Source organism: Streptomyces sp. NPDC033221 (genome assembly GCF_055577005.1).
On sequence record NZ_JBVIQN010000022.1, the window covers coordinates 1 to 111956 of the forward strand.

At 71.8% G+C, this 111956-nt stretch carries 102 protein-coding genes (1 of these 102 running past the window's edge); 52 read left to right on the forward strand and 50 right to left on the reverse strand.

The genetic code is table 11. The annotated features are described in order from the left end of the window. Positions 1-210: 210 nt before the first annotated feature. Both ACZ53K_RS26075 and ACZ53K_RS26080 read right to left on the reverse strand, forming a co-directional pair. Complete coding sequence (locus ACZ53K_RS26075) at positions 211-807, reverse strand: response regulator (protein ID WP_468840984.1); 597 nt, start codon at positions 805-807, stop codon at positions 211-213. Further along, positions 804-4934, reverse strand: coding sequence for a HAMP domain-containing protein (locus tag ACZ53K_RS26080; RefSeq protein ID WP_468840986.1), 4131 nt, complete (start codon positions 4932-4934; stop codon positions 804-806). Before ACZ53K_RS26080 ends, ACZ53K_RS26075 begins: the two co-directional genes overlap by 4 nt. 359 nt (positions 4935-5293) lie before the next feature. Between ACZ53K_RS26080 and ACZ53K_RS26085 the strand changes: the two genes are divergently transcribed. The 3 genes from ACZ53K_RS26085 (at position 5294) to ACZ53K_RS26095 (ending at position 9821) form a co-directional block, all read left to right on the forward strand. Next, on the forward strand, positions 5294-7801 hold the full coding sequence (locus ACZ53K_RS26085) for a SpoIIE family protein phosphatase (protein WP_468840988.1): 2508 nt from the start codon (positions 5294-5296) through the stop codon (positions 7799-7801). A 90-nt stretch (positions 7802-7891) separates the two neighbouring features. Then, positions 7892-9124 carry a radical SAM family heme chaperone HemW gene (gene hemW / locus ACZ53K_RS26090; protein ID WP_468840990.1) on the forward strand — a complete coding sequence of 411 codons (1233 nt, stop codon included), beginning with the start codon at positions 7892-7894 and terminating at the stop codon, positions 9122-9124. Positions 9125-9230: 106 nt separating this feature from the next. After that, positions 9231-9821, forward strand: coding sequence for a Uma2 family endonuclease (locus tag ACZ53K_RS26095; RefSeq protein WP_468840992.1), 591 nt, complete (start codon positions 9231-9233; stop codon positions 9819-9821). 15 nt (positions 9822-9836) lie between these two features. On the opposite strand, the gene ACZ53K_RS26100 is transcribed toward ACZ53K_RS26095, so the two are convergent. Both ACZ53K_RS26100 and ACZ53K_RS26105 read right to left on the reverse strand, forming a co-directional pair. Then, positions 9837-10664: a DUF3097 domain-containing protein gene (locus ACZ53K_RS26100; protein ID WP_468840994.1), complete on the reverse strand. Its 828-nt coding sequence runs from the start codon at positions 10662-10664 to the stop codon at positions 9837-9839. Between the two features lie 28 nt (positions 10665-10692). Continuing rightward, positions 10693-11427 carry an MBL fold metallo-hydrolase gene (locus ACZ53K_RS26105; protein WP_468840996.1) on the reverse strand — a complete coding sequence of 245 codons (735 nt, stop codon included), beginning with the start codon at positions 11425-11427 and terminating at the stop codon, positions 10693-10695. A gap of 251 nt (positions 11428-11678) precedes the next feature. Between ACZ53K_RS26105 and hrcA the strand changes: the two genes are divergently transcribed. The 4 genes from hrcA to ACZ53K_RS26125 all read left to right on the forward strand — a co-directional run bounded on the left by hrcA (position 11679) and on the right by ACZ53K_RS26125 (position 15971). Next, positions 11679-12695, forward strand: a complete 1017-nt coding sequence (hrcA, locus tag ACZ53K_RS26110) for a heat-inducible transcriptional repressor HrcA (RefSeq protein WP_406521743.1) — start codon at positions 11679-11681, stop codon at positions 12693-12695. Beyond that, a complete protein-coding gene (gene dnaJ / locus ACZ53K_RS26115; protein ID WP_468840998.1) occupies positions 12696-13829 on the forward strand; it encodes a molecular chaperone DnaJ in 1134 nt (377 codons plus the stop codon). 250 nt (positions 13830-14079) lie between these two features. Next, on the forward strand, positions 14080-15231 hold the full coding sequence (locus ACZ53K_RS26120; protein ID WP_468841000.1) for a nitronate monooxygenase: 1152 nt from the start codon (positions 14080-14082) through the stop codon (positions 15229-15231). After that, complete coding sequence (locus ACZ53K_RS26125; protein WP_468841002.1) at positions 15228-15971, forward strand: 16S rRNA (uracil(1498)-N(3))-methyltransferase; 744 nt, start codon at positions 15228-15230, stop codon at positions 15969-15971. Before ACZ53K_RS26120 ends, ACZ53K_RS26125 begins: the two co-directional genes overlap by 4 nt. Positions 15972-16094: 123 nt before the next feature. Here the strand turns inward: ACZ53K_RS26125 and ACZ53K_RS26130 are convergent, their stop codons facing one another. Beyond that, positions 16095-16523: an OsmC family protein gene (locus tag ACZ53K_RS26130; protein ID WP_468841004.1), complete on the reverse strand. Its 429-nt coding sequence runs from the start codon at positions 16521-16523 to the stop codon at positions 16095-16097. A 196-nt stretch (positions 16524-16719) separates the two neighbouring features. Between ACZ53K_RS26130 and ACZ53K_RS26135 the strand changes: the two genes are divergently transcribed. The 3 genes from ACZ53K_RS26135 (at position 16720) to ACZ53K_RS26145 (ending at position 19007) form a co-directional block, all read left to right on the forward strand. Then, positions 16720-17538: a hypothetical protein gene (locus ACZ53K_RS26135; protein WP_468841006.1), complete on the forward strand. Its 819-nt coding sequence runs from the start codon at positions 16720-16722 to the stop codon at positions 17536-17538. A 168-nt stretch (positions 17539-17706) separates the two neighbouring features. Next, positions 17707-18063 carry a histidine triad nucleotide-binding protein gene (locus ACZ53K_RS26140; RefSeq protein WP_468841008.1) on the forward strand — a complete coding sequence of 119 codons (357 nt, stop codon included), beginning with the start codon at positions 17707-17709 and terminating at the stop codon, positions 18061-18063. 38 nt (positions 18064-18101) lie between these two features. Then, positions 18102-19007: a ribonuclease Z gene (locus ACZ53K_RS26145; protein WP_468841010.1), complete on the forward strand. Its 906-nt coding sequence runs from the start codon at positions 18102-18104 to the stop codon at positions 19005-19007. A 31-nt stretch (positions 19008-19038) separates the two neighbouring features. Here the strand turns inward: ACZ53K_RS26145 and ACZ53K_RS26150 are convergent, their stop codons facing one another. After that, positions 19039-19851, reverse strand: coding sequence for an HAD family acid phosphatase (locus ACZ53K_RS26150; protein ID WP_468841012.1), 813 nt, complete (start codon positions 19849-19851; stop codon positions 19039-19041). A gap of 171 nt (positions 19852-20022) precedes the next feature. Between ACZ53K_RS26150 and ACZ53K_RS26155 the strand changes: the two genes are divergently transcribed. From ACZ53K_RS26155 to ACZ53K_RS26170, 4 genes are all read left to right on the forward strand, one after another. After that, on the forward strand, positions 20023-20709 hold the full coding sequence (locus ACZ53K_RS26155) for a flavin reductase family protein (RefSeq protein WP_468841014.1): 687 nt from the start codon (positions 20023-20025) through the stop codon (positions 20707-20709). A 34-nt stretch (positions 20710-20743) separates the two neighbouring features. Beyond that, the gene (locus ACZ53K_RS26160) at positions 20744-22087 is read left to right on the forward strand and encodes an enolase C-terminal domain-like protein (protein ID WP_468841016.1); all 1344 of its coding nucleotides are present in this window, start codon (positions 20744-20746) and stop codon (positions 22085-22087) included. A 95-nt stretch (positions 22088-22182) separates the two neighbouring features. After that, positions 22183-23268: an S-(hydroxymethyl)mycothiol dehydrogenase gene (locus tag ACZ53K_RS26165; protein WP_468841018.1), complete on the forward strand. Its 1086-nt coding sequence runs from the start codon at positions 22183-22185 to the stop codon at positions 23266-23268. Then, positions 23268-23906 carry an MBL fold metallo-hydrolase gene (locus ACZ53K_RS26170; RefSeq protein WP_468841020.1) on the forward strand — a complete coding sequence of 213 codons (639 nt, stop codon included), beginning with the start codon at positions 23268-23270 and terminating at the stop codon, positions 23904-23906. Before ACZ53K_RS26165 ends, ACZ53K_RS26170 begins: the two co-directional genes overlap by 1 nt. A gap of 28 nt (positions 23907-23934) precedes the next feature. Here the strand turns inward: ACZ53K_RS26170 and ACZ53K_RS26175 are convergent, their stop codons facing one another. Next, the gene (locus ACZ53K_RS26175) at positions 23935-25278 is read right to left on the reverse strand and encodes a family 4 glycosyl hydrolase (protein ID WP_468841022.1); all 1344 of its coding nucleotides are present in this window, start codon (positions 25276-25278) and stop codon (positions 23935-23937) included. A gap of 66 nt (positions 25279-25344) precedes the next feature. Here ACZ53K_RS26175 and ACZ53K_RS26180 point away from each other — a divergent pair, with 66 nt between their 5' ends. The 4 genes from ACZ53K_RS26180 to ACZ53K_RS26195 all read left to right on the forward strand — a co-directional run bounded on the left by ACZ53K_RS26180 (position 25345) and on the right by ACZ53K_RS26195 (position 29676). Beyond that, positions 25345-26577, forward strand: coding sequence for a carbohydrate kinase family protein (locus tag ACZ53K_RS26180; RefSeq protein ID WP_468841024.1), 1233 nt, complete (start codon positions 25345-25347; stop codon positions 26575-26577). 240 nt (positions 26578-26817) lie between these two features. Further along, positions 26818-27822, forward strand: coding sequence for a PhoH family protein (locus ACZ53K_RS26185; protein ID WP_468841026.1), 1005 nt, complete (start codon positions 26818-26820; stop codon positions 27820-27822). A 25-nt stretch (positions 27823-27847) separates the two neighbouring features. Next, positions 27848-28345 carry an rRNA maturation RNase YbeY gene (gene ybeY, locus ACZ53K_RS26190; protein ID WP_073761490.1) on the forward strand — a complete coding sequence of 166 codons (498 nt, stop codon included), beginning with the start codon at positions 27848-27850 and terminating at the stop codon, positions 28343-28345. 14 nt (positions 28346-28359) lie between these two features. Next, the gene (locus ACZ53K_RS26195) at positions 28360-29676 is read left to right on the forward strand and encodes a hemolysin family protein (protein WP_468841028.1); all 1317 of its coding nucleotides are present in this window, start codon (positions 28360-28362) and stop codon (positions 29674-29676) included. Here ACZ53K_RS26195 and ACZ53K_RS26200 read toward each other — a convergent pair. Then, positions 29642-30865 (reverse strand): MFS transporter, encoded by a 1224-nt coding sequence (locus ACZ53K_RS26200; RefSeq protein ID WP_468841029.1) that lies wholly within the window; start codon positions 30863-30865, stop codon positions 29642-29644. The genes ACZ53K_RS26195 and ACZ53K_RS26200 overlap by 35 nt on opposite strands. A gap of 100 nt (positions 30866-30965) precedes the next feature. Between ACZ53K_RS26200 and ACZ53K_RS26205 the strand changes: the two genes are divergently transcribed. After that, complete coding sequence (locus ACZ53K_RS26205) at positions 30966-31742, forward strand: AraC family transcriptional regulator (protein ID WP_468841030.1); 777 nt, start codon at positions 30966-30968, stop codon at positions 31740-31742. Here ACZ53K_RS26205 and ACZ53K_RS26210 read toward each other — a convergent pair. Beyond that, positions 31724-33256, reverse strand: a complete 1533-nt coding sequence (locus ACZ53K_RS26210; protein WP_468841031.1) for an MFS transporter — start codon at positions 33254-33256, stop codon at positions 31724-31726. The genes ACZ53K_RS26205 and ACZ53K_RS26210 overlap by 19 nt on opposite strands. Before the next feature lie 164 nt (positions 33257-33420). Here ACZ53K_RS26210 and ACZ53K_RS26215 point away from each other — a divergent pair, with 164 nt between their 5' ends. Both ACZ53K_RS26215 and ACZ53K_RS26220 read left to right on the forward strand, forming a co-directional pair. Continuing rightward, positions 33421-34311, forward strand: a complete 891-nt coding sequence (locus ACZ53K_RS26215; protein ID WP_468841200.1) for a helix-turn-helix transcriptional regulator — start codon at positions 33421-33423, stop codon at positions 34309-34311. 108 nt (positions 34312-34419) lie between these two features. Then, on the forward strand, positions 34420-34773 hold the full coding sequence (locus ACZ53K_RS26220) for a cytidine deaminase (RefSeq protein WP_468841032.1): 354 nt from the start codon (positions 34420-34422) through the stop codon (positions 34771-34773). A 25-nt stretch (positions 34774-34798) separates the two neighbouring features. Here the strand turns inward: ACZ53K_RS26220 and ACZ53K_RS26225 are convergent, their stop codons facing one another. Then, complete coding sequence (locus ACZ53K_RS26225) at positions 34799-36349, reverse strand: class I adenylate-forming enzyme family protein (protein WP_468841034.1); 1551 nt, start codon at positions 36347-36349, stop codon at positions 34799-34801. 306 nt (positions 36350-36655) lie between these two features. Between ACZ53K_RS26225 and ACZ53K_RS26230 the strand changes: the two genes are divergently transcribed. The 5 genes from ACZ53K_RS26230 to era all read left to right on the forward strand — a co-directional run bounded on the left by ACZ53K_RS26230 (position 36656) and on the right by era (position 43166). Continuing rightward, positions 36656-38257, forward strand: a complete 1602-nt coding sequence (locus tag ACZ53K_RS26230; protein ID WP_468841202.1) for an NAD(P)-binding domain-containing protein — start codon at positions 36656-36658, stop codon at positions 38255-38257. Continuing rightward, positions 38254-39345 (forward strand): alpha-hydroxy acid oxidase, encoded by a 1092-nt coding sequence (locus ACZ53K_RS26235; RefSeq protein ID WP_468841035.1) that lies wholly within the window; start codon positions 38254-38256, stop codon positions 39343-39345. Before ACZ53K_RS26230 ends, ACZ53K_RS26235 begins: the two co-directional genes overlap by 4 nt. Then, positions 39342-40784 (forward strand): cytochrome P450, encoded by a 1443-nt coding sequence (locus ACZ53K_RS26240; protein ID WP_468841036.1) that lies wholly within the window; start codon positions 39342-39344, stop codon positions 40782-40784. Before ACZ53K_RS26235 ends, ACZ53K_RS26240 begins: the two co-directional genes overlap by 4 nt. Positions 40785-40864: 80 nt before the next feature. Next, complete coding sequence (locus ACZ53K_RS26245) at positions 40865-42133, forward strand: cation:proton antiporter (RefSeq protein WP_468841037.1); 1269 nt, start codon at positions 40865-40867, stop codon at positions 42131-42133. An 85-nt stretch (positions 42134-42218) separates the two neighbouring features. After that, on the forward strand, positions 42219-43166 hold the full coding sequence (gene era, locus ACZ53K_RS26250) for a GTPase Era (protein ID WP_468841038.1): 948 nt from the start codon (positions 42219-42221) through the stop codon (positions 43164-43166). Positions 43167-43193: 27 nt separating this feature from the next. Here the strand turns inward: era and ACZ53K_RS26255 are convergent, their stop codons facing one another. The 4 genes from ACZ53K_RS26255 to ACZ53K_RS26270 form a co-directional block, all read right to left on the reverse strand. Continuing rightward, positions 43194-44453, reverse strand: a complete 1260-nt coding sequence (locus ACZ53K_RS26255; protein WP_468841039.1) for an MFS transporter — start codon at positions 44451-44453, stop codon at positions 43194-43196. After that, positions 44450-45841, reverse strand: coding sequence for a GH1 family beta-glucosidase (locus tag ACZ53K_RS26260; RefSeq protein WP_468841040.1), 1392 nt, complete (start codon positions 45839-45841; stop codon positions 44450-44452). The genes ACZ53K_RS26255 and ACZ53K_RS26260 overlap by 4 nt, the downstream gene beginning before the upstream one ends. A 79-nt stretch (positions 45842-45920) precedes the next feature. Beyond that, positions 45921-46187: a protealysin inhibitor emfourin gene (locus ACZ53K_RS26265; protein WP_468841041.1), complete on the reverse strand. Its 267-nt coding sequence runs from the start codon at positions 46185-46187 to the stop codon at positions 45921-45923. Between the two features lie 61 nt (positions 46188-46248). Next, a complete protein-coding gene (locus ACZ53K_RS26270; protein ID WP_468841042.1) occupies positions 46249-47313 on the reverse strand; it encodes a M4 family metallopeptidase in 1065 nt (354 codons plus the stop codon). A 302-nt stretch (positions 47314-47615) separates the two neighbouring features. On the opposite strand from ACZ53K_RS26270, the gene leuA reads away from it, so the two are divergent. The 4 genes from leuA (at position 47616) to ACZ53K_RS26290 (ending at position 52095) form a co-directional block, all read left to right on the forward strand. Beyond that, positions 47616-49397, forward strand: coding sequence for a 2-isopropylmalate synthase (leuA, locus tag ACZ53K_RS26275; RefSeq protein WP_468841043.1), 1782 nt, complete (start codon positions 47616-47618; stop codon positions 49395-49397). A 250-nt stretch (positions 49398-49647) separates the two neighbouring features. After that, positions 49648-50373: a TerB family tellurite resistance protein gene (locus ACZ53K_RS26280; protein ID WP_468841044.1), complete on the forward strand. Its 726-nt coding sequence runs from the start codon at positions 49648-49650 to the stop codon at positions 50371-50373. Between the two features lie 60 nt (positions 50374-50433). Next, on the forward strand, positions 50434-51180 hold the full coding sequence (gene recO, locus ACZ53K_RS26285; protein WP_031001959.1) for a DNA repair protein RecO: 747 nt from the start codon (positions 50434-50436) through the stop codon (positions 51178-51180). 96 nt (positions 51181-51276) lie between these two features. Further along, positions 51277-52095: an isoprenyl transferase gene (locus tag ACZ53K_RS26290; protein WP_468841045.1), complete on the forward strand. Its 819-nt coding sequence runs from the start codon at positions 51277-51279 to the stop codon at positions 52093-52095. 78 nt (positions 52096-52173) lie between these two features. Here the strand turns inward: ACZ53K_RS26290 and ACZ53K_RS26295 are convergent, their stop codons facing one another. The 4 genes from ACZ53K_RS26295 to ACZ53K_RS26310 all read right to left on the reverse strand — a co-directional run bounded on the left by ACZ53K_RS26295 (position 52174) and on the right by ACZ53K_RS26310 (position 55439). Then, complete coding sequence (locus ACZ53K_RS26295) at positions 52174-52602, reverse strand: Fur family transcriptional regulator (RefSeq protein ID WP_031001961.1); 429 nt, start codon at positions 52600-52602, stop codon at positions 52174-52176. Positions 52603-52701: 99 nt separating this feature from the next. After that, positions 52702-53610, reverse strand: a complete 909-nt coding sequence (locus ACZ53K_RS26300) for a metal ABC transporter permease (protein ID WP_468841046.1) — start codon at positions 53608-53610, stop codon at positions 52702-52704. Positions 53611-53626: 16 nt separating this feature from the next. Beyond that, positions 53627-54400 carry a metal ABC transporter ATP-binding protein gene (locus ACZ53K_RS26305; RefSeq protein ID WP_468841047.1) on the reverse strand — a complete coding sequence of 258 codons (774 nt, stop codon included), beginning with the start codon at positions 54398-54400 and terminating at the stop codon, positions 53627-53629. Positions 54401-54455: 55 nt separating this feature from the next. After that, complete coding sequence (locus ACZ53K_RS26310; protein WP_468841048.1) at positions 54456-55439, reverse strand: metal ABC transporter substrate-binding protein; 984 nt, start codon at positions 55437-55439, stop codon at positions 54456-54458. Between the two features lie 199 nt (positions 55440-55638). Between ACZ53K_RS26310 and ACZ53K_RS26315 the strand changes: the two genes are divergently transcribed. Next, on the forward strand, positions 55639-57021 hold the full coding sequence (locus ACZ53K_RS26315; protein ID WP_468841049.1) for a glycine--tRNA ligase: 1383 nt from the start codon (positions 55639-55641) through the stop codon (positions 57019-57021). Between the two features lie 108 nt (positions 57022-57129). Here ACZ53K_RS26315 and ACZ53K_RS26320 read toward each other — a convergent pair whose 3' ends face one another. Continuing rightward, on the reverse strand, positions 57130-57537 hold the full coding sequence (locus ACZ53K_RS26320; RefSeq protein WP_468841050.1) for a hypothetical protein: 408 nt from the start codon (positions 57535-57537) through the stop codon (positions 57130-57132). A 175-nt stretch (positions 57538-57712) separates the two neighbouring features. On the opposite strand from ACZ53K_RS26320, the gene ACZ53K_RS26325 reads away from it, so the two are divergent. Together ACZ53K_RS26325 and ACZ53K_RS26330 are read left to right on the forward strand one after the other, a co-directional pair. Then, complete coding sequence (locus tag ACZ53K_RS26325; protein ID WP_468841051.1) at positions 57713-58924, forward strand: sensor histidine kinase; 1212 nt, start codon at positions 57713-57715, stop codon at positions 58922-58924. A 20-nt stretch (positions 58925-58944) separates the two neighbouring features. Then, positions 58945-59577, forward strand: a complete 633-nt coding sequence (locus ACZ53K_RS26330; RefSeq protein WP_468841204.1) for a response regulator — start codon at positions 58945-58947, stop codon at positions 59575-59577. A gap of 7 nt (positions 59578-59584) precedes the next feature. Here ACZ53K_RS26330 and ACZ53K_RS26335 read toward each other — a convergent pair whose 3' ends face one another. The 4 genes from ACZ53K_RS26335 to ACZ53K_RS26350 all read right to left on the reverse strand — a co-directional run bounded on the left by ACZ53K_RS26335 (position 59585) and on the right by ACZ53K_RS26350 (position 63630). Beyond that, on the reverse strand, positions 59585-60181 hold the full coding sequence (locus tag ACZ53K_RS26335) for a Uma2 family endonuclease (protein WP_468841052.1): 597 nt from the start codon (positions 60179-60181) through the stop codon (positions 59585-59587). Between the two features lie 74 nt (positions 60182-60255). Then, entirely contained in the window at positions 60256-60840 is a 585-nt protein-coding gene (locus tag ACZ53K_RS26340) for a TetR/AcrR family transcriptional regulator (RefSeq protein ID WP_468841053.1), read from the reverse strand. Between the two features lie 112 nt (positions 60841-60952). Further along, positions 60953-61960 carry an aldo/keto reductase gene (locus ACZ53K_RS26345; RefSeq protein WP_468841054.1) on the reverse strand — a complete coding sequence of 336 codons (1008 nt, stop codon included), beginning with the start codon at positions 61958-61960 and terminating at the stop codon, positions 60953-60955. Between the two features lie 200 nt (positions 61961-62160). Next, entirely contained in the window at positions 62161-63630 is a 1470-nt protein-coding gene (locus ACZ53K_RS26350) for an MFS transporter (protein WP_468841055.1), read from the reverse strand. Positions 63631-63731: 101 nt separating this feature from the next. Here ACZ53K_RS26350 and ACZ53K_RS26355 point away from each other — a divergent pair, with 101 nt between their 5' ends. Then, complete coding sequence (locus tag ACZ53K_RS26355) at positions 63732-64667, forward strand: helix-turn-helix transcriptional regulator (RefSeq protein WP_468841056.1); 936 nt, start codon at positions 63732-63734, stop codon at positions 64665-64667. Here the strand turns inward: ACZ53K_RS26355 and ACZ53K_RS26360 are convergent. Further along, the gene (locus ACZ53K_RS26360; RefSeq protein ID WP_468841057.1) at positions 64640-66130 is read right to left on the reverse strand and encodes an MFS transporter; all 1491 of its coding nucleotides are present in this window, start codon (positions 66128-66130) and stop codon (positions 64640-64642) included. The genes ACZ53K_RS26355 and ACZ53K_RS26360 overlap by 28 nt on opposite strands. Positions 66131-66314: 184 nt before the next feature. Here ACZ53K_RS26360 and dusB point away from each other — a divergent pair, with 184 nt between their 5' ends. The 3 genes from dusB (at position 66315) to ACZ53K_RS26375 (ending at position 72113) form a co-directional block, all read left to right on the forward strand. Further along, positions 66315-67442, forward strand: coding sequence for a tRNA dihydrouridine synthase DusB (gene dusB, locus ACZ53K_RS26365; RefSeq protein ID WP_468841059.1), 1128 nt, complete (start codon positions 66315-66317; stop codon positions 67440-67442). 466 nt (positions 67443-67908) lie between these two features. Then, positions 67909-70647, forward strand: coding sequence for a pyruvate, phosphate dikinase (gene ppdK / locus ACZ53K_RS26370; RefSeq protein ID WP_468841061.1), 2739 nt, complete (start codon positions 67909-67911; stop codon positions 70645-70647). A gap of 584 nt (positions 70648-71231) precedes the next feature. Further along, positions 71232-72113, forward strand: coding sequence for an ArsR/SmtB family transcription factor (locus ACZ53K_RS26375; RefSeq protein ID WP_468841063.1), 882 nt, complete (start codon positions 71232-71234; stop codon positions 72111-72113). A 93-nt stretch (positions 72114-72206) separates the two neighbouring features. On the opposite strand, the gene ACZ53K_RS26380 is transcribed toward ACZ53K_RS26375, so the two are convergent. The 3 genes from ACZ53K_RS26380 to ACZ53K_RS26390 all read right to left on the reverse strand — a co-directional run bounded on the left by ACZ53K_RS26380 (position 72207) and on the right by ACZ53K_RS26390 (position 73955). After that, positions 72207-73163 carry a TauD/TfdA dioxygenase family protein gene (locus tag ACZ53K_RS26380; protein WP_468841065.1) on the reverse strand — a complete coding sequence of 319 codons (957 nt, stop codon included), beginning with the start codon at positions 73161-73163 and terminating at the stop codon, positions 72207-72209. 140 nt (positions 73164-73303) lie between these two features. Continuing rightward, positions 73304-73447 (reverse strand): hypothetical protein, encoded by a 144-nt coding sequence (locus ACZ53K_RS26385; RefSeq protein WP_468841067.1) that lies wholly within the window; start codon positions 73445-73447, stop codon positions 73304-73306. A gap of 61 nt (positions 73448-73508) precedes the next feature. Continuing rightward, positions 73509-73955, reverse strand: a complete 447-nt coding sequence (locus tag ACZ53K_RS26390) for a GNAT family N-acetyltransferase (protein WP_468841069.1) — start codon at positions 73953-73955, stop codon at positions 73509-73511. Between the two features lie 167 nt (positions 73956-74122). Here ACZ53K_RS26390 and ACZ53K_RS26395 point away from each other — a divergent pair, with 167 nt between their 5' ends. Beyond that, a complete protein-coding gene (locus ACZ53K_RS26395) occupies positions 74123-74998 on the forward strand; it encodes an SGNH/GDSL hydrolase family protein (protein WP_468841071.1) in 876 nt (291 codons plus the stop codon). A gap of 15 nt (positions 74999-75013) precedes the next feature. Here the strand turns inward: ACZ53K_RS26395 and ACZ53K_RS26400 are convergent, their stop codons facing one another. From ACZ53K_RS26400 to ACZ53K_RS26415, 4 genes are all read right to left on the reverse strand, one after another. Next, positions 75014-75904 (reverse strand): carbohydrate ABC transporter permease, encoded by an 891-nt coding sequence (locus ACZ53K_RS26400; protein WP_468841073.1) that lies wholly within the window; start codon positions 75902-75904, stop codon positions 75014-75016. A 3-nt stretch (positions 75905-75907) separates the two neighbouring features. Continuing rightward, positions 75908-76819 carry a carbohydrate ABC transporter permease gene (locus ACZ53K_RS26405; RefSeq protein WP_468841206.1) on the reverse strand — a complete coding sequence of 304 codons (912 nt, stop codon included), beginning with the start codon at positions 76817-76819 and terminating at the stop codon, positions 75908-75910. A 53-nt stretch (positions 76820-76872) separates the two neighbouring features. After that, positions 76873-78174, reverse strand: a complete 1302-nt coding sequence (locus ACZ53K_RS26410) for an ABC transporter substrate-binding protein (RefSeq protein ID WP_468841074.1) — start codon at positions 78172-78174, stop codon at positions 76873-76875. A 311-nt stretch (positions 78175-78485) separates the two neighbouring features. Beyond that, on the reverse strand, positions 78486-80726 hold the full coding sequence (locus ACZ53K_RS26415) for an FG-GAP repeat domain-containing protein (protein WP_468841076.1): 2241 nt from the start codon (positions 80724-80726) through the stop codon (positions 78486-78488). Positions 80727-81002: 276 nt separating this feature from the next. Here ACZ53K_RS26415 and ACZ53K_RS26420 point away from each other — a divergent pair, with 276 nt between their 5' ends. Then, complete coding sequence (locus ACZ53K_RS26420; protein WP_468841078.1) at positions 81003-81149, forward strand: putative quinol monooxygenase; 147 nt, start codon at positions 81003-81005, stop codon at positions 81147-81149. Positions 81150-81272: 123 nt separating this feature from the next. Here the strand turns inward: ACZ53K_RS26420 and ACZ53K_RS26425 are convergent, their stop codons facing one another. The 3 genes from ACZ53K_RS26425 to ACZ53K_RS26435 form a co-directional block, all read right to left on the reverse strand. Continuing rightward, positions 81273-81959 carry a hypothetical protein gene (locus ACZ53K_RS26425; RefSeq protein ID WP_468841080.1) on the reverse strand — a complete coding sequence of 229 codons (687 nt, stop codon included), beginning with the start codon at positions 81957-81959 and terminating at the stop codon, positions 81273-81275. Between the two features lie 110 nt (positions 81960-82069). Next, positions 82070-82261 (reverse strand): DUF397 domain-containing protein, encoded by a 192-nt coding sequence (locus ACZ53K_RS26430; protein WP_468841082.1) that lies wholly within the window; start codon positions 82259-82261, stop codon positions 82070-82072. Positions 82262-82264: 3 nt separating this feature from the next. Next, entirely contained in the window at positions 82265-83071 is an 807-nt protein-coding gene (locus ACZ53K_RS26435) for a helix-turn-helix domain-containing protein (RefSeq protein WP_468841208.1), read from the reverse strand. Between the two features lie 73 nt (positions 83072-83144). Between ACZ53K_RS26435 and ACZ53K_RS26440 the strand changes: the two genes are divergently transcribed. Next, the gene (locus tag ACZ53K_RS26440) at positions 83145-83567 is read left to right on the forward strand and encodes an ATP-binding protein (RefSeq protein ID WP_468841084.1); all 423 of its coding nucleotides are present in this window, start codon (positions 83145-83147) and stop codon (positions 83565-83567) included. Here the strand turns inward: ACZ53K_RS26440 and ACZ53K_RS26445 are convergent. After that, positions 83554-84225 carry a dioxygenase family protein gene (locus ACZ53K_RS26445; protein WP_468841086.1) on the reverse strand — a complete coding sequence of 224 codons (672 nt, stop codon included), beginning with the start codon at positions 84223-84225 and terminating at the stop codon, positions 83554-83556. The genes ACZ53K_RS26440 and ACZ53K_RS26445 overlap by 14 nt on opposite strands. Before the next feature lie 253 nt (positions 84226-84478). On the opposite strand from ACZ53K_RS26445, the gene ACZ53K_RS26450 reads away from it, so the two are divergent. Next, complete coding sequence (locus ACZ53K_RS26450) at positions 84479-85039, forward strand: hypothetical protein (protein WP_468841088.1); 561 nt, start codon at positions 84479-84481, stop codon at positions 85037-85039. A 14-nt stretch (positions 85040-85053) separates the two neighbouring features. Here ACZ53K_RS26450 and ACZ53K_RS26455 read toward each other — a convergent pair whose 3' ends face one another. From ACZ53K_RS26455 to gyrB, 3 genes are all read right to left on the reverse strand, one after another. Continuing rightward, positions 85054-85218, reverse strand: coding sequence for a hypothetical protein (locus ACZ53K_RS26455; RefSeq protein ID WP_468841090.1), 165 nt, complete (start codon positions 85216-85218; stop codon positions 85054-85056). Positions 85219-85389: 171 nt separating this feature from the next. Continuing rightward, on the reverse strand, positions 85390-87303 hold the full coding sequence (locus ACZ53K_RS26460) for an APC family permease (RefSeq protein ID WP_468841092.1): 1914 nt from the start codon (positions 87301-87303) through the stop codon (positions 85390-85392). Positions 87304-87636: 333 nt separating this feature from the next. Then, positions 87637-89709 (reverse strand): DNA topoisomerase (ATP-hydrolyzing) subunit B, encoded by a 2073-nt coding sequence (gene gyrB / locus ACZ53K_RS26465; RefSeq protein WP_468841094.1) that lies wholly within the window; start codon positions 89707-89709, stop codon positions 87637-87639. A gap of 664 nt (positions 89710-90373) precedes the next feature. Between gyrB and ACZ53K_RS26470 the strand changes: the two genes are divergently transcribed. Beyond that, the gene (locus ACZ53K_RS26470) at positions 90374-90883 is read left to right on the forward strand and encodes a hypothetical protein (RefSeq protein ID WP_468841096.1); all 510 of its coding nucleotides are present in this window, start codon (positions 90374-90376) and stop codon (positions 90881-90883) included. A gap of 35 nt (positions 90884-90918) precedes the next feature. Here the strand turns inward: ACZ53K_RS26470 and ACZ53K_RS26475 are convergent, their stop codons facing one another. The 6 genes from ACZ53K_RS26475 to ACZ53K_RS26500 all read right to left on the reverse strand — a co-directional run bounded on the left by ACZ53K_RS26475 (position 90919) and on the right by ACZ53K_RS26500 (position 97226). After that, complete coding sequence (locus tag ACZ53K_RS26475; protein WP_468841098.1) at positions 90919-91377, reverse strand: RDD family protein; 459 nt, start codon at positions 91375-91377, stop codon at positions 90919-90921. A 56-nt stretch (positions 91378-91433) separates the two neighbouring features. Then, positions 91434-91619 (reverse strand): DUF1737 domain-containing protein, encoded by a 186-nt coding sequence (locus tag ACZ53K_RS26480; RefSeq protein ID WP_468841100.1) that lies wholly within the window; start codon positions 91617-91619, stop codon positions 91434-91436. 73 nt (positions 91620-91692) lie between these two features. Beyond that, positions 91693-92643: an oxidoreductase gene (locus ACZ53K_RS26485; protein ID WP_468841102.1), complete on the reverse strand. Its 951-nt coding sequence runs from the start codon at positions 92641-92643 to the stop codon at positions 91693-91695. A 154-nt stretch (positions 92644-92797) separates the two neighbouring features. Continuing rightward, entirely contained in the window at positions 92798-93166 is a 369-nt protein-coding gene (nirD, locus tag ACZ53K_RS26490) for a nitrite reductase small subunit NirD (protein WP_468841104.1), read from the reverse strand. Next, entirely contained in the window at positions 93163-95817 is a 2655-nt protein-coding gene (gene nirB, locus ACZ53K_RS26495) for a nitrite reductase large subunit NirB (RefSeq protein WP_468841106.1), read from the reverse strand. Before nirB ends, nirD begins: the two co-directional genes overlap by 4 nt. A 2-nt stretch (positions 95818-95819) precedes the next feature. Beyond that, positions 95820-97226: an NAD(P)/FAD-dependent oxidoreductase gene (locus ACZ53K_RS26500; protein WP_468841108.1), complete on the reverse strand. Its 1407-nt coding sequence runs from the start codon at positions 97224-97226 to the stop codon at positions 95820-95822. Positions 97227-97474: 248 nt separating this feature from the next. Here ACZ53K_RS26500 and ACZ53K_RS26505 point away from each other — a divergent pair, with 248 nt between their 5' ends. Continuing rightward, positions 97475-98827: a sensor histidine kinase gene (locus ACZ53K_RS26505; RefSeq protein ID WP_468841110.1), complete on the forward strand. Its 1353-nt coding sequence runs from the start codon at positions 97475-97477 to the stop codon at positions 98825-98827. Between the two features lie 43 nt (positions 98828-98870). Continuing rightward, the gene (locus tag ACZ53K_RS26510) at positions 98871-99521 is read left to right on the forward strand and encodes a response regulator transcription factor (protein WP_468841112.1); all 651 of its coding nucleotides are present in this window, start codon (positions 98871-98873) and stop codon (positions 99519-99521) included. 29 nt (positions 99522-99550) lie between these two features. Here the strand turns inward: ACZ53K_RS26510 and ACZ53K_RS26515 are convergent, their stop codons facing one another. Then, positions 99551-100162, reverse strand: coding sequence for a TetR/AcrR family transcriptional regulator (locus tag ACZ53K_RS26515; protein ID WP_468841114.1), 612 nt, complete (start codon positions 100160-100162; stop codon positions 99551-99553). A gap of 144 nt (positions 100163-100306) precedes the next feature. Here ACZ53K_RS26515 and ACZ53K_RS26520 point away from each other — a divergent pair, with 144 nt between their 5' ends. Then, complete coding sequence (locus tag ACZ53K_RS26520) at positions 100307-101248, forward strand: beta-ketoacyl-ACP synthase III (protein WP_468841116.1); 942 nt, start codon at positions 100307-100309, stop codon at positions 101246-101248. An 81-nt stretch (positions 101249-101329) separates the two neighbouring features. On the opposite strand, the gene ACZ53K_RS26525 is transcribed toward ACZ53K_RS26520, so the two are convergent. After that, positions 101330-103336 carry a glycoside hydrolase gene (locus tag ACZ53K_RS26525; protein WP_468841118.1) on the reverse strand — a complete coding sequence of 669 codons (2007 nt, stop codon included), beginning with the start codon at positions 103334-103336 and terminating at the stop codon, positions 101330-101332. Positions 103337-103552: 216 nt separating this feature from the next. On the opposite strand from ACZ53K_RS26525, the gene ACZ53K_RS26530 reads away from it, so the two are divergent. Together ACZ53K_RS26530 and ACZ53K_RS26535 are read left to right on the forward strand one after the other, a co-directional pair. After that, the gene (locus ACZ53K_RS26530) at positions 103553-105145 is read left to right on the forward strand and encodes an enterochelin esterase domain-containing protein (RefSeq protein ID WP_468841120.1); all 1593 of its coding nucleotides are present in this window, start codon (positions 103553-103555) and stop codon (positions 105143-105145) included. Positions 105146-105628: 483 nt separating this feature from the next. Continuing rightward, positions 105629-106414 (forward strand): sulfite exporter TauE/SafE family protein, encoded by a 786-nt coding sequence (locus tag ACZ53K_RS26535; protein WP_468841122.1) that lies wholly within the window; start codon positions 105629-105631, stop codon positions 106412-106414. Between the two features lie 49 nt (positions 106415-106463). Here the strand turns inward: ACZ53K_RS26535 and ACZ53K_RS26540 are convergent, their stop codons facing one another. After that, positions 106464-106796, reverse strand: a complete 333-nt coding sequence (locus ACZ53K_RS26540; RefSeq protein WP_468841124.1) for a cupin domain-containing protein — start codon at positions 106794-106796, stop codon at positions 106464-106466. A gap of 309 nt (positions 106797-107105) precedes the next feature. On the opposite strand from ACZ53K_RS26540, the gene cutA reads away from it, so the two are divergent. Next, positions 107106-107402, forward strand: a complete 297-nt coding sequence (gene cutA, locus ACZ53K_RS26545; RefSeq protein ID WP_468841210.1) for a divalent-cation tolerance protein CutA — start codon at positions 107106-107108, stop codon at positions 107400-107402. A gap of 1 nt (position 107403) precedes the next feature. Next, a complete protein-coding gene (locus tag ACZ53K_RS26550; RefSeq protein WP_468841126.1) occupies positions 107404-108435 on the forward strand; it encodes a trypsin-like serine peptidase in 1032 nt (343 codons plus the stop codon). 32 nt (positions 108436-108467) lie between these two features. Here ACZ53K_RS26550 and ACZ53K_RS26555 read toward each other — a convergent pair whose 3' ends face one another. Then, positions 108468-109169, reverse strand: coding sequence for a SanA/YdcF family protein (locus ACZ53K_RS26555; protein ID WP_468841128.1), 702 nt, complete (start codon positions 109167-109169; stop codon positions 108468-108470). Between the two features lie 148 nt (positions 109170-109317). Here ACZ53K_RS26555 and ACZ53K_RS26560 point away from each other — a divergent pair, with 148 nt between their 5' ends. After that, complete coding sequence (locus ACZ53K_RS26560; protein ID WP_468841130.1) at positions 109318-109752, forward strand: gamma-glutamylcyclotransferase family protein; 435 nt, start codon at positions 109318-109320, stop codon at positions 109750-109752. A 63-nt stretch (positions 109753-109815) separates the two neighbouring features. Here the strand turns inward: ACZ53K_RS26560 and ACZ53K_RS26565 are convergent, their stop codons facing one another. Both ACZ53K_RS26565 and ACZ53K_RS26570 read right to left on the reverse strand, forming a co-directional pair. Further along, positions 109816-110208 (reverse strand): DUF397 domain-containing protein, encoded by a 393-nt coding sequence (locus ACZ53K_RS26565; protein WP_468841132.1) that lies wholly within the window; start codon positions 110206-110208, stop codon positions 109816-109818. Then, complete coding sequence (locus ACZ53K_RS26570) at positions 110205-111047, reverse strand: helix-turn-helix domain-containing protein (RefSeq protein ID WP_468841134.1); 843 nt, start codon at positions 111045-111047, stop codon at positions 110205-110207. Before ACZ53K_RS26570 ends, ACZ53K_RS26565 begins: the two co-directional genes overlap by 4 nt. 98 nt (positions 111048-111145) lie before the next feature. Between ACZ53K_RS26570 and ACZ53K_RS26575 the strand changes: the two genes are divergently transcribed. Together ACZ53K_RS26575 and ACZ53K_RS26580 are read left to right on the forward strand one after the other, a co-directional pair. Next, positions 111146-111532 carry a DUF7848 domain-containing protein gene (locus ACZ53K_RS26575; protein ID WP_468841136.1) on the forward strand — a complete coding sequence of 129 codons (387 nt, stop codon included), beginning with the start codon at positions 111146-111148 and terminating at the stop codon, positions 111530-111532. 155 nt (positions 111533-111687) lie between these two features. Next, positions 111688-111956 carry the 5' end (the start) of an adenosine deaminase gene (locus ACZ53K_RS26580; protein ID WP_468841138.1) on the forward strand. It continues 748 nt past the right edge of the window, so only the first 269 of its 1017 coding nucleotides appear in the window; the start codon lies at positions 111688-111690; the stop codon falls past the right edge of the window.

Here is a 111956-nt window from a genome sequence, read left to right on the forward strand (position 1 = left end):
GGTAACACCACCCCCCCCCCCCCCTCCCCCCCCCCCCCCCCCCCCCCCCCCCCCCCCCCCCCCCCCCCCCCCCCCCCCCCCCCCCCCCCCCCCCCCCCCCCCAGCCCGGATCGTTACCTGGGCCGGTGCCCGGACCGATACCCAGCTCAGCGCCCGGACAACGGCTGCCGTGCCCCGCGGCACCGCGTACCGCACCCCGCAGCCGCCGCCCTACCCCCCGCGCCGCAGCGCCCGTACCGATTCCCCCATCCGGGCCACGCTCTCGCTCAGGTCGCGTTCGCCGGGTTCGTCGCTGCCGGCGAGCCGGCGCTCGATCTCGGAGATACGGTCCGCCAGTTCGCCCATGCGGGCGTGGTCCTGCTTTATGAGTCGTCGCAACTGCCGGTTCTTGCGGTGCAGGTCGAGGAAGACGTTCACCTTGGCGCGCAGCACCCATGGGTCGAATGGTTTGGTGAGGTAGTCGGCGGCGCCGGTCGAATAGCCGCGGAAGGCGAATCCGGAGTCGCTGTCCGTCCCGGTCAGGAAAATGATCGGGATGTCCTTCGTCTGGTCGAGCCGTTTGATGTTGGAGGCGGTCTCGAAGCCGTCCATGCCGGGCATGAGAATGTCCAGCAGGACGACCGCGAATTCCTGCCGCAGCAGTGCCTTCATCGCTTCCTCGCCGGAGCGGGCCCGCACGAGGGGCTCACCGAGCGAGCCCAGGACCGCTTCGAGCGCGGCGAGGTTGTCTTCCATGTCGTCGACGAGAAGGATGCCCGCCCGGTCGTCGGTTCCGGCGCCGGCGCCGGTGTCGGGTGCGTGGGTCATGAGGGGCCTTCGGTGCCTTGGGACCTCGAAGAGGTCGCGTCGGGGTCGTGCTTGCCTGATTCACCGCCCGGGGCCGGGGTGCCGGTGCCGTGCCGGGACAGGAGCTCGACGGTCACCGCCAGCAGGCGGTCCACGTCGACGGGCTTGGGGACGTATTCGTTGGCTCCGCTCTCCAGGGATTTCTCGCGGTCACCGGGCATCGCTTTCGCCGTGAGAACGATGACGGGCAGATCCGCGAAGCGTGGCGTACGCCGGATCGCGCGGATGGTTTCGTAACCGTCCATCTCCGGCATCATGATGTCCATCAGCACCAGGTTGATGCCGGGATTCTTTTCCAGCATCTCGATGCCTTCCCGGCCGTGTTCGGCGTAGAGCACCCGCATGCCGACCCGGCTCAGCACATTCGTGAGCGCGAACACATTGCGGATGTCGTCGTCGACGACCAGGACCTGGCAGCCGGACAGCAGCGTGCCCGACGGGCCGTTCACCCAGTCCTCCAGCCGGGTGGTGGTCGGCCACGGCGCCTCGTCGCGCGGGGCGGGCGGTCCCGAGCGCGGGTGGTGCCGCGGGGTCTTCGCCAGTTGCAGCGCGCCGTCCGCACGCTGCTCGGCGCTCTCCAGGTCCAGCGGCTCGGGGGCGTACCCGGGGCAGTCGATGGGGATGTGCAGGGTGAAGACGCTGCCGACGCCGGGGCGGCTGCTCGCGGTGATCCGGCCGCCGAGCAGTCCCGCGATCTCCCGGCTGATCGACAGGCCCAGGCCCGTACCGCCGTACTTGCGGTTGGTGGTGCCGTCCGCCTGCTGGAACGCCTCGAAGATCACCGGCAGCTTCTCCGGCGCGATGCCGATGCCGGTGTCCGTGACGGTGAAGGCGATCGTGCCGTCGCCGGAGCGGTCCACCCGCAGGTCGATCTTGCCGGCCGCGGTGAACTTCACCGCGTTGGAGAGCAGGTTGCGCAGCACCTGCTGGAGGCGCTGCTCGTCGGAGAACAGCTCCTTGGGGACGTTCTCGCTCACCGACACCTCGAAGGCCAGGCCCCGGTCGAGGGTCATCGGCCGGAAGGTGTCGTGGACGTAGTTGAGCAGCTTGATCAGCGGCAGCCGCTTGGGCCGTACGTCCATCCGGCCCGCCTCGATCTTGGACAGGTCGAGGATGTCGTTGATCAGCTGGAGCAGGTCGGAACCGGACCGGTGGATCGTGATCGCGAACTGCACCTCCTGCTCGTTCAGGTGCCCGTCCGGGTTGTCGGCGAGCAGCCGGGCGAGGATGAGCAGCGAGTTGAGCGGGTTGCGCAGCTCGTGCGACATGTTCGCGAGGAATTCGGACTTGTACTGGGACGAGCTGGCCAGCAGCGCCGCCTTCTCCTCCAGCTCCTCGTTCGAGCGCTGCAGCTCGGCCTGGCGCCGCTGCAGCTCGTCGGTGCGTTCCTGGAGCTGGCGGGCCAGCCGCTGCGACTCGCCGAGCAGGGACTCCGTACGGGAATTGGCGACGATGGTGTTGATGGCCACGCCGATGGTGTTCACGAACTGGTCGAAGAAGGCCAGGTGCACGTCGGAGAAGCGGGAGAAGGACGCCAGCTCGATGACGCCCAGCGTCTGGTCCTCGAAGAGCACCGGGATGATGACGACCGTCGCCGGGTTGGCCTCGCCCAGCCCGGAATTGATCTTGATGTAGTCCGGTGGCGCCTCCTCCACCAGGATGCGCTTCTTCTCCAGAGCCGCCTGCCGCACCAGGCCGTGGTCCGTGGAACCGGGCGTGTCGATCGTGGTGTCCAGGGAGGAGCCGTATCCGGCGATGAACGCCAGCTGCAGGTCGTCGCGGTCGGTGTCGGCCAGGAAGAAGGCGCCGTACTGGGCGTTCACCAGCGGCGTCAGCTCCCGCAGGATCAGGTCGGCGACCTCCATCAGGTCCCGGTGGCCCTGCATCAGGCCCGCCAGCCGCGCCAGGTTCGACTCCAGCCAGTCCTTGGCGCGGGTGGTCTCGCGAAGGTTGGACACCATCAGGTTGATGTTGTCGCGCAGCTCGGCGACCTCGCCCTGGGTCTCGACCGTGACGTTACGGGTCATGTCGCCGGCGGCCACCGCGGAGGCCACCTCGGCGATGGCCCGCACCTGGGTGGTGAGGTTCGACGCCAGCTCGTTGACGTTCGTCGTCAGCCGTTTCCAGGTGCCGTACACACCCTCGACCCGGGCCTGGCCGCCGAGGCGCCCCTCGCTGCCCACCTCGCGGGCGACCCGGGTGACCTCGGACGCGAACGACGACAGGGTGTCGACCATCGTGTTGAGCGTGGTCTTCAGCTCCAGGATCTCGCCGCGCGCGTCCACGTCGATCTTCTTGGACAGGTCGCCCTGCGCGACCGCGGTGGCCACCAGCGCGATGTTGCGGACCTGCGTCGTCAGGTTGGACGCCATGAAGTTGACGTTGTCGGTCAGGTCCTTCCACACCCCCGAGGCGCCCCGGACCTGCGCCCGGCCGCCGAGGTTGCCTTCCGTGCCGACCTCGCGGGCCACGCGGGTGACCTCGTCGGCGAACGCGCGCAGCTGCTCCACCATCGAGTTGACGGTGTCCTTCAGCTCCAGGATCTCGCCGCGCGCGTCCACCGTGATCTTCTTCGACAGGTCGCCGTCCGCCACCGCCGTGGTCACCTGGGCGATGTTGCGCACCTGGGAGGTGAGGTTGGACGCCATGAAGTTGACGTTGTCGGTCAGGTCCTTCCACACCCCCGAGGCCCCGCGCACCTGCGCCTGACCGCCGAGGTTGCCTTCCGTGCCGACCTCGCGCGCGACGCGGGTGACCTCGTCGGCGAAGGCCGAGAGCTGGTCGACCATCGTGTTGATCGTCGACTTCACCTCCAGGATCTCGCCCTTCGCCTCGACCGTGATCTTCCGGCCCAGATCGCCCTCCGCCACCGCCGTCGCCACCAGGGCGATGTTGCGCACCTGGGAGGTGAGGTTGTCGGCCATGAAGTTGACGTTGTCGGTGAGGTCCTTCCAGACGCCCGACACGCCGCGTACGTGCGCCCGGCCGCCGAGCCGCCCTTCGGTGCCGACCTCGCGGGCGACGCGGGTGACCTCGTCGGCGAAGGCGGAGAGCTGGTCGACCATCGTGTTGACGGTCAGCTTCAGCTGGAGGATCTCGCCGCGCGCGTCCACGGTGATCTTCTGGCTGAGATCACCGTTGGCCACCGCCGTGGTCACCTGTGCGATGTTGCGCACCTGGCTGGTCAGGTTGGACGCCATGAAGTTGACGTTGTCGGTCAGGTCCTTCCAGACGCCCGACACGCCCCGCACCTGCGCCCGGCCGCCCAGCTGCCCTTCGGTGCCGACCTCGCGGGCGACGCGGGTGACCTCGTCGGCGAAGGCGGAGAGCTGGTCGACCATCGTGTTGACGGTCAGCTTCAGCTCCAGCAGCTCGCCCGCCGCCTCGACCGTCACCTGCCGGGTCAGGTCGCCGCGCGCCACCGCCGTCGTCACCAGCGCGATGTCCCGCACCTGGGCGGTCAGCCGGGCCGCCATGGTGTTGACCGCCTCGGTCACATCGCGCCAGCTCCCGGAGAGGCCCGCCACCTTGGCGCGCCCGCCGAGCCGGCCTTCCGTACCCGACTCGCGGGCCACCCGGGTCACCTCGCCGGTGAACAGCGACAGCTGGTCGACCATACGGTTCACCGCCCGGCCCAGGCGCCGGCGGTCACCGCGCAGCGGGCGGTTGCCGTCGTGCAGGTCCACCCGCAGGGTCAGGTCACCGCCCGCCACCGCATCCAGCACCTGGGTGGCCTGGGTGGTCGGGATGACCAGGGCGTCGATGATGGCGTTGGCGGCCTGTACGGAGGTGGCCCAGGTGCCCGGACCGGGGCTGGCGGACATCCGTTCGTCCAGCCGGCCCTGGCGCACGACCTCCGACCGCAGGCGTAACAACTCGTCGGCCAGGTGCTGATTGCGGGAAGCTATCTGGTTGAAGACCGCGGACAGTTCGGCCAGCAGACCTTCCTGGGCCACCGGCAGTCGAGTACGGAAGTCCCCGGCCGCCATCGACGTCAAGGCGGTCAGAAGCGGTCTGAGATCGGCGGCGCGCACGACATCACCGCCCGGCTGAGGGGACACTCGGGGCACTGCCGAATCGACCGCCATGGCTTCCCACTTCAGTAACTCGGTGCTTATGGGTGCGCTCAGTCTGTCACTCTGGCGGTGGCGTATTCGGCGCTATTGCGGAACTGCTCGGGAGTTGCTCAATGAGGACGACAACTTCGTCAGACAGGGACGCCCCGGACCGGCGCGCCGCGGTGGCCCGGGCGGCGTTCCGCCCCGGCCGCGGCGGCCCCGGCGGGGTGGCGGCCCCCGGAAGCACCCCTGCCGGGGCCCGCCCGGACACCGCTTCCCGAGCGGGCCCGCGTGCCACGGCCGAGGCGGCTCCCGGCGGGCCCCACAAGGGGGTCTCCGGCGGACTTTCCGAAGGGGGCGGGCCGGTGGAATCCCGTACGGAAACGGCCATGGAAGCGGTCACGGAGACGGTCACGGAGGCGGTCGCGGGGGAGGAGGTGGCGGGGGAGAGGGAACCAGCCACCGGGACGGGTGCGGCCGACGGGGCAGATTCGGCCATCGGGACGGGTGCGGTCGAGGTGACGGATGGGGCTGCGGTGCGGTATGCGGGTGAGGTGCCGGAATCGGCCACGGTCCCGGAGGCATCGGCCACTCCCGCCGAAGCCGCTCCTGTCGACATGGCCACCCCCGTGGAGACCCCCGCCCGGCCCTCCAGACAGGCTCCCGACGCGGGCCCCGGGCCCGGCCCTGCCAAGCCCGCGCCTGCCGAACCCGCGCCCGCCTCCGCCGCGCCGGACAGCGTCCGCAGGTCGAGTCTGCCCGGCAATCCGCGTGCCGCCGCGGCAGCCCGCCAGTTCGTACGGGCCGTCCTGGCGGACTGGGTCACCCAGGGGCTGCCCGGCGCGGACGCCATCGACAACCGTCTCGCCGACGAGGCGGTCCTGCTGGTCAGCGAGCTGGTCACGAACGTGGTGGTGCACGCGGGGACGACCGTCGAGCTGCTGTGCCGTCTGGAACCGGGAGCCGACGAGGCGGTGGAACCGGAAGCCGACGCGGAGACGGAACCGGGAACCGATACGGAACCGGGAACCGACAAGGCCGCGGAAGCGGACGCGCGGCCGGACGCGGAGGCGACCGGAGCGACCGCAGAAGAGGCCGCTGGGGAAAACCCCGGAGCGACCGCCGGAAAGTCCGCTGTGGACGCCTCCGGACCGATCTCCGGACCGACTTCCGAAGCGACCCCCGGCGTCCCCGCCGCAACCCCAGCCGCAGCCCCCACCGCAGCCCCCGCCGAGAACGCCCCCGGTCCGCGCACCGCGGTCGTCATCGAGGTGTCCGACCACCACCCGGCCCGCGCCGTACGGGCACGCCAGTCGGCCGCCGCGAACGAGAGCAGGGGCCACGGCCTGCAACTGGTCGGCGCGGTCGCCGAGTCCTGGGGCATCACGTACCGGCGTGACCTGAAGACCGTGTGGTTCCGGCTGCCGGCCGGCCCGCGGCCCCGCGCCTACGGCCCGCCGGCCCGGTTCTCCCACCACGACCTGGAGCTCCAGCGCGGCCTGCGGGCCGCCGAACTGCTCGCCCCCGCGCCCACCCGGCGCTCCCCGGCGCGGCGGACCGACGCCGACTGGATCAACCACGGCGCCCTGTCCTTCCTCGCCGAAGCCTCCGACCTGCTGTCCGGGCAGCTCGACGAGGAGCAGGTGGCACTGCTCGCCGCCCAGTTGGTCGTACCGCGCCTCGCCGACTGGTGCGCGGTCTGGCTGTACGGCGACGTCCGGGAGGGGCCCGGCGAGGCCCCGCGGCTCGCCCGCGTCTGGCATTCCAACGAGAGCCGGATCGACGCCCTGCGCATGGCCCTGGAGAAGGACCCGCCGGTGATGCCGGTGCCCGGCCCGCAGCGGGACGGCGCCGGGTCCGCGGTGCCCTGGCCCTGGCCGCAGGAGCCGAGCGGATACGGGCCCGGTGGCGCCGCGCTGGCCTGCCGGCTGGTGGCGGGCGGCCGTAACCACGGCACGCTGCTGATCGGGCGGGCCGGGCTGATGCGCTTCCCCGACGAGGTGGTGGGCCTCATAGAGGATCTGACCCGCCGGGTCGCCCGCGCCCTGGCCACGGCCCGCGCGTACCGCAACCAGGAACGGATCAGCCAGGTGCTCCAGCGCCGCCTGTTGCCCAGGGGGCGGCCCGCCGTCCCCGGTCTGGAGTCCTCCGTGGTGTACGAGCCGCGCGAGGGCGCCTGGGCCGGCGGCGACTTCTGGGACCTGTTCCACGCCGGGAACGGGCGCTGGTGCTTCGCCCTCGGCGACGTGTGCGGCAGCGGCCCGGAGGCCGCGGCGGTCACCGGCCTGGCCCGGCCCGTTCTGCGGCTGCTGGCCCGCGACGGGTTCGGCGTCGGCGAGGTGCTGGACCGGCTCAACAAGACCATGGCGCGCGAGGCCGCGGACTCGGTGGCGGCCGTCACGGCGGCGGTCGCGGCGGCGGGCAGCGGACTGGACCCCTCCCTCGAACTGCGCGCCGAGGGCGAGCAGACCCGTTTCCTCTCCCTCCTGTACGGCGAGATCGAGCCGCACGCCGACGGCACGGCGGGCGCCCGGTGCACCCTGGCCAGTGCCGGGCATCCGCTGCCGCTGGTCCTCGGCACGGACGGTGAGGTACGGACCGCCGCCGTGCCGCAGATGCTGGTCGGGGTGGTGGAGGACACGTCGTACGAGTCCGAGTCCTTCGAGCTGGCCCCCGGCGAGACGCTGCTGTGCGTCACGGACGGGGTGACGGAGCGGCGCTCGGGCCACCACCAGTTCGACGACGATGACGGCCTGGCCCACCACCTCGCCGCCTGCACCGGCCTGGGGGCCACCGCGGTCGCCGAGCACATCCGGCGGGCGGTGCACGCGTTCGCGGACTCACCGCCGGACGACGACCTGGCGCTGCTGGTGCTCCAGGCCACGGGGCGGCGATAACGGGCCGGGCCGACCGGGGCGGCCGAGGGCGACCGGACCCCTACCGGCCGCCCGCAGAGACTCCCCGCCGGATGCCGGACAATGGAGGACATGCCTTCCGCACTCCCCGACGGTGAGCCCATGCCCGAAGACGGGGCGCTGCCCGGTCCCGCCCTGACCGGCGCGGGCGCCCGGCCGCTCGGGTTCTACCTGCACGTGCCGTACTGCGCGACGCGCTGCGGCTACTGCGACTTCAACACGTACACGGCCACCGAGCTGCGCGGTTCGGGCGGCGCGCTCGCCTCGCGGGAGAACTACGCGGACACCGTCGCCGAGGAGATCCGGCTCGCCCGCAAGGTGCTCGGCGACGACCCCCGGCCGGTCGAGACGGTGTTCGTCGGCGGCGGCACGCCGACGCTGCTCCCGGCCGCCGACCTCGGGCGGATGCTCGCCGCGATCCGTGACGAGTTCGGGCTGGCGGACGGCGCGGAGATCACCACCGAGGCCAACCCGGAGTCCGTCGACCCGCGCTACCTCGCCGAACTGCGGGAGGCCGGCTTCAACCGGGTCTCGTTCGGTATGCAGAGCGCCCGGCAGCACGTCCTGAAGATCCTGGACCGTACGCACACACCGGGCCGCCCGGAAGCGTGCGTCGCCGAGGCGCGCGCGGCGGGCTTCGAGCACGTCAACCTCGACCTGATCTACGGGACGCCCGGTGAGTCCGACGACGACTGGCGGGCCACGCTGGACGCGGCGCTCGGCGCGGCGCCCGACCATGTCTCCGCGTACGCGCTGATCGTCGAGGAGGGCACCCAGCTGGCCCGCCGGATCCGGCGCGGCGAGGTGCCGATGACCGACGACGACGTGCACGCGGACCGCTACCTGATCACCGAGGAGGCGATGTCCGCGGCCGGCTTCCGGTGGTACGAGGTCTCCAACTGGGCCACCTCGGAGGCAGCCCGCTGCCGCCACAACGAGCTGTACTGGACGGGCGCGGACTGGTGGGGCGCGGGACCCGGCGCGCACAGCCACGTCGGCGGCGTCCGCTGGTGGAACGTGAAGCACCCCGGCGCGTACGCGCAGGCACTCGGCGAGGGCCGGTCCCCGGGCGCGGGCCGCGAACTCCTCTCCGACGAGGACCGCCGCGTCGAACGCATCCTCCTCGAACTCCGCCTCGCGGCCGGTTGTCCCCTGGACCTCCTCGCCCCGGCAGGCGCGAAGGCCGCCGCCCGCGCCCTGTCCGACGGCCTCCTGCAACCCGGCCCGTACAAAGAGGGCCGCGCCGTCCTGACCCTGCGGGGGCGGTTGCTGGCGGACGCGGTGGTGCGGGATCTGGTGGACTGATCACCCGGCTGGGTGAATCATGTGCTTCCCGTGCGGATCGCCCTACGCTGATCCCTAGCCTGCTGTCGTACTCATGGGCGACGGCGTGAAGCGGAGGACCACGGAGATGACAGCTGTGGATGACCGACCGATCACTCACCCCCTCGTCACGTTCTTCGACGAACTTGAGGTTCCCGAAGAATTCAAGGCGGAACTCCTGCGGGGGGAAATCGTGATGATGGCCGGCCCTGATCTGGTGCACAACCGGATCGTGTTGAGGGTGTTGCGGCAGATCCCGGATCAGAGCTGGGACTGTCTCCAGACGCAGGACATCGACCTCCTGCGCGAAACCAGTGAGCCGCAACCGGACCTCGTCGTGCTGGACCGCGATGCCGGACCTGAATCGGGGCGGCTGCTGCCCCCCGAGCTGGTCACGCTGCTCGTCGAAGTCGTCTCGAAGAACAGCGTCGACCGCGACTACCGCCTCAAGCGCAACATCTACGCGGCAGGCAACATCCCCGCCTACTTGATCATCGACCCCGTCATGGCCCAGTGCGTCCTCCTCACCGAACCGGTCGGCAGCGGCGAGGACGCCGACTACTCGGTGCAGCGCATCAGCAAGTTCGGGGATGCGGTGCCACTGGACATCCTCGGCATCGAGCTGGACACCGGCGAGTTCCAGACCCTCCCCGACGCCAGGCCCCACTCCCGCCCGTAACGAGGTCGGAGTCGCTCAGCTCTGCGCCGTAACGAAGTCGATCAATTCCTCCACCCGCCCCAGCAGTGCCGGCTCCAGATCCCTGTACGAGTGGACCGAGTCGAGGATCCGCTGCCACGCCGCGCCCGTGTTCTCCGGCCAGCCCAAGGCCCGGCACACGCCGGTCTTCCAGTCCTGGCCTCGGGGGACGGACGGCCAGGCGGGGATGCCGACCGAGGACGGTTTCACCGCTTCCCAGACGTCGATGTACGGGTGGCCGACGACCAGGACGTTCCCGTCCGTGACCGATGCGGCGATGCGGGATTCCTTGGAGCCGGGGACGAGGTGGTCGACGAGGACGCCGAGCCGGGCGTCCGGGCCGGGGGAGAAGGAGCGGACGATGGCCGGGAGGTCGTCGACACCCTCCAGGTACTCGACGACGACGCCCTCGATGCGCAGGTCGTCGCCCCAGACGCGTTCGACCAGTTCGGCGTCGTGGCGCCCCTCGACGTAGATCCGCCCGGCGCGGGCGACCCGTGCGCGGGCGCCGGGGACGGCCAGTGAGCCGGAGGCGGTACGGGCCGGGCCGCGTGTGGCGGGGCGGGCCGTGGGCCGTACGAGGGTGACGGCCTTGCCGTCCAGGAGGAAACCGCGCGGGGTCATCGGGAAGACCCGGTGTTTGCCGAAGCGGTCTTCGAGGGTGACGGTGGGGCCTTCGGCGGTCTTCTCGCAGCGGACGACCGCGCCGCAGAACCCGGTGAGGACCTCCTCGACGACGAGGTCCGGCTCCGCCTCGACCTCGGGGGCCGGCTGCTGCTTCTTCCACGGCGGGGTGAGGTCCGGGCCGTACTCTCTGCTGCGCATTGGACAGACGATAAGAAGGGATGGCCGGTCAGTGCCGCGACACGCCGAAGCGGCGGCTCAGTGCGTCGCGTTGGTCACGGACGAATCGGGCATCCACGACAGCGCCGTGCCCGGGTACGTACACCGCGTCCTCCCCGCCGAGGGCCAGCAGCCGGTCCAGCGCGGCGGGCCACTGGCCGGGGATCGCGTCGGGGCCGGCCTGCGGTTCGCCGGACTCCTCGACGAGGTCGCCGCAGAAGACGACCGCGGGCGAGCCGTGCGTGCCGGGGACCAGGACGACGAGGTCGTACGCGGTGTGGCCGGGGCCGATGTTGGCGAGCAGGACCTGCCGGTCGCCGAGGTCCAGGGTGCGTTCGCCGGAGACGAGGTGGTGCGGGCGGACGAGGAGGTCGGCGGCCTCCGCGGCGGCGTCCGGGTCCACGCCGTACGACACCGCGCCGCGCCGCAGTTCGTCCTGGGCGCGCGGCAGGTACTCGTCGAGTCCGGCGGCGCCGAAGACCTGGACGCCCGCGAAGGCCGCGGTGCCCAGGACGTGATCGAAGTGGGGGTGGGTCAGCGCGACGTGTGTCACTTCCCGGCCCGCGATACCGCGCAGTTGCCGGCGCAGCCCGGCGCCGTCGCGGATCGTGGCGCCGGTGTCGACGATCAGTACGCCGGACGAGCCCACGACGGCACCGGCCGTCTCGTCCCAGCCGGGCATCCGGCGGCGCCCGACGCCCGCGCCGAGCTGTTCCCACCCGGCCTCTTCCCAAGTCGTACGCATACCGAGACGCTAGCCGTATCGCGATAGCGTTGCCCGCCGGACCGGGGGTTCCGGATGCCGGCCGGGGCCCGCGGTACGTCTTTCGCGGGAGCCCGGAGTGCGACTCCGGTACCGCCGCCCTTGCCCTGCCCAGGTGACCCGGCCGTACACTTGGTCAGGGTCTGGCACTCGGACCTGATGAGTGCCAGGGAAGACGACCCGGAAGAACCCGGCCGCGCGCCGGTGACACGGCCGGACTGGAGGTGTGCGCGATGCTCAGTGAACGCAGGCTCGAAGTGCTGCGCGCCATCGTCCAGGACTATGTCGGAACCGAGGAGCCGGTCGGCTCCAAGGCGCTGACCCAGCGGCACCAGCTCGGTGTCTCACCCGCCACGGTCCGCAACGACATGGCCGCGCTGGAGGACGAGGGCTTCATCGCCCAGCCGCACACCAGCGCCGGACGCATCCCGACGGACAAGGGCTACCGCCTCTTCGTCGACAAGCTGGCCGGCGTCAAGCCGCTTTCCAGCCCCGAGCGGCGCGCCATCCAGAACTTCCTGGACGGCGCCGTCGACCTGGACGACGTGGTGGGCCGTACGGTACGGCTGCTGGCGCAGCTGACGCGGCAGGTCGCCGTCGTGCAGTACCCGTCGCTGACCCGGTCCACGGTGCGGCACGTGGAACTGCTGTCGCTGGCACCGGCCCGGCTGATGCTGGTCCTGATCACGGACACCGGCCGGGTCGAGCAGCGCATGGTGGACTGCCCGGCGCCGTTCGGCGAGACCTCCTTGGCGGACCTGCGGGCGCGGCTGAACAGCCGCGTGGTGGGGCGGCGGTTCACCGATGTGCCGCAGCTCGTGCAGGATCTCCCGGACTCCTTCGAGCAGGAGGACCGGGGCACGGTCTCGACAGTGCTGTCGGTGTTGCTGGAGACTCTGGTGGAGGAGACCGAAGAGCGGCTGATGATCGGCGGCACCGCCAATCTCACGCGCTTCGGGCACGATTTTCCCCTGACCATCCGGCCGGTGCTGGAGGCCCTGGAGGAGCAGGTGGTGCTCCTCAAACTGCTCGGGGAGGCCAAGGACTCCGGCATGACCGTACGCATCGGGCATGAGAATGCTCATGAGGGCCTGACTTCCACATCGGTCGTCGCGGTCGGCTACGGTTCGGGCGACGAGGCAGTCGCCAAACTCGGCGTGGTCGGACCGACCCGCATGGACTACCCCGGAACGATGGGAGCGGTACGCGCAGTGGCACGTTACGTCGGACAGATCCTCGCGGAGTCGTAAGTGGCCACGGACTATTACGCGGTCCTGGGCGTACGACGCGATGCCTCGCAGGACGAGATCAAGAAGGCTTTCCGGCGGCTGGCCCGCGAGCTGCACCCGGATGTGAACCCCGACCCGAAGACCCAGGAGCGGTTCAAGGAGATCAACGCCGCTTACGAGGTGCTGTCGGACCCGCAGAAGAAGCAGGTCTACGACCTCGGCGGGGACCCCCTCTCGCAGGCGGGTGGCGGCGGGGCCGGCGGCTTCGGCGCGGGCTTCGGCAACTTCTCCGACATCATGGACGCGTTCTTCGGCACGGCGTCGCAGCGCGGACCGCGGTCCCGCACGCGGCGCGGCCAGGACGCCATGATCCGGCTGGACGTCGAGCTGGACGAGGCGGCCTTCGGGACCACCAAGGACATCCAGGTCGACACCGCCGTGGTCTGTACGACCTGTTCGGGTGAGGGCGCGGCGCCGGGCACCTCGGCGCAGACCTGTGACATGTGCCGCGGCCGCGGCGAGGTCTCGCAGGTCACCCGGTCCTTCCTGGGCCAGGTCATGACCTCGCGGCCGTGCCCGCAGTGCCAGGGCTTCGGTACGGTCGTGCCGACCCCGTGCCCGGAGTGCGCCGGCGACGGCCGTATCCGGTCGCGCCGCACGCTGACGGTCAAGATCCCGGCCGGTGTGGACAACGGCACCCGTATCCAGCTCGCGGGCGAGGGCGAGGTCGGCCCCGGCGGCGGCCCGGCCGGTGACCTGTACGTGGAGATCCACGAACTGGCGCACCCGACGTTCCAGCGGCGCGGCGACGACCTGCACTGCACGGTCACGATCCCGATGACGGCGGCGGCGCTGGGCACGAAGTGCCCGCTGGAGACGCTGGACGGCGTGGAGGAGATCGACATCCGGCCCGGCACCCAGTCCGGCCAGTCGATCCCGCTGCACGGCCGCGGTGTCACGCATCTGCGCGGCAACGGGCGCGGCGACCTCATCGTGCACGTCGAGGTCATCACGCCCTCCAAGCTGGACGCGGAGCAGGAGGAGCTGCTGCGGCGGCTCGCCAAGCTGCGCGGTGAGGAGCGCCCGACGGGGCAGTTCCAGCCGGGGCAGCAGGGGCTGTTCTCGCGGCTCAAGGACGCGTTCAACGGGCGCTGATCCGTTGACCCGCTGAACCCGCCGGCCCGCCGACCTGTGTCGGTGCCGGATGGACGGCGGTCGGGCCACCCGGCCCGGCCGCCGTTCGCCGTCTCCGCCCGAAAGGGCCTTGGCCGCGGCCCGAAGGACACCGGCCCCTGCCCGAAAGGCCCCGGCCCCCGCCCGAAGTGCCCTGATCGCCGGACCTGTTTGATCTTGGTGCGTCCGGGCCCGGTTCGGGCCCCCGCGTGCGGCGTGACACGATGTGGTCATGCCCACAGCGCTGACCGATCTCTGCCGCTATCCGATCGCGCAGGCCCCCATGGCAGGCGGCGTCGCCCGCCCGGAGCTGGTCGCCGCCGTCAGCGGAGCCGGCGGGCTCGGATTCCTGGCCGCCGGGTACAAGACCGCGGACGGCATGTACCAGGAGATCAAGCAGCTGCGCGGGCTCACCGACCGCCCCTTCGGCGTCAACCTCTTCATGCCGCAGCCCTCGCTCGCCGACAACGCGGCCGTCGAGGTCTACCGCGAGCAGCTGGCGGGCGAGTCGGCCTGGTACGAGACCCCGCTGGACGACATCGATCCGTACGGCGGCGTCGACGACGGGTACGAGGCGAAGCTCGCGATCCTGCGCGAGGACCCGGTGCCGGTCGTCTCGTTCCACTTCGGGTGTCCGTCCCGGGCCGTCCTCGACGGGTTCGCCAAGGTCGGCACGTACACGATCGTGACCGCCACCACGGCCGCCGAGGCGCAGGCCGCGCAGTGGTCCGGCGCCGACGCGGTCTGTGTGCAGGGCGTCGAGGCGGGCGGCCACCAGGGCACCCACCGCGACGACCCGCAGGCCGACGGCACCGGCGCCGGGATCGGGCTGCTGTCGCTGATCGGGCAGGTCCGCGAGGCCGTGCAGATACCGATCATCGCGGCGGGCGGCCTGATGCGCGGCTCGCAGATCGCCGCGGTGCTGGCGGCCGGCGCGACGATGGCGCAGCTCGGTACGGCGTTCGTGGTCACTCCCGAGTCGGGCGCCGACCCGCTGCACAAGCAGGCGATGACCAACCCCCTGTTCACGCGTACGGAACTGACCCGGGCCTTCTCCGGGCGGCCGGCCCGCGGCCTGGTGAACCGTTTCCTGCGCGAGCACGGCCCGTACGCCCCGGCCGCCTACCCGGCCGTCCACCACCTCACCTCGGGCCTGCGCAAGGCCGCCGCCAGGACCGGCGACGCGCAGGGCATGGCGTTGTGGGCGGGCCAGGGGCACCGGATGGCACGGCAGCTCCCGGCCGGGCAGCTGGTCGAGGTGCTGATGGCCGAACTGGAGGCGGCACGCGCCGGATCGGCCCGGGAAGACCTGCACGAGTCCGGTCCGCCGGAGAGCTATCAGGCCGGTCCGGGGCTCCCGGGCGAGCCGGGAGGTGTGCTGTGACGGCACCGGTGTTCCTCGTCGAGAGCGTTCCGGGCGCGGGGGAGACCGTGCTGGACGGGCCCGAAGGGCGGCACGCGGTCTCCGTACGGCGGCTGCGCGCGGGCGAGCCCGTGGTGCTGACGGACGGCAACGGGACCGGCGCGGTGGGCGTGGTGCGGGCCGCCGAGGGCAAGGACCGCCTCGTCGTCGAGGTGACCGGTAAGCAGACCGAGCCGGAACCGGCGCCGCGCATCACCGTCGTCCAGGCGCTGCCCAAGGGCGACCGCGGCGAACTGGCCGTGGAGACCATGACGGAGACCGGCGTGGACGCCATCGTGCCGTGGTCCGCGTCGCGTTGCATCACCCAGTGGAAGGGCGAGCGGGCCGCGAAGTCCCTCGCCAAGTGGCGCAACACCGCGCGCGAGGCGGGCAAGCAGGCGCGCCGCCTGCGCTTCCCCGAGGTCACCGACGCGATGTCGACCAAGCAGGTCGCCGCGCTGCTTGCGGAGGCGGAGTTCGCCGCCGTACTGCACGAGGACCGGGACGCGGGGAGCGCCCCGCTGGCCTCCGCCGAACTGCCGTCGAGCGGACGGATCGTGCTCGTGGTCGGCCCCGAAGGCGGCGTGTCGCCGGAGGAGTTGGCGGCCTTCGAGGAGGCGGGCGCCAAGGCGTACCGGCTCGGGTGGAGTGTTCTGCGGACGTCGACGGCGGGTACGGCGGCCACGGCGCTGCTGCTGGGCCGCACCGGGCGCTGGAGCTGACGGCGCGGCGGAACGGGAACGACGGCGGGCCTCGGCGCGCGTGACGTCGCGTGCAGAGCGGGAACGACGGCGGGGCCGCGGCGTGCGTGACGCCGCGGCCCCGCCGCTTCATGCAGGCGCCGGTCAGACCAGCTCGGCCCGCAGGGTGATGTTCTTGACGCCGGCCAGCGCCTGGCTCACCGGGCAGTTCTTCTTCGCGTCCTCGGCCGCGGCCTGGAAGTCCTCCTCGGACAGGCCGGGCACGCTGGCCTTGACGGTCAGCACGATGCCGGTGATGCCCTCGCCCGGCTGGAAGGTCACATCGGCCTTGGTGTCCAGCGCCGCGACGGTGAAGCCCTTGCCCGCCAGGCCGTGCGAGAAGGCCATCGAGTAGCAGGACGAGTGGGCCGCCGCGATCAGCTCCTCGGGGCTGGTGACGCCGTTCGGCTGCTCGGCGCGGGCCGGCCAGTTCACGTCGAACGTGCCGACGTTGGAGGACGCGAGGGCGACGCTGCCCTTGCCCTCCAGGAGGTTGCCTTCCCAGTGGGTCTGCGCGGTACGGGTCGTTGCCATGGTGGATGACTCCTGGTCGTGGGGCGATGGAGGTCTGTACCGGATCAGCTTAGTGAAGCCGGCGCGGTGCGCCGCGAGCCCGGACAGCCGGAGCACCGCACTCCGCACGAGCCGGAACGCGGGCCCGTACGGGACCGGCGCACAGTGGCCGAGCCGGGGCTGTCGGTCCGCGTGCGGCGGTGGGAAGCTGCCGGACATGAGGGCCATCGGGCGCTTACGGGACGTACGGCACGGACGGGAGCGGTCCGCGCGGACCGGCCGGTGCCGGTTCGGCCGGACCCGGCGCGGCAGACTGCTCGCCGTGGTGGGCGCCGCGGGCGCCGCGATCGTCGGGGTCACCGCCTGCGAGCCGGCCGACGGGCTGAACACCTCGTCGATCGCCGTCACCACCGACCAGGCGGGGACCCGGGCGCTGGAGCGCATCGGCGTGAACGTGAGCTGGCTGAGCTGTACGGCGACACTCCAGGGCGACCAGCGGTCCACCGTGAATCCGACGGCCACGGCACGTCGGAAGAACGTCGCCACCGTCGACTGCCAGGGCGAGACCGCCCGGGGCAGCGACATCACCATCACCGGGCGCGTCACCTCCGGGGTCGACGGGCGCTGCGTACGGGGCAACCTGACCGCGCGCGTCGCCGGGCAGGTCGTCTTCCAGGTGGGCGTGCTCGGCGACTGCGACGCGGACCGGCCGACCGGCAGCCCGCGGCCGACCGTCACCCACACCGTCCAGCCGCCCAGCAGCGGCCATACGTCCGACGATCCGCCGGACACCCCGCCCGTGACGGTCACCGTCACGGCGTCCGCCTCCGACCCGGATCCCGACCCGGACCCGTCCCCCAGCGACACCTGCTCGGACGGCTCGCACGACCACGACGGTCAGGGCGGGCACGACGGTCAGGAAGGGAATGACGGCAGTCACGACGGCCAGGACGACGGTCAGGACGACCAGCAGAACGACGACCGGCAGAACGACGGCCACCAAGACCGGCAGCACACCTGGGCGGCCCGGCACTGACCCCGCTCGCCCCTCCCCGCACCGGCCGCCGCACCACCCCGCGCGGGCAGCCCGGTAACATCCGGTCCCGTAGACGTGATGGTGATGTGACACGGCGCGGTACGGGCGGCCGGTTCCGGAAGGACGGGGCCGCCGCGTGCCGGCCGGCGACCCGGGAGGAGCCCACCGGTGGCGGGAGAACCGCAGGCCGACTGCCTGTTCTGCAAGATTGTGGCCGGCGAGGTGCCCGCGACGATCGTGCGGGAGACCGAGACGACCCTCGCCTTCCGGGACATCAGCCCGCAGGCGCCGACGCACGTCCTGGTGATCCCCAAGGTGCACTACGCGAACGCCGGGGAGCTGGCCGCCGCCGAGCCGCGGATCGCCGGTGAGGTGCTGAGCGAGGCCGCCGCCGTGGCCGCCGACGAGAAGGTCGACACGACCGGGTACCGGGTCATCTTCAACACCGGTCCGGGCGCCGGCCAGACCGTCTTCCACGCCCATGCGCACGTGCTGGGCGGCCGCGACCTCCAGCGCCTGGTCTGACAGCCGCCTGACCCGACCGGAGCAGGAGCCACCCCACCGTGTCCGTACGCGAGTTCGTCGTCCTCGGCACCGCCAGCCAGGTGCCCACCCGGCACCGTAACCACAACGGTTACCTGCTGCGCTGGGACGGCGAGGGCATCATGTTCGACCCCGGCGAGGGCACGCAGCGGCAGATGCTGCGCGCCGGGGTCGCCGCGCACGACCTCGACCGGATCTGCGTCACGCACTTCCACGGCGACCACTCGCTGGGGCTCGCCGGCGTCATCCAGCGCATCAATCTCGACCGGGTGCCGCATCCGGTCACCGCGCACTACCCGGCGAGCGGGCAGCGCTTCTTCGACCGGCTGCGGTACGCCACCGCCTACCGCGAGACGGTGCGGCTGGCCGAGGAACCGGTGGCCGCCGACGGGGTGCTGGCCCGTACCCCGTCGTACGTCCTGGAGGCGCGCAAGCTCTCCCACCCGGTCGAGTCGTACGGTTACCGCCTCGTCGAGCCGGACGGCCGCCGGATACTGCCGGAAAAGCTCGCCGCGCACGGCATCGCGGGCCCGGACGTCGGCCGGCTCCAGCGCGAGGGCGGGCTGGACGGCGTCACCCTCGACGAGGTCAGCGAGGTGCGGCGGGGCCAGCGTTTCGCCTTCGTCATGGACACCCGGCTGTGCGACGGGGTGCACGCCCTCGCCGAGGGCGCGGACCTGCTCGTCATCGAGTCGACGTTCCTCGACGAGGACGTACGGCTGGCCGAGGACCACGGGCATCTGACGGCGGGCCAGGCGGCGCGCGTCGCGGCCGACGCGGGCGTGCGCCACCTGGTCCTCACCCACTTCTCCCAGCGTTACCCGGACCCCGCGGAGTTCGAGCGCCAGGCCCGGGCCGCGGGCTTCGCGGGCGAACTCACCATCGCCCGCGACCTGATGCGCGTCCCGGTGCCCAAGCGCACCTGACGGGCGCGCTGTCCGGCCGGCCCGTGCCGGGTCAGGGCAGGAAGTACATCGGGTTCGGCAGCTTGAAGGTCTTGTCGCCGTAACCGCCGTTCAGGTCGCTGTACTGGTCGCCGAAGTTGGCGACGATGTCGTAGCCCTGCGACTCGATGTGCTTGCGGGTGCCCGACTTGAACTCGACGGTCGAGCAGGTGGCGCCGCACGGCAGGTAGGCGGGCGGGTTCTTCTTGTCCTTGAGGTAGACGTGCGCGCGGTCGAGCGGGACGCCGTACCCCACGTTCTTGAGGTTGCGCACGCTCCACTCGCGCTGCGCCTCCTTGCGGCCGGTGACGAAGAAGACCTCGATCCCCTTGCCGTGTGCCCAGTTGACGAGGCGGTCCATGCCGTAGACCGCTTCCATGTCGGTGCTCGCCAGGTACTTGTCCTGGGCCGCCTCGGTGTGGTGGAAGCCGACCTGCAGCTCGTAGTTGTACGTCAGCAGGGTGGTGTCGTCCATGTCCAGGACGATGGCGGGCTTCTTGCCGTGGTGCGTCTTGCCGGCGGCCTTGGCCGCCTTGGCCGCCTTGTCGAGGTAGTGCCGGGCCGAGTCCGTGATGCCGCGCACCTGCTTGGCGTAGTTGCTGCGCGGCGAGGCGTGGTGCTGTCCGTCCGCGGTCACCGTGTCGCCGTAGTACGCCTTGATCCGGTCCTGCACCTGGGTGAGGTTGGGTATCTCCTTGTCCGTACGCGGTACGGAGTGCTCGGCGGTGGCCTGGCCGACGCCGAACGCCGCGGTGCCGGCGACGACCGCCGTGGCGGCCGCGGCGCCGAGGCGGACACGGCGGCGGGAGAGGACGGGGTGGCGCATGTGCTGCTCCTAGGTGAACGGTGGGGGCCACCTAGGTTTAACAGAGCGTTTATGTGCGCATCTACGCGCGAAGATTCAATGGTTGGTAAAGGCTGGGGCCGCGACGGCCGGTTCCGGTGCGCGCCGACGCTTCGGTCCGGACCGAAACGACCGGCTCCTAGGCTCCCCGTCATGAACACAGCACTTCCCGGTGCCGCGCCCGCCGGACCGGCCGCCACCCACCTGGAGATAGCGCCGAGCGTCCTGTACTTCGGGACGCCGGTACTCCTCGTATCGACGGAGAACGAGGACGGCTCGCCCAACCTCGCCCCCATCTCCTCCGCCTGGGCGCTCGCCCGAACGGTCGTACTCGGACTCGGCCGCGAAGGGCAGACCGCGCACAACCTCGGCAGCCGGCCCGGCCTGGTGCTCAGCCTGCCGGGCCCCGGGCTGTGGCCCGCGGTGGAACGCCTGGCGCCGCTGACCGGCCGGAACCCGGTACCGCCGGGCAAGCCCGCGGGCTGCCGCTACGAGCCGGACAAGTTCGGCGCGGCCGGGCTGACCGCCGCGCCGTCCCACCTGGTACGGCCGCCCCGCGTCGCCGAATGCCCGCTCCAGCTGGAGGCCCGCGCCGAGCGGGTGAGGCCGGACGTCTCCGGCGAATGCGTCATCGTCGAGACCGTCGTGCGCAAGGTGTACGCCGACTCCCGCATCGTCGTCCCCGGCACCGACCACATCGATCCGGCCGCCTGGAGCCCGCTCGTCTACAACTTCCGCCACTACTTCGGACTCGGGCCGGAACTGGGGCACTCGTACCGTACGCAGACGCCCCGGACCGGTCCCCGCACGCCGCTCGCGTCGTCCGCGGCCGCCCATTGACGCCCCTCGTCCCGCCTCCCTACGCTCCGTTTCCATGGACGGATCGCGTCTACATACGCAGACAGAGGCGCCCGCTGCGCCCGCCGCTCCCACCACCATCACCGCCCTGTGCCTCACCCCGGTCCTCGTGGCCGACCCGCCGCTGCTCAACATCCAGGGCGTTCACCAGCCCTACACGCCCCGCCTGATCGTCGAGGTCACCACGGCGGGCGGTGCGACCGGCCTCGGCGAGACCTACGGCGACACGAAGTACCTCGATCTCGCCCGTCCGCTGGCCGACGCACTGATCGGCCGCCCGGTCACGGACCTGAACGCGCTCCCGCGCCTCGCCGCCGAGGTGTGCGGCGACTCCCCGGTGGCCCCCGGGGACGAGGAGGTCACCGCGGGCGGCCTGCGCGGTGTGCAGACCGCCGACAAGCTGCGGCTCTCCGTCCTCTCCGGCTTCGAGGTCGCCTGCCTGGACGCCTGGGGGCGGCTCGCCGGCCTGCCCGTACACGCCCTGCTCGGCGGCCGGGTCCGTGACCGCGTCGACTACAGCGCGTACCTGTTCTACCGCTGGGCCGCGCACCCCGGCGGCCGCGGCGAGCCCGACGACTGGGGCGCGGCCCTCGGCCCGGACGGCATCGTCGCCCAGGCCCGCCGCTTCCGCGACACGTACGGCTTCCGTTCCTTCAAGCTGAAGGGCGGCGTCTTCGAGCCGGCCGAGGAGACCGCCGCGGTCCGGGCGCTGGCCGCCGCCTTCCCCGGACACCCGCTGCGCCTCGACCCGAACGGCGCGTGGAGCGTCCCGACCTCCCTGAAGGTCGCCCACGAGCTCCAGGACATCCTCGAATACCTGGAGGATCCCACCAGCACCACCGCCCACATGGCCGAGGTCGCCTCCCGTACGCGCCTCCCGCTCGCCACGAACATGTGCGTGACCACCTTCGCCGAGATCCGGGAGGCGTTCACCCGGGGCGCCGTCCAGGTCGTCCTCTCCGACCACCACTACTGGGGCGGCCTGCGCAGCACCCGCGAACTCGCCGCGATCTGCCGCGCCTTCGGCGTCGGCCTGTCCATGCACTCCAACACCCACCTGGGCATCAGCCTCGCCGCCATGACCCACGTCGCCGCGACCGTCCCCGGCCTGCGGTACGCCTGCGACACCCACTACCCCTGGCAGCCGGAGGACGTCCTGACCGAACGCCTCACCTTCGCGGACGGCGCGCTGCCGGTGTCCGACGCCCCGGGCCTCGGTGTCACGCTCGACCGGGACCGGCTGGCGGCCCTGCACGCCCGCTGGCTGGCCGACGACGGCACGTACCGCGACCGCGACGACGCGGCGGCGATGCGGGCCGCCGACCCGGGGTGGGTGACGCCCCGGGTGCCGCGGTGGTGAGCGGCGCCCCGCGGCCGCCGACGGACCGGCGCTTCCGGCGCCCGGGACGCGTACCGTATTGATCCCGTACGTGATCTTTGGAGGGAGCTGTACCGATGGCACAGGAAGTGCGTGGCGTCATCGCGCCGGGGAAGGACGAGCCGGTGCGGCTGGAGACGATCCTGGTGCCGGATCCCGGGCCGGGTGAGGCCGTGGTGAAGGTGCAGGCGTGCGGGGTGTGCCACACGGATCTGCATTACAAGCAAGGCGGGATCAACGACGATTTCCCGTTCCTGCTCGGGCACGAGGCGTCGGGCGTCGTGGAGGCCGTGGGGGCGGGCGTGACCGACGTCGAGCCCGGGGACTTCGTGATCCTGAACTGGCGTGCGGTGTGCGGCACGTGCCGGGCCTGCAAGCGCGGCCGGCCGCAGTACTGCTTCGACACCCACAACGCGCGGCAGAAGATGACGCTGAAGGACGGCACGGAGCTGACGCCCGCCCTCGGCATCGGCGCGTTCGCGGACAAGACGCTGGTCGCGGCGGGGCAGTGCACCAAGGTCGACCCCGAGGTGTCGCCGGCAGTGGCCGGGCTGCTGGGCTGCGGTGTGATGGCCGGCATCGGCGCGGCCGTCAACACCGGCGCCGTGGGCCGCGGTGACTCGGTCGCGGTGATCGGCTGCGGCGGGGTGGGGGACGCGGCGATCGTCGGTGCCCGCCTGGCCGGCGCGTCGCGGATCATCGCCGTGGACGTGGAGGACCGCAAGCTCGCCATGGCCAAGACGATGGGCGCCACCCACACCGTGAACTCGCGCGCCGCCGACCCCGTCGAGGTGATCCGCGAGCTGACCGGCGGCTTCGGCGCCGATGTGGTGATCGACGCGGTGGGGCGCCCGGAGACGTACCGGCAGGCGTTCTACGCCCGTGACCTGGCCGGCACGGTCGTCCTGGTCGGCGTGCCGACGCCGGAGATGAAGCTGGAGCTGCCGCTGCTGGACGTGTTCGGCCGCGGCGGCGCGCTGAAGTCGTCCTGGTACGGCGACTGCCTGCCGTCCCGCGACTTCCCGATGCTGATCGACCTGCACCAGCAGGGCCGGATCGACCTGGCGGGCTTCGTCACGGAGACGATCGGCATCGACGGCGTCGAGCAGGCATTCGAGCGGATGCATCAGGGCGACGTACTGCGCTCGGTGGTGACGCTCTGATGGCGGCCCGCGTCGACCACCTGGTCACCTCCGGCACCTTCGCACTCGACGGCGGCACCTGGGACGTCGACAACAACGTGTGGATCGTCGGCGACGACATCGAGGCCGTCGTCATCGACGCCGCCCACGACGCCGACGCGATCTTCGCGGCCCTCGACGGCCGTACGCTGCGCGCGATCATCTCCACCCACGCGCACAACGACCACATCGACGCCGCCCCGGCGCTCGCCGCCCGTACCGGCGCACCCGTCTACCTGCACCCGGACGACCTGCCGCTGTGGCGGCAGACCCACCCCGACCGGGCGCCGGAGGAAGCACTGGCGGACGGTCAGGTGCTCACCATCGGCGGCGTCGACCTGACCGTGCTGCACACGCCGGGGCACGCGCCGGGCGCGGTCTGCCTGTACGCGCCGGACCTGGGGGAGCACGGCACGGTCTTCACCGGCGACACGCTCTTCCAGGGCGGCCCCGGCGCCACCGGACGGTCGTTCTCCGACTTCCCGACCATCGTCGACTCGATCCGGGAACGGCTGCTGACGCTGCCCCCGCTGACCGAGGTCCGCACCGGGCACGGCGACGGCACGACGATCGGCGCCGAGGCCCCGCACCTGGCGGAGTGGGTGAAGCGGGGGCACTGAGCCGCCGTCTGCCGTCTGCCGTCTGCCGTCAGCCGTCGGGCCGGGTGGCCGCCCGCTCCAGGATGCGGGCGGCCACCGCCGGCGAGTCCACCAGCGGATGCAGCGCCAGCGCGCGCAGCGCCGCGTCCCGGTCCTTGAACTCCGCCGCCTCGACCGTCGCCAGTTCGACGGCCTTGAGCTGGAGCATCAGACCCAGCTGGTCCGCGCGCAGGGGCGCGCACGGCAGCGGCCGCGCGCCGTGCGCGCCCACCTCGCACACCGTCTCGATGATGGACTCCGGCGCGAGCTGCGGCACGGTCGTACCGTTCCGTACGTTGAGAATGAGGCGCGCCTGCCGGTCGCCCGCGATGGCGCGCATGACGGCCAGCGCCACCTGGTCGTAACCGCCGCCTTCCAGATCGCAGGTGTCGCGCTGCCAGCCGCCGGTCGCCTCCCGGCTGTGGGCCATGTACGTCTCTTCGCGCTCCAGACGGGCCCGTTCCCAGAGCGCGTACGCCTCTTCGGGAGAGACGCCGGACGCCGCCTCGAAAAAGCCGCCCTGCTGCCGGTTCAGGAATTCGCCCCGGGTTTCGGCAGTGTCCTTCACGGAGGCGAGCGTCTCGCGGCGGAAGTAGTAATAGTGCAGATACTCGTTGGGCAGCGAACCCAGCGCGCGCAGCCAGTCGGCGCCGAAAAGCCTGCCCTCCTCGAAGGAGGTGAGCGCATCGGGATCGGACAGCAGCCCCCTCAGCAGGTCCGTGCCGCCCTCGGCGGTCAACGAACGCAGCCAGCCGAGGTGGTTGAGGCCGACGTAGTCATACGTCACCCGGCCCGGATCGGCGCCCGCGGCCCGCGCCGCCCGCCGCACCAGCCCGACCGGCGAATCACAGATACCGATCACCCGCTCGCCCAGCACCTGCGACATCGCCTCGGTGACGATCCCGGCCGGATTGGTGAAGTTGACGACCCAGGCGTCCGGCGCGAGCGCCGCCACCCGCTCCGCGATGTGCAGCGCGACGGGCACCGTGCGCAGCCCGTACAGCACACCGCCCGCACCCACCGTCTCCTGCCCCAGCACACCCGCGTCCAGCGGAATCCGCTCGTCCGCGATCCGTCCCGCGGTACCGCCGACACGGATCGCGGAGAAGACGAAGTCGGTGCCGCGCAGCGCCTCGTCGAGAGAACCGGCGACCCGTACGCGTACCGGGGACGGCCGCCCCGGACCGTTCCGCCGCTCGGCCTGCCGGGCCAGCACGGAGGCGATCACGGCCACCCGCCGCGGATCGGTGTCGTACAGCGTCACCTCGGAGACGGCCTGCGCGAAATCGTCCAGGAGCGCGCGGTGCACCAGCGGTACCCGGAAACCCCCGCCGCCCAAAATCGTGAGCCTCATGGGCCGGAACGTACCGCAGCATCGGGCAGACTGGCGTCACGCGCACGGACGAGAGGGGCAGGCACGGTGAGCGCACACGATGTCCAGCGGACCACGGGCAACGGCCCGGCCGGCCACCACGTCCCGCCGGGCCCCGCGCCCGCGCTCGACCCGCTGGCCGCCGTACGGACCGGCGGCGATCCGGCCACCGACGTCTACCTCACCGGCACCGTCTTCCTGGACATCATCTTCACCGGCCTGGACTCCGCGCCGGTACGCGGCACGGAATCCTGGGCACGCGGCATGGGCTCCAGCCCCGGCGGCGTCGCCAACATGGCCACCGCGCTGGCCCGCCTGGGCCTGCGCACCTCGCTCGCCGCGGCCTTCGGCGACGACATGTACGGCGAGTACTGCTGGGAGGCGCTGGAGCGCGGCGAACACGTCGACCTCTCGATGTCCCGCACCGTCGCGGGCTGGCACTCACCGGTCACCGTCTCCATGGCGTACGAGGGCGAGCGCACGATGGTCTCGCACGGCCACGAGGCACCCAGCGGGCCCGCCCGCACCGCCTTCGACGGCAAACACGCCCCCGGCTGCCCGCCCCCGTCCCGCGCCTGCGTCGCCTCACTGGAGCCGGGCCGCCCCGAGGGCTGGCTCGGCTGCGCCGCCCACCGCGGCAGCCGCATCTTCGCCGACGTGGGCTGGGACGACACCGGCCGCTGGGACCCGGCCGACCTCGCCGAACTGGAGCACTGCGAAGCGTTCCTGCCCAACGCGGAGGAGGCGATGCGCTACACCCGCCTGGACTGCCCGCGCGCCGCCGCACGCAAGCTGGCCGACCGGGTGCCGGTCGCCGTGGTCACGCTGGGCGCCGAGGGCGCGTACGCCGTGGACGGGCGGACCGGCGAGACCGCCGAGGTGCCCGCCATCGCCGTGGAGGCCATGGACCCGACCGGCGCGGGCGACGTCTTCGTGGCGGGCTTCGTCACCGGCTCGCTGGCCGGCTGGTCACTGGCCGACCGGCTCGCCTTTGCGGGACTGACCGCCGCCCTCTCCGTACAGGAATTCGGCGGCTCACTGTCCGCGCCGGGCTGGGTGGAGATCGCCGCCTGGTGGCGGCGGGTCGTGACGGCGGAGGCGTACGGGCCGCAACCGGACGGTCCGGAAGCGGCAGGCGGCGCCGGACCGGCGGCCTGCGCCCGGGAAGCGGCCGCGCTGCGCCGCCGCTACGCCTTCCTGGACGCCCTGCTGCCCACCGCGGACCGCGCCTGGCCACTCGCCCGCGCCCTGCCCACCCTCGGCTTCCGCCGCCCCGCGTGAGAGCCACCCCCGCCCTTCCGCCGCCCCGCGCGACAGCCCGTTCACGAACATCCGGCCACGCGCGGAACACGTCACCGTGAGCACCCCGTCACCGGAGGAACACGGGAACAGGAGAACGCCGGAAAAGGCTTCGGGCTTGTCAGTGCACCGTCGTACCCTGGGTATCCCAAGGAGCCGAGCTGCCGGGCACCGCTCCCGCAGCGCAACGAATGGGGGATGAGCAGGCCAGAGAGCCGGCCCATGACTCAGACACCTACACGACCGCAGGCGCACGCCCAGTTCACCGTCCCCGCCAAGCACCCGATGGTGACGGTCCTGGGGTCCGGAGACGCCCTGCTGCGCGTCATCGAGAACGCCTTCCCGGCCACCGACATCCACGTACGGGGCAACGAGATCCGCGCCGTCGGCGACGCCGCCGAAGTCGCCCTCATCCAGCGCCTCTTCGACGAGATGATGCTGGTCCTGCGCACCGGACAGCCGATGACCGAGGACGCGGTGGAACGCTCCATCGCCATGCTGCGCACGGCCGGCAACGGCGACGGCGCGGCGAGCGAGACCCCCGCCGAGGTGCTCACCCAGAACATCCTGTCCAACCGCGGCCGCACCATCCGCCCCAAGACCCTGAACCAGAAGCGCTACGTCGACGCCATCGACCGGCACACGGTCGTCTTCGGCATCGGCCCCGCGGGCACGGGCAAGACCTACCTGGCCATGGCCAAGGCAGTACAGGCCCTGCAGTCCAAGCAGGTCAACCGCATCATCCTGACCCGCCCCGCGGTCGAGGCCGGCGAACGCCTGGGCTTCCTCCCCGGCACCCTCTACGAAAAGATCGACCCGTACCTGCGCCCGCTGTACGACGCGCTGCACGACATGCTCGACCCGGACTCGATCCCGCGGCTGATGGCGGCGGGGACGATCGAGGTGGCGCCGCTGGCTTATATGCGGGGTCGTACCTTGAATGATGCTTTCATCATTCTGGACGAGGCGCAGAACACCAGCCCCGAGCAGATGAAGATGTTCCTCACCCGCCTCGGCTTCGACTCGAAGATCGTCATCACCGGTGACGTCACACAGATCGACCTCCCCGGCGGTACGAAGAGCGGTCTGCGGCAGGTCCAGGAGATCCTGGAGGGGCTGGATGATGTGCACTTCTCACGCCTCACCAGCCAGGACGTCGTCCGGCACAAGCTCGTCGGCCGTATTGTCGACGCGTACGAGAAGTACGACAGCCGCAACGGCACGTGACCTGAGAAACGAGAAGCAGCACTACATGTCGATCGACGTCAACAACGAGTCCGGAACGGACATCGACGAGCAGGCGATCCTGGACGTCGCCCGTTACGCCGTGGCCCGGATGCGCATCCACCCGCTCTCCGAGCTGTCGGTCATCGTCGTGGACGCCGATGCCATGGAACAGCTCCACCTCCAGTGGATGGACCTGCCGGGGCCGACCGATGTCATGTCCTTCCCGATGGACGAGCTGCGTCCGCCGGCCAAGGACGACGAGGAGCCCCCGCAGGGGCTCCTCGGGGACATCGTGCTGTGCCCGGAGGTCGCCAAGAAGCAGGGCGAGGAGGCGCCGACCGGGCACAGCATGGACGAGGAGCTCCAGCTGCTGACCGTGCACGGCGTCCTCCACCTCCTCGGGTACGACCACGAGGAGCCCTCGGAGAAGGCCGAGATGTTCGGCCTGCAGGCGGCGATCATCGACGGCTGGCGTGCCGAGCGCGGGCTGACCGGGCCCTCCCCGGCCCCGACCGTCACCTGACGGCGGGAGATCCGGTGACCACTCAGCTGATCGCGGTCGCGGTCCTCCTCGTCGTCGTCGCGTGGCTCGCGGCCTGCGCCGAGGCGGGCCTCGCCCGGACGACCAGCTTCCGTGCCGAGGAAGCCGTACGGTCCGGGCGGCGCGGCAGCGCGAAGCTGGCCGCCGTCGCCGCCGACCCCGTGCGTTATCTGAACGTCGCGCTGCTGGTGCGTGTCGGCTGCGAGATGGCGGCCGGCGTGCTGGTGACGTACGCCTGCCTGCGCTCCTTCGAGCAGACGTGGCAGGCGCTGACCGTGGCCATCGCGGTGATGGTGCTGGTCTCGTACGTCGCGGTGGGCGTCTCGCCCCGTACCATCGGCCGCCAGCACCCGCTGAACACCGCCACCGCGGCGGCGTACGTGCTGCTGCCGCTGGCCCGGATCATGGGTCCGATCCCGCGGCTGCTGATCCTCCTGGGCAACGCGCTGACCCCCGGCAAGGGCTTCCGCCAGGGCCCTTTCGCCTCCGAGGCCGAGCTGCGTTCGCTGGTCGACCTCGCGGAGAAGGAGTCGCTGATCGAGGACGAGGAGCGCCGGATGGTGCACTCCGTCTTCCAGCTCGGCGACACCCTCGTACGGGAGGTGATGGTGCCGCGTACGGATCTGATCTCGGTCGAGCGTTTCAAGACGATCCGCCAGGCGCTGACTCTCGCGCTGCGTTCCGGTTTCTCCCGTATCCCGGTGACCGGCGAGAACGAGGACGACGTGGTCGGCATCGTGTACGTGAAGGATCTGGCCCGGAAGGTGCACATCAGCCGGGACGCGGAGACGGAGCTGGTCTCCACGGCGATGCGGCCCGCGGTCTTCGTGCCGGACACGAAGAACGCCGGTGACCTGCTGCGGGAGATGCAGCAGGACCGCAACCACGTCGCGGTCGTGATCGACGAGTACGGCGGCACGGCCGGCATCGTGACGATCGAGGACATCCTGGAGGAGATCGTCGGTGAGATCACCGACGAGTACGACCGGGAGCTGCCGCCCGTGGAGGAGCTGGGCGACGGACGGTACCGGGTGACCGCGCGGCTGGACATCGGCGACCTCGGTGAGCTGTACGGCTTCGCGGAACTGGACGACGAGGACGTGGAGACGGTCGGCGGGCTGCTCGCCAAGCATCTGGGCCGGGTGCCGATCGCGGGCGCCACGGCCGAGATCGACCTCAGCGAGAACGCCTCGGCGCTCTCGCCGAAGGCGCTGCGGCTGACCGCGGAGGCCCCGGCCGGCCGCCGCAACAAGATCGTCACGGTGCTGTGCGAGCCGGTCAGGGGCGACGACGGCGCAGCCGGTCAGGACTGACCGCGACGCACAGTCCGGCGAGCGCCGTGGTGGTCCCGGTGAGCACCACGGCGGGCCAGCCGCCGCCGGACCAGGCCACCGTCCCCGCCAGCGATCCGATGGCGATGCCGAGGAAGCGCAGGATGAAGTAGAGGGTGTTGAGGCGGCTGTGCAGGGCGGGGTCCAGCCCGAACAGTGACGTCTGGGACGCGGCCTGGCTGCCCCAGACCCCGACGTCCAGCACGATCACGCCCGCCAGCAGCCACCAGAGTGAGCCGCCGCCCGGCAGCAGGAGCAGCCAGCCCGCGATCACCAGGCCGATCAGTGCCGCGAGTGCGCCGCGCCGCCCGAGCCGGTCGGCCAGCCGTCCGGCGTACGGCGAGGCCAGCGCGCTCGCCGCGGCCACCAGCCCGAACAGTCCGATCTCGGTCGACCCGTACCCGTAATCGCCCTCCAGCAGGAACGTCAGCGTCGTCCAGAACGCGCCGAACGCGATACCCACCAGCGCCCCGGACACGGTGATCCGCCGGACCGGCGGATGCGCGGCGAACAGCCGCGGCAGCGAGGCGAGCGTGGTCCGGTACGGGGCGGCCGCGGCCGCCGGGACGCGCGGCAGGGCGCGGCGCAGGACGAGCACCGTCAGCAGGGTCAGCCCGCACGAGCAGCCGAACACCGCCCGCCAGCCGACCTGCTCCGCCAGCGCTCCCGAGTACGCGCGGGACGCCAGCACCCCGATCAGCAGGCCGGCCTGCACGGTGCCGACGACCCGGCCCCGGTTCGCGTCGCCGCCGCCCGCGGCCAGCGCCACCGCGAGCGGCGTGATGAGCTGCGGTACGGGCGAGAGCAGGCCGACCGCGAAGCCGGCCACCACCAGCCAGGTCACGCTGGGCGCGACGGCGCAGGCGGCGAGCGCGAGGGCGGACGCCGTACCGAGGCCGAGGATCAGCCGCCGCCGGTCGTGGCTGTCGCCCGCCGGGACGAGCAGCAGGATGCCCGCCGCGTACCCGAGCTGGGTGGCGGTGGGCACGGCGCCGAGGACGTCCGGGGCCACCCCGAGGGAGTCGGCGGCGGCGCCCAGCAGCGGCTGGTTCAGGTAGACGTTGGCGGCGGTGACGGCGCTGGTCGCGGCGAGCAGCAGCGCTGTCGGGCGGGTCAGGCCGGAGCGGGGCGGGCGGTCGGTGCGCGGGGGAGCGGAAGCTGGTTCGATCACATGAGCCGACGCTAGGCCGGGGCAGGCGTGGCAGGCTTGTGCGGGAGTGCCAAGTTCTGTCGAGAACGTGCCAGGGGTGAGAGGAGGCGGGGCGAGGGCCATGTACGGCAAGAGTGAGGACCGCGACGATTATCAGCGCGTACCCAGGCCGGTCGCGGCGATGGCCCGCGACCTCCCGGACGGCCACCACATCCCCGGCCACCGGCACCTCCGCGCCCAGCTGATCTACGGCACCACCGGCGCGATCACGGTCGCCACCGGGCACGGCGTGTGGGCGGTCCCCGCCACCCGCGGCGTTTGGGTGCCCGCCGGGCTCACCCACGCGATGACCTGCGCGGGCGCGGTCGCCATGCGCACCCTCTACATCGAGCCGCAGTCCGCCTGGCGGCTGCCCGACGCCCCCACCGTCGTCTCGGTCTCGCCGCTGCTGCGCGAGCTGATCGACGAGGCCACCCGGTTGCCGCTGGAGTACGACGTGGAGGGCCGCGACGGCACGGTGATGGCCCTCCTCCTGCACGAACTCGCGCCGCGCCCGGTACCGGCCCTGCACCTGCCCACCCCGGACGATCCCCGGCTCCGGGACCTGTGCGCGGAGATCCGGCGCAGCCCCGGCGACAACTGGACGACCCCGTACGCCGCGGCCCGCGCCCACCTGAGCCCGCGCAGCCTGCACCGCAGGTTCGGCGCCGCGACGGGGATGAGCCCGGCCCGCTGGGTGCAGCAGGCCAGGCTCGTGCACGCGGTCACCCTGCTGGCCAGGGGCACACCGGTCACCTCCGTCGCCACCGGCCTCGGCTATGCCACCCCCAGCGCCTTCACGGCCATGTTCCGGCGGGCGCTGGGCACCACCCCGTCGGCCTACTTCGAGGGCGCGTAGCCCGCGCGGGACCGGCGGGCGGCCCGGGACAGGCCGATGGCGGCCAGCACCGCGACGGCCGCGACGACGGCCGCGTCCGCGCCGAGCCCCAGCCTGATGCCGCCGAGCGTGGCCTCCGCGAAGTCCGTACCGCCCTCGCGCAGCGCCGCGATCCGGCCCGAGGCGAGCGCGCTCAGCAGCGGGATGCCGACCGTGATGCCGATCTGCTGGGAACTGGTCACCAGGCCGGTGGCCAGGCCCTGTTCGGTGTCCGGCACCCCGGAGGTCACGATCACGCCGTACGAGACGATCGCCCACAGGTGGCCGAAGCAGGCGGCCGTCATCGCGACCGTCGCGAACCAGACGCCGGACGACGCGGTGCCCACGCCCAGCAGCGCCGCGGTGCAGACGGCCTGCACCGCCAGCCCGGTCAGCAGGGCCCGGCGGGCACCGATCCGCCCGATCACCTTCGGCGCGACGACGCCGGAGAGCACCGCGAAGAGCCCCTGCACGCCGAAGACCAGGCCGGTGAGGAAGGCGGAGAGGTGCAGCACTTCCTGGAAGTAAAGCGTCAGCAGGAAGATCACCGCGCTCATCATCGCGAAGGTGACCAGGCCCGCCAGGTTGCCCCACGCCACCGTGGGGCGGCGCAGCATCGGCAGCGACACCAGCGGCTGGGCGGCCCGGGACTCCACGAACACGAACGCGACGAGCAGCACGACACCGAGGACCAGCGCGACCGGCACATCCGGGCGGCCGAAGCCCGCCTCGGCGGCGGTGGACAGCGCGTAGATCAGCGCGAGCAGACCACCGGTGACGGTCACCGCGCCGGGTACGTCGATACGCGGCCGCTCGGGGTGCCGCGATTCCGTCAGCAGCGCCGGCGCGACGGCCAGTACGGCGATCCCCGCCACGGCCAGCACACCCATTGTCGAACGCCAGCCCAGCGAGTCGGTCAGCACACCGCCGAGCACCATGCCGATGGTGAAGCCCATCGACATCAGCGTCCCACTGATCCCGAGCGCGCGTTCACGCTGCGGCCCCTCGGCGAAGGTGGTGGTCAGCAGCGACATGCCGGTGGGAACGATGACCGCGGCGCCCAGCCCTTGCAGCGCCCGCCCGGCCAGGAACACCGCCGGACTCCAGGCGAGAGCGGCCAGCAGGGAGGCCACCGCGAAAAGGGCCAGCCCGGTGAGGAAGAGCCGCCGCCGCCCGTACAAATCGGCAATCCGCCCGAACAGCAGCAGAAAACCACCGGACGGCAGAGCGAACGCGGTGACCGCCCACTGCAGGTCGGCCTGCCCCATCCCCAGATCCCGGCCGAGCACCGGCAGCGCCACATTCAGGATCGAGAAGTCCAGCGCGACGATGAACTGCGCGGCACAGAGCAGGAGAAGGATCAGCTTGGCGCGGGCGGACATCCGCTCGGGGGCGGGAGTGGGGGTTTCGGTGAGGGGCGCCGGGGCGGGAGCGGGGGAGTCGGCGAGGGAGGCCGGGGCCGGGGTTGGGGACGGGGGGAGTGTGTCGGTTGGCATAGGAGGAGCCTGCGGCCCAGGAATACGGCGTGGGGAGCGGGAACTTATCGTGGTGTCCGGACCACCAGGCAAGGTCCGGACGGCCGGGCCGCGAGTGGCGGCCGGTGAACACAGCCAACAGGGGGAACGGCGTGGGTGAGTCCGCACGGGCGGAATCCGTACCGATGGCAGGGGCGTCCGGCGGCGCCGGGACGCGGCGCCGACAGGAGTTGCGGGATTTCCTGATGAGCCGCCGGGCCCGGGTCAGCCCGGGGGACGCGGGGCTGCCCGACGGCGGGCGGCGTCGGACGCCGGGGCTGCGTCGTGAGGAGGTCGCGGTGCTCGCCGGGGTCGGGGCTTCGTGGTACCAGTGGCTGGAGCAGGGGCGGGACATCACCGTCTCGCCGCAGGTGCTGGACTCCGTGGCGCGGGTGCTGCGGCTGAGCGACACGGAGCGGCGGCATCTGTATGTGCTGGCGGGGCTCAATCCGCCGCTGCGGCAGGATCCGGACCCCGCGGTGCCCGACATGTGCGAGGGGCTGCAGCGGCTGATCGACGCGTGGATGCCGTTCCCGGCGCACATTCTGGATCCGTACTGGAACAACGTCGCCTACAACGAGGCGGCGCGGCTCGTCCTGAATCACGGCCATGAAGGCGTCGACATGAACTGCGTGATCGCGTTCTTCACCGACCCGGTCTACCGTGCCCGTGCGGCCAGTTGGGAGCGGAACGCGCCGGGAGTGGTGGCCCAGTACCGGGCGGCCTGGTCGAGCCGGCCCGGTGACGAGGGGTACGAGTCGGTCGTACGGGAACTGTCCGCTGTCAGCGAGGAGTTCGCGGCGCTGTGGGCACGAGGGGACGTGCAGGACGGCGGGCAGGTCCACAAGGAACTGGAGCACCCGCTCGTCGGCACGCTGCTCTTCGAGACCACGCAGCTGCGGGTGCCGGCCCGCCCGGATCTGACGATCGTGCTGCACAATCCGCGCCGGTCGGCGGAGATCGACACGGCGGCGAAGCTGGAGTGGCTGACGTCGCCGGAGGGCCGCCGGGGCGGGATGTACTCGGTGGCGGGGTGAGGGGGAGGGGGAGGCGGCGGGTCGGCCGTCGGCGTACGCCGTCCCGGGCTCGTCCGGCCGTACGCCCCCTCGTGCCCGCCCGGCCGCAGGACGCATATGCTCGCCCGTATGAGCGAAGCCGCACCGCTGGACCCGGAAGACCGCAAGATCATCACGCTGGCCCGTTCCGCGCGCGCCCGCAACGGGGTGCCGGAGGGTGCCGCCGTACGCGACGAGACCGGGCGTACGTATGTCGCCGGGACCGTCGCCCTGGAGTCGTTGCAGCTCAGCGCGTTGCGTACGGCGGTTGCCATGGCCGTCGCGAGTGGCGCGCAGTCGCTGGAGGCGGCGGCCGTGGTGACCGAGGCGGAGGCGGCCTCGGACGAGGACCGGGCGGCCGTACGGGACCTCGGCGGCGCCGGGACGCCGGTGCTGGTCGCCGGTCCGGACGGCACGCTGCGGGCCACGGTCCAGGCGGGCTGACGGTCGTCTCACGGGTGGCGGGTGGTCACTGCGCCGCCTGTCCGGCCTCCTTCACGCGCGCCAGCAGCGCTTCCTTGTCCGGTTTGCCGCTCGCCGCGACCGGCACCTCCCGTATGACGGTGATGGTGGCGGGCACGCTCGCCGGGCCCAGTTCCGCGGCGACGTGGGCGCGGAGCGCCGCGAGGTCGGGCTGCCGTCCCGCCGTCGGTACGACGAACGCGTGGGCGGCTTCGCCGGTCTGCTCGTCCGGTGCGCCCACGACGTACGCCTGGTCGATGTCCGGGTGCGCGGCCAGGGTCTGTTCGATCGCGCCGGCGTAGTGCAGGACGGCGTTGACGATGATGACGTCGCGGGTGCGCCCGGTGAGCCGCAGGAAGCCGTGCGCGTCGAGGTGGCCGAGGTCGCGGGTGCGTACCCAGCCGTCGCGCAGGACGGCGCGGGTCTCTTCCCCGTTCCGGCGGTAACCGGCCAGCGCTCCGGCGGTACGGACCCAGATCTCACCGGCCCGGCCGTCGGGGAGCGGCCGTCCGTCGGCCGGGTCCCGCACGCTGATGTCCACCCCGTCCAGCGGCCGCCCCACCGAGCCGTACGCCGTGTCCGGCCGTCGGGCCAGGTCGTCGGGGGTGAGCAGGGTCAGCATGCCGGTCTCGGTCTGCCCGTAGCCCTGGTGTACGACCGGGCCGAGCCGTTCGGTGGCCTCGGCGAGCCGGTGGGGCGCCAGAGGAGATCCGGCCACGAGTAGAGCCCTCAGGCTGGTGAGGTCCGTGGTGTTGGCGGGTTCGGTGCGCAGGGTGTTGAGGATGTGGTGGAGCCGGGGGACGGTCAGCAGGCAGGCGGTGACGCGGTGCCGAGCGAGGACCTCGGGGAAGGACAGGGGCGGGTCCGGGATGACGGCGGTGCCGCCGCCCAGCAGGCACAGTCCCAGATGCTCGAAGATCACCGCGCTGGTGAGGGTGCCGAAGAGCAGGAAGCGCGCGTAGGCCGCGGCGAGGGCGGTGGTCCGCGCGGACCGGCGGGCGGGCTGCCACGACCAGCTCGCGGTGAGGCTGCGATAGGTGTGCGCGCACTCCTTGGGCTGTCCGGTGCTGCCGCTGGTCAGGGTGATCAGGGCGAGGTCGTCCGGGTGGCCGTGCGCCACGAGGTCGTCGGCCGTCGAAGGTTCCGGCGTGCTCAGCAGATCCTTCTCCAGCCTGAGCCGGGTGAGGTGGGCACCCGCCGCGAGGAGGCCGGGGGAGGCCGACGGTTCGTCGTGGACGAGGACGTCGATGCCGTCGGCCAGGACGCGTACGAGGTGGGCCGGCGGCAGGCCGGGACGCAGACCGGTCAGCCGGGCGCCCAGCAGGTGCACCGCGATATGCAGGGAAAACGCCTCCGGGGTGACGTCGGCGGCGACCGCGACGGACGACCCGGGGCGCACGCCCGCGGCCCGCAGCCCGCGTACGCAGCGGCCGGTCAGGGCCAGGACCTCACGGCGCGGGACGGCGCGCCCCCGGTGTTCAAAGGCCGGTATGTCCGGCTGCCGGCGGAACGCGTCGACGAGGGCCTGCGGAAAAGGGCTTTCGGCTGGCTGGTTCATTTCGTATCCGCTCCGGTGGGTGTGAACGGCTGAAATGCGTCACGGGGCCGGCGGGACAAGCGGGGCCGGGAGTACGGCAGGGTAATGTGACGGCCCGCCGGAGCGCGACAGAAGGGCGTTCCGGGTAAAAGTCCCGGACCTTGTGACACTGGCTTGTGCAGCGTACTCGCAAACCTGGGAATGCGTGTGACGCAGGTCACCTGATCGCGCCCTGGTGCCGTTCTTTAATACTCAAGTACTGTCGGTTTCCGCTCCATCTCCATCCCCCGCTGGTGACAGGAGAATTGCGTGATCCGTGAAGAAACGATGGACTATCTGGTGGTCGGGGCGGGCCCCGCGGGATTACAAGCCGGATATTTCCTGCAACAGGCCGGGCGCAGTTATCTCATCGTGGAGTCCGGCGCGGCTCCCGGTGCGTTCTTCACCCGTTTCCCCCGCCACCGCACCCTCATCTCGATCAACAAGGTGCACACCGGCTGGGACGACCCCGAGCTGAACATGCGGACCGACTGGAACTCGCTGCTCTCGGACGAGAACACTCCGCTGTTCACCGCCCGCACCCCGCGGTATTTCCCGGACGCCGACGAGATGGTCGGCTATCTCGCCGACTTCGCCGCCACCCACCGCCTCCGTGTCCGCCACGGCACCCGCGTCACCGGGATCTCGCGACCGTACGGCGGCCCCGACGGGCCCGGTGACTTCCTCGCCCGCGCCGAGGACGGCACCGGCTATCGCGCGCGCCGGATCATCATGGCGACCGGCGTGACCCGCCCGTACATCCCCGCCATCGAGGGCGTGGAGACGGCCGAGCGCTACGACGAGGTCTCCGTCGACCCGGCCGGCTTCACCGGGCAGCGGGTGCTGATCATCGGCCGCGGCAACTCCGCGTTCGAGACCGCCGACAACCTCATCGAGACCGCCGCCGTCATCCACGTGGCCGGCCCCGGCTCGCTGAAGCTCGCCTGGCAGACCCATTTCGTCGGACATCTGCGGGCCGTCAACAACAACTTCCTCGATACGTATCAGCTGAAATTGCAGAACGCGGTGCTGGACGGGCACATCCAGCGTATCCGGCAGCGGCCGGACGGCTCGTACCTGGTGTCGGTGTCCTTTTCCCGGGTGGCGGAGGTAGTCAAGGACATCGTTTACGACCGGGTCATTCTGGCCACCGGTTTCCGCTTCGATGCATCGATATTCGCGCCGGAGTGCCGGCCCGAGCTCACCATCAACGACCGCTTTCCGGCCCAGACCGACGCCTGGGAATCCCCGAACGTCCCCGGCCTCCACTTCGCCGGCACCGTCACCCAGGTACGCGATTTCAAGAAATCCACCAGTGGTTTCATCCACGGCTTCCGGTACGGCGTACGCGCCCTGCACCGCATCCTCGAAGCCCGGCACCACGGCCGCCCCTGGCCCGCCGAACCGCTGCCCGCCACCGCCGAGGCGGTCACCGACGCCGTGGTCGCCCGCGTCAACCGCAGCTCGGCGCTCTTCCAGGTGTTCGGCTTCCTCGGCGACGCGGTGCTCGCCGACCGGGACGGCACGGTCCGTTACTGCGAGGAGATTCCAGTCGACCACCTGCACACCGCCGTCGCGGACGGCGGTTTCGGCGAGGTCGGGCAGTACTTCACCGTCACCCTCGAATACGGCGAGGGCCACGACAAGGTCAACCCGTTCGACATCTCCGCGGGCCGCGTCTCCCAGCAGGACACCACCGGCCTGGACGGCCGCTATCTGCACCCGGTGGTCCGTGTCTTCGACGGCGACGCGCCCGGCAAGGCCCTCGCCGAACACCACCTCACCGAGAACCTCGAAAACGAGTGGGACAGCGAGGAGGTCCACCGCACGCCCCTGCGGAACTTCCTGCACCCCCGGCTCGCCGGCCCGGCCCCGGCGGCCCGGCCGTGATTCCCACCCTCGCCGACCTGCGCGAGCGGGCGCGGGAACGGCTGGACCCACGGGTGTACGACTTCTTCGACGGGGGCGCCGGCGGGGAGACGGCGCTCCACGAGAACGAGACGGCGTTCCGCAGGCTCGCCCTGCTGCCGCGCGTGCTGCGCGGGGCGGCCACCCGCGACCTGTCCGTGACGCTGTGCGGCGACCGCCTCTCCCTGCCCGTCCTGGTCTCGCCCACCGCCTTCCACCGCCTCGCGCACCCCGAGGGCGAGACCGCCACCGCCCGCGCGACGGCAGCCGCGGGCACGGTCCTGGTCACCGGCATGGCGGCGACCGTGCCGGTGGCCGAGGTCGTCGCGGCCGCCCGCGCCGTACGGGCCCAGGCGTCCGTCTGGTTCCAGCTCTACCTGCAACCCGAACCGGAGGTCACGCTCGCCCTCGTCCGCAGGGCGGAGCGGGCCGGGTGCACGGCGCTGGTCGTCACGGTCGACTCACCCGTCTTCGGCCGCCGCGAGCGCGACGCCCGGCACGGCTTCGACGACCTGCCCGACGGCCTGGCCGCCGAGAACATGCGCGGCCTGCCCGGCGCACCCGACGACCGCCCCCGTGACATCGCCATGTCCCCGGGTCTCTCCTGGGACGATCTGCGCAGGCTGCGGGCACAGACCCGGCTGCCCGTCCTGCTCAAGGGCGTCCTGCACCCCGAGGACGCGCGGATCGCCGTCGCCGAGGGCGTGGACGGCCTGCTGGTCTCCAACCACGGCGGCCGGCAGCTCGACGCGGCACCGGCCAGCGTCGAGGCGTTGCCCGCCGTCGCCGAGGCGGTCGCCGGCCGGGTACCGGTCCTGCTGGACGGCGGTGTCCGCCGGGGCTCCGACGCCGCGCTGGCCCTCGCGCTGGGCGCGTCGGCCGTCGGCGTCGGCCGCCCGGTGCTGTGGGGCCTGGCCGCGGACGGCGAGGACGGCGTCCGGCACGTACTGGAGCTGCTGCGCGCCGAGTTCGACCACGTACTGGCGCTGTGCGGCGGCGGCAGCCCGGCCGACCTCGGGCCGGACCTCGTGGTGACCCGGGGGAGCGTACGAGCCGGGGAGGCCCGATGAACCGTCCCCGGGCCACCGGCCCCCTCCGTACCGCCAAGCTCCTCACCGCCGCGGCCGCCGCCCTCTCCGTCCCGTACTGGCTGCCGCGCTCCGTCGTCGCCGCCCGCGTCGCGCTCTTCGCCCGGATCAACGGCGACGAGGGCATCGCCTTCCCGAACGCCGACGTCCCCGCCGAACGCTTCCAGGAGATCTACTCGCACCCGGCCGCCAACGGCCGCAGCCGGGGCGCCGCCCTCTCCGACCTCTTCTGGTACTGGCTCGCGCCCGGCCCCGAAGTGCACCAGGAGCACCTTGAGGACGGCCCGCGCTACGACGAGGTCGCCCGCACCACCCTCACCGTGCTCGCCGGGCCCAGCCGGGACCTGTCCGCGGCGGTGGCCCGCCGTACCGCCGCCGTCCTGGACGAACTGGTCACCGGCCGCGCCGCGTTCGTACGGCTGCGCGACCTGATGATGCCGGTCTGGGCGGAATTCTTCCACGGCCTCGTCTTCCGCGAACCGTGCCCGCCCCACGTCCGGCGCCTGATCGTCGGCAACGCCACGGACGTGGTCGACTCCCTGAAGTGCACCCGGCCCCGCCACCTGGCCCGCCGTGACCGCCTCACCCGTCACCTGCGGCAGCGCATCGCCGCCGGACACGTACCACCGAGCCACCTGCCGGGCTCCCTCACGCCCCGGGAGCAGGCGTACTACCTCCAGGGCACGTTCTTCAACACGGCCGTCGTCCAGATGTCCGAGGCCATGGCCCACCTGCTGCTCGTCCTGGCCCGGCACCCGGACACGCAGCGACGGCTGGCCGCGGCACCGGACGACGACCGGTACTTCGCCAACGTCCTCAACGAGACGCTGCGGCTCTACCCGCTCTTCGGCGTCGCCCACCGCATCAGCACCGGCGACATCCCGCTCGGCCCGGATACCGTCCTCCCCGCCGGCTCCGTGCTGTGCTTCAACTACCCCGAGTACCACGCCTCCGGCTATCCCGACCCGGGCGTCTTCGACCCCGCCCGCTGGGACCGCCTTGTCGCCAAGGACCAGCACCACATCCCGTTCGGTGTCGCCGCCAACCGGCCCTGCCCGGCCTGGCGGCTCGCCCCGCTGGCCATGCACGCCGCCACCCGCGAGGTGCTGCGCCGCTTCACCCTCCACTCCGACGTCGCCCACACCCGTTCCATCCCGCACCGCGCCCCCTGCCTGCTGGTCCGGCGCGACCGTCCGCTGCCGGCGCACCGGCTGCTCGCCGCCCGCGCCTTCCTGCGGGTGCGTGACCGGTGGGAGGACGTGTGGCGCAGCTGCGTCCAGCTCGTCTTCGGTACGTGGATGGTGCTGGACGCCCGCCGCCTCCGTCCGGCCGAGCGCTATTTCGCCGCCCACGACACCGAGGGCGTCCCGCTGCCGGCCGGCACCGACGGGCCGGCGCGCTGCCCGTACCCGCACACCTGATCAGCGCACGTGACCCGCACGCACGCCGACCCGTACAACCGACCCCCACGCCGGCCCCGCGAGTCGAAGGGCTTCCCGCCATGTCCATCACGGAGTTAGGACCGGTCTTCTTCCTGGCCGTCGTCGTCATCCTGCTCGTCTGCCGGCTCGTCGGCCGTGCCCTGCGCGCGCTGGGCCAGCCGCCCGTGGTGGGCGAGATGGTCGCCGGCGTGGTGCTCGGGCCGTCCGTGCTGGGCCTGCTGGCGCCCGGCGTGGAGACGGCCCTCTTCCCGCCCGAGCTGCGGCCCGCGCTGTACGTCGCCGGGCAGATCGGCCTGGTCGTCTTCATGTTCCAGACCGGGTACGAGTTCCGGTCGGCCGGCATCCGGGCGGTGGCCAGGCCGGCCACGCTGATCTCGGGCGCCGGCATCTTCGTACCGCTCGCGCTGGGCGTGGGGCTGACCTACGCCGTGCACGGCCGGGTCGACGTCTTCCCTGCGGACGTCTCCGTCGCCGTCTCCGCCCTGTTCGTCGGCGTGACCCTCGCCATCACCGCGTTCCCCATGCTGGCCCGCATCATCACCGAGCGCGGCCTGACCGGCACCCGCTTCGGTTCCCTGTCCCTGGCGTCCGGAGCGGTGGACGACGCGCTGGCGTGGGTGCTGCTCGCCGGGGTGCTGAGCCTGACCGGCACCGGCAGCGGACCCCTGGTCATCGCCCTGGCCGGGAGCGTCGGGCTGGTGATCGTCCTGGTCCTGTTCGCCCGCTCCGGGGCCCGGTTCACGGACCTGGTGAACCGCCGCAGCCCCGACGAGCTGCTGCTGATCACCGTGGTCGTGCTGTTCCTCGCCGCCTGGTACACCGACCGCATCGGCCTGTACGCGGTCTTCGGCGCGTTCAGCCTCGGGGTGGTCTTCCCGCGCTCCGCGCCCGTGGACCGGACCATCGAGGCGATCGCGCCGGTCAGCCGGATCGTCTTCCTGCCCCTGTTCTTCACCTACTCCGGCCTGAACACCGACTTCGCGCTGCTGGCCTCGCCCGGCCTGCTGCTGTTCACCGCGGGCTGCGTCGCCCTGGCCGTCCTCGGCAAGCTGGGCGCCTGCTGGCTGGCGGCACGGCTGGCCGGCGAGGAGGCCGGGGTCGCGCTGCGCATCGGCACGCTGATGAACGCGCGGGGCCTGATGCAGCTCATCGCGATCAACATCGGCCTGGCGGCCGGCATCGTCACACCGTCGATGTTCGCGGTGCTGGTCGTGGTCGCGCTGGTGACGACGCTGATGGCCACCCCCATGCTGACCCTGTGGGACCGCCTCGACGCCCGCCGGACACCCGGCCGGGCGCGGGCGGAGCGGGTCGGCGCCGCGCCCTGATCCCGGCCGTACGGGGCCGGGCCGCCCGCCCCGTACGGCCACCGCCCGGACCTGGTGGTCCGCGCCCGCCCGCCGATCGGGGACAATGGGCGCCATGAGCGTTCGTACAGAGTCCTCCGCCCAGCACCGCGCCGGCTTCGCGTGCTTCGTCGGCCGCCCGAACGCGGGCAAGTCGACCCTCACGAACGCTCTGGTCGGCACCAAGGTGGCGATCACCTCCAACCGGCCGCAGACCACCCGGCACACCGTGCGCGGCATCGTGCACCGCCCGGACGCCCAGCTCGTCCTGGTCGACACCCCGGGCCTGCACAAGCCGCGCACCCTGCTCGGCGAGCGGCTCAACGACGTCGTACGGACCACCTGGGCCGAGGTCGACGTGATCGGCTTCTGCCTGCCCGCCGACCAGAAGCTGGGCCCCGGCGACCGCTTCATCGCGGGCGAGCTGGCCGGGATCAAGAAGACCCCGAAGATCGCCATCGTCACCAAGACCGACCTGGTGGACTCCAAGCAGCTCGCCGAGCAGCTGCTCGCGGTCGACCGGATGGGCCGGGAGCTGGGCATCGAGTGGGCGGAGATCATTCCGGTCTCCGCGGTCGGTGACAAGCAGGTGCAGCTCGTCGCCGACCTGCTCGTACCGATGCTCCCCGAGAGCCCCCCGCTCTACCCCGAGGGTGACCTCACCGACGAGCCCGAGCAGGTCATGGTCGCCGAGCTGATCCGCGAGGCCGCGCTCGAAGGCGTACGGGACGAGCTGCCGCACTCCATCGCGGTCGTGGTCGAGGAGATGCTGCCGCGCGAGGACCGCCCGGCGGACAAGCCGCTGCTGGACATCCACGCCAACGTCTACATCGAGCGGCCCAGCCAGAAGGGCATCATCATCGGCCCCAAGGGCAAGCGGCTCAAGGACGTCGGTGTGAAGTCCCGCAAGCACATCGAGGCGCTGCTCGGCACGCCGGTCTTCCTCGACCTGCACGTGAAGGTCGCCAAGGACTGGCAGCGCGACCCGAAGCAGCTCCGCAAGCTCGGCTTCTGAGGCCCGGCCCCCGGAAACCGCCGCCGCTCACTCCACCCCGCGGATCCGCCGCACCAGCAGCGCCCCCGCCAGCCCGATGGCCGCCGCGACCAGGTACAGCACCCGGTAGCCGCCCAGGTACGTCACGATGGGCGCGGCCAGCGCGGGGGCGGCCACCTGCGGCAGCGAGTTCGCGATGTTGATGACGCCGAGGTCCCGGCCCCGGTGGGCGGCGGCCGGCAGCACGTCCGTCATCAGGGCGAAGTCCACCGACGTGAAGACGCCGAAGCCGACGCCCAGCAGCGCGGCGGCGACCAGCGCGCCGGTCCAGGTCTGCCATCCGGCGAGCAGCGCGGTGGCCACCGCCATGATCACGCCCGCCCCCAGCACGAACGGTTTACGGCGGCCCGAACGGTCCGACCACACCCCGCCGACGACGACGGTGGCGAGCAGCAGCACCCCGTTGACGGCGGTCAGGACCAGCACGCCGTCCTCGGGGCGGGGCCGGTGCAGCGCGTCCCGCAGGTAGTAGAGCAGGTACAGCAGCGCGATCGCGTTGCCGAGGTTGACCAGGAAGCGGGTCAGCCAGGCCCACGCCAGGTCGGGATGGCGGCGCGGGCTGATCCAGAACCCGGCCAGGAAGGACCGCCACGCGAACGGCGGCCGGTCACCGGGCCCGATCCGCAGATCCCGGTAGCGCAGCACGTACGGCAGCGAGGCCAGCACCGTGAACGCGGCGCAGGCCAGGTAACCCGCCGCGATGCCGCCCGCGGCGGTCGCCAGGCCCGTACCGGCCACCACGCCCAGGAACTGCGCCGCGCCCAGCCAGCCGCCCACCGCGCCGCGCTGGAGGTGCGGGACGCGGTCCGGTACGGCCGCGGTGACCGCCGCGAACGCGGCGTTGAGTGCCAGCTGCACCAGGCACCACCCGGCCGCCATGGCACCGACGCTCCTGGCGGCGGCCAACAGGCACAGCGCGCCCGCGCCCCCGAGCACACCGGCCACGATCCACGGCGTACGGCGCCCGAACCGTGACACCGTACGGTCCGACAGCGCGCCGAAGACCGGATTGGCGACGAGCGACACCGCGGCGCCCAGGCCCGTCACCCACGCCAGCACCGTCTCCTTGGACGTGCCGGGCGGCGCCAGTCCGGCCGCCTGGAGAGCCAGCAGGATCTGGATCGGCCCGTACCAGCCGACCCAGACCGCCCCGTTGGCCAGCGCCAGCGCGGCGGTCCAGCCGCGGCCCACCCGCCCGGCCGGCTCGGCGAGGGCCCCGGGCGTGCCCGCGGCCCCCGCGCCGGTCACCGCCGGGCCCGCAGCGCGTCCCGCAGCCAGTGGTACGAGGCCTTCGGCGTCCGTGCCAGCGTCCCGTAATCGACATGCACCAGCCCGAAGCGCCGGGCGTACCCCTCGGCCCACTCGAAGTTGTCCAGCAGCGACCAGACGAAGTACCCGCGGACGTCGACCCCGGCGGTGATCGCGTCGTGCACGGCCCGGATGTGCGCGTCCAGGAAGGCGATCCGTTCCCGGTCCTCGACGCCCTCGTACGAGCAGCCGTTCTCGGTGATGACGACCGGTGGCAGGCGGTCGCCGTACCGGTCGCGGAAGCCGGTCAGCAGCTCGGTCAGCGCCGCGGGCACGACCGGCCAGCCGAAGTCCGTCCGCGGACAGCCCTCGATCTCGCGCGGTGCGAACGGCAGTCCCGGCGGCAGCTCGATCCCGGCGAAATGCACCGTCCCGGCGCCCTCCGCCGCAGGCGCCCCCACCTTCGTCGGCTGGTAGTAATTCACCCCGTACCAGTCCAGCGGCTCACCGATGATCCGCACATCCTCGTCCACCGGCCCGGCCCCGGACAGCAGCGCCGCCGTCAGCTCCTCTTCCGGATAGCGCCCCAGCAGCACCGGCTCCGCGAACAAACGATTCAGCAGCAGGTCGTACAGCCCGGCCGCCTCCTGATCGGCGGCCGACTCCGACGCCGCCCACGTCGGCCCGTGGGAATTGGCGATCCCGATATGGTCCGCGCCCCGCGCCCGCAGCGCCTGCACGGCCAGCCCGTGCCCCAGCAGCAGGTGATGCGCCACGGGCAGCGCCCCGAACCCCAGCTCCCGGCCCGGCGCGTGCTGCCCCAGCCCGTACCCCAGCAGCGTCACCTCGGCCGGCTCATTGAGCGTGATCCACCGGTCCACCCGGTCCCCGAGCCGCGCCGCCACGGCATCCGCGTACGCCGCGAACCGCTGCGCCGTGTCCCGCTCCAGCCACCCGCCCGCGGCCTCGACGGCCTCCGGCGTGTCCCAGTGGAACAGCGTCGGCACCGGCCGGACGCCCGCCGCGCACAGCGCGTCGACCAGCCGGTCGTAGAAATCCAGCCCGGCCGCGTTGACCCGCGGCCCTCCGTCCGGCATCACCCGCGGCCAGGCGACCGAGAACCGGTACGCGTCGACGCCCAGCTCCCGGATCAGCGCGACATCTTCCCGGTACCGGTGGTAATGCCCGGTCGCCACCCGCCCGTCCGACCCGTCCTTGACCCGCCCGCCCCGCTCCACGAAGGCGTCCCACACCGACCGCCCCCGCCCGTCCTCGTCGACCGCGCCCTCGATCTGGTACGCGGACGTCGACACCCCCCACTCGAACCCCGCGGGAAAACGGGGCAGAACACCCGACGAGAACCCCTCCGGCACACGAGAAACGTCCATGCGCCGGATCCTGGTTACCGCCGCGTCAAGGTGTCAAGAGACGTGAGCGAAACGGGAGTTGTGGCCAAGGAATGACCGGTCAGCTGCCCTCCTTCAGGACTCTGGTGATCAGCTTGCGCTGTTCGGTGGTGAGCCGGGGGTCCGAGGCGTAGACCGTGTTGCCGTCGATGGTGATCTGGTAGCTGAAACCGTCGGGGACGCCGACCGGGGGCGTGCCCCGGCCGGCGGCGGCTGCCTGCTCGGCCAGGGCGTGCCATTCCGCGGCATCGGGGAGGCCGGAGGTGTCGACCTCCGCGTGGCGCTCGATGCCGGCGAAGCCGCCGGTGCGTCGTACTTGAATCCGCATGACGGACTTCCTACCCAGTGGGGTGCGGGGAAACGGACAGAACGGGCCAGATGGTGGCGGATCAGTTGGTGGGGACGCCCACCTGGGACCACGCCTTCAGAAGGGCCTGGAGGACGTCGCCCTCACCGTACTTGGTGCGTGCGGTGGCGACGGTCAGGCGGGCGAAGTCGTCGAACTGGGCGTCCTTGTCGAGTTCGCCGCCGGTGAGCGTGTCGTACCAGATCTGGCCCGCCCGCTCCCACGCGTTGCCGCCGAGGTCCGTGGCGAGCAGGTAGAAGGCGTGGTTGGGGATGCCGGAGTTGATGTGCACGCCGCCGTTGTCGCGGGAGGTCTTGACGTAGTTGTCCATCGTCGCGGGCTGCGGGTCCTTGCCCAGGACGTCGTCGTCGTACGCGGTGCCCGGGGCCTTCATCGAGCGCAGCGCCTCGCCGGTGACGTTGGGGCCGAGCAGTCCGGCGCCGATCAGCCAGTCGGCCTGGGAGGCGTTCTGGCCGAGCGCGTACTGCTTGATCAGGACGCCGAAGACGTCCGACATGGACTCGTTGAGCGCGCCGGACTGGCCGAAGTAGTCCAGGTTGGCGGTGTGCTGGGTGACGCCGTGGGTCAGTTCGTGGCCGATGACGTCGACCGGGATGGTGAAGTCGAGGAACAGGTCGTTGTCGCCGTCGCCGAAGACCATGCGCTGGCCGTCCCAGAAGGCGTTGTCGTAGTTCTCGCCGTAGTGGACGGTGGCGTTCAGCGGCAGGCCGGAGTCGTCGATGGAGTGCCGGCCGTAGACCTTCAGGTACAGCTCGAAGGTGGCGCCGAGGCCCGCGTGCGCGCGGTTGACGGAGGCGTCCTTCGAGGGTTTGTCGGCCTCGGAGTGCACCTTCTTGCCCGGCAGCACTTCCTGGCGCTTCGCGTCGTAGATCGTGCGGTTCGGCTTGTCCGACGGGGTGCCGGTGGGCGCGCCGAGGCCGCGGACGGTGGTGATGCGGCGGCGGGTGCGCTGCAGGGCGTCATGCTCCAGGGTGCTCAGGGCGCGCTGGGAGCGGTCCGCGTCCTCCAGCTGGGACAGGTGGTCGAGGACGTGGGGCGGCACGATCGTGCAGAAGACCGGGTGGGCCGGAGCGGTTTCAGGGTTCATGCACGGCAATGTGGCACTGGGTCATCAGCGTGTCACTCCCTGCCGCCATGATTCCTGAAAACGTGTGGTTGATCGCGAGAAAGGGGTTACCCGAGCCCGGTCCCGCATACTGATACGGGGCCGCCGATTCCGCGGCACCTCGGCTAGGGTGCTGAGCATCATGCGTTACGGGCTGCTTCTCCTTAGCTGCCGCGGCGAGGGTCTGTTGTCGTAGGCCGACCCCCTCCCCGCGGGATTCGGTGTTGCGATTTTCGCCCCGTCGGCCTCTCCCCCCGCGGACAAACGAGGAGCCCCGCGCCACCATGACGAATCCGTCGATTCCCGCTGAGAACAACTCCGTCGGCCGCCCCACCCCCCTCACCAACGCGACCCGCACCCAGAAGCCCTCCGGCCTGCCGGTCCACCGGTACCGCGGCTACGACGCCGTCGACATCGCCGACCGCACCTGGCCCGACAACCGGATCACCCAGGCGCCCCGCTGGCTGTCCACGGACCTGCGCGACGGCAACCAGGCGCTGATCGACCCCATGTCGCCGGCCCGTAAGCGCGAGATGTTCGACCTGCTGGTCAAGATGGGCTACAAGGAGATCGAGGTCGGCTTCCCCTCGTCCGGCTCCACCGACTTCGACTTCGTACGGTCGATCATCGAAGAGGGCGCGATCCCCGAGGACGTGACGATCTCCGTCCTCACGCAGGCCCGCGAGGAGCTGATCGAGCGGACCGTGGAGTCGCTGCGCGGCGCCCACCGGGCCACCGTCCACCTGTACAACGCCACCGCGCCGGTCTTCCGCCGGGTGGTCTTCCGCGGCTCGCGCGAGCAGGTCAAGCAGATCGCGGTGGACGGTACGCGGCTGGTCGTGGAGTACGCGGAGAAGATCCTGGGCCCGGAGACGGTCTTCGGCTACCAGTACAGCCCGGAGATCTTCACCGACACCGAGCTGGACTTCGCGCTGGAGGTCTGTGAGGGCGTGATGGACGTCTGGCAGCCCGAGGAGGGCCGCGAGATCATCCTGAACCTGCCGGCCACCGTCGAGCGCTCCACGCCCTCCACGCACGCCGACCGCTTCGAGTGGATGTCGCGCAACCTGTCCCGGCGTGAGCACATCTGCCTGTCCGTGCACCCGCACAACGACCGCGGTACGGCGGTGGCCGCCGCCGAGCTGGCGATCATGGCCGGTGCGGACCGGATCGAGGGCTGCCTGTTCGGGCAGGGCGAGCGCACCGGCAACGTGGACCTGGTCACCCTGGGCATGAACCTGTTCAGCCAGGGCGTGGACCCGCAGATCGACTTCTCGCAGATCGACGAGATCCGCCGCACCGCCGAGTACTGCAACCAGATGGAGATCCACCCGCGCCACCCGTACGCGGGCGACCTGGTCTACACCGCCTTCTCCGGCTCCCACCAGGACGCCATCAAGAAGGGCTTCGAGGCCATGGAGGTCCAGGCCGCGGAGCAGGGCAAGAGCGTGGACGACCTGGAGTGGGCCGTTCCGTACCTGCCCATCGACCCCAAGGACGTCGGCCGCTCCTACGAGGCCGTGATCCGCGTCAACTCGCAGTCCGGCAAGGGCGGCATCGCGTACGTCCTGAAGAACGACCACAAGCTGGACCTGCCGCGCCGGATGCAGATCGAGTTCTCCAGGACCATCCAGGAGAAGACCGACGCCGAGGGCGGCGAGGTCACGCCGGACGCGATCTGGTCGGTCTTCCAGGACGAATACCTGCCGACCCCGGAGAACGCCTGGGGCCGGATCGCGCTGCGCAGCGCGCAGACCTCCACGACGACCGAGGGCACCGACGCGCTGACCGTCGAGGTGGTCGTGGACGGCGCCGACACGGTCCTGACCGGTACCGGCAACGGTCCGCTGGCGGCGTTCTTCGACGCGCTGCACGCCATCGACGTGGACGTACGGCTGCTGGACTACGTCGAGCACACGATGAGCGAGGGCGTCGGCGCCCAGGCCGCCGCATACATCGAGTGCGCGATCGGCGACAAGGTGCTGTGGGGCGTCGGCATCGACGCGAACATCGTGCGTGCCTCGATCAAGGCGGCCGTCTCCGCGGTCAACCGCGCGAGCCGCTGATCACCGGGCCGTTGTGCGGCCGGTGCCCCCGGCCCCCGGGCCGGACCGGCACCCGGGCCGCACACCGGCTGTGACCTGCGATGTACCGAGCGTCCCCCGGCTCTCTCCGCGAGCGCCGGGGGGCGCTTGGGTGTTCAACCGGTTTAAACGGCCGTCTTGTCCGGTCCGCACTACTGACGTCGCATCATGGATGTGGCTAACATCACGTCAACGCGGCAAAGATGCCGGAGCGTTACGGAGGGTCGACGTGATGCACAAGCTGGCTGTGATGGGTGTGCGGACGTCCTGGCGCACCGTCGCCGACGGCGAGTTCTTCTGCCCCGAGTGTGGCGGGGACCGCAACTACCTCCGGCGGACCGGTCGCCGCCGTCTCACCGTCCTCGGAGTGCCGCTGCTGCCGCGCGGCACCGCGGGCCCGGTCGTCGAGTGCTCCGCCTGCCGCGGCCACTTCGCCTTGGACGCCCTGGACCACCCCACCACCACCCGCTTCTCGGCGATGCTCAGGGACGCCGTACACACCGTCACGCTGGCCGTGCTGGCCGCCGGCGGCACGGCCTCGCCCGGGGTGCGCAGCACCGCGGTCGGCACGGTGCGCGCGGCGGGCTTCGCGGACTGTACGGAGGACCAGCTGCTGACGCTGCTCGCCGCGCTCGCCGCCGACACCGGCCGGCTGCCCGGCGCGCACGACGGCGCCCTGTCGCGGGCCGCCTCCGGGAGCGTCGGCCGCCCCGGCGGCGGCCTCGACCCGTGCGGTACGGCGCTGGCCATAGAGCTGCACGAGGCGCTGGAGCCGCTGGCCCCGCACCTGGCTCCGACGGGCCGGGAGTCGCTGCTCCTCCAGGGCGCCCGGATCGCCCTCGCCGACGGCCCGTACCTCCCGTCCGAGCGCGAGGTGCTGACCACCGTGGGCGCGGCCCTGCTGCTGTGCCCGGACGACACCGCCCGGCTGCTGGCGGCGGCCCGCACGCCGTCCTGACCGAGGCGGTACGGACCGGCGGGGGCCGGAGCTCCCGCCGGGTGCGCGAGAATGGACCGCATGAGTCTGTTCCGCGATGACGGCATTGTGCTGCGTACCCAGAAGCTGGGCGAGGCGGACCGGATCATCACGTTCCTCACGCGCGGTCACGGCCGGGTCCGGGCCGTGGCCCGGGGCGTACGCCGTACGAAGTCCAAGTTCGGCGCGCGGCTGGAACCGTTCTCCCACGTCGACGTGCAGTTCTACGCCCGCGGCAGCGAGCTGGTCGGGCGCGGCCTGCCGATGTGTACGCAGAGTGAGACGATCGCCGCCTACGGCAGCGGCATCGTCACGGACTACGCCCGCTACACCGCCGGCACGGCCATGCTGGAGACCGCCGAGCGGTTCACCGACCACGAGGGCGAGCCGGCCGTGCAGCAGTACCTCCTGCTGGTCGGCGGACTGCGCACGCTCGCGCGCGGCGAGCACGAGCCGCACCTGGTGCTGGACGCCTTCCTGCTGCGCTCGCTCGCGGTCAACGGCTACGCCCCCAGCTTCGACGGCTGCGCCAAGTGCGGCCTGCCCGGCCCGAACCGGTTCTTCTCCGTGGGCTCCGGCGGCGTGGTGTGCGGCGACTGCCGGGTGCCCGGCAGCGTCGTACCCTCCTCCGAGGCGATCGGGCTGCTGGCGGCGCTGCTGTCCGGCGACTGGGCGACGGCGGACGCGTGCGAACCCCGGCACGTCCGGGAGGGCAGCGGGCTGGTCGCGGCGTATCTGCACTGGCACCTGGAGCGCGGCCTGCGCTCACTGCGGTACGTGGAGAAGTAGATAGGCTCAGCAGTTCGGGGGCGAGCGCCCGCCCGCAGACGGCGGCGGCTCGGACCCGACCCCACCACGCACGACGGCATAGGAGATGTGGACCGGATGGCACGACGCGGATTCCTGGGGCGCGGCCGACGCGAATACGAGACGCCCGAGCCGCACCCGTCCGGTGCGCGTCCCCCGAAGATCCCCGGCGAACTCGTCCCGAACCACGTGGCGATCGTCATGGACGGCAACGGCCGCTGGGCCAAGGAGCGCGGGCTGCCCCGTACCGAGGGCCACAAGGTGGGCGAGGGCGTCGTGCTCGACGTGCTCCGGGGCTGCATCGAGATGGGCGTCAAGAACCTGTCGCTGTACGCCTTCTCCACGGAGAACTGGAAGCGCTCGCCCGACGAGGTCCGCTTCCTGATGAACTTCAACCGGGACGTCATCCGCCGCCGCCGGGACGAGATGGACGCGCTGGGCATCCGTATCCGCTGGGTCGGCCGGATGCCGAAGCTGTGGAAGTCCGTGGTGCAGGAGCTCCAGGTCGCCCAGGAGCAGACCAAGGACAACGACGCCATGACGCTGTACTTCTGCGTCAATTACGGCGGCCGGGCGGAGATCGCGGACGCGGCGGCGGCCATCGCCGCGGACGTGCGGGCCGGGAAGCTGGACCCGTCGAAGGTCTCCGAGAAGACCGTCGCCAAGTACATGTACTACCCGGACATGCCGGATGTGGACCTGTTCGTCCGGCCGTCCGGTGAGCAGCGCACGTCCAACTACCTGATCTGGCAGAGCGCCTACGCCGAGATGGTGTTCCAGGACATTCTCTGGCCGGATTTCGACCGGCGGAACCTGTGGGACGCCTGCCTCGAATACGCCAAGCGGGACCGGCGTTTCGGCGCCGCCCCGGAGGCGGAGTCCGTGCCGCAGCAGTAGAAGTCCGAGTACGAAAGCGGCCGGGCCCCTCGCTCAGGGGCCCGGCCGCTTTCGTGTCGCCGCTGTGGGCGCTCCGCGTCAGGCGGAGCCGGCGGCCGCCTTGGCCGCGCACTCACCGCACGTACCGAAGATCTCGATGGTGTGCCCGACGTCCTGGAAGCCGTGCTCGGCGGCGATCTGGTCCGCCCACTTCTCCACGGCCGGGCCCTCCACCTCGACGGCCTTGCCGCAGTTGCGGCACACCAGGTGATGGTGGTGGTCGTCGGTGCTGCACCGCCGGTAGACGGCTTCGCCGTCGTTGGTCCGCAGTACGTCGACCTCGCCCGCGTCGGCGAGGGACTGCAACGTCCGGTAGACCGTGGTCAGCCCGACCGAGTCCCCCCGGTGCTTGAGCATGTCGTGCAGTTCCTGCGCGCTGCGGAACTCGTCCACCTCGTCCAGTGCCGCTGCCACGGCGGCCCGCTGCCGCGTCGACCGGCCGCGCACCGGAGATCCAGCGCTCGCCACCGTTGCCTCCCTAGGTCTCGGGACGTCCCCCTGCACATCAGTCCGGCCATTGTGCCAGGTGATGACCGGAGCCCGGGTGCAACGCTTACGAGTGCGTACCTATCCCTTGGCCCCTTGCACGCTGACATCGTCGCCGGGGGAGCGGCTGCGGGGCACGTCCAGAGTGCACTGCCGGGCGGCCTCGGCCGCGGCCCGCGCGCGCTTTCTGGCCAGCGGCGCGGCCAGCGCCGCCATCAGCGCGAAGACCACGATGGCCAGCAGCACGATGCTCGCGCCGGGCGGCACGTCCACGTAGAAGGAGAAGACCGTACCGGAGAGGGTGACGACCACTCCGATGGCGACGGACAGCGCGAGGGTCATCGCGAAGCCGCGGGTGGCCTGCTGCGCGGCGGCCACCGGCACCACCAGCAGTGCGCTGACCAGCAGCAGGCCGACGGCGCGCATCGCGACCGTGACGGTCAGCGCGGCGGTGACGGCGAGCAGCAGGTTCAGCCACCGCACGGGCAGGCCCATGACCCGGGCGAACTCCTCGTCCTGGCAGACGGCGAACAGCTGCCGGCGCAGTCCGAGGGTGACGGCCATCACGAAGGCGGCCAGTACGCAGGTGACCGTGACGTCCTCGGCGGAGACGCTGGTGATCGAGCCGAAGAGGTAACTGGTGAGGTTGGCGGTGGAGCCGCCGGGCGCCAGGTTGATGATCAGCACGCCGCCGGCCATACCGCCGTAGAAGAGCATCGCCAGCGCGATGTCCCCGCGCGTACGGCCCTTGGAGCGCACCAGCTCCATGACGATCGCGCCGAGCGCGGCGACCAGCACGGCCATCCACACCGGCGAGGTGCGCAGCAGGAAGCCCAGCGCGACACCGGTCAGCGCGACATGGCCGATGCCGTCGCCCATGATCGCCTGGCGGCGCTGTACGAGGTAGATGCCGACGGCCGGCGCGGTGACGCCGACCAGGAGGGCGGCCAGCAGCGCGCGCTGCATGAAGGCGTAGTTCAGGAGATCCATGTCAGGTCAGTCCGTCTCAGGTCAGCAGCCCGGTCCGGACCGGCTCGGCGGCCGGGTCCGCGTGCGGGTGGACGTGGTCGTGGCCGGGGAGGGCATGCTGGCCGACCGCCTCGGGCGGCGGGCCGTCGTGCACCACACAGCCGTCGCGCAGCACCACCGCGCGGTCGATCAGCGGCTCCAGCGGGCCCAGCTCGTGCAGGACGAGCAGCACGGTGGCGCCCGCCGCGACCTGCCCCCGCAGCGTCTCGGCCAGCACCTCCTGGCTGGCCAGGTCGACGCCGGCCATCGGCTCGTCCATGATCAGCAGCTCGGGGGCGGCGACCAGGGCGCGGGCGATCAGCACCCGCTGGTGCTGGCCGCCGGAGAGCGCCTCGACGGAGTCCTTGGCGCGGTCCGCCATGCCCACCAGGTCCAGGGCCCGGTGGACGGCGTCCCGGTCGGCCTTGCCGGGCCACTTGAGCTTCGTGCGGGAGAGCCGGCCGGAGGAGACGATCTCGCGGACGGTGGCGGGCACGCCGCCCGCCGCGGTGGTGCGCTGTGGGACGTACCCGATGCGCGCCCAGTCCCGGAACCGGCGCTGCGGGGTGCCGAACAGCTCCAGCTCGCCGCTGGTCAGCGGCACCTGGCCGACCACCGCGCGGACCGCGGTGGACTTGCCGGAGCCGTTGGCGCCGAGCAGGGCCACCACCTCGCCGCGCCGTACGGTCAGGTCGACGCCGCGCAGGACGGGGCGTGCGCCGAGCGCCGCACCCGCCCCGCGCAGCGATATGACCGTGTCCTGGTCCTTCATGGCCGCGTCCTCCCGTCGTGCCGTACGTGACTGTCCCGCTGTGCCGTCCGCCCGGTCACTTGGCGCCGAGCGCCTTCTGCAGCGCCGCGAGGTTGGCCTCCATGACCTGGACGTAGTCCTTGCCCTGGGACTTTTCGGTGATCCCTTCGATGGGGTCGAGCACGTCGGTCCTGACGCCGAGGTCCTTGGCGAGGGTCTCGGCCATCGCGGGGCTGGTGAGCGTCTCGAAGAAGACCGTGTTGACGTGGTGGTCCTTGGCCAGCTTCTGCAGTTCCTTCATGCGGCTGCCGCTGACGTCGCTCGACTCGGGGTCGATGCCGTTGATGGCTTCCTCGGTCAGGCCGTAGCGCTCGGCGAGGTAGCCGAAGGCGGCGTGGGTGGTGATGAAGGTGTCCGACTTCTTGTTCTTCAGCCCGTCCTCGAACTTCTTGTTCAGGTCGTTCAGCTTCTTGACCAGATCGTCGGTGTTACGGGCGTAGTCCGCCTTGTGTGCCGGGTCGGCGTCCGCGAGGGTCTTGCCCACTCCCTTGGCGACCTGGGCGAACTTCACCGGGTCGAGCCAGATGTGCGGGTCGTTGCCGTCGGCTTCGTGATCGTGGCCCTCGTGCTCGTCGTGCCCGGTGCCGTTGTCGCCGGTGGTGTGGTCGTGGCCGTCGACCTCGGAGCCGTGCTTCTTCAGGTCGGTCAGGGACGCCGCGTCGACGGTGTGCTGCACACCGGACTGCTGGACGGCCTTGTCGACGGCGGGCTGGACGCCCTTGAGGTAGACGATCGCGTCCGATTCGCCGAGGTCGGCGATCTGCCGGGGGCTGAGCTCCAGGTCGTGCGGCTCGGTGCCGGGCTTGGTCAGGTCGCTGACCTGGACGTGGTCCTTGCCGATCTCCTTGGCGAGGAACTCCATCGGGTAGAACGACGCCGTCACGTTCAGCCTGCCGTCACTCTTGCCCCCGCCGGAGTCGGTGCAGGCGGACAGCGCCAGCATGCCGAGGACGGAGGCTCCGGCTATGACGGCGGTGGGTATGTGACGTCGTACGTTCATGACACTCATTTTCAACAAAAGTGGAAACGATTGTCAACAAGGGGTCTCGCGGCGGGCGGCCGGGGAACCGATTTGATCCGGGGGGCAGGGCCGCCGGTAACCTGAGTTATTCGCCCGCGCGTATCCCGACCGCCGCCCCTCGTCGAGGCGCAGGGCGCCGCCTTGTCCACCCGTTCGTCGTCGCAATGAAGAGAGCACCGTGGCCGCCGACAAGATCGACACCATCGTCAGCCTGAGCAAGCGCCGTGGCTTTGTATACCCGTGCAGTGAGATCTACGGTGGCCAGCGCGCCGCCTGGGACTACGGTCCGCTCGGCGTCGAGCTCAAGGAGAACATCAAGCGCCAGTGGTGGCGCTCCATGGTCACCTCGCGCGACGACGTGGTCGGTCTCGACTCGTCGGTGATCCTGGCCCCCGAGGTGTGGTCCGCCTCCGGCCACGTCGCGACGTTCACCGACCCGCTCACCGAGTGCACCTCCTGCCACAAGCGGTTCCGCGCGGACCACCTGGAAGAGGCGTACGAGGCCAAGCACAACCGGCTGCCCGAGAACGGCCTGGCCGACGTCAACTGCCCGAACTGCGGCAACAAGGGCCAGTTCACCGAGCCCAAGCAGTTCTCCGGCCTGCTCTCCACCCACCTCGGCCCGACCCAGGACAGCGGCTCCGTCGCCTACCTGCGCCCCGAGACCGCGCAGGGCATCTTCACCAACTTCGCCCAGGTCCAGCAGACCTCCCGCAAGAAGCCGCCGTTCGGCATCGCGCAGATGGGCAAGTCCTTCCGCAACGAGATCACGCCCGGCAACTTCATCTTCCGCACCCGCGAGTTCGAGCAGATGGAGATGGAGTTCTTCGTCAAGCCGGGCGAGGACGAGCAGTGGCAGGAGTACTGGATGGAGCAGCGGTACAACTGGTACCGCGACCTCGGCCTGCGCGAGGAGAACATCCGCTGGTACGAGCACCCCGCCGAGAAGCTCTCGCACTACTCCAAGCGCACCGCCGACATCGAGTACCGCTTCCAGTTCGGCGGCTCGGAGTGGGGCGAGCTGGAGGGCGTCGCCAACCGCACGGACTACGACCTGTCCTCGCACGCCAAGGCGTCCGGCCAGGACCTGTCGTACTTCGACCAGGAGGCCGGCGAGCGCTACACCCCGTACGTCATCGAGCCGGCGGCCGGTGTCGGCCGCGCAATGCTCGCCTTCATGCTCGACGCGTACAACGAGGACGAGGCGCCGAACGCCAAGGGCAAGATGGAGAAGCGCACGGTGCTGCGCCTCGACCCGCGCCTGTCGCCGGTCAAGGTCGCCGTGCTGCCGCTGTCCCGCAACCCGCAGCTCTCGCCGAAGGCCAAGGGCCTGGCCACGGACCTGCGCAAGAACTGGAACATCGACTTCGACGACGCGGGCGCCATCGGCCGCCGCTACCGCCGCCAGGACGAGATCGGTACGCCGTTCTGCGTCACCGTCGACTTCGACACCCTGGACGACAACGCGGTCACCGTGCGCGAGCGCGACACGATGAAGCAGGAGCGGGTGTCGCTGGACCAGATCCAGTCGTACCTGGGCGGGCGCCTGCTGGGCTGCTGACGTCAGACGGTTTTTGGCGCATCGGCCGGGCTGGGGAATCCCAGCCCGGCCGATGCGTGTGCGCCTGGACCGGGAAGATCAAGCCCGGCCGGCGATTGAGGCCGTCTTTCACCGGCCCGCCCGCGCCGCGAGCAGCGCACAGAGCACCGCCAGCGGCAGCTCCGCGCCGGCCGCCATGGCCACGGCGCCCACCAGCTCGCTGCCCGGCCCGGCCGTCGCCACGTCGACGCACGCGTCGGCGGCGAGCAGGAGCGCGGCGGCCGCGGCAGCGGCCCGGTGGCCCGGCCGGCCCGCCATCAGCCGGACGCCGGCGGTCATCAGACAGGCCGCCTCCACCGCGTCCAGCGCCACCCACGCCGCCGCCTCCGCGGGCGGCAGAGTCCCCGCGAGGTAGCCCATCCAGGGCAGCAGGGCCAGCCCGGCGCCGGCCAGGACGCGGCCCGCCCAGGTGCGGCGGCTTGCTGTCAGGGTGAACGGGCGGGCTTCGTAAGGGGAGTTGGCGGCGATGAGCGCCATGAGTGTGCCTCTTCCGGGCCGGGCCGGCCCGGGTCTCGGGCTCGTGATCCACTCTTCCGGCGAGGGCGGCCGCGGTCAGTAACGCCCGTTTCCGACCTGGGGTGGCACTGGTTGCACCCCAGGAGCGGAAAGTGGCTTCATCGCCGCTCGCCGGACCCCCGCATACCGTTGGATCATGAACATTCCGCCGCGGCTGCGCCGTACGCTCGCAAGGCTGCGACGTGACCTTCTCTTCATGGGCGCCGGGGTGCTGTTGCACGGCATACCGCCCCTGTTGTGCTTCTGGGCGTGCCTGCACATCGCCGACATCCTCGGGCCGGGGACCACCTGGGGAACCCTGGGGCTGCCGATCCCGGTGACGCTGCTCGTCATCTCCGCCTACGGCCTGACCGAGGCCCAGCGGTGGCGCTTCCGGACACTGTGCGGCGTGGACCTGCCAAGGTTGCGTTTTCATGAGGGCAAGCGGCAGTGGGCCTACAACTGCCTGATCGGGCCGCTCTTCGGGGTGCTCGAATTGCTTCTGCTCGCGGCTCTCGCGGCGGCCCTGACGGCGGCGACCAGCTTGCTGTGGGTCGGGACGATCGGGTGGCAGTGGCGGATTGACCACCCGGGGGTCTGGACCTGGGCCGGGTACGCCACGGCCGTTGGCCTGCTGGTCCTGGCCGCCGTCCCCGCCCTGGCCGGCGGCCTCGTACGGCTGGAGAACATCGTCGGCCGCGCCGTCCTCTACGTCAGCCGCTCCGAGGAACTGGAACGGCGGGTCGAGGACCTGACCGAGAGCCGGGCCGGTGCGGTCGACGCCGCCGACGCCGAACGCCGCCGTATCGAACGGGACCTGCACGACGGCGCGCAGCAGCGGCTGGTCGCGCTCGCGCTGAACCTGGGCCTGGCCAAGGCCACGCTCAAGGACCTGCCGCCCGAGGCGCGGCAGGTCATCGAGGAGGCGCACCGCGAGGCGAAGGAGTCCATCGAGGAGCTGAACAGCCTGGTGCGCGGACTGCACCCGGCGGTCCTGGACGAACTCGGCCTGGACGCCGCCTTGTCGGGGCTGGCGGCCCGGGCGCCGCTGCCGGTGCGGCTGTGGACGGACCTGCCCGTACGCGCCGCGCCCGCCGTCGAGGCGGTCGCCTACTTCGTCGTCTCCGAGGCCCTCAACAACGTGGCCAAGCACGCGGAGGCGACCCGGGCCGAGGTGACCGTGACCCGCCTCGGGGAGATACTGCGGGTGGTCGTCTCCGACGACGGGGTGGGCGGTGCCGATCCGGCCCGGGGGAGTGGTCTGAAGGGACTCGCCCAGCGCGTGCGCTCCGTGGACGGGGCGTTCCGGATGAGCAGCCCCGTCGGGGGCCCGACCACCATGACCGTGGAGTTGCCGTGCACGACCTGACACCCGCCGTACGCCGCGCCGTGATCGCCGAGGACTCCGTCCTGCTGCGGGTCGGCCTGGTGAAGGTGCTGGAGACGGCCGGTTTCGAGGTGGCCGCCGAGGTCGGTGACGGGCAGGCGCTGCTGGCGGCGGTGGCGGAGCACCGCCCCGACCTCGCCGTGGTGGACGTACGGATGCCGCCCGGCTTCACGGACGAGGGGGTGCGCGCGGCGCTGGAGATCCGGGAACGGTGGCCGGACACCGCCGTACTGATGCTGTCGCAGTACGTGGAGGAACGGTACGCCGCCGACCTCCTCGCCACGAACACCAGCGGCATCGGCTATCTGCTCAAGCAGCGGGTCGCGGACGTCGAGGAGTTCATCGAGGCGCTGTGCCGGGTCGCCGACGGCGGGACCGCGCTGGACCCGCAAGTGGTGGCGCAATTGCTCGTACGGCGCCGCAGCGACCCGCTGGAACGGCTGACCGAACGCGAACGCGAGGTCCTGGCGCTGATGGCCGAGGGCCGGTCGAACGCGGGCATCGCGGGAGCGCTCGTGGTGAGCGAGTCCGCGGTGGCGAAACACATCAACAACATCCTCGCCAAGCTGGACCTGCCGAGGGCGGACGCGGATCATCGGCGGGTACTGGCGGTGTTGCGGTTCTTGGGGGTGTGACGGGGGCTCAGGGGCGGATGAACTCGGTGGTGTCCAGGTGGCAGTCGAAGGGCTTGGGAATGTGCAGCTTGTCGCCGAACGGCACAGTGCGGCGCTTGGTATAGCCGGCTTCGGAGGGTTCCCAGAACACGATCGCGTGTTGCTCCTGCATGTCCAACAGCAGATACACCGGCACACCGGCGCATCCGTACACAGGCAGTTTGTCCTCCCAGTCCGCGCTGCGTGTCGATGTGGAGGTCAGCTCGCCGACGAGTGAGAGCGCTTCGCCGTCGAGAAAGGTGGCATCAGTGTCGAACGCGCTCGCAGCGGCTGCGTAGAGGTCCGGCCCGTAGCATCGCTCCTGCCCAGGTAAAGCGACCAGATTGGGGGCGCTTGCGATGAGGTGCCCGTCAGGAGCGTGCGGCCTCAGCTGCGCCTCGACCGACAGCATGATGGGCGTGTAGTAGAGCCTCGACCACGGCGACATGACGATATTTCCCCCGATGATTTCCGCCCGGTAGCCATCGGGCACGTCCATGCTCAGGACGGTGCGGCACAGCTCCTGGAAGGCTGCCGAGCCGTGGGGAACGTCTATGATCTTCGGTCGTTCGAGCATCACTGTCATGATGCGCCCTTCCCGCGAAGTGATCCAGTCAACACTCAGCGTAGTGGGCGCCGCTGACAATCGCCGCCGTTACGTCAACCCCGCAACCCCCGCAACACCAACTCCACCACCGCCCCCAGCGCCTCCTCGATCCCGGGCTGTGACCACTCCGCCGCGTAGCAGGGATCGTGGAAGCGGCCGGTCGCGTCGAAGACCGCGCGGGCCAGGGTCGCGGAGTCGCCCGGAGCGAACGCTTCCTGGCCGATGCCGTCGAGGATGATGGCCGCCAGCTGGCCGGTCAGGTCGGCGACGTGCTGTTCCACGACGCCGCCGCTCTCGCCGACCAGCGTCATGTAGGTCGCGAACAGTTCGGGGTCGTCGCCCGCCTTGTGCCGCTTCGCGGTGAACAGCGTGTGCACCCAGCGGCGCAGCCGCTCCGGCGCCGGGCCGTCCTCGGTGACGACGGCGCGCAGTTGGCCGCTCGTCCGGTCCAGCCAGCGCTGCGTGACCGCTTCGCGCAGCGCCGTCTTCGTACGGAAGTGCCGGTAGACGCTGCCGTGGCTGACGCCCAGCGCGCGCGCCACGTCGACGACGGTGGCCTTGGCCGGGCCGTAACGGCGCAGCACGTCCTCGGTCGCTTCGAGGATGCGTTCGGGGGTCAGGGTCTCGGCTGGTGGCATGGCGGGCGTACGGGCCTTTCGGTCGGGGGCGCCGTGCGGGGCGTCCTGGTGCGGACACGGAGGCGTCCTTCCACGGACCGTACCCGTACGGCCCCCGACCGTGCCCCGAAGGTCAGCGCTCGCTGTCCAGGAAGGCCATCTGCTGCGTCGGGTAGCGGTCACCGGCCGCGGCGTCCGCCGGGACGGCGCGCTCGATGGCCGCGAGGTCGCCGGCGTCCAGCGTGACGTCGAGCGCGCCCAGCGCCTCCGCCAGCCGGTCCCGGCGGCGGGCGCCGACCAGCGGCACGATGTCCTCACCCTGGGCGAGCACCCAGGCGATGGCGATCTGGGCGACGGTCGCGCCCTTCTGTTCGGCGATCGTGCGCAGCGCGTCGGTGAGGTCGAGGTTGCGGTGCAGGTTCTCGCCCTGGAAGCGGGGGCTGGCCGCGCGGAAGTCGTCCGCGGCCAGCTTGCGGTCGCGTGTGAAGTGGCCGCCGAGCAGGCCGCGCGAGAGCACGCCGTACGCGGTGATGCCGATGCCCAGTTCACGCGCGGTGGGCAGGATCTTGTCCTCGATGCCGCGGGTGATGAGCGCGTACTCGATCTGGAGGTCGGAGATCGGGGCGACGGCGGCGGCCCGGCGCAGGGTGTCCGCGCCGGCTTCGGACAGTCCGATGTGCCGTACATGACCGGCCTCGACCAGTTCGGCGATGGCGCCGACCGTCTCCTCGATCGGCACGTCGGGGTCGACGCGGGCGATCCGGTAGATGTCGATGTGGTCGGTGCCCAGGCGCTGGAGCGAGTACGCGGCGAAGCTCTTCACCGCGGCGGGCCGGCCGTCGAACCCGATGAAGTCGCCTTCGACGGTGCGCTGGGCGCCGAACTTCACGCTGGTCAGCGCCTGCTCGCGGCGGGCGGCGGGCGCGGTGCGCAGCGCCTCGTTGATCAGCAGTTCGTTGTGGCCCATGCCGTAGAAGTCGCCGGTGTCCAGCAGGGTGACGCCGGCTTCGAGGGCCGCGTGGAGGGTGGCGACGGATTCGGCGCGGTCGCCGGGGTCGCCGTACAGGGCGGACATGCCCATGCAGCCGAGGCCGAGGGCCGAGGTCTGCGGGCCTGTGGTGCCGAGGGTGCGGGTCTGCACGGGGGTGCTCCTCAGAAGCGGAGGGGGTGGGTGGGGGCCGCCACGCGTCGCGGTGGACGCGGCATGCGTGGCGGCACCCCTCAACCATGGCATGAGCGATGACAGATTTCAATATCTGTCATTCGAGCACCCCGGTCGGCCCTGCCCGGACCCGACCCTGCCTCTGCCCGGTCCCGGCCCCTGCCCTGCCCCCTCGCGCTCTACCGCACCACCTGCGGCAGCCGGAAGGTGAGCCCCACGTTGAGCCCCACCGTCGCCAGCTGTGCGAGGAGCGCGACGATCAGGGCGTTCTGTACGCCCAGCGACGGCAGCAGCGTGAGGAAGAGCGTGCCGAGCGTCGCGACGCCCAGCGCCAGACCGGCCTGCTGGGTGGTGACCATCGCGCCGCTGCCCACTCCGGCCTGCGCCGCCGGCAGCTCGCTGAGGACGATCCGCAGCAGGATCGGCAGCACCAGGCCCTGGCCCACGCCGAGTACCGCCATGGCCGCCGCCAGCGCGGGCGCGGACACGTCGGGCCACTGCGTACGGAAGACGAGCGCCAGCGCGAGCAGCCCGGCGCCCTGGATCAGCGACCCGGCCAGCACCACCCGCCGCCCGAAGCGGGCCACCAGCCGCGGTCCGGCCAGCGACGCGAAGAAGAACGTCACGCACAGCGGGGCGAGCGCGAGCCCGGCGGCCAGCGGCCCGTACCGCAGGCCGTCCTGGAGGGCGACGGCCACGACGAACATGAAGCCGCCGAAGCCCAGCGAGAACGGCAGGATCACGGACAGGCCGCTGCTTACGGAGCGCAGGCGCAGCAGGGACGGCGGTACGAGCGGGGTGCGCCCGGCCCGTTCGGCACGCCGCTCCACGATGACGAACGCCGCGGCGGCGAACGGGAAGACGACCGGCAGCAGCCAGGACCAGACCGGCCAGCCCGCCGCGCGGCCCTCGGTCAGCGGCAGCAGCAGGCTGACCAGCGCGACGGCCAGCAGGGCGGTGCCGGGTACGTCGACCCGGCTGGGGTGCGGCGAGCGGGTCTCCGGCACGGTGCGCAGCGCGAGCAGCAGTGCCACCGCGGCGATCGGCACGTTGACCAGGAACACCGCGCGCCAGCCGGTCCCGGCGAGGTCGGCGGCGACCAGCAGTCCGCCGAGCACCTGTCCGACGGCGCTGGCGACCCCGGCCGTACCGCCGTACAGGCTGAGGGCCTTGGCCCGGTGTGCTCCGCTCGTCGTGGCCTGGATGGTGGCCAGTACCTGCGGCAGCAGCAGGGCCGCCGCCGCGCCCTGGGCGACGCGCGCCACGACCAGCGTCCAGGCGTCCGGCGCCAGGCCGCAGGCGAGCGAGGTGAGTCCGAAGGCGGCCAGTCCCCACAGGTACAGCCGGCGCCGGCCGACCATGTCGCCGAGCCGGCCGCCGACGACGAGCAGGACCGCGTAGGCGACGCCGTACCCCGCGACGACCATCTCCAGCAGGGCCGGGCCCGCGCGCAGGTCGCGGTCGATGGTCGGCAGCGCGACGTTGACGATAAAGAAGTCGATCATCGGCAGGGCGGCGCCGAGGAGCACGGTGACCAGGCCGAGCGTGGTCAGCGCGGGGTGGGTGGGACGGGTGGGGCGGGGGGTGGCCGCGGACCCGGGGGTCCGCGAGGGGAGGGTTCGTACGTCGCGTACGTCGGTATCGCTCACGAGGACGACGATCGTCCGTCGCGCAGAGGGGTACCAGAGTCTCCTTATCCTGGTACCGGATCTACCTGGCAACCGGCTGACCGCTCCGGCATCCTGGGATCATGACCGCCATGATGCCGGAGACCGTGAAGCCGGGGACGGTGCAGCCGGAAACGCCGGAAACGCCGAAGCCGGGGACAGTGAAGCAGCCGCCGCCCACGGACGGTGCCCTGCGCCGCGGTGAGCTGGCCGCCTTCCTGCGCAGCCGCCGCGAGCGGATCACCCCGGAGCAGGTCGGTCTGCCGCGCGGCGCGCGCCGCCGTACGCCGGGTCTGCGCCGAGAGGAGGTCGCCCACCTCTCCGCGGTCGGTGTCACCTGGTACACGTGGCTGGAGCAGGCGAGGGACATCCAGGTCTCGTCGCAGGTGCTGGACTCCGTGGCCCGCGCGCTGCTGATGGACCGGGCCGAGCGCGGCCACCTCTTCGCTCTGGCCGGTGCGACCGATCCGGTGCGCGGCACGGAGTGCACGGGCGTACCGGTGCCGATGCGGCAGATGCTCGACCAGCTGGCGCCGTTCCCCGCCGTCGTACAGAACAGCCGGTTCGACATCCTCGCGTACAACAGCACCTACGGGCGGCTGCTGTGCGACCTGGACGCGCTGCCGGACGAGGACCGCAACTGCCTGTGGCTGGCGTTCACCAACGAGGAGTGGCGGGCGAGCCTGGTGGAGCTGCCCAAGACGCTGCGCGTGATGGCCGCCAAGTTCCGCGCCTCCATGGCGGGGCATGTCGCCGAGCCCGCCTGGAAGGCGATGGTGGCGCGGCTGGAGGCGGCCTCGCCGGAGTTCCGGGAGATCTGGGCGCGCCAGGAGGTCGTACGGCCGGTGAGCCAGTCCAAGCTCTTCCGCCAGCGGGCCGTCGGCCTGCTGCGGCTGTCCTCCACCGGGCTGTGGACCGGCCCCAACCACGGTCCGAAGATGCTCACCTACGCGCCCGACGACGAGGAGTCGCGCGAGCGGCTGGAACAGCTTCAGGCTTTGATCCGCGCCGGGGGCTGACCGCCGGGTCCGTGTGGCGTGGCCTGCCCGTCCTGCGTATCCCGTACGGCCTCCAGCCGTTCCGCGGTGCGCCGTGCGGTGCCCTGCGCCCAGCGGCCGGTGGTCAGCGCGCCAAGCAGCAGGACGGCCGCGCCGCACCCGGCGATGATCCACCAGGCGGGGAGGCTCGCCTCGACGAACTGGCTGCCGGTGGCGGCGGCGCGGGTGCCGCCGGCCAGTACGGCGCCGATCACCGCGACCCCCAGCGAGCTGCCCACCTGTCGGCTGGTGGAGGCGATGGCGGCGGCCACGCCCGCCTGTGTACGGGGCATCCCGGAGACCGCGGTGTTGGTGATGGGCGCGTTGACCAGCCCGAAGCCGACGCCGAAGAGCACGTATCCGGTGAACAGCAGGGGCGTGCTCGCTTCCGCCTCGAAGCCCGCGAACAGCACCCCGCTGGCCGCCATCGCCAGCCCGGCCAGCAGCAGCGGCAGCCGCGGGCCCACCGAGCCGACGAGTCGCCCGGACAGTGGCGCGAAGAGCAGCGTCATGCCCGCCATCGGCAGCATGTAGAGCCCCGCGTCCAGGGCGGACAGGCCCCGCACGTCCTGGAGGTAGAGCGTGTTGACGAAGAGGAAGCCGCTGAGCGCGGCGAACGCGCAGACCGCCACGACGGTGGCGCCGCTGAACGGTGCGCTGCGGAAGAACCGCAGGTCGATGAGGGGTTCGGTGCGGCGCCGCTCGTACAGCAGCAGTCCGGCGAGCGCGGCGACGGCCGCCGCGGCGAAGCCGAGGATCAGCGGCGAGGTCCAGCCGGCCGCAGGTGCCTCGATGATCGCGTACGTGAGCGCGCCGAGCAGCACGATCACCAGCAGCTGGCCGACGGGGTCGACGCGGCGCGGCCGGGGAGCGCGCGACTCCGGTACGTACCGCATGGTCAGGAACAGCGCGAGCGCCCCGATGGGGACGTTGATCCAGAAGATCGCCCGCCAGTCGACGGTCTGCACCAGCAGCCCGCCCACGATCGGCCCGGCCGCCATGCTGATGCCGACCACGCCGCCCCACACCCCGATCGCCCGGGCCCGCTCGCGGGGCTCGGTGAAGGTGTTGGTGATGATCGACATGGCGACGGGGTTGAGCATCGAGCCGCCGACGGCCTGCACCATGCGGAACGCCACCAGGCACTCCAGGTTCGGCGCCAGGCTGCACAGCAGCGAGCCGAGCGAGAAGACCACCAGGCCCGCCTGGAAGACCAGGCGGCGGCCGAGCCGGTCGGCGGTGGAGCCGGCCAGCATCAGCAGCGAGGCGAGGACCAGGGTGTAGGCGTCGATCGTCCACTGCATCCCGGAGACCGAGGTGTCCAGGTCCTTCTGCATGGAAGGCAGGGCGACGTTCAGGACGGTGTTGTCGAGGCTGACGATCAGCAGGCTCAGGCAGCAGATCGCCAGGACGAGCAGGCGCCGCCGGTGGCTCGGCTCAGGCATAGGTGAACGGTACAACGAACGGGGGCGACGGTTCCGGGAAGGCCACCGCGGCAGTCCGCGCCATGGGCCACCGCGGCAGTCCGCGACCAGGGGACCTACGGCTCTGGCGGGACCGCCGCGCGAGTGCGCGACAATGGGAGGTCGCTCAGCCCGCCCGTCGACCGCCGAAGGAAACCCGCTCCTCATGACTCAGCTGCAGATCGGCCCGCACGCGGTGCAGCCGCCCGTGGTTCTCGCGCCGATGGCCGGGATCACCAATGCCCCCTTCCGGACGCTGTGCCGGGAGTTCTCCGGCGGCAAGGGCCTGTTCGTCAGCGAGATGATCACGACGCGGGCGCTGGTCGAGCGCAACGAGAAGACCATGCAGCTGATCCATTTCGACGAGACGGAGAAGCCGCGCTCCATCCAGCTGTACGGCGTCGACCCGGACACCGTCGGCAAGGCCGTCCGCATGATCGCCGAAGAGGATCTGGCCGACCACATCGACCTGAACTTCGGCTGCCCGGTGCCGAAGGTGACCCGCAAGGGCGGCGGCTCGGCCCTCCCGTACAAGCGCCACCTGCTGCGTTCCATCCTGCGCGAGGCCGTCGGCAGCGCGGGCGACCTGCCGGTGACGATGAAGATGCGCAAGGGCATCGACGACGATCACATCACCTTCCTGGACGCGGGCCGGATCGCGGTCGACGAGGGCGTCACGGCCATCGCGCTGCACGGCCGGACGGCCGCCCAGCATTACGGCGGCACGGCCGACTGGGAGGCCATCGCGCGGCTGAAGGAGGCCGTGCCGGAGATTCCGGTGCTGGGCAACGGGGACATCTGGTCGGCGGACGACGCGCTGCGGATGGTGCGCGAGACCGGCTGTGACGGCGTGGTCGTGGGGCGCGGCTGCCTGGGGCGGCCGTGGCTGTTCGGCGATCTGGTGGCGGCGTTCGAGGGCACGGGTACGTACGCCCGGCCGACGCTCAAGGAGGTCGCGGCCGTGATGCTGCGGCACGCCACGCTGCTGGGGGAGTGGCTGGGGGACGAGGCGCGCGGTGTCATCGACTTCCGCAAGCACGTCGCCTGGTACACGAAGGGCTTCTCGATCGGCTCGGAGTCGCGCAAGAGGCTGGCAATCGCCTCGTCGCTGGACGAACTGGACGCTCTGATGAGCGAGCTTGATCTCGACCAGCCCTGGCCGGTGGGCGCCGACGGACCGCGTGGCCGCACATCTGGCCGGAACCGGGTGGTTCTGCCGGACGGCTGGCTGGACGACCCGTACGACCGTGCGGGCGTCACGGCCGACGCGGAACTGGACACTTCGGGCGGCTGACGCGCAAACGAGGGATGCGGGGCCGGGCGGAAGCCCGGCCCCGCGTCTTTTGGCGGGTCCGATTCCGGGTCCGATTCCGGGTCCGCATGGCGGGACCGGGGCGGCCGGGAGGGCGTGATTCTCGCCACCCTTGATAAGGGGTGCGCTCAGATGAGCGGTTCGCGGGGGAGTGCATCTTCCAAACAGTGGCACTGGGTGCCATCACTCTCGCGTTCGGATGGTCAAGTCAAGTTTGCGGTGCGTAGCCGTGCCGCGCGCTTCCGATCGCACTGAGCGACTCTGCCTTCAACTCTTGAATCGGCCTCTTCGTCCGCCGCGACTTTCGATCTGCTGGCGGACGGCGGGTTAAGGGCGTATGTCGACCGTGTGGACGTACCCAGACACCTTCGATCTGGGTATGTTCCTCGCCGTCAGGGCAGACCTCCCCCAGCTTCGCAGGGGGGACCCCCAGCGAGGAGAAATTCCCGTGCCGGAAACCCAAGATCCCCACGTAACCCCGTCCGAGCCCGCGAAGTTCGTCTACGACTTCACCGAGGGCAACAAGGATCTCAAGGACCTCCTCGGCGGCAAGGGCGCCAACCTCGCCGAGATGACCAACCTGGGGCTTCCCGTTCCGCCGGGATTCACGATCACCACCGAGGCCTGCAAGGTCTACCTCGACAGCGGCCAGGAGCCCGCGGCACTGCGTGCCGAGGTCTCGAAGCACCTGGAAGCGCTCGAAGCGACCATGGGCAAAAAGCTCGGCCAGGCCGACAACCCCCTTCTCGTATCGGTGCGTTCCGGGGCGAAGTTCTCGATGCCCGGCATGATGGACACCGTGCTGAACATCGGCCTCTCCGATGCGTCGGTTTCCGGCCTCGCCGCCCAGGCCGGCGACGAGCGCTTCGCGTGGGACTCCTACCGGCGCCTCATCCAGATGTTCGGCAAGACCGTGCTCGGCGTGGACGGCGACCTCTTCGAGGAGGCGCTGGAGGAGGCCAAGCAGGCCAAGGGCGTACGCGTCGACGTCGACCTGGACGCGGCCGACCTGAAGAACCTCGTCGGACAGTTCAAGGACATCGTCTCCAAGGAGACCGGCCGGGACTTCCCGCAGGAGCCCCGCGAGCAGATGGACCTCGCCGTCCGCGCGGTCTTCGACTCGTGGAACACCGACCGCGCCAAGCTCTACCGCCGCCAGGAGCGCATCCCCGGCGACCTCGGCACCGCCGTCAACATCTGCTCCATGGTCTTCGGCAACCTCGGCCCGGACTCCGGCACCGGCGTCGCCTTCACCCGCGACCCCGCCAGCGGCCAGCAGGGCGTCTACGGCGATTACCTGCAGAACGCGCAGGGCGAGGACGTCGTCGCGGGCATCCGCAACACCGTGCCGCTCGCCGACCTCGAAGGCATCGACAAGCCGTCGTACGACGAGCTGATGCAGATCATGGAAACGCTCGAAACGCACTACAAGGACCTGTGCGACATCGAGTTCACCATCGAGCGCGGCAAGCTGTGGATGCTCCAGACCCGCGTCGGCAAGCGCACCGCGGGCGCCGCCTTCCGCATCGCCACCCAGCTCGTCGACCAGGGCCTGATCGACGAGGCCGAGGCGCTCCAGCGGGTCAACGGCGCGCAGCTCGCGCAGCTGATGTTCCCGCGCTTCGACGAGAACGCGAAGACGCAGCAGATCGGCCGGGCCATCGCCGCCTCGCCCGGCGCCGCCGTCGGCAAGGCCGTCTTCGACTCCTACACCGCGGTCAAGTGGTCCCGCTCCGGCGAGAAGGTCATCCTGATCCGCCGCGAGACCAACCCCGACGACCTCAACGGCATGATCGCCGCCGAGGGCATCCTGACCTCGCGCGGCGGCAAGACCTCGCACGCCGCCGTCGTCGCCCGCGGCATGGGCAAGACCTGCGTCTGCGGCGCCGAGGAGCTGGAGGTCGACACCAAGCGCCGGTGCATGACCGCGCCCGGCGGCATCGTGGTCGAGGAGGGCGACGTCGTCTCCATCGACGGCTCCTCCGGCAAGGTCTACCTCGGCGAGGTGCCGGTGGTCCCGTCGCCCGTCGTGGAGTACTTCGAGGGCCGGATGCACGCCGGCGCCGACGACGCCGACGAGCTGGTCAAGGCCGTGCACCGGATCATGGCGTACGCGGACCGGGTCCGCCGGCTGCGCGTACGGGCCAACGCCGACAACGCCGAGGACGCCGCCCGCGCCCGCCGCTTCGGCGCCCAGGGCATCGGCCTGTGCCGCACCGAGCACATGTTCCTCGGCGAGCGCCGCGAGATGGTCGAGCGCCTGATCCTCGCCGACACCGACGATGACCGCGAGGCGGCCCTCGGCGGCCTGCTGCCCCTCCAGAAGACCGACTTCGTCGAGCTGTTCGAGGCCATGGACGGCCTGCCGGTCACCGTCCGCCTCCTGGACCCGCCGCTGCACGAGTTCCTGCCCGACATCACCGAGCTGTCCGTACGCGTCGCCCTCGCCGAGTCCCGCAAGGACGCCAACGAGAACGACCTGCGCCTCCTCCAGGCCGTGCACAAGCTGCACGAGCAGAACCCGATGCTGGGCCTGCGCGGCGTCCGCCTCGGCCTGGTCATCCCCGGTCTGTTCGCCATGCAGGTACGGGCCATCGCCGAGGCCGCGGCCGAGCGCAAGAACGCCGCCAAGGGCGACCCGCGCGCCGAGATCATGATCCCGCTGGTCGGCACCGTCCAGGAGCTGGAGATCGTCCGCGAGGAGGCCGAGCAGGTCATCGCCGAGGTCGAGCAGGCCCGCGGCGTGGACCTCAAGCTCACCCTCGGCACGATGATCGAACTGCCCCGCGCGGCGCTGACCGCCGGCCAGATCGCCGAGTCCGCCGACTTCTTCTCCTTCGGCACCAACGACCTGACCCAGACGGTCTGGGGCTTCAGCCGCGACGACGTCGAGGCCAGCTTCTTCACCGCGTACCTGGAGAAGGGCATCTTCGGCGTCAGCCCGTTCGAGACCATCGACAAGGACGGCGTCGGCTCCCTGGTCCGCAGCGCCGCCGAGGCCGGCCGCGCCACCCGCCCCGACCTCAAGCTGGGTGTCTGCGGCGAGCACGGCGGCGACCCGGAGTCGGTGCACTTCTTCCACGAGGTGGGCCTGGACTACGTCTCCTGCTCCCCGTTCCGCATCCCGGTCGCCCGCCTCGAAGCGGGCCGCGCGGCGGCGGAGTCCCTGGGCAGCGACAGCCGTTGAGGCCGAAGCCGCCGGGCGGTGACGGCCGGTGAACCGGTAACACCCCATGCACCAACCGGAGTTGGCGTCAGAACACCATAACCCTCACCCTGACGCCGGCTCCGGAACCCAACGAGGGCGGCACCTGTGCGGAGGTGCCGCCCTCGCTTTTCTCCGGACTCCCCCCTCGGGAGCTGCCGTCAGCCATGTCGGCCTGGTTGACGGCCTTCCACGGCAAATGCTGAGCGGTCGGTCATTGCCTCGTCACCCCCCACGGGATCGAGCAATCCGTTCCATTCGCACTGCCGTCGAATTGAGTTACAGCTTTCCGTGTGCGGGGTGTTGGCGCGACCCCTTTCAACTCTGGCCAAAAGGGCGTGGTGACAGGCTGTGTCTGCGTGCATACTCAGATGGCCGGGGGTCGACTAGGAAGCATTGGTGGGGGTTCGGTGCTACGCGTCCATTTCAGTGGACCGGATCTGGCCCGGGTGCGCATTGCCGCGCGCCCTGACGTGCTGTGGGAGACCGTTTTAAGTTTTCACCGACTGCGTGACCGGCGGCCCGGCGCGGCCCTCGGCAAATGGCGCTCCGAAGCACGTTGCAGGTTGAATGGTGAAACACGACTGCTGGCGCCACTCGTTCCTTCGCGCGGCTATTTTCCGGATTTCCTGACGCCGCCGGAGGGGCTGCTCGGCATCGACGAAGGGCTGGCGGCGCTCCGCGCAACCCCGCCCGCGCGTCTTCATGCCGAACTTTCCCGACTGCCGGCGACGCGGCCGCTGCCGACGTGGCTGCGCGAGCTGAGCGAGGGCGATTCCGGGGCGCTCGGCCGGCTCGCCGGCGCGCTGCGGAGCTATTACGAGAACGCGGTCGAGCCGTACTGGCCGCGCCTCCAGGCCCGTATCGAAGCGGACCGCGCCGCCCGCGGCCGGGCGCTCCTGGACGGCGGTGCGGACCATCTGCTCGCCTCGCTGCCGCCGACGATGTGCTGGCGCCCGCCCGTCCTGGAAGTGGACTACCCGGTGGACCGCGACCTCTTCCTGAACGGCCGGGGGCTGCTCCTGCTGCCGTCGTTCTTCTGCCGCCGTACGCCCGTCACGTTCCACGACCCCGACCTCACGCCCGTCCTCGTCTATCCCCTCGAACATCCCGTGGCCCGCGTCATGCCGGCGGTCGCGCCCGCCCACTCGCTGGGCAAGCTCGTCGGGCGTACCCGTTCGGCGATCCTGTACGGCGTGGGCGGCGGCTGTACGACGAGTGAGCTGGCGCGGCGCGTCGATGTCTCGCTCGCCTCGGCCAGTCAGCACGCGACGGTGCTGCGGGATGCCGGGCTGCTGCTGACGCTGCGTCATGGAAACGCCGTCCTCCACACATTGACTCCGCTGGGGGCGGCGCTGCTGCGGGGCGGTCCGGAGGCGGACGTGCGTGGGGTGGACACCCGGGGGCTGGAGATATCGGCGCTGGAGGCGCGGGAGGTGGATGTCTAGGAGTGGGGCGCCGGAGCTGTGCAGTAACGTTCCGGCGCCCCGGGGGCACGGTGCCGGCCGCCGTCAGTACGGCCGGCACGGTGCCGGTCTCCGTCAGTACGGCCGGTCGCCCGTGATCGCCACGCGCTCGGCCACCCGGCGCCGCGCCCCGTAGTCATTGACCGCGTAATGCTGCGTGGCACGGTTGTCCCAGAAGGCGATGTCCCCCGCCTGCCAGCGGAAACGCACTTGGAACTCCGGTACGTGCGCCTGCTGGAAGAGCAGCCGCAGCATCCGGTCGCTCTCCGCCCGCTCCCACCCCACGATGCGGGTGGTGAAGGAGGTGTTGACGAACAGCATCCGGCGGCCGGTCTCCGGGTGCCGCCGTACGACCGGGTGCTCCACCGGCGGGAACCGCTCCTGGAACGGCGCCAGCCGCTCGGCGGCGTAGAAGCGCGCGAAGCCCGGCAGGAAGTCGTGCACGGCGGTGGCGCCGTCGATACGGTCCCGCACGGCCTGCGGGAGATTGCCGTACGCGGCCGCCATGTCCGCCCACATGGTGTCGCCGCCGAAAGGCGGCACCTCGCGGAGCTGCAACACCGCGCCCAGCGCGGGACGTTCGCGGAACGTGACGTCCGTGTGCCAGACGTTCTCGAACGTGGACACCGCGCTGCGGTCGAACCGTACGACGTCCTCGGCGTCGCCCGTCGCCAGCAGCGGATTGGTCTCCAGCTCACCCCAGTTGCGGGCGAACGCGCGCTGCGCGGCCGAGGTGAGGTGCTGCCCCCGGAAGAACAGCACCTTCCACTCCAGCAGCGCGCGGTTCACCTCCTCGCGCAGCGCCGGGCCGAGCGGGCGGGACAGGTCGAGGCCGCGGATCTCCGCGCCGATGGTGGCGGCTTGCGGGACGACCTCGAAGCGCTCGTACGGCCGGTCCTCCCAGCCCTCGGGGGTGCGGCGCAGAACGCGGGTGCCTTCGTAGAGGCCGTCGGCCGGGATGCGGTGGTCGCGGAGAACGGGGGTGGGGGCGTGAGTGGGAACGGGGATGGCGGGGTCGGCTGTGGCCGTCAACGGAGCCTCCTGGCAGGGCGAAGGGTGCGGGAGGGCGCGGCGCGGGCACGAGGATGTGCGGGCGGGCGCCGCGGCCGGACGCATGGGCGGCTGTGCGCGGAGTGGGGTCGCTGCTGGTGGGAGGGCTTGGAGCCCGGGAGTCACCGACAGCAGCGGAAGGCGGCGGCCGGGGGTGAACCCACCCGGCCGCGGCGGCGCAGGAACGTCATCCCGCGCGGTGCGCACTCGCCGTGGGGGCCGCGGTGCAGCGGCTCCGTCGCACGGAAGGTCGAGTACGTGGTCATGGCACGCACCGTACCTCATGCCGGAGGGCGGGGGAACGGGGTACCACCCGCCCCGCGCCCCTCAGCCCGTCAGCTCCTTGTACAGGTACACGTCCGCGTGCCCGCCCGGCATCCCCGGTACGCGCCCCACCTCGACGTACCCCTGGCTCTGGTAGAACCCCGGTGCCTGGAACGTGTACGAGGACACCGTCGCGCGGTCGCAGCCACGCCGGACCGCCTCCTGCTCGGCGGCGCGCAGCAGCTTGGTGCCCCAGCCTTCCGCGCGGCTGTCCTCCCGCACCCACAGCAGGTGGATGCCGCACAGCCCGCCCCACGTCCAGGCGCTCAGCCCGCCGATCAACTCACCCTCCGCGTCCGTCACCCGTACCGAGAAGTCGACATGTTCGGCGTCGTCCGTGGCGGCGGCGTTGAACGCGTCGAGTTCGTCCTCCAGCCGTTTGTCCAGGTCAGGGTCGTGGGCACCGACCGCGAGTGCCGTCTCCTGGACCGGGGTCGTGGCATCGCTCATGGCCGAGTTCTCCCACACGGTCCCGGCGCACCGCCACCGGATTTTCGTACCGCCGGTCAGCACGGTGCGTACAGATGGGAGCCTCACGGACTTTTGGCGGCCGGGTCTTCCGGGGAGCCTTCCTTGCCCGCAATCGTCACTCCCCCCACGAACAGCAGGAGAGTGCGATGCTCAGAAACCCGCGCCGTGCCGGATGCCTTGTCGCGGCGGCCGCCGCACTGGCCGCCCTCGGCACGCCCGCCGCCACGGCGGACGCCGCCCGCACCACGTCTCCCCGCAAACCCCACTACGTGGCGCTCGGCGACTCCTCGGCCGCCGGACCTCTGATCCCGGCCCAGACCAACCTGGCCTGCCTGCGGTCGAACCGGAACTGGCCGGCCGTCGCCGCCGCGCGCCTCGGCGCCGCACTCACCGACGTCACCTGCAGCGGAGCCTCCACCAATGACCTGGCCGGGCGGCAAGCCGGTCTCGTACCTCCCCAGTTCGACGCCCTGCGTGCGGACACCGACCTGGTCACGCTCGCCATCGGCGCCAACGACGTCGGCCTGGGCACCGCCATGCCGTCCTGCGTCCGGCTGCAACCCCAGGCGATGGGCCTGGCCCGGACATGCGAGTCGTTCTACACGGCCGGTGGCCGCGACCGGCTGGCCGAACGGGTCGTCCGGACGGCCCCCAAGGTCGCCGCCGCCCTCGGGCAGATCCACCGCCGTTGCCCGCACGCGAAGGTGTACGTCGTCTCGTACGGCACGTACTTCCAGCCGGGCGGCTGCTGGCCGAGGGAACCCATCTGGCCCGGCGACGCCGACTATCTGCAGAACACCATCGACCGCCTGCACATCGTCCTCGCCGAGCGGGCCGCCGCGGGCGGCGCGGCCTATGTCGACATCCGTACGCCCAGCGCCGGGCACGGAGTTTGCGCCGCGAGGGGAGACAAGTGGACGGAAGGGCTGCTGCCGAGCTCGGTGGCGGCCTCGTACCACCCGAACGGCACCGGCATGGCGCACGCGGGCGCCACGGTGGCCGATGCCATCGGCTCGCTCTAGCCTTCCGGCCCCCGCTCAGTCGTCGATCCCCGACCGCTCCACCCCCGCCACGATGTACCGCTGCAACAGCACGAACACCACCACCAGCGGCGCGATGGAGACGGCCGCGGCGATGAACAGTTCGTGCAGGTTGAGGTTCTGCGCCGTGGTGAACGTGGACAGCGCGACCTGTACCGTCCAGGACTCGCGGTCCTGTCCGATGACCAGCGGCCACAGGAACGCGTTCCAGGCGCCGATGAAGACGATCGTGCCCACGGCCGCGAAGACGGGCCGCGAGTTGGGCACCACGACCCGCCAGTACGTACGCCAGTACCCGAGCCCGTCCACCCGCGCCGCGTCCTCCAGCTCCCGTGGGAAGCCGAGGAAGTACTGGCGGAATATGAAGCAGGCGAAGGCGCTGAACAGGGCCGGGACGATCAGTCCGCGCAGGGTCGAGATCCAGCCGAGCGACGAGACGAGGACGAAGCTGGGGACGAAGGTGACGGCCGCCGGGACCATCAGCGTGCCGAGGATGGCGTAGAAGACGACGTTCGCGTGCCGGTACGGGATGCGGGCCAGCCCGTACCCGGCCAGCGACGCCAGCAGCACCGTGCCCACCGTCGTGGAGACCGCGATCAGCGTGGAGTTCAGCAGCGCCCGCGCCATCGGCAGGTTCGGGTCGTCGAAGACCTCGGTCAGGTTGGACCACTGGATGTCGCGCGGGAAGAACGTCCAGTCGGGCGCGGTGATGTCCTGCTCGGTGGCCAGACCGTTGCGTACGAGCAGGTAGAACGGGATGAGGAAAAGTACGGCGAGGATGGCGACGATCACCGCCCGCAGCGCGCGCCCGGCCCGCACGCGCGGGTCTTGCCGGGCACCGGACCGTGCGCGGCGTCCCACGGACGTGGTGGTGGGAGTGTCTGTCATCTGTCAGTCCTCCTTCCGTCCGAGGCCGAACCAGCGGGCCTGCACGACGGTCGCCACGGCGACGATCAGCGCCAGGATCACCGCGCCCGCGCTGCCCAGGCCGAGGTTCTGCTCCTGGCCGAGGGCGGTGTAGTAGAGGTAGACCAGCGGCGGGCGCGCGTACGGCGGGTAGCCGCGCGCGTCGGACATCAGGTTGTAGAACTCGTCGAACGCCTGGAACGCGTTGATCACCAGCAGCAGGATGACGGCGACCGAGGTCGCGCGCAGCTGCGGCAGCGTGATGTACCGGAGCGTCTGCCAGCCGGGTCGCGCGCCGTCCACCGCGGCGGCCTCGTACAGGCGCGGCGAGATCCGCTGCAGCCCCGCCAGAAACAGGATCATGAAGAACCCCGCCTGGAGCCACAGCCGTACGGTTACGATCACCAGCCAGTACCAGGGCGGGTCGGTCGTGGACAGCCAGGCGGTCTGGTCCGCGCCGAACCACCCCAGCACGGTGTTGGCGAGCCCGAACCGCACCCCGTTGAAGATCGACAGTTTCCAGATCAGCGCGGCCACCACGTACGAGCACGCGGTCGGCAGGAAGAAGACCGAGCGGAAGAACGCCTGGGCGAAACGCAGCCGGTTGACCATGAGGGCCAGGGCGAGCGAGAGCACATATGTCGCCGGCACGATGAAGGCCGTGAACAGCAGGAACGTACCCAGGCTGCTCAGGAAGGCGTCGTCGCTCAGCATCGCCGCGTAGTTGTCCAGCCCGACGAAATCCGTCGGGTTGACCGTGTTGTGCGCGTCGAAGAAGCTGAGGTAGACGCTCCAGGCGAGCGGTACGTACGTGAACAGCGCGAGGCCGATCGCGAACGGCCCCACGAAGGCCCAGAACCATAGGTTCCGGTTCTGCGCCCCCCGAAGGCGCCCCAGCGGCCCGCCGGATCGCGCCCCTGCTTTCGCCGCTGCCCCCGCCTTCGCCCCCCTCACTTCTTCTTCGCCCGCTGCAACTCGGCCTCGACCGTGCGCACGACCGCCTTCAGTTCGCTCTCCGGATTGGCGCCGCCCTTGATGATGCGGTTCAGCGCGTCCTGGTAGGCGGTGCTGCTCGGCGTCGTCCAGAGCAGCGGCTCGGCGTGGCCGTACTCGGTGGCGTACGAGACCGCGTCGGCCGCCGCGCCTTCTTTGAGCTGCTTGGCCTTCTTGGTGAGCGAGGTACGGGCGGGGATGTGGAAGCCGTACGAGAGGGCGAAGTCCTCCTGTTTGTCGGTTCCGTCCACCCACAGCCACTTCACGAACGCCTTGGCTTCCTTCGGGTGCTTGCCGCGCGCACTGACCGCCGAGCCGTACGCGCCCACCGGGACGGCCGGCTTCCCGGCTCCGTCATCCTTGGGGAACGGCAGCACCCCGAAGTCGTCCCCCAGGGCCTTCTTGACCTGCGGCAGGGCCCACAGCCCCGACCACTGCATGGCGGTCAGCCCCTGTACGAGGGCCGCCGGGTCGGACCAGTCCGTCGGCGCCCCCAGCAGCAACGATTCATCGGCGTACAGCTGCCGGACCTTGCCCAAAACGCGGGCGGCGGCCGGGTCGTCGAAACCGACCTTCCCGTCCTCCGTGATCAGGCTCAGCCCCGCGGCGAACAGCGGCGTACCGCCCAGCACGGCGGCTCCGCCGTCATTGCCCAGGAACAGCCCCTTGGCCTTGTCCTTCCGGTGCCGGTCGGTCAGCGTCTTCGCGGCCTCCACCAGCTCGTCGACGCTGCGCGGCGGCTCGACACCGGCCGCCTTCAGCATGCTCTTCCGGTAGAACAGCAGCTGTGTGTCCACGGTCTGCGGAACCGCCCAGACCTTGTCCTGCCAGATCTTCGGCGCGAGCACCGCCTGGTTGAAGTCGCCTTTGACGGACTCGATCTCCGCCGTCAGGTCCACGACCTGGCCGCCCTTGATCTGGTCCAGTTTGGGCCCGTTGACCTCGAAGACGTCCGGCCCGGAGTCCGTCAGCAGCGCGGCGGCGGTCTGCCGGTCGTAGTCACCGGGCCGCCACTGCACGGTGACCCGCGCCTTGTCGTACGCGGCGGCGTACCGCTTGACGGCCTGCTCGGTGCCCGGCTCCCCGTACTGGTGGTACCACTGGCTGAGTGCCGGCCCCGAACCCTTGCCGTTACGCCCCGTGTTGGATCCACAGGCCGCCAGCACGGCGGCCAGCGCGGCGCCACCGGCCGCACCGAGCACCTGCCGTCTGCCGATTCCGCCGTCGATGCCGGTGCCCGTACCGCTGCCGCGTGTCATGTCCGATCGCCCCCTGCGTCGCTCGTGTCCCGTGCCCGTGTCCCGTGCTCGTGTCCGTGCCTGTCGCGCGTGGCCGTCGCGCTGCTCACGTGATCGACGATCAACGTCGCAGCGAGCGCCTACTCTGCCGTACCCACGTGACGAGCGCATTGCACCCACGCGAAACGGGCCGGTGACGGCGCCCGTAGGAGTGAGCGCCACGCGACGGCCCGCTGTTGCCGCACCCCGGCCCGGTCGGCGGACAGGCCGAGGGCCGGCACCGTCGTACCGGTGCCGGCCCTCGTGTTCACTTCTGCCGACGTGCTCGCCCGTCAGGCGATCGTCTCGTACGACGGCGTCTTGATGCCGGTCAGCTCGCGATCGGCGAGGGGAGCCCGCCAGTTGCCCGTGCCGCGGTAGATGTACGACGTGCCGTCCGCCATGGTGGCGAAGAGGTCGGCCCGGCCGTCGGCGTTGGTGTCGCCGATGCCGACGAGCTGGCGGTAGCCGCCCCAGCCGCCGCCGATCCTCGTCCGGTCGGTGAAGGTGCCGTCGCCCTTGCCGAGGTAGCTCCACAGCACGCCGGAGGAGTCGAGGCCCACCAGGTCCCCGGCGGTGCCGCCCGCCACGTCGCCGACGGCGATGAGCTTCTCGTACATGTTCCAGCCGGAGCCGACCCGCTTGCGCGGGGCGAACGGCGTGCGCCAGTTGCCCGTGCTCTGGAACAGCCACAGTGTCCCGGACCGGTCCCGCGCCAGCAGGTCGCCACGGCCGTCGCCGTTCAGGTCGCTGCCACCGGTGATCTCGTCGTAGATGTTCCAGCCGGCGCCGACCTTGATCCGGTCGTCGAACGTGCCGTCGCCCTTGCTCAGATACAGCCACAGCACGCCGGAGGTGTCGCGCGTCACGATGTCCCCGGCGGTGGCGCCGGCCACGTCACCGACGGCCACGATCCGGTCGTAGCCGTTCCAGCCGGGGCCGACCCAGGTCTGGGTGCTCTCGTTGAGCTGCGGCTTCTTCTGGGCGTCGAAGTACGTGTCGCGGCTCATCAGCACGCCGCCCTCCCCACGGACGAGGAGGTCGGGCGAACCGTCGTCGGTGTAGTCGTGCCCGGCGGTCGTACGGCGGACGGTGAACTTGCCGTTCGCGTTCAGGTCGGGGCCGACGCCGTTGTTCGACTTGGCGGTGAGCTTCCAGGTGTAGTCACCGTTGGGGGCGGCCACGGTGTCGGGGCCCCAACCGAGCAGGCCGTCCCAGTCCACGTCCACCCAGCCCGGCTTCATCTCCCGGTTGTCGGGGCGCAGTTCGAACGTGCGCTCCTTTCCGGAGGCGGTGTGGCGCAGCGTGATGTCCACGGCGGCGTTGAGCCGCGAGAACTGCCAGCGCGCCTTCCAGTGGCCGTTCTCCAGCGGGGCCGCGGCCGGGACGGAGGAGTCGATCAGGGTGAGCTTGGTGGGCTCACCGGTGCTGGCGACGAGTTTGGTCACCGGCGCGCCGTCGGTCCCGGCGGACACCCGGTACAGGCCCTCGCCCTGGTCCACGGAGCCGCCCATGACCAGCAGGTCACCCTCGGGCGTGGGTGCCGAGGAGGTGGCGTGGTCCAGCACCTTGCGTTCCAGCCCGCCGCCGATGCGGACGGCGCGGAAGGCCGTGGTCCAGTCGTCGTGTCCCTCGGACGCCTTGTCCTGGTTCCCGTACAGCACCCAGTCGCCGACCAGGCCCACCATGGTGGTGTAGACGCCGCGCAGGTTCAGGCTCCACGACTGCCGCTCCGGCCCGCGCTTCGCGGTGTCGACGCTGACGTTCTCGTCGCCGGTCTGGAAAACGCCGATCGACGCCATCCGCGTCGGGGACAGGGCCGCACCGGCCCAGTCGTCGGTGATCAGTCCGCGTTCGTCGCTGACCTTCGCGGCGACCAGATCGACGACCGAATAGGTGTTGGACTGGTAGGGGGCCGACTCCGGCATCTGGGGGAACCGCACCAGCGCCGAACCGGGCGACCCGGCGACCGCCGCGAAGCCCCGCATGCCGTCGGGCAGCCCGGTGATCTTCCGGTCGCTCAGCTCGCCGTCCACCAGCCCGAGGACGTGCGCCTCGTACTTCTTCCCGTCGTACTTGGAGGCGATCACCCAGGACCCGACCGTGCCTTCGTACGAGTAGCCGGGCTTGTCGAGGTCGACGACGGTGGACGATCCGGCGGCCATGTCGCGCAGCGTGACGTTGTGGGACGCGGTGTCGGGCAGCGCCACCACGTCGGACGCGGCCCCGTGCCTGATGGTCTGCGTGTACTGGGCGCTGTCCTGCCCCAGCTCGGTCGTCGCCCCGTCCGCGTAACGCGTCCACCGCAGCGTGTTCTTCGGGTCGACGGAGAGGAAGCCGGTGGGCCCGGCGCTCACGATCTCGGACCCCTGCGCGATCTTCAGCGCCGGAGCCGCGGGAGCGGCGACGGCCGTCGGCGCGGCCAGGGGCCCGGCACTGGCCGCGAGCCCGAACACGACGGCACCGGCCACGAGCCGCCGCAACGGCTCTAAGGGCCGGGAGCGCCGGGGTCTCTGTGCGATGGAACGTTTCATCTGCCCTCCTGGCGAGATGGGCGCGACACCGGGCGTCGCGTACACGGCGGAGGGCATGGGAGGGCGCACCACTCCGCACCGTCGATCCGAACGAGCCCCCCAAGATCGGGGGAACCATACCAACGGAGGCGTCGGAGACTTACCGGTTTTTTGCGGAGGTGTCCCCGCGGTGCGGCCTGGAAGGCCGCCGGGGCGAACGTGGCTCGACCTCGGGATGTCAGACCCCTGGTGCATCCTTCGGTACAGGGTCCCCGAATCCCTGCGAAGGAGACGACCGTGATCATCCTGGCCGGCAAGCTCCACGTCACCCCCGACGCCCGCGAGGCGTACTTGGCCGGGTGCGATCGTGTCGTCGAACAGGCGAGAAAGTCCGCCGGCTGCCTGGACTTCGCGCTCTCGGCCGACCGCCTCGAACCGGGGTGAAGGCGCCGTAGGGGCGGCCAGTTGAAAGCCCGCTGCCCCGGTGTGTCACACCGGGGCGAGGGGGCTCTACGGGGGGAGGGGCGGGGCTACTGAGGGCTTTCGGGGGCTATCGGCGGCCCTGGGTTACTGATGGGCGCTGATCACGCCGCCGGTGCTGAGCACGATGTGCACGCCGTTGGCTTCGAGCCCGGCGTCGTGCTGGTTGGCGTCCATCGTGCCGTCGACCGAGCCGTCCCTGCCGAGGATCTGCGCACGGAAGTGGAGTTCGCCGACCTTGGTGACCTTGGCCGTCCAGCCACCCGCGAGCTTGAAGGTGCCCGGCCCCTGCTGTCCGCCGCCCATCCAGGAGTGGACCTTGCCGTCCAGCGAGAGCACGATGAACATGTCGTTGGCGTTGAGCCCGGCGTCGCGCTGGTTCGTCTCCAGCGTGGCCAGCACATCACCGCGGGCAACGATCTTGGCGCGGTAGCGCTGGTCGCCCAGCTTGTAGATCTCCGCCTTGCTGATGCCGTCCGCCAGGGGAGTGACGCGGACCGGGGCCCCCGCCTTGGACGGGGCGGCGTGCGAGCTGCCCGCCTGCTTGCCCGCGGCGGCGCCCGCCTTGGTGCCGGCCTTGGCGCCCCCGGCGTCCGCGGCGTTGGGGGCGGCGGCCACCGGGGCCGAGTCCGAGTGGGCCGCGGCCTTCGTGCCGGTGGCGGCGTCCGATCCGGAGCAGGCGGTCAGCGTCAGGCCGGCGGTGGCGACCAGGGCCGCGGCGGCGACACGGAGGGTACGGCGACGGGCGGCGCGGGCAGTGGCGTTGGAGCTCATTACGGGTTCCCCCGGGTGGTCGGCGTTGGTGTCGGCTCGGTACGTCACTCACTCTCTCCAGAGCCGCTGACGCCAGGCTGCCGCTTCGCTAACACCCGGCTAACGTCCACTCAGTGCTCGAACCAGCCGCTGGTCAGCGCGGTCCGGAAGGCCGTCCAGGTGGTGGGGGAGAGGTGGAGGGTGGGGCCGGTGGGGTTCTTGGAGTCGCGTATGGCGATGGCGTGGGGGTGGTTGGTGGCGATTTCGACGCACTCGTGTTCGTGATCGCTGTAGGTGGACTTCCGGAAGGCGAACTCCGGCATGGTTCACAACTCCTTGCTGACGCTGGTGATGAACGTCCGCGACTCTTGCTCGCTGAGCGCTTGGTCTGAAATTGTTTCGAACACCTCGTCGTGCCGGGCAGCCTCCTGCCCGCCTTCGATCCAAGCCTGGGCGTGCAGGGCTTCCATGTAGACGACGTCCATCGCGCCTGGCTCTGCGAACGAGATGATGTTGAAGGCGCACCCCATGCCCAGCTGTGCACCCGCACGGAAGGGCAGCACCCGTACCGACACGTTCGGTTTTTCGGCCGACCTGACCAGGCTGGCGAGCTGTTCACCCATCACCTCGGGGCCTCCCGCAAGGTTGCGGAGAGCTGCCTCGCAGAGAACCGCGCGCAAGTGGAGCGGAGACTCGTCGCCGAGACGCCGCTGGCGGGCGAGCCGTCCGGCTACGAAGTGAGGATCGGGATTGAGCGCTCGTACGTAGCGTTCCGTCTGCAGCAGCCCGGGGATGTACGCGATTTGCCACGCCCTGATGGTGGTTGCGGCGCTCTCCAGAGCGACGTACTCCCTCATCGCGGGCGCGACGGGGGCGTTGCTCCACCATCCCTTCGCCTTCCGGCGCTCGCGGTCGATGCGGGCCAGTTCCAGAAGGCCGCCGACCGTGTGCGGGTCCCGCACGCCGTACAGGTCACAGAGGGCGCGAATGTCGGGGTCGCGAATGGGAACCCAACCGCGCTCCATCTTGGCGACTTTCGCAGTGGAGGCGCTCAGTACCTTTGCGGCCTGGGGCTGTGTCAACTCCGAGGCTGCCCGGAGGGCAAGGAGCTCCCCACCGAGTCTGCGGCCCAGGACGGTCGACGTGCTGTTGCTCTGCGTGGCCTGGTTGCTTGGTGCGCGCTGCTCAAACCGGAGGTGGCCGTCGATGATCTCTCCGCATGACCCCACAGAAGTCGTCCTCTACGAGGACCTGCTCGACTACGCGCCGTTCCCCAAGAGCGTGCGGCTCGCGCGGTACCGGACGGTGCGGCTGCTGTGGGAGAGGGGGTACGGGCAGCACGTGGACGATGTCGAGCTGCTCGTGTCGGAGCTGCTCACGAATGCGATCGTGCACGGGAAAGTGCCGGGGCGGCTGGTGCGGTTGCACCTGACCGTAGGGAAGGACGTGTTGCGGGTATCGGTCAGTGATGCGCGAGGGGAGGCCCGGCCGTACGTACGGGAGCCAGGGGGCGACGCCCCAGGAGGGCTCGGGCTGGTGCTCGTGCGGGAGGTGGCCGCGCGGTGGGGCGTGCGGGACCGGGAGATCGGCAAGACCGTGTGGTGCGAGGTGGACGTCAGGCGGGGGTGACCGTGGGGGACGGGCCGCCGAGGACGATGTCCCAGTGGTAGGTGAGGGATGTGGGGCGGTCCGGTGGCGACGGGGCCGGGGTGTACGTGGCGATCAGGCGGCGCCGGGCCTCCGCGCTCGGGGCCGCGTGCAGGATCGAGTCGTGGGCCAGCAGCGGGTCGCCCTCGAAGTACATCTGCGTGACCAGGCGTTGCGTGAACGCGCGGCCGAAGAGGGAGAAGTGCAGGTGGGCGGCGCGCCAGGCGTGGTCGGGGGTGCCGAGCGGGTACGGGCCCGGTTTGATCGTGGTGAAGGCGTAGCGGCCGTCGGCGTCGGTGAGGGCGCGGCCGGTACCCGTGAAGTTGGGGTCGAGCGGGGCGTCGTGCCGGTCGCCTTGGTGCGCGTACCGGCCGGCGGCGTTGGCCTGCCAGAGTTCGATGAGCTGGTGGGGGACGGGGTGCCCGAGGTCGTCCATGACGCGCCCGGTCACGGTGATGCGTTCGCCGATGGGGGTGCCGGGGTGGTGGCGGGTGAGGTCGCTGTCGAGGGGCGTCACGTCGGTGGGGCCGAAGACCGGCCCGTACCGTTCGCACTGCTCCGGGTCGGCGGGGAGAAGGAACGGCGGCCGGGTGGGCCGGCGCAGCGGAAGGCCCCCGTACGGGGTGGGTGAGGTCGGCATGGGGCCGTTGTCGCACGTGGCGGCGGGGCGGGCAAGGACGGGAACCGGCCCTGGGGGCGGTCGGCGGGCGCGCGCTGTGCGGTTCGTGGGCGGGGCGTGCGCTCCGGGGCAAGTCGGCGTGTGGTGGGCGCTTTTCGTATCAGATGTGTCTACGCGCGTACATGGTGAACGCCACTGGCCACAGGCATATGTGGGCGTCCGGTGCCACGGCCCGGGCATGCCAAGAATGACCCACCGGAAGAAAGGCGCTGTCATGTACCCCAACACCCTGGACACCTTCGTCGCCTCCGTGAAGCACCAGCGCGAGCTGATGATCATCCACCGGGTCACCGGCGGATACCTCACCCACAACGGTGACCTCCAGATCGAGACCGACCCCGTCGAGAACATCGACAACAAGCGGCACCTGTGGGTGGTCCACCTGGTGGGCTACTACAAGAACAACACGGTCTACAGCTTCGAGAACAAGCGGGAGGGCAAGCGGTTGGCGGTCAACCCGGGCAGCCTCCGGGACGGCATGCGCTTCACGGACCCGCAGGACCCCAAGGCCCCGAACAACAAGGAGCTGGAGGCGCAGCGGTTCTACGTACTGCCGATGTGCAGCGGCGGGTACTCCATCGTGCCGTTCCTCGGCTCGGACCTGTCCCTGATGCCGATGGGGAACCGGCCCGGAACCGGCTGCGACCGGCCGCTGCCCCACTGGGGCGGACAGTCCTCGGACAACGGCGCGCACGACTTCGTCCGGGCGCCGGACCAGCCCGAGCGGGAGGACCCGACGGAGCAGGACCTCCAGCCGCCCGGTTCCGGGAAGTGAGGCGCGGCGGGCTCTTACCGGCGGGCTCGCCAGACCACGACCGTGGTGAAGGTCGCGCTGCAGACCGAGTAGACACCGAGGCCGATGTGCCACCCGTCGTCGCGCCAGAGACCGATGGCGGTCACGGCGAGCGCGCAGAGCAGCGCGAGGATGGCGAGTGTCCGTCCGAGAAGAGGCATGAACAGCGGTCCTGGCAGAGGTGATCGGTGGTGTCCGGCGTTCGGTGCCCGGAGCCCGGAGCCCGGTACCGCCGTCCGGTGACCGGTGGCCGGTTGCCCACCGGTCTCCGGCCCCGCGACCCTAACAATCGACACTGCCTCCGTCATCCGAGGCCCCGGCGCCCCGGCCGGCTACGCCCTGACCCGGAATCGCAACCGGCAGATCGTCGCGTCCGTCGTGCGCCGTACCGCGTGTGCGACGACCGCGCCGCGCTGGTTCTGGAGGAGGCGCTGCCAGAGGTGGGCCGGTTCGACCTCGGGGATCAGGACGGTGATCCGGGTGTGGGGGCGCCGGCCGGTGAGGTCGCGTACGTAGGCGGCGATCGGGCGGCCCACCGTCCGGCTCGCGGAGGGGAGTTCGAGGAGGCTCACGCCGGGGTTCCACAGTTCCCAGTCGCGGCGCAGGGACTCCGCCGCGCGGCGGTCCTCGGGCGCGGCGTAGGTGACGGTGACGGCCACCACCTCGTCGCCGAGCGAGACGGCGGCGTTCAGCGCCTCGCAGGTGAGCCTGGAGAGGTGGGAGACGGGGACGACGACGAGGGAGCGGTCGCGGTGCGGGGGCTCGGGGATGCGGCCCAGGTGCAGATGGTCCGCGATCCTGCCGTACGCCCGGTGGACCGCCTCGAAGGTGAGGACGAGCGCGGGCAGCGCGATGACGATGAGCCAGGCGCCCTCGGTGAACTTCGTCGCCGTTACGACGACGGCCGAGACACCGGTCAGCACCGCGCCGAAACCGTTGAGGACGGCCTTGCCGCGCCAGCCGGGGGAACGTTCCTGCCGCCAGTGGCGGACCATGCCCACCTGGCAGATGGTGAAGCCGACGAAGACACCGATGGCGAAGAGCGGCACGAGGGTGTTCACGTCGCCGCCGGAGAAGGCGAGGAGCACGGCGGCGACGGCGGCCAGCGCCAGGACGCCATGCCGGTGCACCTGCCGGTCGCCCTTGAGGCCGAAGACGTGCGGCAGATAGTTGTCACGGGCCAGCAGGCCCATCAGGACCGGCAGCCCGCCGAAGGACGTGTTCGCGGCCAGGGCGAGCAGCACCATGGTCGCGAACTGCACCACGTAGAAAGCCCAGTTGTGACCGAGCGACGCGTCCGCGAGCTGCGCGAGGACGGTGACGCCCTCGACCGGCTGGAGGTGGAAGCGCCCGATGAGCACCGAGAGGCCGATCAGCATCACGCCGAGGAGTGCGCCCAGGGCGACCTCGGTGCGCTGCGCGCGCTTGGCGGCGGGCGCGCGGAAGGACGGTACGGCGTTGGCGACCGCCTCGACGCCGGTCAGCGCCGAACACCCGGAGGCGAACGCCTTCAGGAGGAGCAGCGCGCCGACCGAGGTCGCGTTGTCCGACAGTACGGAGGCGTGGCCGGCGGCGGACACGGTGGAGGCGGGCGCGTCCCGGAACAGGCCGACCGCGACGACGGCGAGGATCGAACCCACGAAGGCGGCGGTGGGCAGCAGGAACGCTTTTGCCGAGTCGACGATGCCGCGCAGGTTCACGCCCGTCACCAGGACCAGCACCGCCAGGCACAGCCACAGCCGTTCGCCGTAGAGGCCGGGGAAGGCGGAGGTGAGCGCGGCGACGCCGGCCGTCACCGACACGGCGACGTTCAGGACGTAATCGAGGAGGAGGGAGGCCGCGGCGACCAGGGCCGTACGGCGTCCGAGGTGGGTCTTGGCGACGGCGTACGAGCCGCCGCCGTTCGGGAAGGCCGCGATCACCTGGCGGTACGAGGCGACCAGGACGGCGAGCAGCGCCGCGATGCCTAGGGTGACCGGGAGGGTGAAGCCGAGTCCGTACGCGCCGGCGGCGGCCAGGACCAGGACGATGGACTCGGGGCCGTACGCCACGGAGGCCATCGCGTCGAGGGAGAGGGCGGCGAGGCCCTGGGTGGCGGTGAGGCGGTGCCGGGCGTCCGGGTCGGGGCCGGGATCGGGCGGGGCCGCCGGGGCGGGGGAGGGCGCGGCCGGGGCGGGCACCGGGCCCGTGGACCGGTCCGTGGCCCGGCCTGCGGTCCGGCCCGTGGATTTCCACACCATCGACATCGTTCGCCGTACCTCCGTGCGCTGCGGGAAGAGAACCCCTGTGACGGGGCCAGCCCAGCGTGAGTGCCGGTTCGTACGGGCGCGCCGGTTCTTGGCGTGGCTTTGGCGGGTGATCCGGCCTTCTTCACGCCTTCTTGATGCCCGGCGGGGGTGCGGCGACGCGGGTGGGTGGCCGGAGCACCGGGTGGCCGGGGCACCGGTAAGTGGGCGGGCGGCGGTGGCTCGGAGGCCGAGCCGGGGCCGGTCGAGTCCCGCGGCGGAGCTGGTGATGACTTTCCGGCGTGGGGTGACGTCGTTGTCCATGAGCAGGTCGAAGGCGATGAACCGGCGCGATCAGATGTCGAGGAAGCGGACGTCCTTGGCGTTGCGCTGGATGAAGGAGCGCCGGGCCTCGACGTCCTCACCCATCAGGACGGAGAAGAGCGCGTCGGCAACGGCCGCGTCGTCGAGGGTGACCTGGCCCAGGACACGGTGCTCCTGGTCCATGGTCGTGACGCGCAGTTCCTCGGCGTTCATCTCGCCCAGGCCCTTGAACCGCTGGATGGAGTCGTCCCTGACCCGGTGGCCGCGCTGCCGGCCCCGCTCCAGCAGTACGTCGCGTTCGCGGTCGGAGTAGGCGTACTCCAGGTGGTCCCGGCCCCACTTGATCTTGTAGAGCGGCGGGCGGGAGAGGTAGACGTGCCCGTGCTCGATCAGCGGCCGCATGAAGCGGAAGAGGAAGGTGAGCAGCAGGGTGTTGATGTGCTGGCCGTCCACGTCGGCGTCCGCCATCAGGATGATCTTGTGATAGCGCAGCTTCTCGATGGCGAAGTCCTCGTGCACGCCCGTGCCGAACGCGGAAATCATCGCCTGCACCTCGTTGTTGTGCAGGATCTTGTCGATACGGGCCTTCTCGACGTTGAGGATCTTGCCGCGGATGGGAAGGATCGCCTGGTACCGCGGATCGCGGCCGGACTTGGCCGAGCCACCGGCGGAGTCGCCCTCGACGATGAAGATCTCGCTTTTCGCCGGATCGCTGGACTGGCAGTCGGACAGCTTGCCTGGCAGGGCCGCCGACTCCAGCAAGCCCTTGCGGCGGGTCAGATCCCGGGCTTTACGGGCCGCCAGCCGGGCAGTGGCCGCCTGCGTCGCCTTGCGGACGATGTCGGTCGCTTCGTCGGGGCTGCTGTCGAACCAGTCCGTCAGATGTTCGTGCACCACCTTCTGCACGAACGTCCTGGCCTCGCTGTTGCCCAGCTTGGTCTTGGTCTGGCCCTCGAACTGCGGCTCGCCCAGCTTGACCGAGATGATCGCCGTCAGGCCCTCGCGGATGTCCTCGCCCGTGAGGTTGCCGTCCTTCTCGCGCAGCAGCTTCCTCTCCCGCGCGTACCGGTTGACGACCGTGGTCAGCGCCGTGCGGAAGCCCTCCTCGTGGGTGCCGCCCTCGTGGGTGTGGATGGTGTTGGCGTAGGAGTAGACACTGTCAGCGAACTGGCTGTTCCACTGCAGCGCGACCTCCAGCGACAGCAAGCGCCCGGTGTCCTCGGCGGCGATGGAGACGACGGAGGGATGGACCGGCTCACCCTTGCGGGCATTGAGGTAGGCGACGAAGTCGGTGATACCGCCGTCGTAGCGGTAGGAGACCGCCTTCGCGGCCCGCTCCCCGGCGGTGTCCGGACCCGCCTCCTCGGCCCCGGCCGTCGCGCGGGCCGACGCACGCTCGTCGGTGAGGGTCAGGGTCAGCCCCCGGTTGAGGAAGGCCATCTCCTGGAACCGCCTGGCCAGCGTCTCGAAGGAGTACTCGGTCGTCTCGAAGATCCCGCCGTCCGCCCAGAACGTCAGGGACGTGCCGGTCTTCGAGGTGGACTCGCGGCGGGCCAGCGGCGCTGTCGGCGCCCCGCCCTCGTACTCCTGGGTCCACCGGTGGCCGTCGGTCCAGATCTCCGCGGACAGCCTGGTCGAGAGCGCGTTGACCACCGACAGGCCCACACCGTGCAGACCGCCGGAGACTGCGTACCCGCCGCCCCCGAACTTGCCGCCCGCGTGCAGCACCGTCAGGACGACTTCCACGGCCGGCTTCTTCTCCGCCGGGTGCATGCCCACCGGGATGCCGCGCCCGTTGTCGGTCACCCGTACACCGCCGTCGGCCAGGATCGTCACATCGATCCGGTCGGCCACCCCGGCCAGCGCCTCGTCGACGGAGTTGTCCACGATCTCCTGCACCAGGTGGTGCAGCCCACGCTCGCCCGTGGAGCCGATGTACATGCTGGGCCGCGTGCGTACGGCGTCGAGCCCGTCCAGGACGGTGATCGCGGTGGCGTCGTACGCGGCATGCACGGCAGACGCGGCATGGCCGTTCTGGCCGATCGGGCTGTTCTGATCGGCGCCGGAGCTGCCGGAGGCGGCGTGAGTGCCGGAAGTGGTCACAGTGCTCCCTTTTTGGGCACGGCGAACCGCGCTCCCGCGCGCCATGGCGCGAGAGCGGTCGGATCGCTGGACGGAAAACGTGTTGCGGGCAGGCCGAAGTAGACCCTCGGGGGCCGCAGTTCTCGACGCCGGGAGGACGACGAGGCGCTTTCCAGATTACCGAAAGTCCCATGTGAGCCTGGGGCTAGAGGCCATCTGGCGGCCCATCTCGTCGCCGTTCGCCCCCCCGGCCAATCCCCCCTGCCTGCTCGGCGCGAAAAACCTGCAGGGTGGCACACGGGGGCTTTCCGGGGGCTTCGGCGCGTCGGGCTACAAGGGCTTTTTCAGTGCGGTCGGGGCGCAGGGGGACAGCGCTCGACTCGCCGTGTACGGCCTGATGCGTTGTCAGTGGTGCGTCAAGTTCCCGGGACGCGTCGTCAGCACGGCGTCAACATCCCGGCGGTTCCGGCATCACGGCCCTAGCGTCACGGCTATGGGACGGCGATGGATGCCCGGGGCCGGAGCCACGGCCCACGGGAAGGGCGGCGGAGACGGCGCGGACCGCAGATGCGGCGCGCACGGCGTGGATGGCGGCGCGTACGGCGGTGTGGAAGGCAGCGGACGGAGAGGCGGTGGGCTGCGCGATGGACGGCATACGCGGAAGAGGTACGCCCTTCCACCCCCGGTGCACGGCCCGGCGGCGTACCGGGACCGCCGATGGGCGGCCGAACTGCGCACGGCGGCCTGCTGCGCGGCCGGTGTCCTGTGCGTCATGCTCGCCGTCGACCTCGTCTGTCACACCCTCGATCCGCTGCGTGCCGCCTGCTGGACGGCCATCGCGGTGGTGCTCTTCGCGGCGCTCGTCCCGACACGGGTGACGGCCGGGGCGGGCTGGCTCGCCGTACGCGGGCTGCTGCGCGAGCGCCGGGTCCGTACCGACCTGCTGGTCCTCGTACGCCGCAGCGACGGGATGGCGCCCCGGCTGGTGCTGCGCGACGCGGTGGGCGACCGCGTCGAACTGGACCCCAAGGTCCTGACCGCCAACCCGGCCCTGTGGCACGTACTCGACACCGGCGCCCGGCTCTCCCGGGAGCGCGGGTTGATGCGGTCGGGCAGCGAGGTGCTGCGGGTGCTGGGCGAGCACGTCGACCGGGAAGGGGCCCGGGAAATCTTCGAGGCGTCGGGCCTGGAGTGATCGGTCTGGACCGACCGACCGGCCGGCCGCCGCCGCTAAGCGGGCAGCAGGTCGCGGCGGCGCACCATGCGTACGCCGCACAGGTCCTCCGGGTCGTCCTCCCCGTCGAAGAGCGCCGTGATCAGCCAGAGCACGAGGAAGCCGTAACCGGCCAGCCAGCGCTTGACCAGCCGGGGGACGCGCGGCCGAGTGCCGGTCTTCTCCAGGATCACCCGTGTCCTGACCAGGAATTTACCCACGCTCGCGCCGAGCATCCGGGTCAGCACCACATGGTTGAGGAACGAGACGCCGACCCCGCACCCGATGGCCGTCGCCCAGAACGCGCCGAACGGCCGGTCGCCACCGAGCCGTACCCCCAGGCCCAGGACGCCGAGCACACAGGTGAGCAGCACACCGTCGACGGCGATCGCGGTGAGACGCCGGAGGTCGCCGGCGGGCTCGGGGATGTCGGGGAGCCGGTAGACGGGGGACGGGGCGTAACGCTGCTCGTACATGAGAGCGGATCTTGCCATGGCGGCCGAGGCCGCTACGGCCACGGCTGCCGAGGCCCCTACGACCGCGTCGGCCAGACCAGCGCCTGGGCGACGATGACGCGCTCGCCGTCGAAGGTGACGGCGGGCCCCTCGTGCAGTGTGTAGCCGAGGGCGATCATCTCGCTCACGCGCCGGCAGAACGCGGCGTCGTCCGGACCGGTCAGGACTCGGTAGACGGGCAATCCGTCCGGTGGCGTGCTCATGCGGAGGAGCATCTCAGACCGGGCCGCCGACCGGCCCACCGGGCTGCGGCGCACCGGACTGCGCCGCCCGAACTCAGCTGCTCCCGGGGCTGTCGGCCTTGCCGAAGTCGTACCGTACGCCGGTCAGCTCCTCCGACGCCTCCCACAGCCGCGCCGACGTCGTGTCGTTGCGCGTCCACGGGGCGCGGGGGGACGGCGCGGTCGCGCCGCGCAGGCCGTTGCGGGGGCCGAGGAAGGCGTCCGGCTTCATGTGCGGGGCGGTGGCGGCGCACAGGGTCGGCAGGGCGCCGGACTCGGCGGGCTGGCCGATGACGCGGTTGGCCAGCCCCACGAGGCGCTCGGCGCGCGTACGGCCCTCCATCCGTACGCCGGCGGTCTGCAGGTTGGTGTCTGCGTACCCGGGGTGCGCGGAGACGGCCAGTACCTGCGAGCCGGCCTGCGCGAGGCGGCGCGACAACTCGTGGACGAAGAGCAGGTTGGCGCTCTTGGAGCGGCCGTAGACGATCCAGCGGCGGTAGGCATGCTCGCTGTTGAGGTCGTCCAGGTGGACGTTGCCGAGCATGTGGAAGCCGCTGGAGACGGTGACGACGCGCGCCCCAGGGGTGCCCAGCAGCTTGGGCAGCAGCAGGCCGGTGAGCGCGAAGTGGCCGAGGTGGTTGGTCCCGAACTGCATCTCGAAGCCGTCGGCGGTCCGGCGCTGGGGGAGTGCCATCACACCGGCGTTGTTGATGAGGAGGTCGAGACGGTCACCGTCGAAGTCGTCGAGGCCTGCCGCGAAGGTGCGTACGGACCGCAGGTCGGCGAGGTCGAGCTGCCGGAACTCGACTTCGGCGCCGGGCACTTCGGAGCGCAGCCGGGCGAGCGCCGTGTGCCCGCGCCCTTCGTTGCGGCAGGCCAGTACGACACGGGCGCCGCGGCGGGCGAGTTCGCGGGCGGTGATGTAGCCGATGCCGCTGTTGGCGCCGGTCACGACCGCCGAGCGGCCCGTCTGGTCGGGGATGTGGCTCGTGTTCCAACGGGTCACGCCTGCTGCGCTCCTTCGTCGGTGCATCGGGGGGCACCAGCGTACGCCTGGGCCGGGTGGGGGACGCACCCGGCCGGAGGAGGGCGTGATTGCCGGGGGTGGAGAAGACCGGCTGGGCGCGGTCCACCACGTTCGAGGCGGGCAGCGGGAACGGTCAGCCGCCGTGCCGTTCGGCGACCTCCCGCACCCGGTAGACGGGCACCGACACCGCCGGATCGTCCAGACAGGTGCCCGTCTCCAGGTCGAAGCGCTGCTTGAGGAGGGGGGAGGCGACGAACGGGCGGCCGCCCGCGGAGCCGGTCAGGCCGCGGGACAGGACGTACGCGCCGGTGAACGGGTCGCGGTTGCCGATGGCGTACGGGCGTCCCGCGCGGTCCACGAACAGCGCCACCTGCCCGCCGTCCGGGAGGAGGGCGGCGACGCCCCGGCCGGGGACGAGGGCGGAGGGAGCGCAGACCGGGAACCAGGTGCTGATCTCCTTCTGTTCCTCGGGGAGTTCTACGGCGAGTGTCGTGGGGCTCATCGGGCGGCGGTTCCTTCCAGGGTGCGGGCGTCGGAGGTGGTGAGCGCGGTACGGACCGGAAGCGTCGGACCCGCCAGCAGGACCAGGTCCGGCTTGATCTGGTCGCGCTCCGGGACGAAGCGGACGGCCGGGTCGGGGGCGTCCGGCGCGTTGACGAAGGAGACGAAGCGGCCGAGGCGCTCCGGGTCGGCGAGGGTGTCGGCCCACTCGTCGCGGTAGGCCGTCACATGCGCGGCCATCAGGGACTCCAGCTCGTCGCAGAGACCGAGGGAGTCGTGCACGACGACGTCGCGTACGTGGTCGAGGCCGCCCTCGATGCGCTCCAGCCAGGCGGAGGTGCGCTCCAGGCGGTCGGCGGTGCGGATGTAGAACATCAGGAAGCGGTCGATGAGGCGGATCAGCTCGGTGTCGGAGAGGTCCTGGGCCAGCAGATCGGCGTGGCGCGGGGTGGCGCCGCCGTTGCCGCCGACGTAGAGGTTCCAGCCGTTGGAGGTGGCGATGACGCCGAAGTCCTTGCCGCGTGCCTCGGCGCACTCGCGCGCGCACCCGGAGACGGCCGACTTGAGCTTGTGCGGGGAGCGCAGACCCCGGTAGCGCAGCTCCAGGTCGATGGCCATGCGGACGGAGTCCTGGACGCCGTAGCGGCACCAGGTCTGGCCGACGCAGGACTTCACGGTACGGAGGGCCTTGCCGTACGCGTGTCCCGACTCGAAGCCCGCGTCGACCAGGCGGGCCCAGATGCGGGGGAGCTGGTCGACGCGGGCGCCGAACAGGTCGATGCGCTGACCGCCGGTGATCTTCGTGTAGAGGCCGAAGTCGCGGGCCACCTCGCCGATGACGATCAGCTTCTCCGGGGTGATCTCGCCGCCGGGGATGCGCGGCACGACGGAGTAGGAGCCGTTGCGCTGGAGGTTGGCGAGGAAGTGGTCGTTGGTGTCCTGGAGGGCGGACTGCTCGCCGTCCAGGACGTAACCGTCGGCGCCGACCGTGGGGGCGAGCGAGGCGATGATCGAGCCGACGGTCGGCTTGCAGGTCTCGCAGCCGTCGCCGCCGCGCGCTTCCTCCCGGCCGTGGCCGTCCAGGAGTTCGGCGTACGAGGTGAGGCGGCGGGTGCGGACGATCTCGTACAGCTCGGCGCGGGTGTGCGGGAAGCATCCGCACAGGCCCTGGTCGACGACCACGCCGCCGGCCGCCAGCTCGTCGTTGACCAGGGTGGTCAGCGCCTTGACGCAGCTGCCGCAGCCGGTGCCCGCCTTGGTGCACTTCTTCACCTCGGGCACGGTGGTGCAGGAGTGCTCGGAGACCGCACCACGGATGGTGCCCTTGGTGACGTTGTGGCAGTTGCAGATCACCGCGTCGTCGGGGAGGGCGGCGGGTCCGAGGGCGGCCGGCGCGCCGGTGCCCGCGGGGAGTACGAGCTGTTCGGGGGCGACCGGGGGCACGGAGCCGGTGAGCGGGCGCAGCAGCCCGTACGACTCGGCGTCGCCGACCAGCACACCGCCCAGCAGCTCGCCGTCCGCGCCGATGACCAGCTTCTTGTAGACGCCGGAACGGGAGTCGGCGTACACGACGTCGAGGCAGCCCGGGGTGGCGCCGTGCGCGTCCCCGAAGGAGGCCACGTCCACGCCGAGGAGCTTGAGCTTGGTGGAGGTGTCGGCGCCGGTGAAGACGCGGCCCCCGGATTCGTCGGAAGCGGTGGGGGCGCTCAGGCCCTCCGCGATCGCGGCCGCCGCCGTCTCCGCCATCTCGTAGCCGGGCGCCACCAGGCCGTACACCCTGCCGTCGGCCGCCAGCGCGCACTCGCCGATCGCGTACACGGCCGGGTCGCTGGTACGGCACCGCTCGTCGACGCCGATGCCACCGCGCTCGCCGACCGTCAGCCCGCAGTCGCGGGCGAGCTGGTCGCGCGGCCGCACCCCGGCCGAGAAGATCACCAGATCGGTCTCGACGCGCGAGCCGTCCGACAGCTCCATGGCCCGCACCGCGCCGTCCTCGCCCGCGACGATCTCCTTGCCGCCGACACCGGTGTGGACGCTCAGGCCCATCTCCTCGACGGTCCGGCGCAGCGCGCTGCCGCCGCCCTCGTCGACCTGGACCGCCATCAGCCGCGGCTGGAACTCGACGATATGGGTGCGCAGTCCGAGCCCCTTGAGGGCACCGGCCGCCTCCAGGCCGAGCAGGCCGCCGCCGACGACCGCGCCGGTGCGGGAGTTCTTGGCGTACTCCTCGATGGCCAGCAGATCCTCGACCGTCCGGTACACGAAACAGCCGGTGCTGTCCGCGCCGGGCACCGGCGGCACGAAGGGGTACGAGCCGGTGGCCAGCACGAGCGAGTCATAGGTGACCGTCAGGCCGGAACGGGCGGTGACGGTGCGCGCCGCGCGGTCGATGGCGGTCGCCGGGTCGCCGAGGTGCAGTTCGATGCCGTGCCGGGCCATGAACTCCGGGTCGGCCAGAGTCAGATCCTCCGGTGTGCGGCCCGAGAAGTACGAGGTGAGCGCGACCCGGTCGTAGGCGGGGCGCGGCTCCTCGCACAGCACGACGACCCGGGTATGCGCGGTCACCCCACGGTCGGCGAGGGCTTCGAGGAACCGCTGGCCGACCATGCCGTGGCCGATGAGCACGAGAGTGGGAACGGCGGTTGCAGCCATGGTCAGGAGCCTCCGTCGGGGGCGGTGGTGGGGGCGGTGCCGGGACCGCCGCTGTGGTCGGTGGTGAGCAGATGCAGCAGGGAGGCCGCGGGCAGCAGGTCGTCGGCCTCCCAGGTACGGGCGAGGGTGCCGACGGCTCCGAGATCGCCGAGCAGGATGCCGCCGACCAGGCGGTCACCGCGGATGATGACCTTGCGGTAGGCGCTGCGGGTGGCATCGGACAGGTGGATCACGTCGTCGCCGGGGCGGGGGGAAGGGGTGCCGAAGGCGGCTAGGTCCAGGGGGGCGGAGTGGGGAGTGGAGTCCGTGCCTGGGCCGGGGCTGGGGCCGGTGAGGGTGAGGCGGGTGAGGGCACGGGTGCCGCGATAGGTACGCGCACGCGCCTCCGCGTCGGCGGTCCCGGCCGTCCCGGTTTCCGCCTCGGCTCCTGCCCCGGCCTCCGCGTCCCCGGCCTCCGCCATGAGAACCTTCGCCAGCAGATCGGCCTGTTCGAGGGCGGCGCCGGCCAGCCCGTACACCAGCCCGTCGTGCTGCGCGCAGTCGCCGATCGCGTGGATACGGGGGTCGGCCGTCCGCAGGTGGTCGTCGACGACGATGCCGCGGTCCACCGGCAGCCCGGCCGCCCGTGCGAGGCCGACGCGGGGCCGTACCCCGCAGGCGAGGACGACCAGGCCGGCATCGGATACGTAACCGTCCGCGAGTTCCACGGCGCGCACGGAGCCGTCCTCGACGCGCAGCCCGCGTACCCGGCACTCCGTGTGGATCTCAACGCCCAGCGCTTCGAGGTGGGTGCGGAGCAGGGCCGCGGCCCCGGCGTCCAGCTGGCGTTCCATCAGGTGCTCGCCCTGCTGGGCCAGCAGAACCGGTACGCCGCGCTCGGCCAGGGCGCGCGCCGCGGACACCCCGAGCAGCCCGCCGCCGATCACCACGGCGCGTGCGCCGGGGCGTGCGGCGGCCGAGTCGAGCGCTGTGCAGTCGTCCAGCGTGCGGAACGGATGGACGCCGAGCGGCAGATCGTCCTGGCCCGGCCGGCCGGGCGGGAAGAGGCCGCGCAGCGGCGGCAGCACCGGGTTGGAGCCGGTCGCCAGGACGAGCCGGTCGTACGGGACGGCCCGGCCGTCGTCGCACTGCACCGTACGGCGCTCCCGGTCGACCCGTACCGCCCGCACCCCGCTCAGCCACCGCACCCCGTTGTGCGGGGCCGGCAGGGCGATGACCTCGTGCGGGTAGCGGCCGGCCAGCACCTCGGCGAGGAGGACCCGGTTGTACGGCGCGTGCGGCTCCTCACCGAGCACGGTGAGCACCGGGCCGCCGCCGGTGCCGGCGGCGCCTGCCGGACGGAGGCGCTGCGCGAGCCGGGCGGCGGCCATTCCGCCGCCGATCACCACCACACGCTGTTGCGAGGTCATGTCCGCCAGCGTGCGGTGCGGCTGTTACCCGGCCGCATCTGCACTGTTTCCCGTGGGGAACGCTGCCCTCAGCGCGGCGGAGGACGGGGTGTGAGGGCGGGAGGTAGGGGGCGGGACGTGAGGACGGGGTGTGGAGCCGGGGTGTGGGGGCCGGGCAGCCCGAACGGTCGGGGGTGGGGCTACCCGAACCCCCGCTCCCCGTACCCGCACGATCGATCCGCACGCGCCCCCGCCGTAGGTTGAGGCCCATGCAACCGCACCACCGACCGCACGATCCGGCGGGCCGTCTCCGCCACTGGCCGGGCGCGCCCTTCGCTCCCCGCAACCTGGCCGCGGTGCTGCACGCCGTGGCCGGGCTGCCGTTCGCGCTGCTCGGCATGGTGCTGGTCCTGGTGGGACTCCTGGTGAGCACGGTGCTGGTGTGGACGGCGCTGGGGCCGTGGCTGCTGGCGCTGACCGTACGGGGAGCGACGGCCCTCGGTGCCGCACAGCGCGCCATGGCGCGCGGGCTGCTGGCGGTGGACATCGAAGCGCCCGCGCGGCGCACCGGCAGCGGGGCGCTCGGCTGGCGGCGGGCGGTGCTCGGCGACCGGGCCGGCCGACGGGCGGTCGGCTGCGCCCTCCTCGCGCCGTTCACGGCCGTTCCGCCGCTCCTGGTCGTCCTGGCCGCGTACGTGTACGGGCTGCTCTTCCTCGCCCACCCCGTCCTCAAGCACGTCAACTACTTCACCGAGCACGGACCGGACGGGATCGAACGCCACGTCTCCCTCCAGGTGAACGGGGTGGAGTTCGACTCCTGGCCGCGCTGGCTGCTGGTCGTCGCCGCCGGGGCCGCGCTGCTCCTCGTCGCGCCGTGGCTGCTGCGCCGGGCGCAGGCCCCGCACCGCCTCCTGCTGCGCGCGCTGCTCGGCCCCGACCCGGCGGCGCAGCGCATCCGCACCCTGGAGGAGACGCGCGCCCAGGCCGTCGAGGACGCCGCGGCGACGCTCCGCCGTATCGAACGCGACCTGCACGACGGCACCCAGGCGCGCCTGGTCGGGCTCGGTATGCACCTCACGATGATCCGCGAAATGATCACCGCGGACGCGGACCGCGCACAGCTGCTGACCGTGGTGGAAACGGCTCAGGGCAACGCGAAGCAGGCCGTCGCCGACCTGCGCGACCTCGTACGCGGCATCCACCCGCCCGTCCTCGACCAGGGGCTGGACACGGCGCTCGCCACCCTCGCCGCCGACAGTGCCCTGCCGGTCACGGTGACGGCCGGCGCGGTGAGCCGCCGCCCGTCCCCGGCCGTCGAGTCCATCCTCTACTTCTGCGCCGCCGAACTCCTCGCCAACGCGGTCAAGCACAGCGGCGCTTCACGCGTGGCGGTGGAGGTGACGAGCGGTACGGACGCGGAGCGGGACGGGCCCGGCAGCGGCGGAGCCGGGGGCGGGCTGCGGCTCGTCGTACGCGACGACGGGCGCGGCGGCGCGGTGGTCGGCGCGGGCAGCGGGCTTACGGGGCTGCGCGCCCGGGTCCGTACCGTGGACGGCACGCTGACCTGCGACAGCCCACCCGGCGGGCCTACGGTGGTCACCATCCGCATCCCCCAGCCGTAACCGTTCTCTCCCCCCCCGCACGCTGCAAAGGCAGGCCACACACATGCGCGTCGTCATCGCCGAGGACTCCGCGATCCTGCGGGACGGGCTCGCCCAACTCCTCGCCCTGCGCGGGGTGGAGGTGGCGGCGGCCGTCGGCGACGCCGAGACACTGCGGGCCGCGGTCGCCGAACACCGCCCGGACGCCGCCGTCGTCGACATCCGTCTGCCGCCCGGCCACACCGACGAGGGCCTGCGCGCGGCCGTCGCCATCCGCCGGGACCACCCCGGCACCGGCGTACTGATCTTCTCCCAGTACGTGGAGACCAGCTACGCGGCGCGCCTGCTGGGCGACGGGGCCGGCGGCGTCGGCTACCTGCTCAAGGAACGGGTGGTGGACATCGCCGAGTTCGTGGACGCGCTGGAACGCGTCGCGGCGGGCGGCACCGCGCTGGACCCGGAGGTCGTCACCCAGTTCTTCGGCGCCGGCCGCCGCGCCGCCGCCCTGGACACCCTCACCCCACGCGAACGCGAAGTCCTCGCCCAGATGGCCCAGGGCCGCACCAACCAGGCCATCGCCGCCACCTTCGTGGTCACCGAACGCGCCATCGAGAAACACATCGCCCACATCTTCACCAAGCTGGACCTCCCGCCGTCCGGGACGGACCACCGCCGGGTGCTCGCGGTGCTGCGGTATCTGGAGGCGGCGGCGTAGGGCCGGGACGGGGCCGGGACAGGGCCGGGTTACGGCGCGGGGGCCAGCAGGCGGGTGAGCGCGCGGCGGGTGCGCTCCTGGGCCGTGGGGTCGGCGAAGAGCTGGATGGCCTGGTTGAGGCCGGTGTAGAGGCCGATCAGTTCGAAGACGAGCTGGTCGGGGTCGGTGTCCGGGGGGAGTTCGCCCGCGTCGGCGGCGTACCGGATCTCGTTGGCCAGGCGGCGGCGCCAGAGGGTGGAGCGGCGTACGACGGCGTCCCGGATGGGGCCGACGCGCGCGTCGAACTCGACCGCCGCGGTGGTGAAGAAGCAGCCGCCGGGGAAGGCGCCGTGTTCCCGTTCCAGGTAGGTGATCCAGTACTCGCAGATGGCCCGGAGCCGGTCGAGACCGGGGGCCGTACCGGCGGCGGGCTCCCACACCGCCCTGGAGAAGATCGCCGACGCGCCGTCCAGGGAGGCGAGCTGGAGCGCCTCCTTCGTGCCGAAGTGGCCGAGGACACCGGCCTTGCTCATGCCCAGGTCGGTGGCGAGGCGGCCGATGGTCAGCCCGTCGAGCCCTTCGACCGAGGCGATCGCGATGCTGCGGTCGATGATCCGCTCGCGGGTCCTGCGGGACTCGGCGGCGGACTTGCGTGGGCTCATACGGCCATCGTAGCCAGCGCGTCCCGCCGCACCCCCAAATAACTTCCGACCGTTCGGTTGCTATATTTCCGGCCGGTGCGGCCGGCACCGCCGCGGCAGGCGTACCGGCCGCGCCGTACCGTCCGCGAGCCGAGGAGAGCAACCGTGCCGGGAACCCGTATCGCCGCGCTGGGCCACCACCAGCCGTCCCGCGTCCTGACCAACGACGACCTGGCGGGCATGGTCGACACCAGCGACGAGTGGATCCGGCGGCGCACCGGCATCGTCACCCGCCGGATAGCCGACCGGGAGTCCGTGGCGGATCTGGCCACGGCCGCCGCCGCCAAGGCGCTGGCCGCCTCCGGGCTGGAGCCCGCCGACATCGGCCTGGTCACTGTGGCGACCTGCTCGGCCATCGACCGCTGCCCGTCCACCGCCGCCCAGGTCGCCGCCGCGCTCGGCATTCCCTCGGCTGTCGCGTACGACCTGAACAACGGCTGCGCGGGCTTCTGCACCGCCCTCGCCTGCGCCGACCACTCGGTCCGCGCGGGCGCCGCCCGGCACGCCCTGGTCATCGGCGCCGAGAAGATGTCGGACGTGACGGACTGGACCGACCGCAGTACGTGCGTCCTGCTCGGCGACGGCGCGGGCGCCGCCGTGGTGAGCGCTGCCGAGTCCGCGCACATCGGGCCCGTCGTCTGGGGCTCCGACCCCACCCGCGCCCAGGCCGTGCGCCTGATGGGCGACTGGCACCCGCGCTTCGCGCAGGAGGGGCAGACGGTGTTCCGCTGGGTCACCACCGAGCTGGCCCCGCTGGCCGCGGAGGCCTGCGAACGGGCCGGTGTCGCCCTCGCGGACCTCGCCGGTGTCGTCACGCACCAGGCCAATCTGCGCATCATCGAGGCCGTGGTGCGGCAGCTCGGCCTGCCCGAGGACGTGGTGATCGCCCGGGACGTGGTCGAGTCCGGCAACACCTCCGCCGCGTCCGTGCCGCTCGCCCTGTCCAAGCTGGTCGAGCGCCGCGACCTGCCGTCGGGCGGGCCGGTGCTGCTGCTGAGCTTCGGCGGCGGACTGTCGTTCGCGGGGCAGGTGGTGGACTGCCCGTAGGCGGGGCGGGCATGGGGCGGACGCCCGCCGGGCATCCACCCCACCGCCGCGCAGGACCGCGCCGTCAGCCGCTGCCGCCCGTCAGCCCGCGACCTTCGCCGGGCACAGTCGGCGCGGCTGCTTGTCGCCGCTGAGCTTCGCGTCCACGCAGCCGCCGGGCAGACCGGCGTACGGGGTGCTGCCGAAGTTGGCGGTGACGGTCAGCTTGCCGTTCCCGAACTCCGTGCGCTGTACGAGGTTGTCGTCGGTCAGCCGGCGGAACGAGGTCAGCTTCTCGGTGCCCGCCGCCTTGTGCAGCGGCGAGAAGTACTTCTGCAGAGCCGCCAGTTCCGGGCCGGACTTCTTGATGGCCGGGCCGTCGAGCACGTAGTTCAGCGGGATGTTGTAGAGCATCGCGAGCAGCGCGCGGTCGGTCTTCTGCTTCGGCAGCTTGCCGTACGACAGCTCCCAGCGTTCGGCGTTGACGAGCGAGCTGTGCAGCGCGGTCTCGTACAGCGGCACCCGGTAGGCCGGGTCGTACATCGCCTTCGCCAGGTCGGCCGGCAACTCCACCGGCTTGAAGAACGCCGTGGGGGCGTTCTCCGGGTAGTAGCCGCCCCAGTTCTTCTTGTCGCGTTGCAGCTTCCACAGGCCGTCGGCGACCGGTGTGGCCGCGCCGTGGTTGAACGCCAGCACCTTGTTGGCCCAGGACTGGGCGCTCTCCGAGCCCAGTACGAGCTTGTCGCCCTCGGCCAGGCGCCGCATCCGGGCCAGCCGGTTGTCGCGGTCACCGGCCTTGGTCATCGGGTGGGCGGCGTCGTGGTCGCGGAACTCCTCGCCGGTCGCGTCGACGTCGAGGAAGTAACTGTCGGCGCCGTTCGCGGTCATGGCGCGGGTGCGGTCGGCGAGGTAGTGGTGCTTCGGCTCGGCCTGTTCGAAGGCGCGGGAGCTGAGGTAGCAGCCGCGGTTGCCGAAGCCGGTCGCCGGCTTGCCCTGGGCGTCCCGGACGCAGAAGTCCGGGTAGACGGTGCCGGGCCATTTGGAGGTGGGGGAGTCGGCGGTCTTCGGGTCCTGGCCGTTGGCGAACGTGTCGTACGGGCCCACCAGGTAGCCCGCCTTCTTGGCGGCCCGGACGGCGGCGGCGTCCATCGGGCCGGGCCCGGAGTCGTAACCGAGCCACATCCGGTCCACGCCCAGCTTCCGCAGCGCCTCGACGCCCCCGGCCTTGCGCGCGTCGCCCCACACGTACGCGTGGAAGGCGCCGAGCACCTTGCCGTTGGCCGGATTCTTCTTGATCTTCTCGCGCAGGCTGCCGAGCTGCCCGCGCTCGGTGAGCCAGGAGCGGTAATCGGCGCCGGGCGCGACGGGGTTGCCGTCGGTGAGGGCGAAGGTGACGGTGTAGTCGCGGGTGCCGTCGCCGCCGTTGAAGTCGTGTGTGGTGGAGGTGCGCAGCCGGCCGCCGTCGGAGCGGAACTTCAGCGAGGTGCCGAGGTCGGTGGGGGCCAGGTAGCTGACGCCGTGCCCGTTGCCCAGGGAGTAGCCCCACAGCGGCAGTTCGAGCCCTCCGCCGATGTCGATCGGGTCGCCCGTGAGCCCTGCCTTCGCGGAGTTCCAGAACGTGTCGCGTACGGGGATGTCCAGGCCCTCGCCGCGCGGCAGCTGGACGGACGACGCGGCCCGGTCCGTACCGGTGACCGGCCAGGTGACCGAGCCGTCGCGGTCCGCCTTCATGCTGACCCGCAGCCGCCCGTGGTCGGCGCGCGCGGTCACCGTCAGCCCCTTGTCCGGGTAGCTCCAGCGGGCGCCGCCGTCGGTCTGCTCGACCGGCCCGGGCTTGCCGAGACCGGTGCCGGACGGGGCGGACAGGACCAGGTTCTTCCCGTCCGCCGTACGGGCGTTCACGGCGAGGGTCCCGGTGTCGACGGAGGCCGTACCGCCCCGGACGGGGATCTCGACGTGCCGTCCTTCGACGGTCCCGGCGACGGCCTGGCTGCTGCATCCGGAGGCGCCGGCGGTGGCCGTGGCCGTCAGCACGAGGGAGGCGGCGAGCACGCGGGTACCGGTGCGGGTACGGGGGCGGCCGCCGCTTGAGGCGATCTTGGAATCCATGGACACGTGAATAGCGAGCGGGGTTAAGAACTCTCTAAGAGTGCAGGCGGCGGCGCTGTTCCGGCGGTCCCGTGGGTGTTGTCCCGGCGACCCATGTGCGATTAGGTTAGGCTTACCTAAGTCGAGGCCGCCGCGCAGTGCGTACGGCCCCGGCCGAAGTCGTCTGGGCCCGCGCGACAGCGCCGGGCGGGAAGCGGGTTGTCGATGGGAGCGTCGATGAAGACATCGGTGGGCACGTCGACGCGCGCGGCAGGGCAAACCCTGCCGGGCGGCGCGGCGGGCACGGCGACGGGGACGGCAGGGGGGACGGTGCCGGGCGCACCCTCCGGCGGACCGGCGGAAACGGGGGTGGCGGGAGCGGTACCCGCCACACCGCCGCGGCCGTCGCGCCCGGCACCGGCCGACATCGTGGACAGCCCGCGGATCGTCGCGCTGGCCGCCTCCGTGGCGGGCGGACGCGACGCCGCCGTACGGGAGTTCTGGGCCGAGACCGAGACGCAGGGAACCCCGCTCGTCGAACCGATCCCCTGGGACCCCGAGCACCGGGCCGTCACCTTCCTGTGGCGCGGCACGGAGCAGACCCGCCGGGTCCTCCTCCTGGTCAACCGCCTCGTGGACCGCTCACACCTCGCGGGCAGCCTGATGCGCCGCATCCACGGCACCGACGTCTGGCACCTCACCTACCGGCTGCCCTCCGACCACCGCGGCTCGTACGTCATCGCGCCCGATGCGTGGGCGGGGGGAGGGCGGCATCGGACGGGGGAAGCGGCGGTGCCGGGGACGGCACCGGAATCCGTACCGGCAGCCGGTTTCGCACCCGAATCCGGGACCGAATCCGCGCCCGGCTCCGGTCCCGCGGACGACTTCCAGGCCCGGCTGCTCCCGCTGCTCGCCGCGGCCGGGCCCGACCCGCTCAACCCCCGCGTCCTCCCGCCGCGTTGGCGTGGCGAGGGCGGTTCGGTCTTCGAGCTGCCCGACGCGCCGCCGCAGCCGTGGCGGCCGCGGGTGCCCGCCGCCGGTCCGGGCGGGGGCGGCGGCCGGGGCACGGTGGAACGGCACCGGCTGACCAGCGCCGCGCTCGCCGCCCGCCGTGACGTCTGGACGTATGTGCCGCCGGGGCCGCTCCCGGACGGCGGGGCCGACACGCTGGTGCTCCTGGACGGTGACATGTGGTTCGGGCGGCTCGGCGTACCGGACCTCTTCGACCGGCTGATCGCGGACGGCGTGCTGCCGCCGCTGGCCGTGCTCGCCCCGGACGCCGTGGACAACGCCACCCGCGCCCGCGAGTTCGGCGGCCGGCAAGCGTATGTGAACTTCCTCGCCGCCGAACTGCTGCCCTGGGCCGCGGCGCGGCTGCCGGTGATGTTCGACCCGTCGCGCACCGTCGTCGCTGGGGAGGGCCTGGGCGGACTCACCGCGCTGTACGCGGGGTTCGCGGCGCCGCGCCGGTTCGGCAAGGTGCTGGCCCAGTGCCCGTCGCTGTGGTGGCGGCCGGCCGGGGCGGGCCCGGTGGCCGGGGCCGACGTGACGGGACGGCCGTCCTGGCTGGCGGAGCAGTACGCCGGCGGAGGCCGCCGCGAGCTGCGGACGCACCTGCGGGCCGGCCGGTACGCGGGGGACGCCCGCAAACGGTCCCGGGAACTGCGCGACACCCTGCGTGTCCTCGGCCATCCCGTCACGTACACGGAGTACAACGGCGGACATGACCACGCCTGCTGGGCGGACGGCCTGGCGGAGGGACTGGCGGTCCTGCTGGGCCGGCCTGCCCCCGCGCCGGGGGCCGGCGCCGGAACACCGGGGCCCGCATGAGGCCCCGCACGCCGCGCCTCGCCTACTACGTCCTCAAGTCGCGCGTGTACCGCGCCGTCCTGCGGACGCCCCGCTTCCGTACGGCCGGACCGGCGGCGACGGCGGCCGCGGAACGCCACCCGGAGCGCCCACAACGCCGGCAACGTGCCACGACGGGCCAGCGGCCGGCCACGGACCGTTCGCGCCGGCCCGCCCCGGACCGCCCGCGGCGGTTTCCCAAGGACCGCCCGCGGCGGTCCCCCTCCGACCGTCCTCACCGGCGTACCAAGGCCCTCGCCGGGTGACGGACGCGGCGCCCCGCCCCACCAGTGCCGGGGCGGGGCGCCCCTGAAACGGACGGGTGGCGGGCGGCGGTCACGGGCCGCCCGCCACCCGCTCCTGCCATGCCTGCCGCAACTCCCGTACCTGTAGCAGCTCTCGCCTCCCCTGTGACTCCTGCCACGACGGCCTCTCCCGCACCGCCCAGCTCTCTAAGATCGGCCGGTGCCCGCTGACATATCCCTGACGACGACCCTCCTGCTCTGTCTGGCCGCCCTCGCGGCAGGCTGGATCGACGCCGTCGTGGGCGGCGGCGGCCTGCTGCTCCTTCCGGCGCTGCTCGTCGGCCTGCCGCACACGCCCGCCGCGTACGTCCTGGGGACCAACAAGTCCACGGCCGTCGTCGGCACCGCCGCCGCGGCCTACACCTACGTACGCAAGGCGCCGATCGACCTGCGCACCGCCCTGCGCATCGGCCTGGCCGCGCTCGGCGGCTCGCTGGGCGGCGCATTCTTCGCGGCGGGCATCAACAGCGAGGTGCTGCGCCCGCTCATCATGACCGTCCTGGTGGGCGTCCTGGCCTTCGTCCTCCTCCGCCCGGCCTTCGGCACCGCCCCGCGGCCCTCCGGGCCCGTCACCCGGCGGCGCGTGCTGGCCGCGGTCCTGGTGGCGGGCCTGGGCATCGGTTTCTACGACGGGCTGATCGGCCCCGGTACCGGAGCGTTCCTCGTCGTCGCGCTGGCCGCGATCCTCCACATGGACCTGGTGACGTCCTCGGCCACCGCCAAGGTCGTCAACGTGTGCACCAACATCGGCGCCCTGGCCATGTTCGCCTACCAGGGCACGGTCCTGTGGCAACTGGGCGCCCTGCTCGCGGCGTTCAATTTCGTCGGCGGCACGGCCGGTGCGCGCATGGCCCTCAAGCGGGGCGCCGGATTCGTCCGCTGGGTGCTGGTCGTGGTCGTCGTGTCGCTGCTGTGCAAGCTGGCCTTCGACCAGTGGGTGGCCTGAGCCGTGGCCGCGCGGGGGCACAGTCGCGCGGGGGCGGGGGCCCGGCGGCTCAGTTCATGGACTTCGTCGCGGTGACCGCGGTCAGCATGACGGCGGAGTCCTGCAGGGCTTTCAGACCGTGCCGCTCGTGCGGTACGGGCACGACCTGCCCGGCGATCAGGTCCCGTTCGTCCCCGGTCCCGGTCAGCCGGACCCGGCCGTGCAGCACCTGGAGGCTGGCGGCCGGGGGAGTGGTGTGCTCGTCCAGGGCGGCGCCCTCGATGAGCGCGATCACGGTCTGCCGCAGCGGGCCGTCCTGGAGGAAGAGATGGGCACTGCGCCCGTGAGCGGAGGCTCTGGCGTCGTCGAGCTGGCGGCGGGCGAGCGAGCTGAGGTCGTCCATGACCGGCCTTTCGATCGGGGGTTCAAAGCCGCGGCGCCGGGACCGGCACCGGTGGCGGTACTGGTACCCGTATCGGCTCCGCTCACCGCACCCCCGCCGGGCGCGGTCCACCTGACGGGTGGCCGGTCGGCTGCCGAATGGCCGGTGGTCCGGTCCGGCGCCCTCGAAGGTCCGTACGATGCGGAGGAAACTGATCACCCACCAGGGCCCGAAGGGGGCGTTCCCGTGCGAGGCGAACCGGCGGAGCAAGGCCGGCAGGGCGGATCTGCCGAAGGGACGGACGGCGGCGCGGCGGGCTTCCTGACCGTCATGACGACGACCGACAGCGCCGATAAGGCGGAGGCGCTGGCACGCGGCGCGGTCGAGGCCAGAGTGGCGGCGTGCGCGCAGATCGGCGCGCCCGTCACCTCGGTGTACCGGTGGCAGCAGGCGATCGAGACGGCACAGGAGTGGCAGGTGCTGTTCAAGACGGCGGCCGCGCGCTACGAGGCGCTGGAGGCGTATCTCCTCCAGGCCCATGACTACGACACACCGGAGATCATCGCCACGCCGGTCACGCGCGGCGGGGCCGGTTACCTGGCCTGGGTCGCGGAGGAGACGAGCTGACATGGGACGGCGATCCGAGACGGGGCTGCGGTCCGACACGGGACGGCAGGCGGCGGACGGGCACGGCCGGGCGGCCCACGGGCCCCGCCACGGCCGCAAGGTCCGGCGGAGACGACCGGTGTGGGGCCGGCTGACGGCCGCCGGGGCGGGGCTCGCCCTGTGCTTCGTCGTGGCGCCCGCGAGCGGCGCGACCGCCGACGACGATGACGCCGGGGGCGGCTGGACGAGCGGCGCCGCGGCCCAGTACTGGACGGCGGGCCGGATGGCGGCGGCGACCCCCTCTGGCGCGGACACCGCGAAGGGCGCCGCGACGCCCGCCCCGCGCACCACGGCGGCCGTGCCCGACGCGGCCGGCTCCGCCCGGCACTTCGACGGGGTGCCGTCCGTCGGCGTGCTCTTCTCCGTCGACAAGGACGCGCGGGCGCACCACTGCACGGCCAGCGTCGTCCGCAGCCCGCGCCGCAACCTGATCCTGACGGCCGGGCACTGCGATCCGGGAAACCGCGCGGCTTTTGTCCCGCAGTATCGTTCCGGCGCCACCACCCAGCCGTACGGAGTCTGGGCGGTCGACCGCGGCTACACCGACCCGGGACGCACCGACACCGGCCCGGGATCGGACCTGGACTTCGCGTTCGCGACGGTCAAACCGGACAGCGAGGGCCGCGCCCTGGAGTCGGTGACCGGCGGCAACATCCTCGCCCGCACACCCGGTTACGCCACCGACGTCACCGTCATCGGCTACCCGACCGTCCGCAACGACCCCGCCGACCAGGCCATACGGTGCGGAGTCCGGACCACCCGGCTGACCGGCCAACGGCAGCTGCGGATGGAGTGCGGCGGCTTCTACGGCGGCACCTCGGGCAGCCCGTGGCTGAGCCACTTCGACGAGCGGACGAAGACCGGGTACGTGGTCGGCAACATCGGCGGCCTCAACGGCGGCGGCCCGGCCGGCCCCGACAGCCACCGGACCTCCTACAGCCCGTTCTACGGCCCGGAGGTGTTCCGGCTCTACGCCCGCGCGGTCGTGGGCTGACGCGGGGGCGGCGGCCCGCCGGGCCCGTGCCGCTACGGCTGCCGCAGCGCCGCCGCCACCCCGTCCTCCCGCGGCCCGAGGAAGCGCGGATCGGGCCGTACGGCGGCCTCGGCTGCCGCCTTCGCCGCCGCGAACACCTCGCGGGTACCGCCGTAGTACCAGGTGGCGTCGTGCTTGGCGTCGACCCCCACCCCGTACGCGTCGAGACCGGCCGCACCGCACAGCGCCAGCGCACGTCGGATGTGGAAGCCCTGACTGACCAGGACGGCCCGGTCCACGCCGAAGACGCGACGGGCGCGGGCACACGAGTCCCAGGTGTCGAAACCGGCATAATCACTGACGATCCGGCTCGCGGGAACGCCGTGTGCGACCAGGTACCTGCGCATGGCGTCCGGCTCGTCGTAATCCTCGCGGCTGTTGTCCCCCGTGACCAGGAGCGCGCGGACCGTGCCCCGCTCGTACAGCCGGGCCGCCGCGTCCAGCCGGTGCGCCAGGTACGGGGACGGCTCACCGTCCCACAGCCCCGCGCCGAAGACGACGGCGACCGGCGCCGCCGGCACGTCCTCGACCGTGCGGACCCGGGACCCCGCGGCGACGTTCATCCACGTCACCGGCAGCAGCGCCAGCACACACGCCAGCACAGTGACCTGGAAGGCCCGCCGCTGCCCGTGCCGGGTGCGGGGCAGTCGCAGACGGCCCCATACCCGCCGAATCCACTGTGCCTGCTGTGTCACCGGATGTCCCCTGTTGTTCGCGTTGCCGTCGTAAGCACCGACGCGTCGGGCCCTGGCATGGTTGCGGAGGCGGGGGAAGCCCGGCCCGCCCCGGCCCGTGAGCACCGCCACCGCCACCCGCCATCCCCCCACCGAAGGAGCCCGCCGGATGCCCGCCGAGCCCGAGCGCCTCCCGTTCTTCGTCTACGGAACGCTGCGGCCCGGCCGGGCCAACTACGCCCGGTGCCTGCGCGGCCGTACGGCGGGCGAGGAATCGGCGCTGGTCAGAGGCGTACTGCTGTATGAAGGGCCCGGCTACCCGTATGCCGTCACCGGCCCCGCCGAAGCAGTCGTGCACGGCGACCTCATAGCGCCGCGCGCGGACCTCCACGACGATGTGCGCGCCGCCCTGGACCGGCTGGAGGGCTACGTCCCCGGCGCCCCCGGCAACCTCTACGAGCGGGTGGCGCGGCAGGCCGAGTGCGCGGACGGCCGCAGCGTACGGTCCTGGCTGTACGTGGCCGCCGAACCGCTCGCGGGCCGCCTGCGCGCGTCCGGCACGCCCATACCCGGCGGCGAATGGCCGCGCGGACGTACCTGCTGAAAGCCCCGCCACTCCGGTGGGGGAGTGGCGGGGCTCAGGGCCGGGTAGCGCGACCGCGCCGCATCACGTGGCGGAGAACGCGCCACCCTTGACGCCCGCGACGAATTCCGCGAACGAACGGGTGGGGACGGAGAGAACGGGGCCGTTCGGGTCCTTGCTGTCCCGGACGGGGACTATGCCGGTGGTCGCCTGTGCCGGGGCCCACTCAACGCAGGTACCACCGTTGCCGCTGTAGGAAGACTTGGACCAGATGGAGAACGCGCCACCTTTGACGCCCGCGACGAACTCCGCGAACGAACGGGTGGGGACGGAGAGAACGGGGCCGTTCGGGTCCTTGCTGTCCCGGACGGGGACTATGCCGGTGGTCGCCTGTGCCGGGGCCCACTCGACGCAGGAGCCGCCGTTGCCGCTGTAGGAAGACTTGGACCAGACGAGGGTTTGGGGGTCGGTGGTCACGAGGTGCCCTCCCGTATCTGCTGGATCATGGTTACTGACTCTGCCTGAGAAAGTGCGGCCGCCTGTAGCTGATGGTAGGCCCTCACCAGCGGGAGCACGGAGGTCAGTTCCCGATCCAGGTAGCCTTGGGTTTCCGACTCGACGTAGGAAATTACGGAGCGGTCCGGAAGGGTCAACAGGTTCACCGACCGGTTGAACGGCCGCCGCTCGCCCATGGCGTAGGGAGCCACCTGGAGAGTGGTGTCCGGCTGGTCGGCGAACTCGACCAGCCGGGCCAACTGGGCGTCCATGGCGGCAGGCCCGCCGATCGGCCGCCGGAGGCAGCTTTCGTCCAGGACCGCGATCACCACGGGAGCGACGCGCCGCACCAGTGATGCCTGCCGCTCCACCAGGAAGTCGACTCGCTCGCAAGCCTGTTCAGGACTGATCGTGCCCCGCCGTACGTTGCCCTCTTCCAGGGCGCTCGCGTACTCCGGTGTCTGGAGCAGTCCGGGAATCGCTCCTACTTCGAACAGCCGGATCTCCGCCGCGCGGGCCTCCTGCCCCAGGTACTCCGGGAAGCCTTCCAGCAAGCTGCCGTTACGGATTTCCGCCCACGCGCGTTCGAACGATTCGGTGGTTCCCGCCAGTCCGAGGGAGGTGTCGACAGCGCGCGAAAAGCGGAGTGTTGGCGGTTTGCGTCCGGTTTCCACCGCCGAGATGTGCCTGCCCGAGTAGCCGATCCACGCGGCCAGGTCGTCCTGCTTCCATCCGCGCGCCTCCCGCGCGCTGCGCAGGCGCGCGCCGTACGCCGCCTTGGGCCCGGCCTCCGGGTTCAGCTCCTTGATGTTGACCAACATGCCCTCCGTTTCCAGAACGTTGAAGACGGGGCGACTGTAGGCCCATCCTGACTCCCTTCGGTAGTGGCACGAACACGGAGAGGAACGGACGGCCGCAAGTGACCAGCCCGAACCCCGGCTCCAGCCGGAAAGATTTCACCCGGCTCATGCGCTCCAGCGGGCACGACGGCGTGCTCTTCCTGCGCACCGGCGGCGGCAGTGACGCCGCCCCCGACCACCCCCGACGCGAAGGCACGGCCATGACCCTTCCCACCCCGACGCGCACAGACCTTCAGATCACCGGCATTCGGAAGCACGTCGCCGAATGCGTCACGCCCGTCGAGGACGAGCCGTGCGGCGCCCGTTCCAACGTCTGGGACTCGCCCAGGCCCCTGGACGTGTGGATTCGCGCCCACGCGGACGAGCACGAGCACAAGAAGTACGTGAAGCACACGGAGGAGACCGTCAACGTCTTCTCCAGGCCCGCGGAGGAACAGCGCAAGTAGGGAAGAGCGGCAGCGCTGGGCGGGGAACGGCGCGCCGGACAGCCGCCCCGGCCGCCCGCCCGGCGCCGCCGCCCCGTTAACCTGGACGACTTCCCCGAACCACACAGGACCCGGGAGCCCCGGCAGTCCCAGCAACAGACAGGTGTGATCCCAGCGTGCCCCCCACCTCCCCGGCCCCGGCAGACTCGCCGTTCCCCAAGGCGGAACTGCACCTCCACATCGAGGGCACCCTGGAACCCGAGCTGGCCTTCGCCCTCGCCGAGCGCAACGGCGTCACCCTGCCGTACGCCACCGAGGACGAGCTGCGCCGCGCGTACTCCTTCACCGACCTCCAGTCGTTCCTGAACCTCTACTACGCGCTGATGGCGGTGCTGCGCACCGAGGACGACTTCGCCGACCTCACCCACGCCTACCTCGCCCGCGC

Bases quoted from the DNA above. Each gene is read 5' to 3' on its own strand.
- ACZ53K_RS26075 (WP_468840984.1), bottom strand. From the start codon at position 807: ATGACCCACGCACCCGACACCGGCGCCGGCGCCGGAACCGACGACCGG.
- ACZ53K_RS26080 (WP_468840986.1), bottom strand. From the start codon at position 4,934: ATGGCGGTCGATTCGGCAGTGCCCCGAGTGTCCCCTCAGCCGGGCGGT.
- ACZ53K_RS26085 (WP_468840988.1), top strand. From the start codon at position 5,294: ATGGAAGCGGTCACGGAGACGGTCACGGAGGCGGTCGCGGGGGAGGAG.
- hemW (WP_468840990.1), top strand. From the start codon at position 7,892: ATGCCTTCCGCACTCCCCGACGGTGAGCCCATGCCCGAAGACGGGGCG.
- ACZ53K_RS26095 (WP_468840992.1), top strand. From the start codon at position 9,231: ATGACAGCTGTGGATGACCGACCGATCACTCACCCCCTCGTCACGTTC.
- ACZ53K_RS26100 (WP_468840994.1), bottom strand. From the start codon at position 10,664: ATGCGCAGCAGAGAGTACGGCCCGGACCTCACCCCGCCGTGGAAGAAG.
- ACZ53K_RS26105 (WP_468840996.1), bottom strand. From the start codon at position 11,427: ATGCGTACGACTTGGGAAGAGGCCGGGTGGGAACAGCTCGGCGCGGGC.
- hrcA (WP_406521743.1), top strand. From the start codon at position 11,679: ATGCTCAGTGAACGCAGGCTCGAAGTGCTGCGCGCCATCGTCCAGGAC.
- ACZ53K_RS26120 (WP_468841000.1), top strand. From the start codon at position 14,080: ATGCCCACAGCGCTGACCGATCTCTGCCGCTATCCGATCGCGCAGGCC.
- ACZ53K_RS26130 (WP_468841004.1), bottom strand. From the start codon at position 16,523: ATGGCAACGACCCGTACCGCGCAGACCCACTGGGAAGGCAACCTCCTG.
- ACZ53K_RS26135 (WP_468841006.1), top strand. From the start codon at position 16,720: ATGAGGGCCATCGGGCGCTTACGGGACGTACGGCACGGACGGGAGCGG.
- ACZ53K_RS26150 (WP_468841012.1), bottom strand. From the start codon at position 19,851: ATGCGCCACCCCGTCCTCTCCCGCCGCCGTGTCCGCCTCGGCGCCGCG.
- ACZ53K_RS26155 (WP_468841014.1), top strand. From the start codon at position 20,023: ATGAACACAGCACTTCCCGGTGCCGCGCCCGCCGGACCGGCCGCCACC.
- ACZ53K_RS26160 (WP_468841016.1), top strand. From the start codon at position 20,744: ATGGACGGATCGCGTCTACATACGCAGACAGAGGCGCCCGCTGCGCCC.
- ACZ53K_RS26165 (WP_468841018.1), top strand. From the start codon at position 22,183: ATGGCACAGGAAGTGCGTGGCGTCATCGCGCCGGGGAAGGACGAGCCG.
- ACZ53K_RS26170 (WP_468841020.1), top strand. From the start codon at position 23,268: ATGGCGGCCCGCGTCGACCACCTGGTCACCTCCGGCACCTTCGCACTC.
- ACZ53K_RS26175 (WP_468841022.1), bottom strand. From the start codon at position 25,278: ATGAGGCTCACGATTTTGGGCGGCGGGGGTTTCCGGGTACCGCTGGTG.
- ACZ53K_RS26185 (WP_468841026.1), top strand. From the start codon at position 26,818: ATGACTCAGACACCTACACGACCGCAGGCGCACGCCCAGTTCACCGTC.
- ybeY (WP_073761490.1), top strand. From the start codon at position 27,848: ATGTCGATCGACGTCAACAACGAGTCCGGAACGGACATCGACGAGCAG.
- ACZ53K_RS26205 (WP_468841030.1), top strand. From the start codon at position 30,966: ATGTACGGCAAGAGTGAGGACCGCGACGATTATCAGCGCGTACCCAGG.
- ACZ53K_RS26210 (WP_468841031.1), bottom strand. From the start codon at position 33,256: ATGCCAACCGACACACTCCCCCCGTCCCCAACCCCGGCCCCGGCCTCC.
- ACZ53K_RS26215 (WP_468841200.1), top strand. From the start codon at position 33,421: ATGGCAGGGGCGTCCGGCGGCGCCGGGACGCGGCGCCGACAGGAGTTG.
- ACZ53K_RS26220 (WP_468841032.1), top strand. From the start codon at position 34,420: ATGAGCGAAGCCGCACCGCTGGACCCGGAAGACCGCAAGATCATCACG.
- ACZ53K_RS26225 (WP_468841034.1), bottom strand. From the start codon at position 36,349: ATGAACCAGCCAGCCGAAAGCCCTTTTCCGCAGGCCCTCGTCGACGCG.
- ACZ53K_RS26230 (WP_468841202.1), top strand. From the start codon at position 36,656: ATGGACTATCTGGTGGTCGGGGCGGGCCCCGCGGGATTACAAGCCGGA.
- ACZ53K_RS26240 (WP_468841036.1), top strand. From the start codon at position 39,342: ATGAACCGTCCCCGGGCCACCGGCCCCCTCCGTACCGCCAAGCTCCTC.
- ACZ53K_RS26245 (WP_468841037.1), top strand. From the start codon at position 40,865: ATGTCCATCACGGAGTTAGGACCGGTCTTCTTCCTGGCCGTCGTCGTC.
- era (WP_468841038.1), top strand. From the start codon at position 42,219: ATGGGCGCCATGAGCGTTCGTACAGAGTCCTCCGCCCAGCACCGCGCC.
- ACZ53K_RS26260 (WP_468841040.1), bottom strand. From the start codon at position 45,841: ATGGACGTTTCTCGTGTGCCGGAGGGGTTCTCGTCGGGTGTTCTGCCC.
- ACZ53K_RS26265 (WP_468841041.1), bottom strand. From the start codon at position 46,187: ATGCGGATTCAAGTACGACGCACCGGCGGCTTCGCCGGCATCGAGCGC.
- ACZ53K_RS26270 (WP_468841042.1), bottom strand. From the start codon at position 47,313: ATGAACCCTGAAACCGCTCCGGCCCACCCGGTCTTCTGCACGATCGTG.
- leuA (WP_468841043.1), top strand. From the start codon at position 47,616: ATGACGAATCCGTCGATTCCCGCTGAGAACAACTCCGTCGGCCGCCCC.
- ACZ53K_RS26280 (WP_468841044.1), top strand. From the start codon at position 49,648: ATGCACAAGCTGGCTGTGATGGGTGTGCGGACGTCCTGGCGCACCGTC.
- recO (WP_031001959.1), top strand. From the start codon at position 50,434: ATGAGTCTGTTCCGCGATGACGGCATTGTGCTGCGTACCCAGAAGCTG.
- ACZ53K_RS26290 (WP_468841045.1), top strand. From the start codon at position 51,277: ATGGCACGACGCGGATTCCTGGGGCGCGGCCGACGCGAATACGAGACG.
- ACZ53K_RS26300 (WP_468841046.1), bottom strand. From the start codon at position 53,610: ATGGATCTCCTGAACTACGCCTTCATGCAGCGCGCGCTGCTGGCCGCC.
- ACZ53K_RS26305 (WP_468841047.1), bottom strand. From the start codon at position 54,400: ATGAAGGACCAGGACACGGTCATATCGCTGCGCGGGGCGGGTGCGGCG.
- ACZ53K_RS26310 (WP_468841048.1), bottom strand. From the start codon at position 55,439: ATGAACGTACGACGTCACATACCCACCGCCGTCATAGCCGGAGCCTCC.
- ACZ53K_RS26320 (WP_468841050.1), bottom strand. From the start codon at position 57,537: ATGGCGCTCATCGCCGCCAACTCCCCTTACGAAGCCCGCCCGTTCACC.
- ACZ53K_RS26325 (WP_468841051.1), top strand. From the start codon at position 57,713: ATGAACATTCCGCCGCGGCTGCGCCGTACGCTCGCAAGGCTGCGACGT.
- ACZ53K_RS26335 (WP_468841052.1), bottom strand. From the start codon at position 60,181: ATGACAGTGATGCTCGAACGACCGAAGATCATAGACGTTCCCCACGGC.
- ACZ53K_RS26340 (WP_468841053.1), bottom strand. From the start codon at position 60,840: ATGCCACCAGCCGAGACCCTGACCCCCGAACGCATCCTCGAAGCGACC.
- ACZ53K_RS26355 (WP_468841056.1), top strand. From the start codon at position 63,732: ATGACCGCCATGATGCCGGAGACCGTGAAGCCGGGGACGGTGCAGCCG.
- ACZ53K_RS26360 (WP_468841057.1), bottom strand. From the start codon at position 66,130: ATGCCTGAGCCGAGCCACCGGCGGCGCCTGCTCGTCCTGGCGATCTGC.
- dusB (WP_468841059.1), top strand. From the start codon at position 66,315: ATGACTCAGCTGCAGATCGGCCCGCACGCGGTGCAGCCGCCCGTGGTT.
- ACZ53K_RS26385 (WP_468841067.1), bottom strand. From the start codon at position 73,447: ATGACCACGTACTCGACCTTCCGTGCGACGGAGCCGCTGCACCGCGGC.
- ACZ53K_RS26390 (WP_468841069.1), bottom strand. From the start codon at position 73,955: ATGAGCGATGCCACGACCCCGGTCCAGGAGACGGCACTCGCGGTCGGT.
- ACZ53K_RS26395 (WP_468841071.1), top strand. From the start codon at position 74,123: ATGCTCAGAAACCCGCGCCGTGCCGGATGCCTTGTCGCGGCGGCCGCC.
- ACZ53K_RS26400 (WP_468841073.1), bottom strand. From the start codon at position 75,904: ATGACAGACACTCCCACCACCACGTCCGTGGGACGCCGCGCACGGTCC.
- ACZ53K_RS26410 (WP_468841074.1), bottom strand. From the start codon at position 78,174: ATGACACGCGGCAGCGGTACGGGCACCGGCATCGACGGCGGAATCGGC.
- ACZ53K_RS26415 (WP_468841076.1), bottom strand. From the start codon at position 80,726: ATGAAACGTTCCATCGCACAGAGACCCCGGCGCTCCCGGCCCTTAGAG.
- ACZ53K_RS26425 (WP_468841080.1), bottom strand. From the start codon at position 81,959: ATGAGCTCCAACGCCACTGCCCGCGCCGCCCGTCGCCGTACCCTCCGT.
- ACZ53K_RS26430 (WP_468841082.1), bottom strand. From the start codon at position 82,261: ATGCCGGAGTTCGCCTTCCGGAAGTCCACCTACAGCGATCACGAACAC.
- ACZ53K_RS26440 (WP_468841084.1), top strand. From the start codon at position 83,145: ATGATCTCTCCGCATGACCCCACAGAAGTCGTCCTCTACGAGGACCTG.
- ACZ53K_RS26445 (WP_468841086.1), bottom strand. From the start codon at position 84,225: ATGCCGACCTCACCCACCCCGTACGGGGGCCTTCCGCTGCGCCGGCCC.
- ACZ53K_RS26450 (WP_468841088.1), top strand. From the start codon at position 84,479: ATGTACCCCAACACCCTGGACACCTTCGTCGCCTCCGTGAAGCACCAG.
- ACZ53K_RS26455 (WP_468841090.1), bottom strand. From the start codon at position 85,218: ATGCCTCTTCTCGGACGGACACTCGCCATCCTCGCGCTGCTCTGCGCG.
- ACZ53K_RS26460 (WP_468841092.1), bottom strand. From the start codon at position 87,303: ATGTCGATGGTGTGGAAATCCACGGGCCGGACCGCAGGCCGGGCCACG.
- ACZ53K_RS26475 (WP_468841098.1), bottom strand. From the start codon at position 91,377: ATGTACGAGCAGCGTTACGCCCCGTCCCCCGTCTACCGGCTCCCCGAC.
- ACZ53K_RS26480 (WP_468841100.1), bottom strand. From the start codon at position 91,619: ATGAGCACGCCACCGGACGGATTGCCCGTCTACCGAGTCCTGACCGGT.
- nirD (WP_468841104.1), bottom strand. From the start codon at position 93,166: ATGAGCCCCACGACACTCGCCGTAGAACTCCCCGAGGAACAGAAGGAG.
- nirB (WP_468841106.1), bottom strand. From the start codon at position 95,817: ATGGCTGCAACCGCCGTTCCCACTCTCGTGCTCATCGGCCACGGCATG.
- ACZ53K_RS26500 (WP_468841108.1), bottom strand. From the start codon at position 97,226: ATGACCTCGCAACAGCGTGTGGTGGTGATCGGCGGCGGAATGGCCGCC.
- ACZ53K_RS26505 (WP_468841110.1), top strand. From the start codon at position 97,475: ATGCAACCGCACCACCGACCGCACGATCCGGCGGGCCGTCTCCGCCAC.
- ACZ53K_RS26510 (WP_468841112.1), top strand. From the start codon at position 98,871: ATGCGCGTCGTCATCGCCGAGGACTCCGCGATCCTGCGGGACGGGCTC.
- ACZ53K_RS26515 (WP_468841114.1), bottom strand. From the start codon at position 100,162: ATGAGCCCACGCAAGTCCGCCGCCGAGTCCCGCAGGACCCGCGAGCGG.
- ACZ53K_RS26525 (WP_468841118.1), bottom strand. From the start codon at position 103,336: ATGGATTCCAAGATCGCCTCAAGCGGCGGCCGCCCCCGTACCCGCACC.
- ACZ53K_RS26530 (WP_468841120.1), top strand. From the start codon at position 103,553: ATGAAGACATCGGTGGGCACGTCGACGCGCGCGGCAGGGCAAACCCTG.
- ACZ53K_RS26540 (WP_468841124.1), bottom strand. From the start codon at position 106,796: ATGGACGACCTCAGCTCGCTCGCCCGCCGCCAGCTCGACGACGCCAGA.
- cutA (WP_468841210.1), top strand. From the start codon at position 107,106: ATGACGACGACCGACAGCGCCGATAAGGCGGAGGCGCTGGCACGCGGC.
- ACZ53K_RS26550 (WP_468841126.1), top strand. From the start codon at position 107,404: ATGGGACGGCGATCCGAGACGGGGCTGCGGTCCGACACGGGACGGCAG.
- ACZ53K_RS26560 (WP_468841130.1), top strand. From the start codon at position 109,318: ATGCCCGCCGAGCCCGAGCGCCTCCCGTTCTTCGTCTACGGAACGCTG.
- ACZ53K_RS26570 (WP_468841134.1), bottom strand. From the start codon at position 111,047: ATGTTGGTCAACATCAAGGAGCTGAACCCGGAGGCCGGGCCCAAGGCG.